91 protein-coding genes, 1 tRNA gene and 2 pseudogenes (2 of these 94 cut by a window edge) are annotated in these 115,343 nt (G+C 71.7%); 50 read left to right on the top strand and 44 right to left on the bottom strand.

Annotation, left to right across the window (positions count from 1 at the left end; all coding sequences use genetic code 11):
* A protein-coding gene (locus tag ABZ939_RS11195) for an NADPH:quinone reductase (RefSeq protein WP_361851794.1) crosses the window boundary here: on the bottom strand, positions 1-562 show its 5' portion. Its footprint begins 422 nt before the window's first position; the window shows 562 of its 984 coding nt (coding positions 1-562); its start codon is at positions 560-562; the stop codon falls past the left edge of the window.
* Between the two features lie 100 nt (positions 563-662).
* On the opposite strand from ABZ939_RS11195, the gene ABZ939_RS11190 reads away from it, so the two are divergent.
* The 8 genes from ABZ939_RS11190 to ABZ939_RS11155 all read left to right on the top strand — a co-directional run bounded on the left by ABZ939_RS11190 (position 663) and on the right by ABZ939_RS11155 (position 13,202).
* Positions 663-1,121 carry a GNAT family N-acetyltransferase gene (locus ABZ939_RS11190; protein WP_361851791.1) on the top strand — a complete coding sequence of 153 codons (459 nt, stop codon included), beginning with the start codon at positions 663-665 and terminating at the stop codon, positions 1,119-1,121.
* 172 nt (positions 1,122-1,293) lie between these two features.
* Positions 1,294-2,883 carry a class I adenylate-forming enzyme family protein gene (locus ABZ939_RS11185; protein ID WP_361851788.1) on the top strand — a complete coding sequence of 530 codons (1,590 nt, stop codon included), beginning with the start codon at positions 1,294-1,296 and terminating at the stop codon, positions 2,881-2,883.
* The gene (locus ABZ939_RS11180) at positions 2,880-4,991 is read left to right on the top strand and encodes an FAD/NAD(P)-binding protein (protein WP_361851785.1); all 2,112 of its coding nucleotides are present in this window, start codon (positions 2,880-2,882) and stop codon (positions 4,989-4,991) included. Before ABZ939_RS11185 ends, ABZ939_RS11180 begins: the two co-directional genes overlap by 4 nt.
* Positions 4,988-6,817 (top strand): lyase family protein, encoded by a 1,830-nt coding sequence (locus ABZ939_RS11175; protein ID WP_361851782.1) that lies wholly within the window; start codon positions 4,988-4,990, stop codon positions 6,815-6,817. The genes ABZ939_RS11180 and ABZ939_RS11175 overlap by 4 nt, the downstream gene beginning before the upstream one ends.
* 482 nt (positions 6,818-7,299) lie before the next feature.
* Entirely contained in the window at positions 7,300-8,652 is a 1,353-nt protein-coding gene (locus tag ABZ939_RS11170) for a nitrate/nitrite transporter (protein ID WP_361851919.1), read from the top strand.
* A complete protein-coding gene (locus tag ABZ939_RS11165) occupies positions 8,645-10,780 on the top strand; it encodes a molybdopterin oxidoreductase family protein (RefSeq protein WP_361851779.1) in 2,136 nt (711 codons plus the stop codon). The genes ABZ939_RS11170 and ABZ939_RS11165 overlap by 8 nt, the downstream gene beginning before the upstream one ends.
* Positions 10,777-12,093, top strand: a complete 1,317-nt coding sequence (locus ABZ939_RS11160; protein WP_361851776.1) for an FAD-dependent oxidoreductase — start codon at positions 10,777-10,779, stop codon at positions 12,091-12,093. Before ABZ939_RS11165 ends, ABZ939_RS11160 begins: the two co-directional genes overlap by 4 nt.
* Positions 12,090-13,202, top strand: a complete 1,113-nt coding sequence (locus ABZ939_RS11155) for an FAD-dependent oxidoreductase (RefSeq protein WP_361851773.1) — start codon at positions 12,090-12,092, stop codon at positions 13,200-13,202. Before ABZ939_RS11160 ends, ABZ939_RS11155 begins: the two co-directional genes overlap by 4 nt.
* A 99-nt stretch (positions 13,203-13,301) precedes the next feature.
* Here ABZ939_RS11155 and ABZ939_RS11150 read toward each other — a convergent pair whose 3' ends face one another.
* The 6 genes from ABZ939_RS11150 to ABZ939_RS11125 form a co-directional block, all read right to left on the bottom strand.
* Positions 13,302-15,200 (bottom strand): anthranilate synthase family protein, encoded by a 1,899-nt coding sequence (locus tag ABZ939_RS11150; protein ID WP_361851770.1) that lies wholly within the window; start codon positions 15,198-15,200, stop codon positions 13,302-13,304.
* Positions 15,197-15,820 (bottom strand): isochorismatase family protein, encoded by a 624-nt coding sequence (locus ABZ939_RS11145; protein WP_361851767.1) that lies wholly within the window; start codon positions 15,818-15,820, stop codon positions 15,197-15,199. Before ABZ939_RS11145 ends, ABZ939_RS11150 begins: the two co-directional genes overlap by 4 nt.
* Before the next feature lie 124 nt (positions 15,821-15,944).
* A complete protein-coding gene (locus tag ABZ939_RS11140; protein ID WP_361851764.1) occupies positions 15,945-16,715 on the bottom strand; it encodes a 2,3-dihydro-2,3-dihydroxybenzoate dehydrogenase in 771 nt (256 codons plus the stop codon).
* Positions 16,716-16,740: 25 nt separating this feature from the next.
* A complete protein-coding gene (locus tag ABZ939_RS11135) occupies positions 16,741-17,913 on the bottom strand; it encodes a 3-deoxy-7-phosphoheptulonate synthase (RefSeq protein WP_361851761.1) in 1,173 nt (390 codons plus the stop codon).
* A gap of 208 nt (positions 17,914-18,121) precedes the next feature.
* Positions 18,122-19,561, bottom strand: coding sequence for a multicopper oxidase domain-containing protein (locus ABZ939_RS11130; protein ID WP_361851758.1), 1,440 nt, complete (start codon positions 19,559-19,561; stop codon positions 18,122-18,124).
* A 201-nt stretch (positions 19,562-19,762) separates the two neighbouring features.
* Positions 19,763-20,305: an SRPBCC family protein gene (locus ABZ939_RS11125; protein WP_361851755.1), complete on the bottom strand. Its 543-nt coding sequence runs from the start codon at positions 20,303-20,305 to the stop codon at positions 19,763-19,765.
* A 299-nt stretch (positions 20,306-20,604) separates the two neighbouring features.
* Here ABZ939_RS11125 and ABZ939_RS11120 point away from each other — a divergent pair, with 299 nt between their 5' ends.
* The 5 genes from ABZ939_RS11120 to wrbA all read left to right on the top strand — a co-directional run bounded on the left by ABZ939_RS11120 (position 20,605) and on the right by wrbA (position 26,807).
* Entirely contained in the window at positions 20,605-22,254 is a 1,650-nt protein-coding gene (locus tag ABZ939_RS11120; RefSeq protein ID WP_361851752.1) for a carboxylesterase family protein, read from the top strand.
* A 44-nt stretch (positions 22,255-22,298) separates the two neighbouring features.
* Positions 22,299-24,155 carry an asparagine synthase (glutamine-hydrolyzing) gene (asnB, locus tag ABZ939_RS11115; protein WP_361851749.1) on the top strand — a complete coding sequence of 619 codons (1,857 nt, stop codon included), beginning with the start codon at positions 22,299-22,301 and terminating at the stop codon, positions 24,153-24,155.
* A 130-nt stretch (positions 24,156-24,285) separates the two neighbouring features.
* The gene (locus tag ABZ939_RS11110) at positions 24,286-25,146 is read left to right on the top strand and encodes an aquaporin (protein WP_361851745.1); all 861 of its coding nucleotides are present in this window, start codon (positions 24,286-24,288) and stop codon (positions 25,144-25,146) included.
* Between the two features lie 39 nt (positions 25,147-25,185).
* A complete protein-coding gene (locus ABZ939_RS11105) occupies positions 25,186-26,052 on the top strand; it encodes an arylamine N-acetyltransferase (RefSeq protein ID WP_361851742.1) in 867 nt (288 codons plus the stop codon).
* A 137-nt stretch (positions 26,053-26,189) separates the two neighbouring features.
* Positions 26,190-26,807 (top strand): NAD(P)H:quinone oxidoreductase, encoded by a 618-nt coding sequence (gene wrbA / locus ABZ939_RS11100; RefSeq protein ID WP_361851739.1) that lies wholly within the window; start codon positions 26,190-26,192, stop codon positions 26,805-26,807.
* A gap of 94 nt (positions 26,808-26,901) precedes the next feature.
* Here the strand turns inward: wrbA and ABZ939_RS11095 are convergent, their stop codons facing one another.
* The 4 genes from ABZ939_RS11095 to ABZ939_RS11080 all read right to left on the bottom strand — a co-directional run bounded on the left by ABZ939_RS11095 (position 26,902) and on the right by ABZ939_RS11080 (position 30,412).
* Positions 26,902-27,765, bottom strand: coding sequence for an AfsR/SARP family transcriptional regulator (locus ABZ939_RS11095; protein ID WP_361851736.1), 864 nt, complete (start codon positions 27,763-27,765; stop codon positions 26,902-26,904).
* Between the two features lie 317 nt (positions 27,766-28,082).
* Positions 28,083-28,733 carry a ScbR family autoregulator-binding transcription factor gene (locus tag ABZ939_RS11090; RefSeq protein WP_361851733.1) on the bottom strand — a complete coding sequence of 217 codons (651 nt, stop codon included), beginning with the start codon at positions 28,731-28,733 and terminating at the stop codon, positions 28,083-28,085.
* 158 nt (positions 28,734-28,891) lie between these two features.
* A complete protein-coding gene (locus ABZ939_RS11085) occupies positions 28,892-29,662 on the bottom strand; it encodes a glucose 1-dehydrogenase (protein ID WP_361851731.1) in 771 nt (256 codons plus the stop codon).
* A 57-nt stretch (positions 29,663-29,719) separates the two neighbouring features.
* Entirely contained in the window at positions 29,720-30,412 is a 693-nt protein-coding gene (locus tag ABZ939_RS11080) for an HAD family phosphatase (protein WP_361851727.1), read from the bottom strand.
* A 363-nt stretch (positions 30,413-30,775) separates the two neighbouring features.
* On the opposite strand from ABZ939_RS11080, the gene ABZ939_RS11075 reads away from it, so the two are divergent.
* Positions 30,776-31,738 (top strand): ScbA/BarX family gamma-butyrolactone biosynthesis protein, encoded by a 963-nt coding sequence (locus ABZ939_RS11075; protein WP_361851725.1) that lies wholly within the window; start codon positions 30,776-30,778, stop codon positions 31,736-31,738.
* Between the two features lie 65 nt (positions 31,739-31,803).
* Here the strand turns inward: ABZ939_RS11075 and ABZ939_RS11070 are convergent, their stop codons facing one another.
* Positions 31,804-32,271, bottom strand: coding sequence for an anthrone oxygenase family protein (locus ABZ939_RS11070; RefSeq protein WP_361851722.1), 468 nt, complete (start codon positions 32,269-32,271; stop codon positions 31,804-31,806).
* A 46-nt stretch (positions 32,272-32,317) separates the two neighbouring features.
* Complete coding sequence (locus ABZ939_RS11065) at positions 32,318-33,856, bottom strand: von Willebrand factor type A domain-containing protein (protein WP_361851719.1); 1,539 nt, start codon at positions 33,854-33,856, stop codon at positions 32,318-32,320.
* 216 nt (positions 33,857-34,072) lie between these two features.
* Here ABZ939_RS11065 and ABZ939_RS11060 point away from each other — a divergent pair, with 216 nt between their 5' ends.
* The gene (locus ABZ939_RS11060) at positions 34,073-34,783 is read left to right on the top strand and encodes a DNA-binding response regulator (RefSeq protein WP_361851716.1); all 711 of its coding nucleotides are present in this window, start codon (positions 34,073-34,075) and stop codon (positions 34,781-34,783) included.
* 6 nt (positions 34,784-34,789) lie between these two features.
* Here the strand turns inward: ABZ939_RS11060 and ABZ939_RS11055 are convergent, their stop codons facing one another.
* A complete protein-coding gene (locus tag ABZ939_RS11055; RefSeq protein WP_361851713.1) occupies positions 34,790-35,656 on the bottom strand; it encodes an ABC transporter permease in 867 nt (288 codons plus the stop codon).
* Positions 35,653-38,361 carry an alpha/beta fold hydrolase gene (locus ABZ939_RS11050; RefSeq protein WP_361851711.1) on the bottom strand — a complete coding sequence of 903 codons (2,709 nt, stop codon included), beginning with the start codon at positions 38,359-38,361 and terminating at the stop codon, positions 35,653-35,655. The genes ABZ939_RS11055 and ABZ939_RS11050 overlap by 4 nt, the downstream gene beginning before the upstream one ends.
* Before the next feature lie 265 nt (positions 38,362-38,626).
* Between ABZ939_RS11050 and ABZ939_RS11045 the strand changes: the two genes are divergently transcribed.
* Both ABZ939_RS11045 and ABZ939_RS11040 read left to right on the top strand, forming a co-directional pair.
* A complete protein-coding gene (locus tag ABZ939_RS11045) occupies positions 38,627-39,052 on the top strand; it encodes a GNAT family N-acetyltransferase (RefSeq protein WP_361851707.1) in 426 nt (141 codons plus the stop codon).
* Between the two features lie 111 nt (positions 39,053-39,163).
* Positions 39,164-40,342 (top strand): S8 family peptidase, encoded by a 1,179-nt coding sequence (locus ABZ939_RS11040; RefSeq protein ID WP_361851705.1) that lies wholly within the window; start codon positions 39,164-39,166, stop codon positions 40,340-40,342.
* Here the strand turns inward: ABZ939_RS11040 and ABZ939_RS11035 are convergent.
* The 6 genes from ABZ939_RS11035 to iolC form a co-directional block, all read right to left on the bottom strand.
* Complete coding sequence (locus tag ABZ939_RS11035) at positions 40,339-40,938, bottom strand: DUF4291 domain-containing protein (RefSeq protein WP_361851702.1); 600 nt, start codon at positions 40,936-40,938, stop codon at positions 40,339-40,341. The two genes, ABZ939_RS11040 and ABZ939_RS11035, sit on opposite strands and share 4 nt — an antisense overlap.
* A gap of 52 nt (positions 40,939-40,990) precedes the next feature.
* A complete protein-coding gene (gene mmsA / locus ABZ939_RS11030; RefSeq protein WP_361851699.1) occupies positions 40,991-42,493 on the bottom strand; it encodes a CoA-acylating methylmalonate-semialdehyde dehydrogenase in 1,503 nt (500 codons plus the stop codon).
* 14 nt (positions 42,494-42,507) lie between these two features.
* On the bottom strand, positions 42,508-44,376 hold the full coding sequence (iolD, locus tag ABZ939_RS11025; protein WP_361851696.1) for a 3D-(3,5/4)-trihydroxycyclohexane-1,2-dione acylhydrolase (decyclizing): 1,869 nt from the start codon (positions 44,374-44,376) through the stop codon (positions 42,508-42,510).
* On the bottom strand, positions 44,373-45,179 hold the full coding sequence (gene iolB / locus ABZ939_RS11020) for a 5-deoxy-glucuronate isomerase (RefSeq protein WP_361851693.1): 807 nt from the start codon (positions 45,177-45,179) through the stop codon (positions 44,373-44,375). The genes iolD and iolB overlap by 4 nt, the downstream gene beginning before the upstream one ends.
* Complete coding sequence (locus ABZ939_RS11015) at positions 45,176-46,099, bottom strand: deoxyribose-phosphate aldolase (protein WP_361851916.1); 924 nt, start codon at positions 46,097-46,099, stop codon at positions 45,176-45,178. Before ABZ939_RS11015 ends, iolB begins: the two co-directional genes overlap by 4 nt.
* A gap of 404 nt (positions 46,100-46,503) precedes the next feature.
* Positions 46,504-47,499, bottom strand: coding sequence for a 5-dehydro-2-deoxygluconokinase (iolC, locus tag ABZ939_RS11010; RefSeq protein WP_361851690.1), 996 nt, complete (start codon positions 47,497-47,499; stop codon positions 46,504-46,506).
* 138 nt (positions 47,500-47,637) lie between these two features.
* Between iolC and ABZ939_RS11005 the strand changes: the two genes are divergently transcribed.
* Together ABZ939_RS11005 and ABZ939_RS11000 are read left to right on the top strand one after the other, a co-directional pair.
* Positions 47,638-48,546: a sugar phosphate isomerase/epimerase gene (locus ABZ939_RS11005; RefSeq protein ID WP_361851687.1), complete on the top strand. Its 909-nt coding sequence runs from the start codon at positions 47,638-47,640 to the stop codon at positions 48,544-48,546.
* A 265-nt stretch (positions 48,547-48,811) separates the two neighbouring features.
* Positions 48,812-49,009 carry a MerR family transcriptional regulator gene (locus ABZ939_RS11000; protein ID WP_361851684.1) on the top strand — a complete coding sequence of 66 codons (198 nt, stop codon included), beginning with the start codon at positions 48,812-48,814 and terminating at the stop codon, positions 49,007-49,009.
* Between the two features lie 27 nt (positions 49,010-49,036).
* On the opposite strand, the gene ABZ939_RS10995 is transcribed toward ABZ939_RS11000, so the two are convergent.
* Positions 49,037-51,316 (bottom strand): MMPL family transporter, encoded by a 2,280-nt coding sequence (locus ABZ939_RS10995; protein ID WP_361851681.1) that lies wholly within the window; start codon positions 51,314-51,316, stop codon positions 49,037-49,039.
* A gap of 164 nt (positions 51,317-51,480) precedes the next feature.
* Here ABZ939_RS10995 and ABZ939_RS10990 point away from each other — a divergent pair, with 164 nt between their 5' ends.
* From ABZ939_RS10990 to ABZ939_RS10980, 3 genes are all read left to right on the top strand, one after another.
* Entirely contained in the window at positions 51,481-52,164 is a 684-nt protein-coding gene (locus tag ABZ939_RS10990; RefSeq protein WP_361851678.1) for a TetR/AcrR family transcriptional regulator, read from the top strand.
* 178 nt (positions 52,165-52,342) lie between these two features.
* Positions 52,343-52,576: a cation transporter gene (locus ABZ939_RS10985; protein WP_361851675.1), complete on the top strand. Its 234-nt coding sequence runs from the start codon at positions 52,343-52,345 to the stop codon at positions 52,574-52,576.
* 143 nt (positions 52,577-52,719) lie between these two features.
* A complete protein-coding gene (locus ABZ939_RS10980; protein ID WP_361851672.1) occupies positions 52,720-54,996 on the top strand; it encodes a heavy metal translocating P-type ATPase in 2,277 nt (758 codons plus the stop codon).
* Between the two features lie 497 nt (positions 54,997-55,493).
* Here ABZ939_RS10980 and ABZ939_RS10975 read toward each other — a convergent pair whose 3' ends face one another.
* The gene (locus tag ABZ939_RS10975; protein ID WP_361851670.1) at positions 55,494-56,783 is read right to left on the bottom strand and encodes a citrate synthase; all 1,290 of its coding nucleotides are present in this window, start codon (positions 56,781-56,783) and stop codon (positions 55,494-55,496) included.
* A gap of 179 nt (positions 56,784-56,962) precedes the next feature.
* A complete protein-coding gene (locus ABZ939_RS10970; RefSeq protein ID WP_361851667.1) occupies positions 56,963-59,188 on the bottom strand; it encodes an ATP-dependent RecD-like DNA helicase in 2,226 nt (741 codons plus the stop codon).
* A 244-nt stretch (positions 59,189-59,432) separates the two neighbouring features.
* On the opposite strand from ABZ939_RS10970, the gene ABZ939_RS10965 reads away from it, so the two are divergent.
* Positions 59,433-60,899 carry a membrane-associated oxidoreductase gene (locus ABZ939_RS10965; protein ID WP_361851664.1) on the top strand — a complete coding sequence of 489 codons (1,467 nt, stop codon included), beginning with the start codon at positions 59,433-59,435 and terminating at the stop codon, positions 60,897-60,899.
* A gap of 65 nt (positions 60,900-60,964) precedes the next feature.
* On the opposite strand, the gene ABZ939_RS10960 is transcribed toward ABZ939_RS10965, so the two are convergent.
* Genes ABZ939_RS10960 through ABZ939_RS10950 form a run of 3 tightly spaced genes read right to left on the bottom strand, consistent with a single transcriptional unit; the run spans position 60,965 to position 64,079 of the window.
* Complete coding sequence (locus ABZ939_RS10960; protein WP_361851662.1) at positions 60,965-61,783, bottom strand: sugar phosphate isomerase/epimerase family protein; 819 nt, start codon at positions 61,781-61,783, stop codon at positions 60,965-60,967.
* A complete protein-coding gene (locus ABZ939_RS10955) occupies positions 61,780-62,931 on the bottom strand; it encodes a dihydrodipicolinate synthase family protein (protein WP_361851659.1) in 1,152 nt (383 codons plus the stop codon). The genes ABZ939_RS10960 and ABZ939_RS10955 overlap by 4 nt, the downstream gene beginning before the upstream one ends.
* Positions 62,928-64,079, bottom strand: coding sequence for a Gfo/Idh/MocA family oxidoreductase (locus ABZ939_RS10950; protein WP_361851656.1), 1,152 nt, complete (start codon positions 64,077-64,079; stop codon positions 62,928-62,930). The genes ABZ939_RS10955 and ABZ939_RS10950 overlap by 4 nt, the downstream gene beginning before the upstream one ends.
* A 118-nt stretch (positions 64,080-64,197) precedes the next feature.
* Here ABZ939_RS10950 and ABZ939_RS10945 point away from each other — a divergent pair, with 118 nt between their 5' ends.
* On the top strand, positions 64,198-65,244 hold the full coding sequence (locus ABZ939_RS10945; RefSeq protein WP_361851654.1) for a LacI family DNA-binding transcriptional regulator: 1,047 nt from the start codon (positions 64,198-64,200) through the stop codon (positions 65,242-65,244).
* 386 nt (positions 65,245-65,630) lie between these two features.
* Here ABZ939_RS10945 and ABZ939_RS10940 read toward each other — a convergent pair whose 3' ends face one another.
* Positions 65,631-66,194, bottom strand: a complete 564-nt coding sequence (locus ABZ939_RS10940; RefSeq protein WP_361851651.1) for an AAA family ATPase — start codon at positions 66,192-66,194, stop codon at positions 65,631-65,633.
* Positions 66,195-66,281: 87 nt separating this feature from the next.
* Complete coding sequence (locus ABZ939_RS10935; protein ID WP_361851649.1) at positions 66,282-67,247, bottom strand: EamA family transporter; 966 nt, start codon at positions 67,245-67,247, stop codon at positions 66,282-66,284.
* 100 nt (positions 67,248-67,347) lie between these two features.
* On the opposite strand from ABZ939_RS10935, the gene ABZ939_RS10930 reads away from it, so the two are divergent.
* The 3 genes from ABZ939_RS10930 (at position 67,348) to ABZ939_RS10920 (ending at position 70,933) form a co-directional block, all read left to right on the top strand.
* Positions 67,348-68,262: a LysR family transcriptional regulator gene (locus ABZ939_RS10930; RefSeq protein WP_361851646.1), complete on the top strand. Its 915-nt coding sequence runs from the start codon at positions 67,348-67,350 to the stop codon at positions 68,260-68,262.
* 130 nt (positions 68,263-68,392) lie between these two features.
* Entirely contained in the window at positions 68,393-70,240 is a 1,848-nt protein-coding gene (locus ABZ939_RS10925) for a glycoside hydrolase family 3 protein (RefSeq protein WP_361851643.1), read from the top strand.
* Positions 70,241-70,318: 78 nt separating this feature from the next.
* Entirely contained in the window at positions 70,319-70,933 is a 615-nt protein-coding gene (locus tag ABZ939_RS10920; protein WP_361851641.1) for a hypothetical protein, read from the top strand.
* Positions 70,934-70,986: 53 nt separating this feature from the next.
* Here the strand turns inward: ABZ939_RS10920 and ABZ939_RS10915 are convergent, their stop codons facing one another.
* A complete protein-coding gene (locus ABZ939_RS10915) occupies positions 70,987-72,441 on the bottom strand; it encodes an aminopeptidase (protein WP_361851638.1) in 1,455 nt (484 codons plus the stop codon).
* Positions 72,442-72,551: 110 nt separating this feature from the next.
* Entirely contained in the window at positions 72,552-72,950 is a 399-nt protein-coding gene (locus tag ABZ939_RS10910) for a hypothetical protein (protein WP_361851635.1), read from the bottom strand.
* Positions 72,951-73,163: 213 nt separating this feature from the next.
* Between ABZ939_RS10910 and ABZ939_RS10905 the strand changes: the two genes are divergently transcribed.
* Complete coding sequence (locus ABZ939_RS10905; RefSeq protein ID WP_361851913.1) at positions 73,164-75,767, top strand: DUF6185 family protein; 2,604 nt, start codon at positions 73,164-73,166, stop codon at positions 75,765-75,767.
* Here ABZ939_RS10905 and ABZ939_RS10900 read toward each other — a convergent pair.
* From ABZ939_RS10900 to ABZ939_RS10875, 6 genes are all read right to left on the bottom strand, one after another.
* A complete protein-coding gene (locus ABZ939_RS10900) occupies positions 75,764-76,138 on the bottom strand; it encodes a hypothetical protein (RefSeq protein ID WP_361851633.1) in 375 nt (124 codons plus the stop codon). The genes ABZ939_RS10905 and ABZ939_RS10900 overlap by 4 nt on opposite strands.
* Before the next feature lie 49 nt (positions 76,139-76,187).
* Positions 76,188-79,904 (bottom strand): ABC transporter ATP-binding protein, encoded by a 3,717-nt coding sequence (locus ABZ939_RS10895; RefSeq protein ID WP_361851630.1) that lies wholly within the window; start codon positions 79,902-79,904, stop codon positions 76,188-76,190.
* 133 nt (positions 79,905-80,037) lie between these two features.
* Positions 80,038-80,463: a hypothetical protein gene (locus tag ABZ939_RS10890; RefSeq protein WP_361851628.1), complete on the bottom strand. Its 426-nt coding sequence runs from the start codon at positions 80,461-80,463 to the stop codon at positions 80,038-80,040.
* Positions 80,464-80,637: 174 nt separating this feature from the next.
* Positions 80,638-82,320 (bottom strand): thiamine pyrophosphate-binding protein, encoded by a 1,683-nt coding sequence (locus ABZ939_RS10885; RefSeq protein WP_361851625.1) that lies wholly within the window; start codon positions 82,318-82,320, stop codon positions 80,638-80,640.
* Positions 82,321-82,474: 154 nt separating this feature from the next.
* Positions 82,475-83,452, bottom strand: a complete 978-nt coding sequence (speB, locus tag ABZ939_RS10880; RefSeq protein WP_361851623.1) for an agmatinase — start codon at positions 83,450-83,452, stop codon at positions 82,475-82,477.
* Positions 83,453-83,536: 84 nt separating this feature from the next.
* On the bottom strand, positions 83,537-85,021 hold the full coding sequence (locus tag ABZ939_RS10875) for a sodium:solute symporter (RefSeq protein WP_361851621.1): 1,485 nt from the start codon (positions 85,019-85,021) through the stop codon (positions 83,537-83,539).
* Between the two features lie 187 nt (positions 85,022-85,208).
* Between ABZ939_RS10875 and ABZ939_RS10870 the strand changes: the two genes are divergently transcribed.
* Positions 85,209-86,663: a PucR family transcriptional regulator gene (locus tag ABZ939_RS10870; RefSeq protein WP_361851619.1), complete on the top strand. Its 1,455-nt coding sequence runs from the start codon at positions 85,209-85,211 to the stop codon at positions 86,661-86,663.
* A gap of 18 nt (positions 86,664-86,681) precedes the next feature.
* Here the strand turns inward: ABZ939_RS10870 and ABZ939_RS10865 are convergent.
* Positions 86,682-86,862, bottom strand: a pseudogene (locus tag ABZ939_RS10865) (M48 family metallopeptidase); the annotation flags it as partial.
* Between the two features lie 69 nt (positions 86,863-86,931).
* Positions 86,932-87,537: a hypothetical protein gene (locus tag ABZ939_RS10860; RefSeq protein ID WP_361851616.1), complete on the bottom strand. Its 606-nt coding sequence runs from the start codon at positions 87,535-87,537 to the stop codon at positions 86,932-86,934.
* A gap of 164 nt (positions 87,538-87,701) precedes the next feature.
* Between ABZ939_RS10860 and ABZ939_RS10855 the strand changes: the two genes are divergently transcribed.
* The 3 genes from ABZ939_RS10855 to tesB all read left to right on the top strand — a co-directional run bounded on the left by ABZ939_RS10855 (position 87,702) and on the right by tesB (position 90,952).
* On the top strand, positions 87,702-88,790 hold the full coding sequence (locus tag ABZ939_RS10855; protein WP_361851614.1) for a helix-turn-helix transcriptional regulator: 1,089 nt from the start codon (positions 87,702-87,704) through the stop codon (positions 88,788-88,790).
* Positions 88,791-88,918: 128 nt separating this feature from the next.
* Entirely contained in the window at positions 88,919-90,076 is a 1,158-nt protein-coding gene (locus ABZ939_RS10850; RefSeq protein WP_361851611.1) for an acyl-CoA dehydrogenase family protein, read from the top strand.
* A complete protein-coding gene (tesB, locus tag ABZ939_RS10845; RefSeq protein WP_361851608.1) occupies positions 90,077-90,952 on the top strand; it encodes an acyl-CoA thioesterase II in 876 nt (291 codons plus the stop codon).
* Positions 90,953-90,985: 33 nt separating this feature from the next.
* Here the strand turns inward: tesB and ABZ939_RS10840 are convergent, their stop codons facing one another.
* Together ABZ939_RS10840 and ABZ939_RS10835 are read right to left on the bottom strand one after the other, a co-directional pair.
* Positions 90,986-91,759 carry a phosphatase gene (locus tag ABZ939_RS10840; protein ID WP_361851605.1) on the bottom strand — a complete coding sequence of 258 codons (774 nt, stop codon included), beginning with the start codon at positions 91,757-91,759 and terminating at the stop codon, positions 90,986-90,988.
* Between the two features lie 184 nt (positions 91,760-91,943).
* Positions 91,944-92,531, bottom strand: a complete 588-nt coding sequence (locus tag ABZ939_RS10835; RefSeq protein ID WP_361851603.1) for a TetR/AcrR family transcriptional regulator — start codon at positions 92,529-92,531, stop codon at positions 91,944-91,946.
* A gap of 87 nt (positions 92,532-92,618) precedes the next feature.
* Between ABZ939_RS10835 and ABZ939_RS10830 the strand changes: the two genes are divergently transcribed.
* From ABZ939_RS10830 to ABZ939_RS10785, 10 genes are all read left to right on the top strand, one after another.
* On the top strand, positions 92,619-94,226 hold the full coding sequence (locus ABZ939_RS10830; RefSeq protein ID WP_361851600.1) for a carboxyl transferase domain-containing protein: 1,608 nt from the start codon (positions 92,619-92,621) through the stop codon (positions 94,224-94,226).
* A 14-nt stretch (positions 94,227-94,240) separates the two neighbouring features.
* On the top strand, positions 94,241-96,274 hold the full coding sequence (locus ABZ939_RS10825) for an acetyl/propionyl/methylcrotonyl-CoA carboxylase subunit alpha (RefSeq protein WP_361851598.1): 2,034 nt from the start codon (positions 94,241-94,243) through the stop codon (positions 96,272-96,274).
* Positions 96,271-97,209 carry a hydroxymethylglutaryl-CoA lyase gene (locus ABZ939_RS10820; RefSeq protein WP_361851595.1) on the top strand — a complete coding sequence of 313 codons (939 nt, stop codon included), beginning with the start codon at positions 96,271-96,273 and terminating at the stop codon, positions 97,207-97,209. The genes ABZ939_RS10825 and ABZ939_RS10820 overlap by 4 nt, the downstream gene beginning before the upstream one ends.
* A gap of 2 nt (positions 97,210-97,211) precedes the next feature.
* Positions 97,212-98,372: an acyl-CoA dehydrogenase family protein gene (locus ABZ939_RS10815; RefSeq protein ID WP_158987554.1), complete on the top strand. Its 1,161-nt coding sequence runs from the start codon at positions 97,212-97,214 to the stop codon at positions 98,370-98,372.
* A 186-nt stretch (positions 98,373-98,558) separates the two neighbouring features.
* Positions 98,559-99,605 carry an ABC transporter substrate-binding protein gene (locus ABZ939_RS10810; RefSeq protein WP_361851592.1) on the top strand — a complete coding sequence of 349 codons (1,047 nt, stop codon included), beginning with the start codon at positions 98,559-98,561 and terminating at the stop codon, positions 99,603-99,605.
* A 4-nt stretch (positions 99,606-99,609) separates the two neighbouring features.
* Positions 99,610-100,458, top strand: a complete 849-nt coding sequence (locus tag ABZ939_RS10805; protein WP_361851589.1) for a siderophore-interacting protein — start codon at positions 99,610-99,612, stop codon at positions 100,456-100,458.
* A gap of 207 nt (positions 100,459-100,665) precedes the next feature.
* The gene (locus ABZ939_RS10800; protein ID WP_361851586.1) at positions 100,666-102,105 is read left to right on the top strand and encodes an aspartate aminotransferase family protein; all 1,440 of its coding nucleotides are present in this window, start codon (positions 100,666-100,668) and stop codon (positions 102,103-102,105) included.
* The gene (locus ABZ939_RS10795; protein WP_361851584.1) at positions 102,092-103,375 is read left to right on the top strand and encodes a lysine N(6)-hydroxylase/L-ornithine N(5)-oxygenase family protein; all 1,284 of its coding nucleotides are present in this window, start codon (positions 102,092-102,094) and stop codon (positions 103,373-103,375) included. The genes ABZ939_RS10800 and ABZ939_RS10795 overlap by 14 nt, the downstream gene beginning before the upstream one ends.
* Positions 103,372-103,995, top strand: a complete 624-nt coding sequence (locus tag ABZ939_RS10790) for a GNAT family N-acetyltransferase (protein ID WP_361851582.1) — start codon at positions 103,372-103,374, stop codon at positions 103,993-103,995. Before ABZ939_RS10795 ends, ABZ939_RS10790 begins: the two co-directional genes overlap by 4 nt.
* Positions 103,992-105,764, top strand: a complete 1,773-nt coding sequence (locus tag ABZ939_RS10785; RefSeq protein ID WP_361851579.1) for an IucA/IucC family siderophore biosynthesis protein — start codon at positions 103,992-103,994, stop codon at positions 105,762-105,764. The genes ABZ939_RS10790 and ABZ939_RS10785 overlap by 4 nt, the downstream gene beginning before the upstream one ends.
* A gap of 52 nt (positions 105,765-105,816) precedes the next feature.
* On the opposite strand, the gene ABZ939_RS10780 is transcribed toward ABZ939_RS10785, so the two are convergent.
* The gene (locus tag ABZ939_RS10780) at positions 105,817-107,436 is read right to left on the bottom strand and encodes a beta-N-acetylhexosaminidase (RefSeq protein ID WP_361851576.1); all 1,620 of its coding nucleotides are present in this window, start codon (positions 107,434-107,436) and stop codon (positions 105,817-105,819) included.
* A 187-nt stretch (positions 107,437-107,623) separates the two neighbouring features.
* Here ABZ939_RS10780 and ABZ939_RS10775 point away from each other — a divergent pair, with 187 nt between their 5' ends.
* Both ABZ939_RS10775 and glmS read left to right on the top strand, forming a co-directional pair.
* On the top strand, positions 107,624-107,899 hold the full coding sequence (locus ABZ939_RS10775; RefSeq protein WP_361851574.1) for a hypothetical protein: 276 nt from the start codon (positions 107,624-107,626) through the stop codon (positions 107,897-107,899).
* 33 nt (positions 107,900-107,932) lie between these two features.
* Positions 107,933-109,750 (top strand): glutamine--fructose-6-phosphate transaminase (isomerizing), encoded by a 1,818-nt coding sequence (gene glmS, locus ABZ939_RS10770; protein WP_361851571.1) that lies wholly within the window; start codon positions 107,933-107,935, stop codon positions 109,748-109,750.
* A 236-nt stretch (positions 109,751-109,986) separates the two neighbouring features.
* Here glmS and ABZ939_RS10765 read toward each other — a convergent pair whose 3' ends face one another.
* The gene (locus tag ABZ939_RS10765; RefSeq protein WP_361851568.1) at positions 109,987-110,553 is read right to left on the bottom strand and encodes a GPR1/FUN34/YaaH family transporter; all 567 of its coding nucleotides are present in this window, start codon (positions 110,551-110,553) and stop codon (positions 109,987-109,989) included.
* Between the two features lie 167 nt (positions 110,554-110,720).
* Entirely contained in the window at positions 110,721-111,242 is a 522-nt protein-coding gene (locus tag ABZ939_RS10760; protein ID WP_361851566.1) for a universal stress protein, read from the bottom strand.
* A 331-nt stretch (positions 111,243-111,573) separates the two neighbouring features.
* Here ABZ939_RS10760 and ABZ939_RS10755 point away from each other — a divergent pair, with 331 nt between their 5' ends.
* From ABZ939_RS10755 to ABZ939_RS10730, 6 genes and pseudogenes are all read left to right on the top strand, one after another.
* Complete coding sequence (locus ABZ939_RS10755) at positions 111,574-111,990, top strand: hypothetical protein (protein WP_361851563.1); 417 nt, start codon at positions 111,574-111,576, stop codon at positions 111,988-111,990.
* Positions 111,991-112,387: 397 nt separating this feature from the next.
* Positions 112,388-113,557 (top strand): helix-turn-helix domain-containing protein, encoded by a 1,170-nt coding sequence (locus tag ABZ939_RS10750; protein ID WP_361851560.1) that lies wholly within the window; start codon positions 112,388-112,390, stop codon positions 113,555-113,557.
* Between the two features lie 133 nt (positions 113,558-113,690).
* Positions 113,691-114,293, top strand: a complete 603-nt coding sequence (gene orn / locus ABZ939_RS10745) for an oligoribonuclease (RefSeq protein ID WP_361851557.1) — start codon at positions 113,691-113,693, stop codon at positions 114,291-114,293.
* A gap of 104 nt (positions 114,294-114,397) precedes the next feature.
* Positions 114,398-114,470, top strand: a tRNA-His gene (locus ABZ939_RS10740).
* A 115-nt stretch (positions 114,471-114,585) separates the two neighbouring features.
* Positions 114,586-114,726 (top strand): hypothetical protein, encoded by a 141-nt coding sequence (locus ABZ939_RS10735; RefSeq protein WP_361851938.1) that lies wholly within the window; start codon positions 114,586-114,588, stop codon positions 114,724-114,726.
* Positions 114,708-115,343: pseudogene (locus ABZ939_RS10730) on the top strand (rhamnogalacturonan lyase) (its annotated part continues 288 nt past the right edge of the window); the annotation flags it as partial. The gene ABZ939_RS10735 and the pseudogene ABZ939_RS10730, both read left to right, overlap by 19 nt.

Genomic DNA, 115,343 nt, shown 5'->3' with positions numbered 1-115,343 from the left:
CCAGCGAGGCGACGTACGTCGCGTCCCGCTGCCGTGCGGTGGCGATCACCCGCGCGCCCGCCCACACGGCGAGGGCGACCATCGCGCTGCCGACGTTGCCGGCCGCGCCCGCGACGACGACGGTCTCCCCGGCCCGTACGCGGCCGTGCGTGAACAGTCCGAGGTATGCCGTGGCGGCCGGATGGACCACGGCGACGGCGGTCTCCGGGTCGACGCCGTCCGGGAGCCGGTAGAGCCGGTCGGCGGCGACCACGGCCTTCTCCGCCGCGGCGCCCTGACGCCCCTCGTGGCCCAGGCTGTTGCTCCACACCAGATCGCCGGTGGTGAATCCGGTGGCGCCCGCTCCGCTCTCCACGACCCGGCCGACGAGGTCGCGGCCGATCACGAAGGGAAAGGGCAGCGGAGTGCTGAACAGTCCGGAACGGACGAAGGTGTCCACGGGATTGACCGTGGTGGCCAGGACGTCGACCAGAACGTCCGTCGGTCCGGGGCGTGGGTCGGCCAGTTCTCCGTAATGAATCGCGTCCGGCGGTCCGAGCTGTTCGATGTAGGCAGCGCGCATACCCGGATACTGGCAGGGGTGTTCCGTGATTTCGCCCGCGTGCCACATGGTGTGTCAACTCGGCCGGATCGTGCGGTATTACCGCCCTACGCTGACGTTCATGAAATTGACAATGACCGATCTGACTCCGGACGACCCCGCCCTCGTCACCGACGTCGGGCCGCTGATCCGGACGCTGCGCCCCGGCCTGGACGCGGACGGCTTCCTGGAGTTCGCGACCGCGGCCCATCGCCAGGGCCTGGTGTTCACCGTCGCCCACGACCCCGCGGGCCGCTGCCTGGGCGTGGCCTCGCACCGCGTACTGGCCACCAGCCGGGGCCGGTTGCTCTTCGTCGACGACCTCGTCACCGCGCCCGCCGCCCGTTCGGCCGGGGTGGGCGCGCGCCTCTTCGACGAACTGCGGGAGCGGGGCAGGCGGGCCGGCTGCGTACGGATCGAACTCGACACGGGCACCGGCAACCACGGCGCACAACGCTTCTACCACGCACAGCGGATGAACATCGCCGCCCTGCACTACGCCGTGGAACTGGACTTGACGGACCCTGAATCGCTTCGTTGACCCTTCCCCGGGCGCTCAGCAGTATCCCGTTCCGAGAACTGCGAAGAGTATCTCCATTCTCCGTCCGCCCTTCTTCACCCGCGCATTCCTGCGGGAGCGGCCCGAATTCGCCTTGCCGATCTCTGCCGATCTCTGCCGAACTCGGCATTTCTACTGACGAAAGCCTGGGGACATGCTGCTGCAGCGCATTGGAAACCGTGGAATCCGGCTGGGCACGCTGTTCGAGCGAGCGGCGTCCCGGCATCCGGCGAACGTGGTGATCCTCGACCACGACCTCGACATCGCGCCCGACCTCGGGCGACGCACGACGGTCGCGGAGATCGCCGACCTGGTCGACGACTTCGCCTCCCGGCTGTGGGCGGCGAAGGTGCGCCCCGGGGAGCGGGTCGTCGTCTACAAGTCCGACGGCTTCGACATCATGCTGCTGGCCTGTGCCGTCGCCCGCGTCGGGGCCGTACCGGTGCTCCTCTCGCCGAAGCTGGACGGCGCGACCGCCGCGGAGCTGGTGCGGCGCACGGACCGGCCGTTCCTGCTCACGGACGCGGCGAAGCTGGAGAAGGAGCTGCCGGCCGAGGTCTTCGAGCTGGCCGGGAAGGTGCTCCTGGCCTCCGGCAGCCACGAGGGCGCCACGGAGCTGGCCGGTCTCGCGGGCGTGCCCCGGGTGCCCGCCGTGACGATGCCGCCCGAGCACCCCACCCTGATCACGCACACCTCGGGCACGACGGGCACCCCGAAGCTGGCCGTGCACACCGGCCGTACGCTGCAGGCCCGATACCGGCCGCAGGTCTCCGCCGTCGCAGCGCTGATCCGGGGCCGCGAGACGATCGCGATGCATGTGTCGTTCGTGCACTCGCGGCTCGTCACCGCGCTCGCGATCTCCCTCTTCCGGGGCTTCCCGATCGTCGTGCTCGCCGACTCGGATCCCAAGCAGGCCGCCGACCTGTTCGCCCGGCTGAAGCCCGGCATCCTGGAGGCGCACCCCAACTCCTTCATGGAGTGGGAGGAGTTGGCAGCCGACCCGCGCGGACCGCTGTCCAACGTGAAGCTGTTCTCCTCCACCTTCGACGCGATCCACCCGCGGACCGTGCACACCCTGCTGCGCGCCACGAAGCGGCGTGCGCCGCTCTTCGGCCAGTTGTACGGGCAGAGCGAGGTCGGCCCGGCCGTGGTCCGCGCCTTCACCCGGCGCCGCTCGCTCGACGACGACGGTCGCTGCGTCGGGCAGCCCTTCCCGGGCATGACGGACGTGCGGGTGGTGAGCCGGGACGGCAAGGAGCCCTCGCCGGAGAACCCCGGCTACATCGAGGTGCGCAGCGACGGCCGGATCGTCACCTACCTCGGCGAGCAGGAGCGCTACGACCAGCAGGTGTCCGCGGACGGCTGGTGGCGGATGGGCGACGTCGGCTACCGCACCAAGTGGGGCTGTGTGCACCTGCTCGACCGGGAGGTCGACCTGATCGAGGGCTTCGGCTCCACGCTCGCCGCCGAGGACACGCTCTTCGGGAAGCTGCCGGAGCTGGCCGAGGTCATCATCATCCCCGGCACCGACGGCCGGGCCGTCCCGGTGGTGTGCACCAAGGACGACCGCCCGCTGGACCCGGCGGCCTGGAAGGCGGCGGCGGCCACGCTGCCGCCCATGGCGGAACCGGTCCAGTGGCGGCTCGGCGAGCTTCCGCAGACCGCGACGACCAAGATCAAGCGGCTGGAGCTGGCGCGTCTGCTCGCCGCCGGCTCCGCGCCCACCGCCGGGGACCGAGCATGACCGACACACACGCGGAGTACTGCATCGTCGGCGCCGGGCCGCGCGGCCTGTCCGTCCTGGAGCGCATCTGCGCCAACGAGCGGATCGCGCCCACCCACCGGACCCTGACCCTCCATGTCGTCGACCCGGCCGCGCCCGGCGCCGGGGCGGTGTGGCGGACGGAGCAGTCGCGGCATCTGCTGATGAACACGGTCGCCTCGCAGGTGACGGTGTACACCGACGACAGCGCGCGGATCGAGGGGCCCGTCGAGCCGGGTCCGAGCCTCTACGAGTGGGCGCAGGAGCTCGCGGCGCTGGCCGTGCTCACCAAGGACGGCGCGGACGCGGGCGGCACGGACGCGGGCGGCACGGACGCAGGCGCCGCTGACACGGGCGGCGCAGACGCCGGCGGCACGGGAGCCGGCAGGGCGGGTGCCGGGGGCGCGGGTGCCGACGGGTACGACCGGGCGACCCTGGAGGAGGCGCGTCGGCTGGGCCCCGACTCGTACCCCTCGCGGGCCTTCTACGGCCGGTATCTGCACGACTCCTTCCAGCGGGTGGTGGCCCGCGCGCCCGGTCACATCACGGTGCGCGTGCACCGCGCGCGGGCGGTCGCGATGGCCGACACCCATGGAGTGCCGGGCGGACCGCAGGGCGTGCGACTGGAGGACGGCACCCGGCTGAACCACCTCGACGGTGTCGTCCTCGCGCAGGGGCATGTGCCGGCCCGGCTCACGGCCCGCGAGGCGCGTACGGCGAGCCTGGCCCGGATCCACAACCTGCGCTACATCACGCCCGCCAACCCGGCTGACCTGGACCTGAGCGGCATCGAGCCGGGCCGGAACGTGCTGCTGCGCGGTCTCGGGCTCAACTTCTTCGACCACATGGCGCTGTTCACTGCCGGGCGGGGCGGGGTCTTCGAGCGACGGGACGGCCGCCTGGTGTACCGGGCGTCGGGGAGGGAGCCGAAGCTGTTCGCGTCCTCCCGGCGCGGGGTGCCGTACCACGCGCGCGGCGAGAACCAGAAGGGCGCGTACGGGCGTTACCTGCCGCAGCTGCTGACCCCGGAGTTCATCGCCCGGCTGCGGGCCCGGAACGTCGACGGCGAGCGGGTGAACTTCGCGCAGGACCTGTGGCCGGTGATCTCGCGTGAGGTGGAGAGCGTCTACTACGGCACGCTCCTGGACTCCCTGGGGCGCGGCGCCGAGCGCGAGGAGTTCACCACCCGGTACCTGGCCGCGGCCGAGGAGTCCGACCGGGCGACGCTGGTGGCCTCGTACGGCATCGAGGAGCCGCGCCGCTGGGACTGGGAGAAGCTGTCGCGCCCTTACGGGGAGCGGGAGTTCACCGACCGGGACGACTTCCGGGCGTGGCTGCTCGGCCACCTGGAGCAGGACGTGGCCGAGGCGAAGGCGGGCAATGTGGACGGCCCGCTCAAGGCGGCGCTCGACGTCCTGCGCGACCTGCGCAACGAGGTCCGGCTCGCCGTCGACCACGGCGGTCTGGAGGGCAACTCGCACCGGGACGACCTGGAGGGCTGGTACACCCCGCTCAACGGCTTCCTGTCGATCGGCCCGCCCGTCTCCCGTATCGAGGAGATGATCGCGCTGATCGAGGCGGGGGTCCTGGAGGTCACCGGTCCCGGCACGCAGATCCGGCTCGACGCGGCGGCGCCGTCGTTCGTGGCCGCGTCGGACACGGTGCCGGGGCCGCCGGTACGGGCGACGGTGCTGATCGAGGCGCGGCTGCCGGAGCCGGACCTGCGGCGCACGCAGGACCCGCTGCTGCTGCACCTGCTCGAAACCGACCAGGCGGCGCCGTACCGGATCCCCGGCTCCTGCGGGACGAGTTACGAGACCGGCGGCCTGGCCGTCACCGAGCGGCCGTACCGCGTCGTGGACGGCCGGGGCCGGCCGCATCCGCGGCGGTTCGCGTACGGCGTGCCGACGGAGAACGTGCACTGGGTGACCGCGGCCGGGATCCGGCCGGGCGTCGACTCGGTGACGCTCGGCGACTCGGACGCGATCGCGCGTGCGCTGTGCGCACTGCCGCCGACGGCGCATGTGCCGGCGGGGGTGCGGCCGGTGACGCGCGAGGCCACGACGGAGCTCGCCGGGGTGATCGTGTGACCCGGTCCTACGACGACGCGGGTCTGCTTTCGCCCGTGCGGGCGGGAACGCCCGTGGAGGCGGCGGTCGGCGACCGGGCGTGGCTGCAGGCCATGCTGGACGCGGAGGCGGCGCTGGTCCGGGCGCAGGCACGGCTCGGCACGGTTCCGGAGTGGGCGGCCCGGGCCGTCTCCAACGCGGCGCGCGCGGAGCGCCTGGACGTCCGCGCCCTGGCTCTCGCGGCCCGCGAGACGGCGAACCCGGTGGTCGGCCTGGTGCAGGCGCTGACGCGGGTGGTCGCGGCCGAGGACCCGGCGGCGGCGGAGTACGTCCACCGGGGCTCGACGAGCCAGGACATCTTCGACACCGGCGCGATGCTGGTCGCCGACCGGGCGCTGCGGCTGATCCGCGCGGACCTGTCCCGTACGGCGGTGGCGCTGGCCGCGCTCGCCGAACGCCACCGCGACACCCTGATCGCCGGCCGCACCCTGGCCCTCCACGCGGTCCCGACGACCTTCGGCCTCAAGGCCGCCGGCTGGCGCACGCTGCTCCTCTCGGCCGACGACCGCCTGGCCCGCGTCCAGGAGTCCCTCCCGGTCTCCCTGGGCGGCGCGGCGGGAACGCTGGCGGGGTACGTGGAGTACGCGCGGCTGGCGGCGGAGGCCGGTGCCGGTGCGGCGGGCGGTGCTGCCGGCGCGGCGGGCCGGGTGCCGGGCGACGGCCACGGCGGCCCGACGGACCCCGCCGAGGCGGCGGCCGACGGTGCGAGCCCGGCAGGCCGGGTGCCGAGCGGCGGGACCGGCGGGGCCGGCGCGGTGCCGGACAGGCGGGCTCTCGGTGGGTTCGATGCCGGACCGGATCACGATCGGCGCGCCGAGGCGGCGGTCGAGGCCGACGGTGCGGGTGCGGCGGGCGATGCCGCCGGCGCGGGTGTGGCGGGCGGTGCTGCCGGTGCGGCGGGCCGGGTGCCGGGCAACGGCCACGGCGGCCCGACGGACCCCGCCGGGGCGACGGCCGACGGTGCGGGCCCGTCAGGTCAGGCGCCGGACGACGGGACCGGTGGGGTCGGCGCGGTGCCGGACGGGCGGGCTCTCGGTGGGTTCGACGCCGGGGTGTATCACGATCGGCTTGTCGAGGCGTTCGCCGAGGAGACCGGGCTCGGGAGCGCGCTGGTGCCGTGGCACGCGCTTCGGGCCCCCGTCGCCGATCTGGCGTTCGCGCTCGCGTTCGCGACCGGGGCGCTCGGGAAGGTCGCGATCGATGTGCAGTCGCTCGCGCGGACCGAGGTCGGCGAGGTCGCCGAGCCGTCGGGCGGGGCCGGGCGTGGGGCGTCGTCGGCGATGCCGCACAAGCGCAATCCGGTGCTGGCCACGCTCATCCGATCCGCCGCGCTCCAAGTGCCCGCTCTCGCAGGCGCGTTGGCGCAGTGCCTGGTCGCGGAGGACGAGCGTTCGGGTGGGGTGTGGCATGCCGAGTGGCAGCTGCTGCGGGAGTGCCTGCGGCTCACCGGCGGCGCCGCGCACACGGCCGTCGAGCTGGTCGAGGGACTTGAGGTGCGGGCCGACCGGATGCGGGAGAACCTCGCGCTCACCGGCAGCCGGATCGTCTCCGAGCGGATCGCGGCCGTCCTCGCGCCCCGCCTCGGGAAGGCCGCCGCGAAGGAGCTGCTCACCTGGGCGTCGGTGACGGCGGACCGGGACGGCCGCCCGCTGCCCGAGGTCCTCGCGGAGGCCAGGGAGCTCGCCGGCGTCATGGACCGGGCCGAGGTCGACGCGCTGTGCGACCCGGCCGCCTACACGGGCGTGGCGGGCCCGCTGGTGGACCGGGCGCTGAAGGGCGCGTCGTGAGCACCAACGGCCCCCGGCCCGGTCTCGGGTCCGGGCGGGGGCCCGAGCCCGCGCCCCTGGGACGGCCGAAGGCCCCGCCCTCGTCCCGGCCCGCGCTCGGGTCCGAGCCGGGGCCCGAGTCCCCGCCCCCCCGGCCCGGTCTCGGGTCCGGGCGGGGGCCCGAGTCCGCGCCCCTGGGACGGCCGAAGGCCCCGCCCTCGTCCCGGCCCGCGCTCGGGTCCGAGCCGGGGCCCGAGTCCCCGCCCCCGCGACCCGGTCTCGGGTCGGGGCAGGGGCCCGTGCCCGCGCCCCCGCTACGGCCGGAGGCCCCGCCACCGTCCCGTCCCGCGCTCAGGTCCGAGTCGGGTCCTGAGTTCGCGTCCCCGCTACGGCCGGAAGCCCCGCCACCGCCCCGCCCCGCGCTCCGGTCCGAGCCGGGGCCCGAGTCCGCGCCCCCGTCGCCGTCGGAAGGACCGGCCCCGTTCCGCCCCCGGTCCCGGTGGATCGAGGACTGGGACCCCGAGGACGTCCGGTTCTGGGAGGCGCGCGGGAAGCGGATCGCGCGGCGGAACCTCGTGCTGTCCATCGCCTCCGAGCACATCGGGTTCTCCGTCTGGAGCATGTGGTCGGTCCTCGTCCTCTTCATGTCTCCGCGCATCGGCCTGCCGTTCACCCCCGGTGAGAAGTTCCTCCTCGTCGTCACGCCCACCCTCGTCGGCGCGGCGCTCAGGCTCCCGTACAGCCATGCCGTCACCCGCTTCGGCGGCCGCAACTGGACCGTGTTCGCGACCGCCGTCCTGCTCGTCCCCGCCTCCGCCGCCGCGTACTTCGTGCAGCGTCCCGACACGCCCCTGTGGGTGTTCCTCGTCATCGGCGCGCTCGGTGGCGTCGGCGGCGGCAACTTCGCCTCCTCGATGACGAACATCACCGCCTTCTTCCCGCAGCGCCACCAGGGCTGGGCCCTCGGGCTCAACGCGGGCGGCGGCAACCTCGGGGTCGCCGTCGTCCAGCTCCTCGGCCTGCTCGTCATCGCCACCGCGGGCGACACCCACCCCGCCTACGTCGCCGCGTTCTATCTCCCCCTGATCGTCTCCGTCGCGCTCCTCGCCGCGCTGCGGATGGACAACCTGGCGCCGGTACGGAGCGAGAAGGGCGCCCAGCGGGACGCCCTGCGCACCCCGCACACCTGGTGGATCTCGCTGCTCTACGTCGGCACGTTCGGCTCGTTCATCGGGTACGGCTTCGCCTTCGGCCTGGTCCTGCAGACCCAGTTCGGCTCCACCCCGCTCGAAGCGGCCTCGTACACGTTCCTCGGTCCGCTGCTCGGCTCGCTCGCCCGCCCCTTCGGCGGCCGGCTCGCGGACCGGTGGGGCGGGGCGCTGGTGACCGCGTGGACGTTCGTCGCGATGGCGGCCGGCACCGGCGGGCTGCTCCTCGCTTCCGCACAGGGCTCGTTCGGGCTGTTCGTGGCGGGCTTCACCGTGCTGTTCGTGCTCACCGGGATCGGCAACGGCTCCACGTACAAGATGATCCCGGCCGTCTTCGCCGAGCGGGCCGGCCGTGAGGTCACGGACGGCGGGGACGCGACGGCGGCGTTCGCCCGCGCCCGGCGCCTCTCGGGGGCCGTGATCGGGATCGCGGGCGCCGTCGGCGCGCTCGGCGGCGTCGCGGTGAACCTGGCCTTCCGGGCGGCGTACGGCTCCGAGGGCGGCAGCGGCGCCCCCGCGTTCCTCGCCTTCCTCGGCTTCTACGCGCTGTGCGTGGCGATCACCTGGGCGGTCTATCTGCGCCCCGCGCCCCGCACCCGCCGACCGCTGGAAGCCCCTCCCGTACGACGGGGAGTCACCCGTGTCTGACCCCGGTTCCGGCTCCCGTACGGTCCATACGCACTGCCCGTACTGCGCGTTGCAGTGCGGTACGAAGCTCAGCCGCGCTCTCGGCGAGGTGTCCGTCGCTCCGTCCGCGTTCCCGGTCAACCAGGGTGGCCTGTGTCAGAAGGGCTGGACCGCGCCGGACGTGCTGACCGTCGCCGACCGGCTCCGGGAGCCACTGGTGCGCGGCAGGGACGGGCGGCTCGCCCCCGCCGGCTGGGACGCCGCCCTCGACCTGGTCGCGGGGCGGCTGCGGGAGATCCGGCGGGAGCACGGCCCGGACGCTGTCGGTGTCTTCGGCGGCGGCGGGCTCACCAACGAGAAGGCCTATCTGCTGGGGAAGTTCGCCCGGCTCGCGCTGCGCACCAGCCGGATCGACTACAACGGCCGCTTCTGCATGTCCTCGGCCGCCGCCGCCTCCAACGCCGCCTTCGGCGTCGACCGGGGCCTGCCCTTCCCGGTCACCGATCTCGGGCGGGCGGACGTGGTGCTGCTCGCGGGGGCGAATCCGGCCGAGACGATGCCGCCGCTGATGCGCCATCTGGACCGGGCCGCGCTGATCGTCCTCGACCCGCGTCGCACCCCGACCGCCGAGCGGGCCGCGCTGCATCTGCGGCCGGCTCCCGGCACCGATCTCGCCCTGGCGCTCGGCCTGTTGCAGCTGACGGTGCTCGAAGGGCGCCTCGACCACACCTTCCTGCGGGAGCGGACGAACGGTTTCGAGGCCGCCTGGCAGCAGGCGCTGCCCTGGACGCCGGAGCGGACCGAGCGGGTGACCGGGGTGCCGGTCGCGGACCAGCGGGAGGCGGTGCGGCTGCTCGCCGACGCCCGGCGGGCGTACGTCCTGACGGGGCGGGGCGCCGAACAGCACATCAAGGGTGCCGACACGGTCTCCGCGTTCGTCAACCTGGCGCTCGCGCTGGGGCTCCCGGGCCGGGAGGGCAGCGGCTACGGCTGTCTGACCGGCCAGGGCAACGGACAGGGCGGGCGCGAACTGGGCCAGAAGGCGGACCAGCTGCCCGGCTACCGGATGATCACCGACCCTGCGGCGCGGGAGCACGTGGCCGGGGTGTGGGGCGTGGACGCCGCGGCCCTTCCCGGTCCGGGGCCCAGCGCGTACGAACTCCTCGACTCCCTGGGAACCGCCCACGGGCCCCGCGCCCTGCTCGTGTTCGGCTCCAACCCGGTGGTCTCCGCCCCGCACGCCGGGCATGTCGCCGAGCGGCTCGCCGCGCTCGATCTGCTGGTGGTGGCGGACTTCGTCCCCTCCGAGACCGCGCGGATGGCGGACGTCGTCCTGCCGGTGACCCAATGGGCCGAGGAGGAGGGCACGTTGACGAATCTGGAGGGGCGGGTGCTGCGCCGGCGGGCGCTGCTCGATCCGCCGCCGGGGGTCCGCAGCGACCTGGAGGTGCTGCGCGGGCTCGCGGTACGGCTCGGGGAGCCGGCCGAGCGGTATCCTGCCCGGCCGCGGGAGGTCTTCGAGGAGCTGCGGCGCGCGACGGAGGGCGGCCGGGCGGACTACTCCGGGGTGAGCTACGAACGGCTCGACGCGGGCGAGGCGCTGCACTGGCCGTGCCCGGCGGTGCCGTCGGGGCCCGCCCATCCGGGCACGCCCCGGCTCTTCCTGGACGGTTTCGCGCATCCGGACGGGCGGGCCCGCTTCCTGCCGGTCGAGCACCGCGACTCCGCCGAACTGCCCGACGCCGACCTGCCGTTGTACGCGACGACCGGCCGGGTTCTGGCCCACTACCAGTCCGGGGCGCAGACCCGGCGGGTACGGCGTCTCACGGATGCCGAGCCCGAGCCGTACGTGGAGATCCATCCGGACGTGGCCCGGCGGGCGGGTGTGGAGGCCGGCGGGCTCGCGCGGGTGGTGTCGGCGCGGGGCGCGGTGGTGGCGCGGGTACGTCTGGTGGAGAGCCTGCGGACCGACACGGTGTTCCTGCCGTTCCACTTCCCGGGGGACGGGCGGGCGAACCTGATCACCGGTGGTGCGCTCGACCCGCGCAGCGGGATGCCGGAGTTCAAGGTCAGCGCGGTACGGGTCGAGCCGGTACGGAGTCCCGTGAGCGCCGTACGGGGCGGGCCGCAGGCTCCGGTGACCGCGTGAACGGGCGGATCCTGGTCGTCGGGAACGGCCTCGCCGCGCACCGGCTGACCGCCCGCCTCGCGGCGCTCGGGCACGCCGGCCCGGTCACCGTCCTGGGCGCCGAGCCGCACCCCGCGTACCAGCGCACCCTGCTCGGTTCGGTCCTGGCCGGCAGCCTGCCCCCTGGCGCGCTGACGCTGCCGCCGCCTCCGCCAGGTGTACGGGTACGGACGGGCCTCCGGGCCCTCGCCGTCGACCGGGTGGGGCGGACCGTGCGGTGCGCCGACGGAACGCGCGTCGGCTACGACGCGCTGGTTCTGGCGACCGGGGCGCGGCCGTCCGGCGATGTGCACACCCTGGCCGACTGCACGCGCCCGGTGCGCGGCAGGGTGGCCGTGGTGGGCGGCGGTGTCTTGGGCGTGGAGACGGCGACGGCGCTGCGCGGGCGCGGCCACCGCGTGGTCCTGGCGCATTCCGGCCCGTATCCGATGCACCACCATCTGGACGAGGTGGCCGGGCAGTTGGTCGCCGCGCGGCTTGAGTCGTGGGGGATCGAGCTGCGGCTCGGTACGTACGTGCCGGCGGGCGACGCGCTCGGAGCCGACACCGTCCTGCGGTGCACCGGCACCGCTCCGGAGACCGCCCTGGCCCGGCAGGCCGGTCTGACGGTCCGGCGCGGCATCGTCGTCGACGGACGCCTGCGCACGAGCGACCCCTCGATCCGGGCGATCGGCGCCTGTACGGACACCTCCCCCGACCTCACGGGCGCGCTGGCGCAGGCGGAGACCCTGGCCACCCTCCTGACGGGCGGCGACGCGTCCTACGCCCCCGCTCCCCCGGTCGTCCGGCCGCGGGTCCCGGGCCTGGACGTCGTGAGCCTGGGCCCGCGCGGGTGGGCGGGCCGGCGGGCGGAGAGCGACGAGGTCGTGACGTTCTCCGACCCCGCACGGGGGCGGTACGCGCGGATCGAGATCACGGAACAGAAGGTGACACGGGCCGTGCTGGTGGGCATGCCCGAAGGGATCGCGGCCGTGAGCCAGCTGTACGACCGAGGACGCCCCGTGCCCGCCGACCGGCTCGCGCTCCTGCTCGGCCTCAGGGCCGGGGCGGGGCTCGGGGGTGCGGGCGGCGATCCGACCGCCCTGGCCGACGAGGCCGTGCTCTGCCACTGCAACAACGTCAGCAAAGGGGCCGTCGTGCGCGCCTGGCAGGACGGCGCGCGGGACGTCGGGGCGGTGGCCGCGGCGACCCGGGCGACCACCGGCTGCGGCGGCTGCGCCGACGCGGTCCGCGCGGTGTGCGCCGCGCTGCGCGTACCGGAGGGCGTCGCATGAGCCGCCGGACGCTGGTCGTCGCCGGGTACGGTCCCGTCGGGCATCGGCTCGTCACGGAGCTGCGCACCCTGGACCGGACCGACGGATGGCGGGTGGTCGTGCTCGGGGAGGAACCGCGCGGGGCCTACGACCGGGTGGCGCTCTCCTCCCTCGTCTCCGGTCCGACGCCCGCCGATCTCGCGCTGCCCGCCCCCGACTCCCTGGTGGACGTGCGCCTGTCGACGACCGTGACCGGGATCGACCGGGAGCGGCGGACCGTGCGGTGCGCCGACGGGACGCGCCTCGGCTACGACGCGCTGGTCGTGGCCACCGGGTCCCGGCCGTTCGTACCGCCTGTCCCCGGCCACGACCGGCCGCAATGCTTCACGTACCGCACCGTCGAGGACATCGACGCGATCCGCGCCGCCGCCCGCCCCGGCCGCCCCGGTGTCGTCATCGGCGGCGGGCTGCTGGGCCTGGAGGCCGCCGACGCGCTGCGGCACCTCGGGATGCGCCCGCATGTGGTGGAGGCCGCGCCACGCCTCATGCCGCTCCAGGTGGACGCGGGCGGCGGCCGGCTCCTCGCGTCCCTGGTGCGGGACCTCGGTGTCGAGGTGCACTGCGGGGCGACGACCGTGTCCGTGGAGACGGACCGGGTGCGGCTCGCGGACGGCAGGGAGATCGAGGCCGATGTCGTCGTCTTCTCCGCCGGGATACGGCCCCGTGACGAGCTCGCCGCGGTCGCGGGCCTGGCGACCGGCGAACGCGGCGGGTTCCTCGTCGACGACCGGCTGCGGACGGCGGACGAGCGGATCTGGGCGGTCGGCGAGTGCGCCGCCGTGGAGGGCCGTTGCCACGGGCTCGTCGCTCCCGGTCTGCGGATGGCCGCCTCCGTGGCGCGGCAACTCCTGGGCCTCGACCACACCCCGTTCACGGACAGCGGCGGGCCGACGCGGCTCAAGCTGCTGGGCACCGAGGTCTCGGGCTTCGGTGACATCCATGCCCGTACCGAGGGGGCGATCGAGTTCAGCGAGGCCGACCGCGCCGGCGGCGGCTACCGGAAGCTGGTCCTGGCGCCGGACGGAAGGACCCTGCTCGGCCGGGTGGAGGTCGGCGCGGCGCGCCCCTGACGAGGCCTCGAACGGCCCCAGCGGCTGAGGAGTTGTGGAAACGCGAAGACAGCGGCGCCGCCCGGGCCCCGGGCGGCGCCGACGGTCATCCCTGGGATGTCACCGCGCCGCCTGCGCCATGCCGCTCTTCACCAGCCCGCCCAGCATCGACGCGACGATACGCGGACCGCTCTGGGTGAGCACCGACTCGGCGTGGAACTGCATCGACGCGAATCCCGCGCCGCGCAGGGCGTGCACCTCGCCGGTCTCCGGGTCCCGGCTGACCTCGACCGCGCCGAACTCCGGGTGCGGGAATTCGTCGGCGTCGCTGCGGGCGGCGAAGGTGTTGTAGAACCCGACCCGTTCCCGTGCGCCGAAGAGGTCGATCTCCTTCTGGACGCCCTGGTTGGGCACGTCGCGGCGGGTGAGGTCCAGGCCGAGGCGCAGGCTGAGGACCTGGTGGCTGAGGCAGACCGCGAGGAACGGCCGGCGCTCGCGCAGCAGGCCGTCGACGGCCTGCCGCAGATGCGCGATCTTGGGGTGCCGGGCCTCGCGCGGGTCGCCGGGTCCCGGGCCCATGATGACGAGGTCGTAGCCGTCGAAGGCGTACTCCTCGTCGAAGCGGCGGACCGTGACCTCCGGTCCCATCGCCCGTACCTGCTGTCCGATCATCGAGGTGAAGGTGTCCTCGGCGTCGACGATCAGGACGCGCTGTCCGGCGAGTGCGGGGTCGGGCCGGCCGCGGCCGGACTCCTCCGCCAGCCAGAAGCCGGCGATGGTGGCGTTGCGCCGCTCCAGCGCCTCCCGTACCCGCGGGTGGGCGCGGAAGCGGGAGCCACCGTCGTCCTGGAGGGCGGAGAGCAGTCCGGCGGCCTTGGCGCGGGTCTCGGCGACCTCCGACGCGGGGTCGGAGTGGCGCACGAGGGTCGCGCCCACTCCGATGGAGACCCGGCCGCCCGCGTCGATGTCGGCGGTACGGATGAGGATGGCGGAGTCCATGGCCCGGCCGCCGAGCGCGTCGCGGCCGATGAGGGCGACGATCCCGCTGTAGTAACCCCGGCCCCGCGGTTCGTACTTGGAGATCACCTTGCAGGCGCTCTCCAGCGGCGAGCCGGTCACCGTCGGGGCGAACAGCGTCTCGCGCAGGATCTCGCGCGGGTCGCGGTCGGTCTGTCCCTCGATGAAGTACTCGGTGTGGGCGAGCCGGGCCATCTCCTTGAGGTACGGGCCGACGACCCGGCCGCCGCCCTCGCAGATCCGGGCCATCATCTTCAGCTCCTCGTCGACGACCATGTACAGCTCGTCGGCCTCCTTGCGGTCGGCGAGGAAGTCGAGGACGCCGGGGAGGGTGGGGCCGGAGGCCGGGTAGCGGTACGTGCCGCTGATGGGGTTCATCACGGCGGTGCCGTCGGCGAGGCTGACATGCCGCTCGGGGGACGCCCCGACGAAGGTGCGCTCCCCGGTGTGGATCAGGAAGGTCCAGTACGCACCCGACTCGCGCTCCAGGAGCCGGCGGAAGAAGGTCAGCGCGCTGCCGGGTCCGTAGTCGGTGATCTCGGCGGTGAAGGAACGGCGGATGACGAAGTTGGCGCCCTCGCCGGTGCCGATCTCGTCGGCGACGACCCGGCGCACGATCTCGGCGTACGCGTCGTCGTCGACGTCGAAGCGGCCGTCGGCGAGGGTGATCGGGACGTCGGGGATCGCGGCCAGGACGGTGTCGAGCGGAACGGTGGTCTGCTCGGTGACGCTCATCGCGATGAGCGGGGCGCCGTCGTCGGTCCGGTCGTAGCCGCGCTCGCCGATCTGGCGGTACGGGACGACGGCGAGGACCTCGTGCCGCCCGGCGCCCCCGTCCTCCCGTACGGGAAGGTCGGCGAGGGTCACGGGCAGCGAGATCTCGCCGGTCAGCAGGTCGAGTGCGCCGGGTCCGGTGGTCTCGGGCCGGTGCAGCACGGCGAAGGCGGGCGGGTTCGGGCCGAGGATCCGGCTCAGCAGGTCGGTACGGGCCGTGGTGCTCACCCCAGCACCTCCTTGGCGGTGGTGACGACGGCGCAGCGCCTGGCCGCGTACGCGACGGCCGACCGGTGCTCCGCCTCGGTGAAGTCGCCGACGGCGTCGGCGACCAGGAAGGTCTCGATGTCGTTCGTGAACGCCTCGACGGCGCTGGCGAGAACGCCGATGTGGGCATACACCCCGCAGATGATCAGCTGGTCGCGGCCGTGGAACCGCATCCGCTCCAGGAGGTCGGTGCGGAAGAAGGCGCTGTAGCGCCACTTGGTGAGCAGCCAGTCGCCCGATGCGGGCGCGAGCGGCTCGACGATCTCCCGGTCGGCCGGGTCGAGGCGCATTCCCGGGCCCCAGAAGTCGGCGAGCAGACCTCGCTGTTCGGGGGTCATGCCACCGGGCTGCGCGGTGTACGCGACGGGGATGCCGTGGGCGGCGCAACGGTCGCGGAGCAGGGCCGCGTTGGCGATGATCTCCTCGCGCAGGGGCGAGGGGAACGGGGCCAGGAAGTAGCGCTGCATGTCGTGGACGAGCAGCACGGCTCGGTCCGGGTCCACGGACCAGTGCGGGGTGACCGGCGGCAGCGCGCCGGCCGTCGGCAACGGATAGGCCTCGATGGGTGGTATCCCGGCCATGACCGTCCTCTCGGGTACGGGTGGGATGAGGGGTTGCCGGCGGGGGCCCGGGGCCGCTCGGCCACGGGACCGGGCGACGCCACGGGTGCCGGGTGCCTTGTCGGATTCCGGCGTCGGCGGGTGCCTACGCGCCGAGGGACGCGCCGCCGTCGACGGTGAGGTCGTGCAGGGTGATGTGGGACGCCTGGTCCGACAGGAGGAAGACGACGGCCTCGGCGACGTCGGTGGGCAGGGCCAGCTTCTTCAGCGGGATGCCGACCCGGAACGCCTCGGGACGGCCCTCGATCGTGCCCTTGGGCCCGGACTCGTCGTGCCACATCGAGGAGAGCATCGGGGTGTCCGTGGAGCCGGGCGCGACCAGGTTGCAGCGGATGCCGTACGGCGCGACCTCCAGCCCCAGCGACTTGGTGAAGAGGGACGCGGCGGCCTTGGAGGCGGCGTAGGCGGCCATCTCGCTGCGCGGGGTGTTGGCCGCGTTGGAGGCGACGGTGACGAGCGCGCCGGAGCCGCGCGGGATCATCCGGTCGACGACGGCGCGGGAGACCTGGAAGACGCCGGTGGCGTTGACGGCGAAGGTGGCCGCCCAGTCCTCGTCGGAGAAGCTACGGACGGGGCCGAGGCGCAGCACGCCGGCCGCGTTGACGAGGTAGTCGATCGGGCCGAGGCGGCGCTCGGCCTCGTCGACCAGGGCGGTGACCTGGGCGCTGTCGGTGACGTCGGCGGGGAACGCCTCGACGGGCAGGCCCTCGACGGCGAAGGCCGCGACGCGCTGCTTGAGCGCGGACTCGTCCCGGTCGACGGCGGCTACGGTCGCACCGCGCTCGGCGAGGGCGCGGACCACCGCGGCGCCGATGCCGCCCGCGGCGCCGGTGACGAGGGCGATCTTGTCCTGCATGGCAGTTCCTCCCTGAGGGGTGATGTCAGGCGCGCCAGGCCGAGACGACGGAGACGGCCTGTCCGGGGTTGAGCCGCGGGTCGCAGAAGCTGGTGTAGTACTCGCCGCACCGGCCGACCCACTGCTCGCCGAGCACGCACTCGGTGACGTCGTCGGGGGTGGTCTCCAGGTGGACTCCGCCCGCGATGCCGCCGGAGGAGCGCACGGCGAGCTGGAACTCGGAGATCTCCCGCTCGACGGTGGTGGTGTAGCGGGTCTTGAGGCCGCCGGGGGCGGTGACGGTGTTGCCGTGCATGGGGTCGGTCAGCCAGATCACCGGGTGGCCGGCGGCACGGACCGCCTCGACGAGCGGCGGCAGTTTCTGGGCCACCTTCTCGGCGCCCATGCGGGCGATGAGGGTGAGCCGGCCGGGCTCGCGGGCCGGGTCGAGGATCTCGCAGAGGGTGAGCAGCTCGTCGGGGGTCATGCGGGGGCCGACCTTGCAGGCGACCGGGTTGACGACCTCGGCGAGCAGGGCCACATGGGCGCCGTCGGTCTGCCGGGTGCGTTCGCCGATCCACGGGAAGTGGGTGGAGGCGAGCAGCAGCCGGCCCTCGTCGTCGCGGCGGAGCATCGGCACCTCGTAGTCGAGGAGCAGCGCCTCGTGGCTGGTCCACACGGGCGGGTCGATGACCGGGCGGCCGACGGGCTTGCGCCAGCCGAGGTGGCCCATGATGTCGTTGGCGGCCATGTAGCCGGTGAGCAGACGCAGCGGGTCGGGGCGGCGGGACTCCGGGTCGGGCTCGGGGCCGTTGACCATGTGACCGCGGTAGACGGGGAGTTCGAGGTCGCCGACCTTCTCGGTGTCGTTGGAGCGGGGCTTGCCGAACTGGCCGGCCATCCGGCCGACCCGGATCACCGGCTTGTGCGTGATCATCTTCATGGCGCCGGCGAGCAGGTCGAGGACGGCCGCCTTGCGGGCGACGTGCTGGGCGGTGGACTCGTCGGGGTCCTCGGAGCAGTCGCCGGACTGGACGATCACGGCCTCGCCCGCGGCGGCCCTGGCCAGGAGGGTGCGCAGGGTGTGCACGTCCTGGGGGCTGACCAGGGCGGGGCGGACGCTCAGCTCCTCCCGTACCCGCTCCACCTGCGACGCGTCGTCCCACACGGGCTGTTGCAGAGCCGGCCTTTGCCGGATGTCGAGCAGAGTGTTGTCCACGGGGAGTCTCTCCTAAGACGACAGGACGACGGTGCGACCGTGCGGGTGGCATTCTTCGAGGCGGAGACCGAAAAAGGGCCGGCCGGGCACAGGGCCGGCCGGCCCGGAATTCGTTGGAATCATCTGCCGTTGACTGGCTCGCGGCCAATGACACCGGACGCACTCCGTCAAGTGGGCTGAGAATCCATCAGGTCGGTTCGCGCGCCGTTCACACGACTTCCATCTGGGCCATCATTCCCATGGCCGCGTGGTCGAGCATGTGGCAGTGGTACAGGTACTTTCCGCGATGGCTGTCGAATGTTGCCTGGAACTTCACCGTCTCGCCGGGCATGACGCGGATCGTGTCCTTGAGTCCTGCCTCGGCCGGGCCGGGCGGATTTCCGTTCCGTTCCAGTACACGGAACTGCACCAGGTGAATATGAAAGTTATGCGGAATGGCTTGATTGCTGTTGGTCACCGTCCAGATTTCAGAACCGCCCCAGGGAACGGTGTTGTCGATTCGGTTGTGGTCGTAGACCTTTCCGTCCATGTATCCCTGCGGGGCGGGCCGCCCGTCCTCGTCCATGCTCATGACGACGGTCCGCCGGCCGGTGACGGCCGGCAGCGCGGGCAGGGTGCGCAGCGTGGCGGGGACGGCGCTGGTGTCGGTGGTCGTCTTCACCACGTCGAAGCGGAGCACTTTGCCGGTCAGTTCGGCCGGTCCGGGGCCCTCGGTGTTCTCCAGGACGAGCTGGGTGCCGACGGGGTGGCGGGAGAAGTCGATGACGACCTCGACACGCTCGCCCGGCGAGAGGGCGACGGTGTCGGTGGAGAAGGGTCGCTCCAGGAGGCCGCCGTCGGAGCCGATCTGGATGAACGGTGAGCCGTCGGCGAGCCGCAGGGTGAAGAACCGCAGGTTGGTGGAGTTGAGCAGCCGGAAGCGGTACTTGCGGGCCGCGACCTGGAAGTACGGCCAGGCCTTGCCGTTGGCCAGGATGGTGGACCGGCTGCGGAAGTCGTCCATCGTGTAGACGAGTTGCCCGGCCGCGTCGAAGTGCCCTTCGCGGAGCATGATCGGCACGTCGTACACGCCGGAGGGCAGCGGGAGCGCCTTCTCCTCGGCGTCGGTGAGCAGGTAGAACGCGGAGAGGCCGCGGTAGACGTGCTCGGACTCCATGTGGTGGGCGTGGTCGTGCAGCCAGAGCGGGGCGTGCCCCTGCTGGTTCGGGTAGTGGTACGTGCGGACGCCGCCGGGGGCGATGGTGGCCATCGGGTCGCCGTCGTGCTCGGGGGCGACGTGCCCGCCGTGCAGGTGGATCGAGGCCGGCATGTCCAGCTTGTTGTACTGGTTGATGACGACCGGGCGGCCTGAGGTGGCCCGGATGAGCCCGGGGAAGCCGCCGTTGAAGGTGAAGACCTCGGTCAGTTGTCCGGGCAGGATCTCCTTGGTGGTCCGCTTGATCGAGATGTTGTAGGTGTCGACGCCGTTGGCGGTCGAGCTGGGCGCGATGACCTGCGGCAGAGGCATCGGCTGGGTGAAGAACGGGACGGCGGTCGCGTCGGCCGCTGTGGCCGATGCCGCGCCGAGCAGCGGGGTCAGGGCTGCGCCGGTGGCCACCGTGCCGCCTGTCGCCAGGGCGGCACCGATGAACCGTCGTCTGGAAAGCATGGGGATTCCCCTCGTCATGGGCGCGCCCTGTGCGCACCCGTATCTCCGTGCTCCGTGGGGGGACGTGGGGGGTGTGGGGGTGTGGGGGGACGTGGGGGTGTGGGGGACGCGGGGGTGTGAGGTCTCGTGGGGCCGGGCGCGCGACGGGCCGGCCCTTGTGGGGCCGGCCCGTCGATGCGTCGTTCCTGGTGGCGGTGGGCGTCAGTCCTTCTCGACGACGACCTTGATCCTGCCCAGGGTCTCGGTGACGTCCCGGGTCATCTTCGCCGTCCAGTCGGCGATGAACTTCCGCTTGTCGGCCTCGTCCATGTCCTTGGTGATCTCATGGATCCCGGGCGACGCGTATCCCATACGGAACGTCTGGGAGAGCGTGGCGCCGTTCTCGGCCGGCTCGATCAGGAAGGACCAGGTGAGTTCCTGCGGCTCACCGGTCTTGGAGTGGATCTTCCAGCGGAACGCACGGCCGGGAGTGGTCTCCGCGACCTCCGACTTGGTGTGCCAGATTCCGCGGATGAGCGGGGCCCAGGACACGATGTCGTCGCTGCGGAAGTTCTCTCCCTCGAAGATCGAACCGACCTTCCCGGGCTCCCCGGACAGCCACCGGCCGCCCTGGAGTTCCGAGCTCCACTCGGAATGGCGCTGCATGTCGCTGACGATCGAGTAGATCTTGTCGGCGGAGGCCGCGATATGAATCTCGGCGCCCAGTTCGAAAAGGGGACGGGAGTCCAGAATCGACGTTGTCATGCCTGGATCCTGCCGATCCCCGGCAGGTGCGCTCAAAGGTTCGCGTGTGAATCCGTCAGGTCACCGTGACACCGCTTCGGACAGCGCGCCGACTGACCTGACTGAGTACGCCGAAGCACATTGGCCGAGGCCAGGACGTGCGGCACCCTCGCATCGTCGTCACTCTTCGACGCGCCGTCTTTCGGCATTCGCATACCCGGGGAGTTTTGTTTATGGACCGGTCGGGAGTTGGACATGAACCGCCACCCACGCCACGGAGACGTACGGTCGTCGCGGCCGCCGCAGCGATGGCGTCGGCGGTGACCGTTCCGGGCGGTCTGGCCTCGGCCGCGGAGACCGGCGGCACGGCCGGGACCGGCGGCCGCGCGGAGACCACGAGTGTCGTCACCCGCGTCAGCGGCGGTCTGATCAGGGGCGAACGGGCCGGCGGCCTGGCCGTCTTCCGGGGGGTGCCCTACGCCGCTCCCCCGGTCGGCGAGCTGCGCTACCGCTCGCCGCGCCCGGTGACCCCCTGGAGCGGGGTACGGGACGCGACCGCGTTCGCGCCCGTCTCGTACCAGTCGTACCTGCCGGGCTCCAGCGAGGACAGTCTGTACGCGAACGTGTGGACGCCGGACACCGGCGGCGCCCGGCCGGTGGTGGTCTACATCCACGGCGGCGGCTGGTTCCTCGGCGCCGGCAGCGAGCCGGACTTCGACGGCGCCCGGCCCGCCGCCCACGGCGACATGGTCGTGATCACGTTCAACTACCGGCTGGGCGCCCTGGGTTGGGGTCTGCACGAGGACCTGCTCGACGAGCGCACCGGCGGATACTCCAACTGGGGCCTCCAGGACCAGGTGGCGCTGCTGCACTGGGTGCGCCGCAACGCGGCGGCCTTCGGCGGCGACCCCGGCAACATCACGCTGGCCGGCACCTCGGCCGGCGGCTCCTCGACCTGGCAGCTCGGGCTGCTCCCCGAACTGCGCGGCACGGTCCGCCGGATCGTCCCGATCAGCGTCAAACACGTCTGGGAACCGGCGAGTTCGATGAGCCGGGAGGACTCCCACCGGGTCTTCGAGCTGGTCGCCCGCAAGCTCGGCACCACGGTGCGCGGCCTGCGCTCCGTGGAGGCAGCGCGGCTCAAGGACACCTGGGAGAAGATCTTCTCCGGCAGCCCCGCCGACCGGGAGATATCTACCTGGCGCGAGTACCAGGGCCCCGTCGTCGACGACCGCTGGATGCTCGGCCACGACCACGAGCTGCCCACCCCCGAGCTGCCCACCCTGGCGATCTACGGCCGGACTGAGGGCACCTTCTTCACCACCGGGCCCGGCTATCCCTTCCCCGGCGCCCACCCCACCGACGACGAGAGCCTGCGCACCGCGATCCGCGCCGTGCTGCACAAGGGCGCGGTGCATGCCGCCGACACCGAGGTGGACGCCGTGATCTCCGCGTACCGCCGGGCGGCGGCGATCGACGGACTGCCGCAGGACCCGGTGTCCGTCTGGGGCGCCATCTGGGGCGACAGCCTGTTCCGCTACCAGATCACCCGGCTCGCCGAACGGCAGGCCAGGGAGCGGCCCGGCGTACCCAGCTATCTGGTGGAGTTCGCGCACCCGGTCGCCCCGCCGCTGACCGGCACCCCGCACGAGGCCACCTCCAAGTTCCTCTTCGGCACCTACGGCTCCGCGGTCAACGCCCCGCACTACGGCGACGGCCCGCTGGAGAAGCGCGTCTCCGACACCTTCATCGACCTGGTGGCCTCCTTCGCCCGCGGCCGGGCGCCGAGCAGCCCGAACGCCCCGACGGTGCCGGTGTTCTCGCCGGACCGGCCCTCCACGCTGATCCTCGGCGGGGAGCGGGTCGCCGAGATCGGCGAGCGCTCCGCGCTGCGTCAGCTCGCCCACTGGGACACCGCTGGCTGGGTCCCGGTCCCGAGGTCCCCCTCGGCCACCGCCCCCCGCTCCTGACTCCGTACATCCCGCTGATCATTCGAGAGAGGACCTGAGGCGCCATGTGCGGACTCACCGGCTGGATCGCCTACGACCGCGACCTGACGCTCGGCGGCGACACCGCCGAGGCCATGACCCGGACCCTGGAGTGCCGGGGCCCGGACGACGGCGGCATCTGGCTCACCCGGCACGCCGCCCTGGGCCACCGCCGTCTCTCCATCATCGATCTGGAGAACGGCCGCCAGCCCATGCACGCCGTCCCCGGCGACGACGGACAGCCCGTCCTCGTCTACACGGGCGAGGTCTACAACTTCCGCGAGCTGAGGGAGGAACTCAGCGCCCTCGGACACGAGTTCCGCACCGCGTCCGACACCGAGGTCGTGCTGCACGCCTATCTCGAGTGGGGCGAGGAGTTCGCCGAGCGGCTCAACGGCATGTACGCACTGGCGATCTGGGACCCGCGCACGGAGGAACTCCTCCTGGTCCGCGACCGGATGGGCGTCAAGCCGCTCTACTACTATCCCACCGCGGACGGCGTCCTCTTCGGCTCCGAGCCCAAGTCGATCCTCGCCCACCCGGAGGCGGAGGCGGTGGTCGACGCCGAGGGCCTGGCCGAGATCTTCGCCATCATCAACACCCCCGGCCACGCGGTCTTCAAGGGAATGCGCGAGGTCGTCCCGGGCACGTCCGTCCGCTTCTCACGGTCCGGCTCCACCACCCGCACGTACTGGACGCTCCAGGCGCGCCCGCACACGGACGACCTCGACACCACCATCGCCACCGTCCGCGAGCTGCTCGAGGACATCATCGAGCGGCAGCTGATCGCCGACGTGAAGGTCGGCACCCTGCTCTCCGGCGGTCTCGACTCCAGCGCCGTGACCGCACTCGCTGCGAAGGTGCTGCGCGACCAGGGTTCGGACGAGCGGATCACCGCCTTCTCGGTCGACTTCAAGGACCACGGCGAGACCTTCCGGGACAACGGCATCTGGATGGACCCGGACACTCCGTACGCCGTCGATGTCGCGAAGCACTCCGGCGCCGAGCACATCATCGTGGAGCTGGAGAACCACGACATCCTCGACGAGGACGTACGGGCCGCGGTGCTGCGCGCCCAGGACCTGCCGGTCTCCACCGGCGACATGGAGCACTCCCTGCACCACCTGTGCAAGGCGCTCAAGGAGCGGGTCACGGTGGCGCTCTCCGGCGAGGCGGCCGACGAGATCTTCGGCGGCTACAACTGGTTCTTCGACGAGGAGGCCGTGAACGGGGACACCTTCCCCTGGTACGACGCCTGGCGGCGGCTCGGCGGCCTGGACACGATCAAGGACATCGGGCTCTGGGACCGGCTGGGCCTGGAGGAGTACGTCAAGCGCCGGTACGCCGAGTCCCTGGAGGCGGTCCCGCGGCTGGCCGGCGACTCCCGGCACGAGGAGCGCATGAAGGAGCTGACCTGGCTCAACATCATGCACTGGGAGAAGTTCCTGCTGGACCGCAAGGACCGGATCTCGATGTCCACCAGCCTCGAGGTCCGCGTCCCGTTCACCGACCACCGGCTCGTCGAGTACGTCTACAACGTGCCGTGGGAGATGAAGAACTTCGACGGCCGGGAGAAGAGCCTGCTCCGCGCGGCCGCCGCGCACGTGCTGCCGCAGTCGGTCCTGGAGCGGAAGAAGAGCCCGTACCCCTCCACGCAGGACATCGAGTACGTCACCGCGCTGCGCGCCAAGGTCGAGGCGCTGCTCGCCGAGGGCTCCCCGGTGCTGCGGCTCGTCCCGCGCGAGGGCATCCAGCGGCTGCTCGACAGGCCGCTGGAGGAGTACTCGGCGCTCGGCGGGCTCTGGGGAACCCGGGCGGTGATGGAGCGGCTCGTCGAGTTCAACGCCTGGGCGCTCGCCTACAAGGTCCGTATCGAGCTCTGACCTGCCCGTTCGCCCCTCTGCGGCGTCGTGGGCGGCCTTCCGGCCGTCCGCGGCGCCGCGGACGCATGTGGACGCCCCGCACCACCCGCGCCGCCTGTACCGACCGCATCACAGCTGGGAGTTGGTCACCATGACCCACAGCAGTCGTCACCGGGCCACCCGCCGGGAGTTCCTCTCCCCGCGCGCCCGCACCTTCGCCCTGGAGTTCCTGATCACGGCGGGGATCCTGTTCCTGATCGTCACCACCGCGCGCTGGATCTTCGCGCCGGACGCCCCGCTGGGCTCCGTGCTGAAGGGGCGCGCGGCGTTCGTCGCGCTCGGGATCTTCTTCGGCGTCGTCAACACGGCGATCATCCACTACTCGATGTCCCGGAAGACCGCCGGGCACATGAACCCCTCGGTGAGCATCGGGCTGTGGCTGCTGCGGGTCTTCCCCGGCCGGGACGTCCTGCCGTTCTGCGTGGCGCAGATGACCGGAGCCGTGGCCGGAGTGGGTCTCGCCCGGCTGGTGTGGGGCGCGGACGTGGGGCTGCCCCAGGTCGGCTGGGCGGCGGTGGCGCCGCAGCCCGACTGGGGTTTCTGGGGGGTGCTGACGGCGGAGACGGTGGGGCAGCTGATCTGTATGACGCTGGTGGCGGCGCTGCTGATCCGGCCGCGCTGGGAGTGGCTGATCCCGGGCGTCGTCGGGCTGTGCATCAGCGGTTTCATCATGATCCTCGGGCCGCTCGCGGGCGGCTCGGTCAATCCGGCGCGGCAGTTCGGACCCGCGCTGTGGGCCGGGAACTTCGGCTTCCTGACCGCGTATCTGATCGGCCCGGTGCTCGGCGCGGCGCTGGCGGCCGCCCTCGCCGCCGCGCTCAGGCCACCGGTGCTCCCGCCGGCCGCCGCGGAGGAGCCGGTGGCGGAGCAGGGGGCGGCCGTGTGCCCGGACACCATCCCGCCCGAGCTGCTGCGGGACCGCCCCACGCACGACGACCCCCACCGCATCTGACCCAGGCCTCTGACCAGGCATCTGACCCAGGAGACAGCCATGTTGGGAACCTACGGACTGCCCGTCGCCGTCGAGACCGATCCGGAGTGGCAGAGCGAGCTCCTCGACCTCGACGCGTACCTCGCCCGGATCGGCTTCACCGGGCCCCGCACCCCCGGCGCGGACACCCTGCACCGGGTGCTGCGCGGGCACATGGACGCGATCGCGTTCGAGAACATCGACATCGCCCTGGGCCGCCCGGTCTCGCTCGATCTGGACCGGATCCAGGACAAGCTCGTACGGGCGGGGCGCGGCGGCTACTGCTACGAGAACAACCTGCTGCTCGCCGCCGCCCTGGACCGGCTCGGCTTCCCGGTGACCCGGCTCCTCGCCCGTATCCGTCAGGGCGAGAGCCGGCGCCGCTTCCGTACGCACACGGTGCTGCTCGTCCGGGCGGACGACGAGGTCTGGCTGGCCGACGCCGGTTACGGCTACAGCGGGCTGATGGAGGCGCTGCCGCTCCGGGACGGGGCGGTCTCCTCGGTCGCGGACTGGACCTGGCGGCTGGCCGCCGACGGGCCCGACTGGGTGGTGCGGATCCCCGGGGACGGGACGGACGGGGGCTGGTTCGACATGTACTCCTTCCGCCAGGAGCCGCAGTTCCGGATCGACTTCGAGGCCGCGCACTACGTCTCCTCCACCCGGCCCGGTTCGCCGTTCGTCGGTGGGCTGGTCGCCCAGAAGGAGACGGAGAAGGAGCGCCGGCTGCTGCGGGACACCTCGCTGGAGATCCGGTACGCGGACGGGCGCGTCGAGCGTCGCGAGCTGAGCGCGGCGGACACGGTGTGCGCGCTCGGGGAGCTGTTCTCGATCGCGCTGAACGACGAGGACGAGCGGGCTCTGCTGCACTTCTTCGCCGCGAAGTGACATCCGCGTACGGGACTTGACGGACTTTCACCGAGTGCGTGGAAGGCCGCCGTGCCGTTCGGGGAAGGTCGCGAAAGGGCCTTTCCGTTCCGTTGTCGGCCCCGTCCCTCCGTCCTTCACCAAGGAGCAGGTCTGTCATGACCAACGTCGCAGTCATCTACTACTCGTCGACCGGCAACGTGCACACGCTGGCGAACGCCGCCGCGGACGCGGCGGAGAAGGCCGGTGCGGAGGTGCGGCTGCGGAAGGTGGCGGAGCTGGCCCCGCAGTCGGTGATCGACACGAAGGCGGAGTGGGCCGAGCACGTCCAGGCCACCCGTGACGTGGAGGTCGCCTCGCTCGACGACCTGGAGTGGGCCGACGTCGTGCTGATCGGCACGCCGACCCGTTTCGGTCTGCCCGCCGCGCAGATCAAGCAGTTCATCGACACCACCGGTGGCCTGTGGGCGCAGGGGAAGCTGGTCAACAAGGTGGCCTCGGCGTTCACCTCGACCTCGACGACGCACGGTGGCCAGGAGTCGACGCTGCTCGCCCTGAACAACACCTTCTACCACTGGGGCGCGGTCATCGTCGCGCCCGGCTACGCGGACCCGGTCCAGTTCTCCCCGGCCAACGGCAACCCGTACGGCGCCAGCAGCGTCTCGGCGAACGAGGCGAACAACGTGTCCGGCGAGAACCTCGCCGCGATCGAGTTCCAGACCCGGCGCGCGGTCGAGATCGCCACGGCGCTGAAGAAGGGCTTCTCCGCCGCCTGACGGTGAACCCGGGCGACACCGGAGGAGGGGCGGGGCGCTTCGGGCGCCCCGCCCCTCCTCTCGTTCTCCTCGGTGTCCGCCGCCGCGCGGCCCCTCAACCGAGCGACCCCGCGGGCACGAGACGGGGCAGCGACGACGTCTGCCGGCCGAACGCCGGCCGGGCCACGTCCCGTACGGTCAGGATCGAGCGCTGGAGCCTGCGCAGCCGTGCGGAGGGCTCCATCCCCGTCTCCTTCTTCAGTCCGTTGCGCAGCCGCTGGTAGACCTCCAGGGCCTCGTCCTGTCGTCCGCAGCGCAGCAGCGCGACCATGAACTGGCCGTGCAGCGGCTCGTTGGTGCGGTACTGGGCGACGAGTTCGGAGAGGTCGGAGATCATCTCGAAGTGCCGGCCGAGCCGCAGCTGGGCCTCGACCCACTGGTCGAGGGCGCTCAGCCGGGAGGTCTCCAGACGTTCGATCTCCATGCGCAGGTGGGGGCCGGCCGCGACGCCCGCGTACGGTTCACCGCGCCAGAGCGCCAGGGCGTCGGAGAGCCGGCGTGCCGCGCGCTGCAGATCGCCCGCCTCCATGGCCCGGTATCCGGCGCCCGCGGCCCGTTCGAACTGCCAGGCGTCGTTGGAGCCGCCGCCGGTGTCGAGCCGGTAGCCGCCGGGCAGCGAGACGAGCACGGCCTCGGCGCTGTGGCGCTCCAGCCAGGTTGATCCGGGTGCCGGTGGTCCTGCCCCGCGCAGTGCGGTCGTGATCAGCGCGCGCAGATCGACGATGTGGGACTGGAGTTCGACCCGGGCGCCGCGCGGCGGCCCGGACGGCCACAGTTCCTCCATGAGTACGGTCACGGGCACGACCTGGTCCGCGTTGGCCGCGAGCAGTGCCAGCAGCTGCCGCGGCGCGGCGGCGGTCGGAGTGATCGACACCCCGTTCTCGCGTACCGACAGTCCCCCCAGGATCCGGACGTCCACTTTGCCCCCTCAGTGTCGGTGAACGGATTGGCCCTGGACGATTAGAAAAGAGACCTGGAGGCATGTCAATAAGAAACCGCGGGGTATGGAATCTCCGGACCTGAGAACGCGAAGAAATGTCCCGATTCAGAGAGGTTTGCCGACATCAAGAATCCGCAAAGTGCGCAACGAAGCGTACCCGCGGGTCCAAGATCTGGACTCGCGGGTACGCTTTCCGAGGTCTATTCCAGGCGACGCGGAGATGTCGGCTTCATGTCATCCTCAAAAAACCGGCAGACGGGTATGGTTTTCCCGTTCGGTGAGGACGCGGGGCCTGCCTAACCGGCGGCCGCCTCCGCGGCCCGCAGGGCGCGAGCGCCCCGACCGGGCTCCATGTCGAGCATCGCGAGCACGGCGGGCACGGCGATGCTGGGCAGCACGTGGCGGTAGAGCGCCGAGGCCCACCGGTCCATGTCGGCCCGGTTGCTGCCCAGGGCCTGGGTCATCAGGTTCAGGCCGGCGTAGGCGCCCACCACGAGCGGAGCCACCTCCTGCGGGTCGGCGTGCGGCAGCAGTTCGCCGCGCTCCTTGGCCTCCTCGAGCACCCGCAGGTTGAGCTCCGTCCACTCCCGGTAGGGGCCGCTGCGGTTGAGCTCGTGCCCGCCCTGGTCGAGGGTGAGCCGGACGCTGCCGCGCAGCAGCCCGTCATGGGTCAGCCGGTGCGCGAACACCATGCCGATGTCGACGAACTCCTGCATCTTGGAGACCTGCGGCATCGGCATCGGCGCGGCCGAGACCTGGGCGTCGATCACCGCGTGCGCGAGGTCCTCCTTGGAGTCGAAGTGGAAGTAGAGCGCGCCCTTGGTGACCTGGGCCAGCTGGAGGATGTCGGTGAGTTTCGCGGCCTCGTAACCACGCTCGTCGAAGACGGTGGCGGCCGCTTCCAAGATCGCCTGGCGCGTCCGAATCGCGCGATCCTGCTTCGCCATTGGGGGTCACGTCCCTCTCATAGCCCGATGCCCCACGGGGCGCTCGCGCTCGCTCCGTGCCTGCTCGCACTTCACGGTCGAAAACAGCAAGTATGGACGGATACGTGCAGAGGACACAAGACATCGCACGCAGGCCGTTCGGCCGGACGGCACCCGGCTCACACCATCGTGAAGCCGCCGTCCACCGGCATGATCGCACCGGTGACGAACGACGATCGGTCGCTGCAGAGCCAGGCCGCCGCCTCGGCGATCTCCTCGGGCTCGGCGGTCCGCGGCTGCGGCGTGGCGGCGTGCAGCGCCTCCTCGATCCCGGGCACCGCGGCGAACCACTCGGTGACCACTTCGGTACGGGTCGTCCCGGGCGCCACCGAGTTGACCCGTATCCCCTGGGCCGCGTACTCGGCGGCGGCCGCCTTGGTCAGCCCGACCACGGCGTGCTTGGCGGCGACATAGGGCGCGGCGACCGGGGTCGCGAGCAGTCCGCCGACGCTGCTGGTGTTCACGATCGCGCCACCGCCGGTGGTCAGCATGGCGGCGATCTCGTCCCGGAGGCAGTTCCAGACCCCGCGCAGATTGACGTCCAGGATCCGGTCGTAGAGCTCGTCGTCCATCTCGTGCAGGGGCTCGCGGCCGGCACCCCACCCGGCGTTGTTGAAGGCCACGTCGAGCCTTCCGTACGTCTGCACCGCATGCGCCACGGCGGCTCGGGTGTCCTCGCGGCGGGTCATGTCCGCCACCACGTACTCGGCCTCGGCGCCCTGCTCGCGCAGCTCCGTCACCAGGTCCTTGAGCCTGTCCTCGCGGCGGGCGGCGAGCACCACGCGGGCGCCCTCACGGGCGAAGACCCGGGCGGCGGCCGCCCCGATTCCGCTGCTCGCTCCGGTGATCAGGGCGACCTTGTCGGGCAGCAGGCGGTGGTCGGCAGTCATGGAACGGTCGTCTCCCTCGGCAGTTGGATGTGTGACACCTTGTACGCCACGGCGTCCTCAGCGGTTCCAGACCGTACCGGCGGCGGCCTCGGCGTCGAGGGTCCGCAGCAGGGACTCGTCGATCTCGCCGAGCGACCCCACCACGTGCCGTACGCCCGCTCTGCGCATCAGCTCGCCCTGGAACCCGTGGGCGAAGTCGCTGGGGTGGCCGATGAACGGCACCCCGAGCTCCTTGGCGGCCTCCCCGACCCGGGCGACGTCGTCGATGAACAGGATCTGGTCGAACCGGAGTCCGAGGTCCAGCGTCACCTCGCGGACCCCGGGGCGGAAGTCGTTGGTGCACACATAGCCGGGCGCGTCGAAGAGATGCGCCAGCTCCCGCAGGTGGAGGTCGAAGTGGGACGCGTCGAGTCCGCCGTAGCAGACCGTTCGCAGCCCCAGTTCCCGCAGGCGAAGCAGCAGTTCGGCGGCGCCGTCGAGCACGCGCAGCGGATGCTCGGCCAGGTGGGCGGCGCGCTCCTCGAAGTAGGCCGCGAGCACCTCCTCGGGACCCCAGGAGAGCCCGGCCGCGGCACCGAGGGCCTTGGCCGCGGTGAGCTGGGTCTGGGAGAAGATCTCCCGCTCCACCTCGGCGTCGTAGTGACCGCCCCGGCTGGTGATGAACCGGTGGATGACCGGGCTGAACGTGTCGTTCAGCAGGACGCCGTCGATGTTGACGGCGGCGACGGATATCTGGCGCAGGTGTTCCACGGAGTCTCCCAGGGACAGCCGATCGGCGAGCCGGGCGTATCGGATCGAATCGCTCAGATCAGGACGCGATCACCCGAACCGGCGTCTCGGAGGCCCGAGAAACAAACCTGGCGGTACAGATTTCCGGCAGCGTGAAGATACCCGAAGCCTCCTCACTCGTGAACCCTCGGGTCTCATGAGTCGGACATCTGCCGTTCTGACAGGCGTCGTTGGACGCGGGCAGACTGGGGGGCACTTCGCCGTACCCCGCACCGACCTGACAGAACCGTACCCTTGCACTTGCGAAACAGACCGAGGAGTTCGTAACTTCCGCGAGAGCTGGTTGCCCGAATCTCCTTAGTAGGCCCCTAGTAGAGGGATCTCATGCTGCAGACGCCCGCCCCGACCGACATCGTGGACAGCGAAGCCCTCCGCGGGCTGACCACGACGGCTCCCCGTGAGTACGTTCACCGGGCCGCGCTCGCCGAGGTCTTTCTGACCGCCGAATGGTGCCGCAGGGACGAGGCCCACTTCACGCTGTACGCCCAATGGCCGCGTGGACACTCCTTCTTCGAGCCGGTCGGCGGTTCGCACTACGACCCGATGCTGGCTGCCGAAACGATCCGTCAGGTCGGTGCGTTACTCGCCCACGCGGGTTTCGACGTGCCATTGGGCCACCAGTTCCTGATGTGGGAGCTCAACTATCGCGTGACGCCCGCGCTGCTGCCCGTCGGCGGCGCACCCGCCGATCTGCGCCTCGACGTCACCTGCACCGACATACGCCGCCGCGCCGGCCGGCTGGCCGGACTGAGCTACGAGGTCGTGATCAGCGAGAACGGCCGGGTGCTCGCCACCGGCAACGCCCGCTACACCTGCACCAGCCCCGAGGTCTACCGCAGGCTGCGCGCCGATCGCCTCGCCGAGGCCGCGACCGCGATGGCCCAGGAACCGCCCACCGCATCCGTGGAGCCGCGATCCGTCGGCCGGCACAGCGAGTTCGACGTCGTGCTCACACCGACCGAGCGCGCCGACCGCTGGCAACTGCGGGCGAACACCCGCCACCCCGTGCTCTTCGACCACCCCGGCGACCACATCCCCGGCATGGTCCTGCTCGAGGCGGCCCGGCAGGCCGTGCACACCCTCATGCCCGGCGGCCGGCCGGTGCTGCCGGTGGCGATGGACTCCACCTTCCACCGATACGCCGAGTTCGGCAGCCCCTGCTGGATCGAGACCGAGCCGGCCGTGGACTACCCGGGCAGCCCGGAGCGGCTGATCCGGGTGACCGGCCGGCAGGACGACGAGATCCTGTTCACCGCGATCACCACGGTCGCGGAACTGCCTTCCTAGATCCGTCGGTTCAGGGACGGTCCATCCAAGGACGGTCGGTTCGCGGACCGCCGATCCGGCGACGCTCAGTTCAGGGACGCGGCGATCAGCAGCCCGAACGCGGCGGTGATCAGCATCGTGCGGACCGCGTGGAAGCCGTTCCAACGCTTCTCGAAGGCCGCCCGGACGGCGGACGGCGCCTCCCCCGTCCGCTCCGAGGCGGCCAGCGCGTTGTTCAGCGGGATGTTGCCGCCGATCGTGACCAGATGGTTGAGCGCGGCGCAGACCAGGCCGGCCAGGACCAGCCACTTCTGGGTGTCGGAGCGCCCGTCGACGGGCACGAAGAACGCGGCCACCGGGAAGGCCACGACCCCCAGGAACACGATCAGGAACACCGGCTTGGGCACGTACTCGTTGATCCGCCGCATGGCGTCGACGAACTCCGTGTCCCCGAGCCGGGCGAGCGCGGGCATGATCCCGGTCAGGAAGATCAGCATGAACCCGGCGTAGAGGCCGGTGGAACCGACGGCGAGGGCGAGCAGCAGGGTGGCCATGGCCCCATCATGACGGGATCCACGGCCACCGCGCAGCGGTTGTGGATCAACCGACGTACGGATCCCCCGGTTCCGCACCGCCGTCCCTGGCGAGCAGCTTGTCCGCCTGCCGGATCGCCTCGGTCAGCTCCCGGACCACCTTCGAACCCGACCGCTCCGCGATCGCCCCGGAGCGCTCGGCGAGTTCCGAGAGCTTCGGCGCGCCCGGCAGGTCGCCGCCCCTCAGCCGGTCGGCGAAGTAGGCGGTGACGGCGGTCAGCTGCAGGCTGTCGTGGCCGGGGGCCCAGAGGGAGGTGGTGAGCGCGCTCGTACCGACGCTTCCGGTGTTCTCGTGCGGGGTGCGGCTCTTGGGGTCGAGCCAGCGGACCGTGGCGGTGGCCAGCTGCCCGGTGCGCCCGGGCCGGGTCTTCACCGCGTACAGCGCGGTGACGGTGTGCCCCGCTCCCACCTCGCCGCCGTCGACCCGGTCGTCGCGGAAGTCCTCGTCGGCGACCTCCCGGTTCTCGTAGCCGATCAGCCGGAACTTCTCGACGGTCTTCGGGTCGAACGCGACCTGCGCCTTGGCGTCGCGGGCGCGCAGTTCGATGTTGTGGGGGAGCTGGTCCACGAAGACCTTGCGGGCCTGCTCGCTGGTGGAGACGTACGTGGTGTGCCCGTCGCCCTTGTCGGCGAGCCGCTCCATGAACGCGTCGCCGTAGTCGCTTCCGACGCCGACGCCGAAGAGGGTGATGCCGTACTGCCTGCGTTCCTTGTCGATCCGGTTCAGGATCGACTGCGCGTCGGTGTCCCCGGTGTTGGCGAGAGCGTCGGAGAGCAGCACGACCCGGTTGGTGGCGCCTTCGCGGTGCCCCTCGACGGCGACGTCGTAGCCGGTGCGCACGCCTGCCTCCACGTTGGTGGAGGAGGTCGTCGCCAGCTCGTCGACGATGTCGTGGATCCGCTCGCGCTGCCCCTTGACCTTCGTCATGGGCAGCCGGGTCTCGGCCTCGTCGCTGAAGGTGACCAGCGCGACCGAGTCGTCGTCGCGGAGCTCGTCGGTGAGGATGCCGAGGGACTCCTTGACCAGGTCGAGCCGGCCCGTCTCGGCCATCGAGCCGGAGATGTCGACGACGAAGGTGAGGGCGGCGGGCGGGCGTTCGCCCTTCCGGTCCGCGGCGGCGGTGGCGAGGCCGACCCGGACGACCGACCAGCCGTCGTCCCCGGTCCGCGCCCCGTCGATCGTCACACTGAACCCGTCGCCCGCGGGCCGCGGATAGTCGGGCCGGAAGCTGTTGACGAACTCCTCGGGCCGTACGGACGTCGGTTCGGGCAGCCGGCCCTCGGAGAGGGTACGGCGGGCGTAGCCGTACGAGGCGGTGTCCACGTCCAGGGCGAAGGTGGAGAGCCAGTCGGCGGCGGGCGGCTCGGACCGCTGCTCGCCCTCGGCGGCACCGTCCTGGCGGGCGTCGGGGGCGACCGGCGCCCGGTTCCCGCCGCGGCTCCCGTCCGCCGCCCGCTCGGTGTTCCCGTTGCCCGCACATCCGGTCAGGACCAGCCCGGCGGCCAGGATGCCGGCGGTGAGCCGGGCCCTGCGTCGTCGCTTCATGTCATCTCCCCCTCGAAGTCCAGCACTTGTGAATGTGACGTCCGAGGGGGCCGGAAGGAGCAGACGAAGGGGTTGCGGATGGATCTCAATGCGGCAACGGCGACCGGGGCGGCCTCCCGTGGCATGGACTCGCCATCCTTCTCAACAGGGGTTGTCACCGTGTGCAGTCGCATGCGTACATGGAGTGGCACACCGATCGGGCGGGGGTGGTCAGCGGTGGCAGAGACTGCGGGCTCCGTGATGCTCGCGCGATCGGCGATGAACCGGGCGATACCGGAGGCACAGCGGCCTCCGGCGCGCCCCGTCCGTGGCGCGCGGCGGATCAGCGCGGCGCTGGCCGGGCTGGCCGCCTCGACGCGGCACGAGTTGCTGACCTTCGACGACCCGGCCGCCTCCGCGGGCCGTGCGATCCCCGAGCCGTTCCTGGAGCTGGCAGGAGCGTGCATGCGGGCCGCGGCGGAGCGGGCGCCGGAGGTCAGACGGATCGTGCCGCGCCACGCCCTGCCCCATGTGGCCGGCGCGGTCCACGGGCCGGGGCGGGCCCGCCTCGCGGACTCCATCCCCTTCAAGATGATCGTCGTCGACCGTACGGTGGCGGCGGTCCCGCTCGATCTGGAGCTGCTGTACAACGGGCTGCTGCTGATCCGGGATCCGGTCGTCGTGCACGCCCTGGTCCGCGCCCACCACACCAGTTGGGACGCGGGCGAGGACCTGGCCGGTGCCACCTCCCCGCCGCGTGACCTCCCTCCCCAGCTCCGCCCGGTCCTCGAAGCGCTCCTCGCCGGCCTCACCGACGAGACGGCCGCCGCCCGCCTCGGCATGTCCGGCCGGACCTACAGCCGCCGCGTCGGTGAGCTGATGCACGCCCTGGGCACGACGAGCCGCTTCCGCGCGGGCGCGGAAGCGGCTCGGAGGGGGTGGTTGTGACGGACCTCAGGACACGATGTCCTTGCGGGCGAAGCCCCGGAAGGCGAGCGCGAAGAGGATCAGCGCGTACGTCACCGAGACCGCCGCACCCTTGGCCATCCCGCCCCACTCCAGCTGCGGCTGGAGGGCGTCCGCCCAGGCGAACTGCCAGTGCGCGGGCAGGAAGTCGCGCCAGGAGCCGAGCGCCGTGACCGCGTCCAGGACGTTGCCGATGATCGTCAGGCCGACCGCGCCGCCGACGGCGCCCAGCGGGGCGTCGGTCCGGGTGGAGAGCCAGAACGCGAGCCCGGCGGTGACCAGTTGGGAGACGAAGATGAACGCGACGGCCAAGGCCAGCCGGGGCAGGGTGTCGGCGGCGGGCAGGGCGCCGCCGGTGGGGAGCTGCAAGGGGCCCCAGCCGTAGGCGACCGTGCCCGCGGCGAGCGCCACCAGCGGCAGCAGCACCATCGCCGCCGCGCTGAAGCCGAGCGCCACGGCCAGCTTGGACCAGAGCAGCCGGGCCCGGGGGACGGGTGCGGCCAGGAGATAGCGCAGCGAGGACCAGCTGGCCTCGGAGGCCACGGTGTCCCCGCAGAACAGGGCGACCGGGATCACGAGGAGGAATCCGGCGGAGACGAAGAGACAGGTCGCGGCGAAGTTCGCCGCCGACGCCGTCGCCGTGTCCATCAGCGTGATCCGACCGCTCTCGTTGCCGTCCGGGGACCCGCCGATCGCGAAGGCGATGATCAGGACGAACGGCAGGGCGGCGAGCACCGCTCCCATGACCAGGGTGCGGCGCCGCTTGAGCTGCCGTACGGCCTCGACGCGCAGCGGCAGGGTGTGCCGCGCCCGGTAGCCGGGTGCGGTCTCCACCAGTTCCGCGGTCGTGCTCATGCGGATCCTCCTCCGATCAGGGTCAGGAACGCGTCCTCCAGGCGCCGGTGCGGACCCACACCGGTCACGGGCACGTCCAGGCGGACGAGTTCGCCGATCAGGGCGGTCGCGTCGGCCCCGTCGAGGCGGACGAGGAGCCCGTTCTCGGTCCGTACGGCCGAGCCGATCCCGGGCAGCGCGCCGATCTTGTCCACGAGCGGGTCCGGGACGGCGTCCCCGAGCGTCACGAGCAGGGTGTCCCCCGCGCCGGTGATCTCGCCGACGGGACCGGCCTGCACGAGCCGGCCGCGGTCCATGACCACGAGATGCGTACAGGACTGCTCGACCTCCGAGAGGAGGTGGCTGGAGACGATGACGGTCCGGCCCTCGGCGGCGTACCGGATCATCACGTCCCGCATCTCGCGGATCTGGGGCGGGTCGAGTCCGTTGGTCGGTTCGTCGAGGATCAGCAGGTCCGGCAGACCGAGCATGGCCTGGGCGATGGCGAGCCGCTGCCTCATGCCCTGCGAGTACGTCCGTACGGCGCGGGCGAGCGCGTCGCCGAGGCCGGCGATCTCCAGGGCCTCCTCGATGTGCGCGTCCTCGGCGGGCCGCCCGGTGGCCTTCCAGTACAGCTCCAGGTTGTCCCGCCCGGACAGATGGGGCAGGAAACCCGCGCCCTCGACGAACGCGCCGACCCGGGAGAGGACCGGGGCGCCCGGCCGGATGGCCTGGCCGAAGACCCGGATCTCCCCGTCGTCGGGGGTGATCAGGCCCATGAGCATCCGCAGGGTGGTGGTCTTCCCCGCGCCGTTGGGTCCGAGCAGACCGAGGACCTGTCCCTGTTCGACCCGGAAGGAGAGATCCCGCACCGCGTACCGGTCCGAGGACTTGGCGTACTTCTTCGTCAGCCCGGTGATCTGCAGCGGTACCGCGGCGAGGTCGGGGTCGGGGGCGGGTGCCGCGGTCCGGCGCCGAGCCGTGAGGAGCAGTGCGGCGGCGATCAGCACTCCGGCGAGCGGCAGGCCCCACACCCACCAGGGCAGCGCGGCCGCCTGGGTGTTCACGGCGGGCGCGGTGGGGACCGTCAGCGGGCTCTCCACGGCGACGGTGTACGCGGCCGGCGCGGCCGGGGAGGCGTAGCCGAGGTCGGTGGCGGAGAGTACGAGCCGCAGCCGATGACCTGCCTCGACCTCGTGGTCGATCACGGGCAGCGTCAGCTCGACGCTCCTGCCCTTCCGGGCGTCGTCGACGCGGACGGGGGCGACCAGCTGGGCCGGCAGCACCTGCCGGCGGCCGTCGGGGCCGACGTCGTAGACCTTGGCGAAGAGGACGGCCGAGCCGTCCTGACTGTCGGAGGTGACCTTGACGCGGACGGTCGGCGAGCCGGTGATCCGTACCGCCTCCGCCTGCGGCTTCGCCTCGAACCGGGCGTACTGGCCGGGGAAGTCGAGGGAGAGGCCCACGCCCAGGGAGGAGAGCTGGGAGAGCCCGCCGCCGACGCCCGGGACCGCGGAGATGGCGGGCGGGCCCGCTCCGGCGGGGTTGGCGAAGGTCTGCGGCCCGCCGCCGTCCAGCGGGAGGGACAGCGCGTCGCCGGCGTCGCCCGAGAGCCCGGGGTAGCGGTCGGAGCTCGCGCCGCGCAGCTGCGCCTGCCCGTCGGTGGAGTCGACTCCCCCGGCACGGCTGACGCGGAACGCGGGCCCGGTGTCGGCGCCCGTCTCCTGCTTGAGGTGGCGGTCGAACCAGCCGCTGATCCGGGCCTCGACGCGTTCGGTCTCGCGGTTGCCGCCGTCGTGGCCGCCCGCGATCCAGTCGACGGCGACGGGCGCGCCGTTGGCTGCGATCGCCTTCGCCATGGCGTCGGCGTGGCCGAGCGGGAAGAGGGAGTCGGTCTGTCCCTGGACGATCAGGGCGGGGACCTTGATCCGGTCTCCGACGGCGGAGGGGCTGCGGGCTTCGAGGAGGGTGCGGGCGGCGGCGTCCGGCTGTCCGGAGACGGCGACGCGCTGGTACAGGGCGCACAGCTCGGCGGTGAAGCGGCCGCAGCCGTCGGCTTTGCCCGGCTGGGCGCCGGTGGGCGGGTTGCCGGTGGGCCGGCTTCCGGTGGCCTGGCTTCCGGTGGCCTGGTTGCCGGCAGAGAAGAAGATGCCCGCCCAGAGCTTCTTGAAGACGCCGTTGGGGAAGAGGGCGTCGGCGAGATTCCAGTAGGTGATCTGCGGGGCGATCGCGTCGACCCGGGTGTCGTACCCGGCGGCGAGCAGCGAGACCGCGCCGCCGTAGGAGGCGCCGGTGAGGCCGACGCGCGGGTCACCGTCCTTGTCGAGCAGGACCTCGGGGCGCTGGGCGAGCCAGTCGATGAGCCGCTGGACGTCCTTGACCTCGTGGTCGGGGTCGTTGAGTCCGATCTGCCCGGTGGAGGAGCCGAATCCGCGGGCCGACCAGGTCAGGACGGCGTAGCCGTCGCGGGCGAGCCGCTCGGCCTGGGCACGGACGTCGTCCTTGGAGCCGCCGAAGCCGTGCCCGAGGAGGACGGCCGGCCGCCGGCCGTCGCTCCCGGAGGTGTAGTAGGAGGTGTCGATCCGCGCCCCGGGCATGTCGAGCACCCGGTCCGCGCGGTGCACGGGCGGCGGTTCGTCCGAGGCGACGGCGGTCAAGGTGCCGGCGCCCGCGAGCACGGCGAGGGCGGCGGTGACCGCGGCCCACCGGGGAAGTCGGAGCTGCATGCCCCCGAGCCTAGGCGGGCCGCCTGTGAGCCACGGCTGCCCCCGGGCGGAAATCGCGGGCCTCCTGAAGTCGTACGGACTACCGTCGCGTACACCAGGCGCGGTATGCGCCGTGCAGGCGGGCGAGTGAGCCGAAGGGCGCCGTGGGCGTCGAAAGGGAGAACGCGCGGAGGCGGCGAGGGACGAGCCGTCGAGCACGATCGACCGTCGACGCACACGGGAGGCGCCCGGAGGCGAACCGAGCCTCAAATGGGAGGGGCGTGGCATGGAGATCCGGCGGGCGACGACGGTGGCCGAGCTGCTGGCCGCGGAGCACCTCTACGACAACCCGCCGCGCGCCGCGTGGGCGGAGCGGTTCCTGGCCGCGCCCGGGCATCTGATGCTGATCGCGTACGCGGAGGACGGGTTCCCCGCGGGTCTGGTGAGCGGGATCGAGATGCTCCACCCGGACAAGGGGGTGGAGATGTGTCTGTACGAGCTGTCGGTGGACGAGGGGTACCGGCGGCGGGGCATCGGGCGGGCGCTGACGGAGGCTCTGGTGGCCGAGGCGCGCGAGCGCGGCTGCTACGACGTATGGGTCGGGGTGGACACGGACAACGGGCCGGCGCTGGCGACGTACCGGTCGACGGGAGCGCGGGACGAGGGTGGATTCGCCATGCTGACGTGGGAGTTCGACGTGAAGGACCGGTGAGGGGACCCGACGCCCTCTTGTACGACACATGCCAACACGAGACTCTGTGGCGCACCAACCGCCCGTACCTGCCGGTAACCCGGCCCACGAAAGGTTCAGGTGCCCCACCACATGACCCGAATACCTCGCCGCGCCATGGCGCTCGTCCCCGTCCTCGCGCTCGCCGCCGGCCTGCAGTTCGCCGTCTCCCCCACCGCCCAGGGCGCCCCCGTCGGTGACCTCCGCCTCGCGCCGGCCTCGCTCGCCATCGAGAACAGCTGGATCGTCGTCCTCAAGGACGGCTCCACCCGCGCCGCCGATCTGGGTGTGACGCCGAAGCACGAGTACCGCACCGCCCTCAAGGGCTTCTCGACCACGATGTCCCAGGCCAGGGCCGCCGCGATGGCCGCCGACCCGCGGGTGGCGTACATCGAGCAGAACGCGACCGTACGGGTCGCCGACACCCAGAACGGCGCGACCTGGGGTCTGGACCGGATCGACCAGCGGGACCTGCCGCTGTCGACGACGTACTCGTACAACACGACGGCGTCGAACGTCACCGCGTACATCATCGACACCGGAATCCGCACGTCGCACAGCGAGTTCGGCGGCCGGGCGACCGTCGGCACGGACACCGTCGGCGGCGGCCAGAACGGCCAGGACTGCCAGGGCCACGGCACGCACGTCGCGGGCACGGTCGGTGGCGCGAAGTACGGCGTCGCCAAGGGCGCGAAGCTGGTGGCCGTACGGGTCCTGGACTGCAACGGGTCCGGTACGACCGCCGGGGTCATCGCCGGCGTGGACTGGGTGACGGCGAACGCCGTCAAGCCGGCCGTCGCCAACATGAGCCTGGGCGGCGGGGCGAACGCCTCGCTGGACGACGCGGTGAAGCGCTCGATCGCCTCGGGCGTCACGTACGCGGTCGCCGCGGGCAACGGCAACATCCTGGGCTGGCCCGCGCGGGCCTGCAACTACTCCCCGGCCCGCGTCCCCGAGGCGATCACGGTCGGCGCGACGGACTCCGCCGACAAGCGGGCGTCCTTCTCCAACTACGGCACGTGTGTGGACCTCTTCGCCCCGGGCGTGTCCATCACCTCGGCGTGGAAGGACAACGACACGGCGACGAACACCATCTCGGGCACGTCGATGGCGACCCCGCACACCGCGGGCGTGGCCGCGCTCTACCTGTCGGCGAACCCGACGGCGACGCCGGCCCAGGTGAGCACCGCACTGGTGAACAACGCCACCTCCGGCAAGGTCCAGGACCCGCGGACGGGCTCCCCGAACAAGCTGCTGCACTCCCTCTTCTAGGCCACCAGATGCCCGAGGAGCTCCGTGCCCGCCGGGTACGGCCGCTCCTCGGGCATCCGCCGGTGCGCCTCCTCCAGCCGCCCTTCGCGGACGAGGGCGTGGATCTCGTGCGCGAGCGGTGTGACGTCCCGTACGGAGACGGTCCACTCGTCGGCGTAGCGCCGGGACGCCTCCCCCGCTAGCCCCAGCTGCAGGGAGCGGTACGGAAGCGCGGCGAGGTGCGGGTCCCGCTCGGGGTCCCACTGCACGCGGGCCGGGGACTCCCTCAACTGCCGCTTCCAGGTGGCCTGGTCGGGGTGGAAGTGCCGGACGTAGTGCGACAGGCAGGCGTTGCGCAGCGCCCACTCGAAACCCTCGCGGGTGATCTCGATCGCGAGGACCGTCTGCTGGCCCTCCTTCAGGCCCCAGCCGCAGCGGTACATCATCCACAGGAACGAGGGCTTGATCCACGTCATCCGGTCCCGCTTCCAGGCGGGTGGGAACCGGCCGTCGCGGGCCGCCGGAAGGCCGATGGACGGGTCGTACGCCTGGTAGACGGTCACCGTCGACTCGGTGTGCAGGGCGCGGATCTGGTACTTCGGTGGATGAACGGACATGGCCCCCAGGGTGCGCCGTCGCGCGCCCCGGGGGCCATCGAATTTCCGTGGATCAGTGGTTGCGCGGGAAGCCCAGGTCCACGCCCGCAGGGGCCTCGGAGGGGTCCGGCCAGCGGGTCGTGACGACCTTGCCCCGGGTGTAGAAGTGGACGCCGTCGTTGCCGTAGATGTGGTGGTCGCCGAAGAGCGAGTCCTTCCAGCCACCGAAGGAGTGGTAGCCCACCGGCACCGGGATCGGCACGTTCACGCCGACCATGCCCGCCTCGATCTCCAGCTGGAAGCGGCGGGCCGCGCCGCCGTCGCGGGTGAAGATCGCGGTGCCGTTGCCGAACGGCGACGCGTTGATGAGGGCGACGCCCTCCTCGTACGTCTCCGTGCGCAGCACGCACAGCACCGGGCCGAAGATCTCGTCCTGGTACGCCTTCGCCGTCGTCGGCACGTGGTCCAGGAGCGACAGGCCGATCCAGTGGCCGTCCTCGTACCCCTCGACCGTGTAGCCGGTGCCGTCGAGCACGACCTCGCAGCCCTCGTCGGCCGCGCCCCTCACGTACGAGGCGACCTTGTCGCGGTGGACGGCCGTGATGAGGGGGCCCATCTCGGAGGTCGGGTCGTTGCCGGGGCCGATCTTGATCTTCTCGGCGCGCTCGCGGATCTTCTCGACCAGCTCGTCACCGATCGCGCCGACCGCGACGACCGCCGAGATCGCCATGCAGCGCTCACCGGCCGAGCCGTACGCCGCCGAGACGGCCGCGTCCGCCGCCGCGTCGAGGTCCGCGTCCGGCAGCACCAGCATGTGGTTCTTCGCGCCGCCGAGCGCCTGCACCCGCTTGCCCTTGGCGGAAGCGGTGGTGTGGATGTAGCGGGCGATCGGCGTCGAGCCCACGAACGAGACGGCCGAGACGTCCGGGTGCTCCAGGAGCCGGTCCACGGCCACCTTGTCGCCGTGGACGACGTTGAAGACACCCTCGGGCAGACCCGCCTCGGCGAGCAGCTCCGCGATCTTCAGGGACGGCGACGGGTCCTTCTCGCTCGGCTTGAGGATGAAGGTGTTGCCGCACGCGATGGCGAGGGGGAACATCCACATCGGCACCATGGCGGGGAAGTTGAACGGCGTGATGCCGGCCACCACACCCACCGGCTGGCGGATCGCGGCCACGTCCACCCGGTTCGACACCTGGGTGGAGAGCTCGCCCTTGAGCTGGGTGGTGATACCGCAGGCCAGGTCGACGATCTCCAGACCGCGGGCGACCTCGCCCAGCGCGTCCGAGTGGACCTTGCCGTGCTCGGCGGTGATCAGCTCGGCGATCGCGTCACGGTTGGCGTCGAGCAGCGCGCGGAACTTGAACAGGATCGTGGTGCGCTGCGCGAGCGACGCCGTCCCCCAGGTCTCGAACGCGGTCTTCGCGGCGGCGACGGCGGCGTCGACCTCCTCGACCGAGGCCAGGGCCACCTGCGTGGTCACGGCACCGGTGGCCGGGTCGGTGACCGGGCCCCAGTTGCCCGACGTGCCCTCGACGGTCTTGCCACCGATCCAGTGGTTGACGGTCTTCGTCATGACGAACTACTCCTTCAGAGATGGCGGCGTCGGGCGGTGACGTGCCGGTCGTACTCCTCCCGGGCCTTGACCGCCGACGAGCGGGTCGCGGTCTCGGCCACAGGCACATCCCACCACGCCTGGGCAGGGGGCGCGCCCGACACTGTGTCTGCCGTTTCGGTCTCGACATAGACACATGTGGGGACGGTCGACGTCCGGGCGTCGGCGAGGGCTTCTCGCAGGTCACGTACGGTGCGGGCGGTCAGCACCCGCATGCCGAGGGAGGCCGCGTTGGCGGCCAGGTCGACGGGGAGCGGGGCGCCGGTGAAGCTGCCGTCCGGGGCCCGGAAGCGGTAGGCGGTGCCGTACCGCTCACCGCCGACGGACTCCGAGAGCCCGCCGATGGAGGCATACCCGTGGTTCTGCAGGATGACCACCTTGATGGGCAGTCCCTCCTGCACGGCCGTGACGATTTCGGTGGGATTCATCAGATAGGTGCCGTCGCCGACGAGCGCCCAGACCGGCCGCCCGGGCGCGGCGAGCGCCACCCCGATCGCCGCCGGGATCTCGTAGCCCATGCACGAGTACCCGTATTCGACGTGGTACTGGTCCGAGGACCGGGCCCGCCAGAGCTTGTGCAGATCGCCGGGGAGGGAGCCGGCCGCGTTGATCAGGATGTCGGTGTCGTCGACCAGAGTGTCGAGTACGCCGAGGACCTGGGTCTGGGTGGGTCGGGCCTTCTCGTCCGGTGCGGTGTGGGCGGCGGTGACGCGGGCCTCCCAGCGGAGCTTCTCCTCCGCGTACTCGCGCACGTAGTGCTCGGTGACATGGTGCGGGTCGAGCAGCGCGTGGAGTCCTTCCAGTCCCTCGCGGGCGTCCGCGACCAGGGGCAGCGCTGCCATCTTGTGCGTGTCGAAGGCCGCGATGTTGAGGTTGACGAAGCGCACGTCCGGGTGGGTGAACAGGGTCCCTGAGGCGGTCGTGAAGTCGGTCCAGCGGGTGCCGACCCCGATCACCACGTCGGCCGTGCGCGCCAGGTGGTCGGCGACGGCGGTGCCGGTGTGGCCGACGGCGCCGACGTCCTGCGGGTGGTCGTGGCGCAGAGCACCCTTGCCGGCCTGGGTGGAGGCGACCGGGATGCCGGTCAGGGCGGCGAAGGTGGCGAGCGCCTCCTCGGCCCCGCTGTACTTGACCCCGCCGCCCGCGACGATCAGCGGACGGGCCGCCCCGCCGATCGCCGCGACCGCCGCGTCCAGTTCGGCGTCGTCCGGCACCGGCCGGCGCACGCGCCAGACCCGTTCGGCGAAGAACTTCTCCGGCCAGTCGTACGCCTCCGCCTGGACGTCCTGCGGCAGGGCGAGCGTGACCGCGCCGGTCTCGACGGGGTCGGTGAGGACCCGCGCGGCGGCCAGTGCGGCCGGGATCAGCGCCTCGGGGCGGGTGATCCGGTCGAAGTACTTCGAGACGGGCCGCAGGCAGTCGTTGACCGACATCTCGCCCGCGTACGGCACTTCGAGCTGCTGGAGGACCGGGTCGGCGGGGCGGGTGGCGAACGCGTCGCCTGGCAGCAGCAGCACGGGGATGCGGTTGATGGTCGCCAGCGCGGCGCCGGTGACGAGGTTGGTGGCGCCGGGGCCGATGGAGGTCGTGACGGCGTGCGCGGAGAGCCGGTTCGACTGGCGCGCGTAGCCGACGGCCGCGTGCACCATGGCCTGTTCGTTGCGCCCCTGGTGGTACGGCATGACGTCGGCGTACTCGACGAGGGCCTGGCCGATCCCGGCGACGTTTCCGTGCCCGAAGATGCCCCAGGTCGCGGAGACCAGCCGCTGTCGCACGCCGTCGCGTTCGGTGTACTGCGCGGCGAGGAACCGCACCAGCGCCTGGGCCACGGTCAGCCGTGTCACTTGTATCCCTCCGTGTGGTCGGGGTGGAAGCAGATCTTCCACTCCCTCTCCGGTCCTGGTCCCGCCATGACGTTCAGGTAGTACATGGCGTGGGACGGCTGGGCGATGGACGGGCCGTGCCAGCCGTCGGGCACGAGGACGGCGTCGCCGCTGCGGACCTCGGCGAGGAGGTCGGCGCCGCCGGGCCGGGAGGGGGAGATCCGCTGGTATCCGACTCCGCCGTCGGCGATCTCGTAGTAGTAGATCTCCTCCAGCTCGGACTCCGTGCCTGGGCGGTGCTCGTCGTGCTTGTGGGGCGGGTAGGAGGACCAGTTGCCGCCGGGGGTGATCACCTCGACGGCGATCAGCCGGTCCGCCTCGAAGACGTCCGCCGCCGCGAAGTTCCTCACCTGGCGGGCCTGGTTGCCGCTGCCGCGGGCCTCGACGGGTACCTCCGGCGCGGGGCCGTAGCGAGCGGGGAGTCGTCGCTCGCACTTCGCTCCTGCCAAAGCGAAGCGGCCTCCCGCACCGGAGGCGATCTGGGCCCGGGCGTCGCGGGGCACGTACGCGAAGTCGGACACTCCGCCGAACACGCTCTCGCGACCCAGGAGTTGAAGATCTCGTCCGTCGACGTGCACCGTACAGCCGCCGGTGAGCGGAAGCACGATCCATTCGCTGTCCCCGGTGTCCAGGAGATGGGTGTCTCCCGGGCGGAGTTCGAGGACGCGCAGTGCGGAGTACCCCCAGCCGGCCCGGTCGGGGTCGATGTGGAGTGCGTACGGCCCGCGGGAGGCGGTCCCGGCGGGCAGGTGGAGAGAGCTCATGTGAGGTGCGTGTCCCTTCCTACCGCGTCCTGCAGCAGGCTCGCAGCGGTATCGACCGCTCCGGCCACATCCCCGTCCGGGGGATAGAGCAGCGAGCGCCCGACGACCAGCCCGCGGACGGTGGGCAGGCGCAGCGCGCCGCGCCACTTCTCGTACGCGATCTCCTGCGCGTCCGGGCCGGGGCCGGGGTCTCCACCGAGCAGGACGGCGGGGAGGGTGGTGGTCTCCATGACCCGCGCCATGTCGTCTGGGTGTTCGGTGACCGGGACCTTGAGCCAGGTGTAGGCGGAGGTGCCGCCGAGCCCGGAGGCGACGGCGAGGGAGGTGATGACGGCCTCGGCGGAGAGGTCGTTGTGCAGGCGCCCCGCGTGGTCGCGGCGGCAGAGGAAGGGTTCGACGAACACGGGCAGTCGCAGGCCGGCCATCTCGTCGACGACGCGGGCGGCGGAGTGGAGGGTGGAGAGCGAACCGGGGTCGTCGGGGTCGATCCGCAGGAGGAGCTTGCCGGCGTCGAAACCGAGCCGGTCGAGGTCCTGGGGGCGGTGGCCGGTGAACCGGTCGTCGAGCTCGAACGACGCCCCGGCGAGCCCACCGCGGTTCATGGAGCCGACGGCGAGCCGGTCGTCCAGGGCGCCGAGGAGGAGGAGGTCGTCGAGGATGTCGGCGGAGGCGAGGACGCCGTCGACGCCGGGGCGCGAGAGCGCGAGACAGAGCCGGCCGAGCAGATCGGCCCGGTCGGCCATGGCGTACGGCCGGTCCCCGACGGCCAGCGCCCCGCGGGCGGGATGGTCGGCGGCGACGATCAGCAACCGATCGCGCCCCTCGAACAGCGCCCGCGTCCGCCGTCGGGCCGCGGCCTCGGCGACGGCCTCGGGATGATGCGCCCGGACGGCGACGATCCGCTCGACGTCGACGGGCATCGCACCACGGGCGGGGCGAGGGCCTGTGCCGGGGGTGGGGCGGGGGCTGGGGCGGGGGCGGGGGCTGGGGCCGGGGCGGGGGTGCCCGCCCCGCGGCTCCTCGTACCAGTAGCCGTCGCCCGGGGGCGCCGGTGGGCGGCCGAACGGATGGCCGGTGGCCGGCGCCGCGGCGGCCGTGTCGTGCGCGGCGCCGACCCCGGCACGGGGCCGTAGGCGCGGTCGAGGGCTCGCGGCTTCGACGTACGGGGGTTGGTCGTACGGGAGTTCGCCGTCCGGGGGCTCGGGCGGCGTGGCCTCGGTGGCCGGGCCGGAGGGGAGGTCCGAGGTCGCGGCCCCCTCGGCCGCGAGCTCCGGGTCGGGGGCGAAGTCGTCGGAGGCGATGCCGTCGGGGGCGATGCCGTCGGTCATGGGGTGCGCTCCGGGATCGAGCCGGTGCCGGTCGCGAGGGCCTGCTCGATCTCGTCCGCGTACGGCATGGCGGGGGAGCAGGCGAGGCGGCCGGCGACGATGGCGCCCGCCGCGTTGGCCCAGCGGATCGTACGGTCGAGGTCCCAGCCGGCGAGCAGCCCGTGGCACAGCGCCCCGCCGAACGCGTCGCCCGCCCCGAGGCCGTTGACCACCTCGACGGGCAGCGGCGGCGCCTCCGCGCTCTCCCCGTCGGCGGTCATCGCGAGGACGCCCTTGGGGCCCTGTTTGACGACCGCCAGCCGGACCCCGGCGGCGAGCAGGGCGCGGGCGGCGGCGTACGGCTCGCGTTCACCGGTCGCGACCTCGCACTCGTCGAGGTTGCCTACGGCGACCGTGGCGGCGCCCAGGGCCTCCCGGTAGAGCGGGCCGGCCTCGTCCGGGTCCGGCCAGAGCGCCGGACGCCAGTCCAGGTCGAGCACGGTCAGGCCGTCGCCGCCCTGTTCGCCCCGCTGCCTCCGTTCCCGTAGCGCGCCCAGTGTCGAGGTCCGGCTGGGCTCGACGCTCAGCCCGGTCCCCGTCACCCAGAACGCCCGCGCCGAGCGGATCGCCGCGAGGTCCAGCTCGTGCGGGTGGATCTCCAGATCGGGGGCCCGGGGCCGGCGGTAGAAGTGGATCGGGAAGTCGTCCGGCGGAAAGATCTCGCAGAAGGTGACCGGTGTCGGGTACTCCTCCACGGGCGTCACCCACCGGTCGTCGACACCGAACGCGCTGAGCTCCTCGTGCAGATACGCCCCGAAGGGGTCCGCCCCGGTCCGGCTCACGAGCGCCGTCCGTCGGCCGAGCCGGGCCGCCGCCACCGCCACGTTCGCGGGCGAACCGCCGAGGAACTTCCCGAAGGTCTCCACCCGGGCGAGCGGAACGCCGACCTGGAGGGGGTACAGGTCCACGCCGAGACGCCCCATCGTGATCAGCTCGTACGGCTCCGACTCCATACGCGTCACCTCTCGCCTCGGCACACCTCGGCCCCGCACCCAGGTCTATCCGTCGCCGCGGAACCCTGTCAACGCTATGTCCTTACATTCGGACCAGCGTCTTGACGGGTCGTTCCGGGGGCGGCCAATGTGGCCTTCATGACGAAGCCGTCGCCTCTGTCCCGTATCCGCATCGGCTCCGCCCCCGACTCGTGGGGCGTCTGGTTCGCCGACGATCCCCGGCAGGTCCCCTGGCAGCGCTTCCTCGACGAGGTCGCCGGGGCCGGTTACGAGTGGATCGAGCTCGGCCCGTACGGCTATCTGCCCACCGACCCCGCGGTCCTCGCCGAGGAGACCCGCCGCCGGGGCCTGCGCGTCTCGGCCGGGACCGTCTTCACCGGGCTGCACCACGGCCCCGCCGTCTGGGACAGGACCTGGGCGCATGTCGCCGACAACGCGGCGCTGGCCCAGGCGATGGGCGCGGAGCACCTGGTCGTCATCCCCTCCTTCTGGCGGGACGACAAGACCGGCGAGGTCCTGGAGGACCGCACGCTCAGCCCCGCACAGTGGCGCGATCTGACCGGTCTGACCGAACGCCTGGGCCGCGAGGTCCGGGAGCGCTACGGCCTGCGCATCGTCGTCCATCCGCACGCGGACACCCATGTCGACAGCGAGGAGAACGTGGCCCGCTTCCTGGACGCCACCGATCCCGACCTGGTCTCGCTCTGCCTGGACACCGGGCACTACGCGTACTGCGGCGGCGACAGCGTCAAGCTGATCGAGACCTACGGCGAGCGGATCGGCTACCTGCATCTCAAGCAGGTCGACCCGGAGATCCTGGCCGGCGTCGTGGCGGACGAGGTGCCCTTCGGTCCGGCCGTGGCGCGGGGCGTGATGTGCGAGCCGCCCTCCGGTGTGCCCGCCCTGGAGCCGGTCCTGGCGGCGGCTCAGGCCCTGGACGTCGAGCTGTTCGCCATCGTGGAGCAGGACATGTATCCGTGCGATCCCGAGAAGCCCTATCCGATCGCGGTCCGCACCCGCCGTTTTCTGCGCTCCTGCGGGGCCTAGGGAGCGCCCGGCGGACGTCGTGGCGCGCCGACGCGCCGATCCGCACCTATCTGATCGTGCGTCACTTACGTCACGTCCGTCCCCCTCTCGTCACACATGTCTCCATGACGCGGACTTTCCGTCACAGCCGTTCGACAGCCGCTCTCCTCCCGTTGGAAGGGACCGTTGCATCGGGCACAGGCTCAGTGATCGCCAGCGCTTGCCCCGCAGCTCCCCCGAACGGCACCCCCGCCGCCGCTGCGTGGCGCGCAGGGAGGTGCCACCAATGACGGACAGAAGACTCTGGTCGTACAAGGACATTGCCGCGCACATCAAGGTGCAGCCGGACACCGTCCGCTCCTACCGGAAGCACGGTCTCCTGCCGCCGCCGGACCACGTCGAGTCGGGCAAGCCCTATTGGCACGCGGACACGATCCACGCATGGGTGGCCAGTCGCCCGGGCAACCGGAGCCGCCGCGACTGACCTCCCACCCCTCCGTCAGGAGGAACGTCAGCCCCCGACCGGCTCCTTGTCCCGCTCGACGTCGGATGCGGAGTCCGGTCGGGCCGCGGCGACCGGCGCCGGCTCCGCACCGCCCTCACTGATGCCGAACCGGTCGTGGAAGCGGCGCAGCGGGCCGGGTGCCCACCAGGTGAATCGCCCGGTCAGCTTCATCACGGCCGGGACGAGCAGGCTGCGGACCACCATCGCGTCCATCAGCACGGCGAGCGCGACGCCGAGGCCGAGCATCTTGGTGTTGGTCACGCGTGAGGTGCCTATGGCCACCATGACGACGGCGAGGATCACGGCGGCGGCGGTGATGAGGCCGCCCGTGTGCCGCAGGCCGAACCGGACCGCGTGGTCGTGGTCGCCCGTCTCGTCGTACTCCTCCTTGATGCGGGAAAGCAGGAACACTCCGTAGTCCATGGAGAGTCCGAAGGCGACGCAGAACATCAGCACCGGCAGGGTCGTCTCGATGTCACCGGTCGGGGTGAAGCCGAGCAGCCCGGAGAGATGGCCCTCCTGGAAGACCCAGACGACGGCGCCGAACATCGCGGTCAGGCTGAGCCCGTTGAGGACGACCGCCTGGAGGGGTATGAGCACGCTGCCGGTCAGCAGGAAGACCAGAAGCAGGGTGACGACGACGATGATCGCACCCGCCCAGGGCAGCCGGTCGCCGATGGCGTCCTTGGAGTCGACCAGGACGGCGGCGGCTCCGGTGACCGAGGTGTCGAACGGGGCTTCCTGCGCGCGCAGTTCACCCACCACGCGCTGGGCGGTGTCGCCGACGCCCTCGCCCTCCGGCACCACGGTGAAGTACGCGTGTGCCCCGGCGCCGGCGCCCGAGGTCACCGGTCCGTCCACCCGCTCGATCCCGTCGAGGGCGTTGATCCGCTCGCGATAACCGGCGTACTCGGCCGGGGTGGCGCCGCCCTCGGCGAGGACCGTGAGCCCGCCGCCCGGGCTACCCGGGAAGCCGTCGCGCAGTTCGTCCTGGACCACCCGGGACTCGGCGGTGACCGGCAGCTGCCGATCGTCGACCGTGCCGAACTTCGCACCCAGGAAGGGCAGCCCCAGCAGCACGAGCCCCGCCGTGGTGACCACGGCGAAGAGAGGCGCGCGCCGCATCACCAGGTCCGCCGTCCGCGCCCAGCCGGCTCCGGTCTCCGCGGCTCCGGACTCCGCACCGACCGGCTTCGTGCTCTCGCCGGACCGGCGGCGACGGGCGAACAAGCGGCGCAGGTCGAGCGCGTTGACCCGCTCCCCGAGCAGCATCAGCGCGGCGGGCAGCAGGGTCAGCGCGGCCGTCGCGGCGAGCAGCACCACCGCGATGCCCGCGTAGGCGAAGGAGCGCAGGAAGTACTGCGGGAAGACGAGCATCGCGGCGAGCGAAGCCGCCACGGTCAGGGCGGAGAAGAGCACCGTCCGCCCGGCCGTGCGCAGGGTGGTCCCGACGGCGGTCCGGGTGTCGGCCCCGCGGGCGAGCTCCTCGCGGAATCTGCGGACCACGAACAGGGCGTAGTCAATGGCGAGTCCGAGTCCGAGAGCCGTGGTCAGGTTCTGCGCGAAGACCGAGACGTCGGTGAGTTCGGTGATGCCGCGCAGCACCGCGTTCGTCCCCAGGATGGCCACGATGCCGATGCCCAGCGGCAGCAGGGCCGCGACCGCGCTGCCGAAGACCATGACGAGCAGGACGAGTGTCACCGGCAGGGCTATCAGCTCGGCGCGCAGCAGGTCCTCCTCGATGACCGTCTGCATCTCGTGCTGGACGGCCAGCTGACCGCCGACGGAGACCTCGACCGGCCCGTGCGTGCCCCGGTAGTCGGGGGCGATCCGCTCCAGGACCTCACTGGCCGCCTTCTCGTCACCGTCGACGCGGGCGACGATCACCGCCTGCCGGCCGTCCTCGGAGCGCAGGGCCGGGGAGCGGGTCCCCCAGTAGGAGCCGATGCCGCTCACCCCGTGCTCGCTGTCGAGCCGCTCGGCGAGCCGCCGGGCCTCGGCGGCCACGGCGGGATCGTCGACCCCGCCCTCCCGCGCACTCACGAGCAGAAGCAGATTGGGCTGGGACGCGGGGAACTCCCGCTCCAGGACCCCTGTCGCATACGTGGATTCGGCATCCGGATCCTCGAAGCCGCCGCTCCCCATCCGGTCGGCGACACCGCTGCCCGCGAGGACGGACAGCGCGGTGATCACGAGCGCGACCAGCAACGACAGGCGCGGCCTGGCCGTCACGAACCGGGTCCACCCCCCGCCGCGAGCGGGCCCTGAATTCTTGACTTCGGCCATGACGCGGTGTCCCCTTCACCGAGACCCATGCGCTCGCTTCCCGGCAGGTCGCATGGGTCGCCCGTTGCCATAGACTGACAAACACGAGTCATCGCTCGCGTTTCACAAGAATGCGAGCGACCTCTCGTGTTTGTCAAACGTGTTGAGGAAAGCTGGGGACAGCCATGTCCGAGGAGACGTCCGAGAGTTCCGCGGAACAGAAGCCGCGCCGCCGCCAGGCCCGCGGCGAGCGCCGTATCGCACAGCTGCTCCAGGCGGCCGCGAACGTCTTTTGCACGAACGGGTACACGGCGGCCAGCACCAACGCGATCGCCCGCGAGGCCAGCGTCTCCCCCGGCACGCTCTACCAGTACTTCCCCAACAAGGAGGCGATCGCCGTCGAGCTCGGCGGCCGCCTGCTGCACCAGATGCGGGAGATGCACGGCCAGGCGTTCACCCCGGCCAACCTCGCCCTGCCGCTGCCCGAGCTGGTGGACGCGGTGCTCGACCCGATGATCGAGTTCAACTGCCAGAACCCGGTCTTCCTCGCCCTGATGCACGGCTCCGAGATCCCCGGCCGGATCGCCGAGGAGCACGACGCGCTGCACGCCTCCCTGCTGACCTCGGTCCAGAGCCTGTTCGACCACCACCTCCCGGACCACACCGCCGAGGACCGCACCCTCAAGGCCGAGATGACCTTCTCGGTCGTCAAGGGCGGCCTCACGCTGATCCTCGCCGCCGCCGAAGGGCCCGCGCGGGACGCGGCGATCACCGAGCTGAAGACGCTCCTCCTGCGCTACCTCGGCCCGCTCATCGGGAACGCCCCGGCCACCGTCGGCACCGCGCTCACCACGACTCCGACCCCGTGACCGCCGCCGTGACCGCCGCCGTCGGCCCCGCCTGAGGCTCGCCACGCCGGCCGGACTCCCCCGGCTGCGTCACTCCCGCGGCACGGCGGCCGCAGGAGTGGAATTTATACCCCCTAGGGGTATAACCTGTGCTTCAGTACGAGCCTGAACCAGCACCGCGCTCGAAGAGGAGACCGTCATGACCGCCGAGACGAAGACCGAACTCACCACCGTCTACCAGGTCAAGGGAATGACCTGCGGGCACTGCGAGGGCGCGGTCTCCAGCGAGATCTCCGAGATCGCCGGGGTCTCCTCCGTCACGGCCGTGGCCGCCACCGGCCAGGTCACCGTGGCCTCCGAGGCCCCGCTGGACGAGGCCGAGGTCCGCGCCGCCGTCGACGAGGCCGGCTACGAGCTCGTCGGCCAGGCCTAGGCGCTGACCGACCCCGATCCGCCGGACAGGCCCTAGGTCCCGATCCGGACGAGAGACCCAGAGCTCCAGGGCTCACTCCCGGCATCCCCGCGCAGGGCCGTACCGTTACGACGGTACGGCCCTGCTCCCTTTTGGAACGGCACATGACCTCCAGTCCCGCCTCCACCCTCACCACCGAGCTGACCATCGGCGGGATGACCTGCGCCTCCTGCGCGGCCCGCGTCGAGAAGAAGCTCAACCGCATGGACGGCGTCACCGCGACCGTCAACTACGCGACGGAGAAGGCCCGGATCGAGCACCCGCCCGGGGTCGAGGTCGCCGATCTGATCGAGACGGTCGTCAAGACGGGGTACACGGCCGAAGAACCCCCGCCTCCGGAGCCGCAGCCGGACCCCGACCCGGCGGAGAGCACGCGGGACACCGACCCGGAGCTCGGCTCGCTCCGGCAACGGCTGACCGTCTCCGCCTTCCTCTCCGCGCCCGTCGTCCTGCTCGCCATGGTCCCGGCCCTCCAGTTCGACAACTGGCAGTGGCTCTCCCTGACCCTCGCCGCCCCGGTCGTCGTCTGGGGCGGGCTGCCGTTCCACCGCGCCGCCTGGACGAACCTGCGACACGGCTCCTCGACCATGGACACCCTCGTCGCGGTCGGCACCCTGGCGGCCTTCGGCTGGTCGCTGTGGGCCCTGTTCTTCGGCCACGCGGGCATGGTCGGCATGCGCCACGACTTCGACCCCACCGCCGGTCGCGCCGACGGCTCCTCCAGCATCTATCTGGAGGTCGCGGCCGGTGTCATCACCTTCATCCTGCTCGGCCGCTACCTGGAGGCCCGGGCCAAGCGAAAGGCCGGTGCCGCGCTCCGCGCACTCCTCGAGCTGGGCGCCAAGGACGTGGCCGTCCTGCGATGGGGGTCCCCCCTGCCCGAGCGAAGCCGAGAGCTTGGGGGAGGCACGGAGGTACGGATTCCGGTGGCGGCCCTGAAGGCCGGCGACCTGTTCGTCGTACGGCCCGGGGAGAAGATCGCCACCGACGGCACCGTGACCGAGGGCGTCTCCGCCGTCGACGCGTCCCTGCTCACCGGCGAGTCGGTCCCGGTCGACGTCACGGCCGGCGATCCGGTCGTCGGCGGCTGCGTCAACACCTCCGGCCGGCTGGTCGTCGAGGCGACCCGGGTCGGCGCGGACACCCAGCTGGCCCGCATGGCGAAGCTGGTCGAGGACGCCCAGAGCGGCAAGGCCGAGGTCCAGCGCCTCGCCGACAAGGTCTCCGCCGTCTTCGTACCTGTCGTGCTCTTCATCGCCCTCGGCACCCTGCTCACCTGGCTCTTCGTGGTCGAGGACACCGCGGCCGCGTTCACCGCCGCCGTGGCCGTCCTGATCATCGCCTGCCCGTGCGCCCTGGGACTCGCGACCCCGACCGCGCTCATGGTCGGCACCGGCCGGGGCGCGCAGCTCGGCATCCTGATCAAGGGCCCGGAGGTTCTGGAGTCCACCCGCCGCGTCGACACGGTCGTCCTCGACAAGACGGGGACCGTCACGACCGGCCGGATGCGGCTCCAGAAGGTGTACGCGTACGAGGGTGAGGACGAGGCCGAGCTGCTGCGCCTCGCGGGCGCCCTGGAGCACGCCTCCGAGCACCCGGTCGCCCGGGCGGTCGCGGACGGCGCCGCAGAGAGGCTCGGGCGGCCCGTGGCAGAGCTCCCCGTACCGACGTCCTTCGAGAACGTGCCCGGCCTCGGTGTGCGCGGCACGGTCGACGGCCACCGGGTCCTGGCCGGCCGCGCGGCGCTCCTCGAGGCCGAGGGCGTCGACGTACCCGGGGTGCCGGAGCCCGGCGCCGTCCAGGTCGCCTGGGACGGCCGGGCCCGCGGGGCCCTCACGGTCGCCGACGCGGTCAAGGACACCAGCGCGGAGGCCGTCGCCCGGCTGCGCGGCCTCGGTCTGACGCCGGTCCTGCTGACCGGCGACGGGCGGGCCGTCGCGGAGACGGTCGCGGCCGAGGTGGGCATCGACGCGGACCGGGTCTTCGCCGAGGTGCTGCCGCAGGAGAAGGTCGAGGTGGTCCGGCGTCTCCAGGCGGAGGGCCGGACGGTCGCGATGGTCGGCGACGGCGTGAATGACGCGGCCGCCCTCGCCACCGCCGACCTGGGGCTCGCCATGGGCACCGGCACGGACGCGGCCATCGAGGCGAGCGACCTGACGCTGGTCCGCGGCGACCTCCGGGTGGCGGCGGACGCGATCCGGCTCTCCCGCCGGACCCTCGCGACGATCAAGGGGAACCTGGGCTGGGCCTTCGGTTACAACTGCGCCGCCCTGCCGCTCGCGGCGCTCGGACTCCTCAACCCCATGATCGCCGGATTGGCCATGGCATTTTCGTCCGTATTTGTCGTGACAAACAGCCTGCGACTTCGGAGGTTCACGTGAATTCACCTACACGTGACGCACAAGACCTTCACAAAGAGACCTAGATCACAGATATTTGGGGGTAACCATTCGGGCCGTTCGCGAGTCTAAGTGGGCGATGCCAAGAACGTCTTGGGGGACGTTCATGGGATGTCTTGGGGGACGTCCCAGGCAAGCGTTGGCCGGGGCACGTGCACCGGGGAGCTTTGAGCGGCCCTCCCGTATACGTACCCCGGCAGACCGCGCAGACCCGCGTAGCTTCTGCTGAACCCGGCAGACGCCCGGCCCGGATCCCGTGGGGGGAATCCGCACCGGGGATATGGAAAGCGCCCCGCTCGCCGACCCGTGGGGGGATCGGCAGCGGGGCGCTTTTCGTTCAGCGGCGCCTCGGGGCGTCGACGAGCGTCAGCGGCTCTCGACGGGCACGAAGTCGCGCAGGACCTCGCCCGTGGCTGTGCCAGCCCGGGGGACAACCCCCGGACCCCCGGCTGAGGGCGCCGGGGGCAGCGGCCCGAGGCTCAGCGGCTCTCGACGGGCACGAAGTCGCGCAGGACCTCGCCCGTGTAGATCTGGCGCGGGCGGCCGATGCGGGAGCCCGGCTCCTTGATCATCTCGTGCCACTGGGCGATCCAGCCCGGAAGGCGGCCGAGGGCGAAGAGCACGGTGAACATCTCGGTCGGGAAGCCCATCGCGCGGTAGATGAGGCCCGTGTAGAAGTCCACGTTCGGGTAGAGGTTGCGCGAGACGAAGTAGTCGTCGGAGAGCGCGTGCTCCTCCAGCTTGAGCGCGATGTCCAGCAGCTCGTCGGACTTGCCGAGAGCGGAGAGCACATCGTGCGCCGCGGCCTTGATGATCTTGGCGCGCGGGTCGAAGGACTTGTACACCCGGTGGCCGAAGCCCATCAGGCGGACGCCGTCCTCCTTGTTCTTCACCTTGTTGATGAAGGAGTCGACATCGCCACCGTTGGCCTTGATGCCCTCGAGCATCTCCAGGACCGACTGGTTGGCGCCACCGTGCAGGGGGCCCCACAGGGCCGAGATGCCGGCGGAGATCGACGCGAACATGTTCGCCTGGCTCGAACCCACCAGACGGACGGTGGACGTCGAACAGTTCTGCTCGTGGTCCGCGTGCAGGATCAGCAGCTTGTCGAGCGCCGAGACCACGACCGGGTCCAGCTCGTACTCCTGGGCCGGGACCGAGAAGGTCATGCGCAGGAAGTTCTCGACGTACCCGAGGTCGTTGCGCGGGTAGACGAAGGGGTGGCCGATCGACTTCTTGTACGCGTACGCCGCGATCGTCGGCAGCTTGGCGAGCAGCCGGATCGTGGAGAGGTGGCGCTGCTTCTCGTCGAACGGGTTGTGGCTGTCCTGGTAGAAGGTGGACAGCGCGGAGACCACGGAGGACAGCATCGCCATCGGGTGGGCGTCGCGCGGGAAGCCCTGGAAGAACCGCTTGACGTCCTCGTGCAGCAGGGTGTGCTGCGTGATCTCGTTCTGGAAGCCTTCGAGCTCGTCGGCCTTGGGAAGCTCACCGTTGATCAGCAGCGAGGCCACCTCGAGGAAGGTCGACTGCTCGGCCAGCTGCTCGATGGGGTAGCCGCGGTACCGCAGAATGCCCTGCTCGCCATCGAGGTAGGTGATGGCGGATTTATAGGCGGCGGTGTTGCCGTAGCCGCTGTCCAGGGTGACCAGACCGGTCTGGGCTCGGAGCTTCCCGATGTCGAAGCCCTTGTCGCCGACGGTGCTCTCGACCACCGGGTAGGTGTATTCACCGTCCGCGTACCGCAGTACTACAGAGTTGTCGCTCACGTCATCCCTCACCGACGTAGTGCCTCTTCTTCGAGGTGCCCTGACTGTCTCTACCATCCCCCATTTGGCTCAGGAGAGTGCACTCGGGGTCGACCATTGGGCCATTTGGCGGCACTCAGTGCCGCCAACCTGCTCATCTTGCCCCCTTCGCCCCGCTTGGGGAAGTCGGGGGTGGTCTTTCACACGACTGCCGACAGCCGGTGGGCCAGCGCGGTGAAGCGTCTGCCTGCGGAAACCGTACGGACCGCCTGGCCGATCGCCTTCCGTGAACCGACCAGGACGACCAGCTTCTTCGCCCGGGTGACGGCCGTGTAGAGCAGATTCCGCTGGAGCATCATCCAGGCGCTGGTGGTGACGGGGATCACGACCGCCGGGTACTCGCTGCCCTGCGAGCGGTGGATGGTGACCGCGTAGGCATGGGCCAGTTCGTCCAGTTCGTCGAAGTCGTACGGCACTTCCTCGTCCTCGTCGGTCCGTACGGTCAGCCGCTGTTCGACGGGGTCGAGAGAGGTCACGACGCCGACCGTGCCGTTGAAGACTCCGTTGGTGCCCTTCTCGTAGTTGTTGCGGATCTGGGTGACCTTGTCGCCGACGCGGAAGACCCGGCCGCCGAACCTCTTCTCGGGGAGGTCGGGGCGGGCCGGGGTGACGGCCTGCTGGAGCAGCCCGTTGAGCGCGCCGGCGCCCGCGGGACCGCGGTGCATGGGAGCCAGAACCTGCACGTCCCGGCGCGGATCGAGACCGAACTTGGCGGGAATCCGTCGCGCCGCGACCTCGACGGCGACCCGGGCGGCGTCCTCGGTCTCCTCCTCCACGAAGAGGAAGAAGTCCGGCAGGCCGGTGGTCACGGGCGGGAGCCCGGCGTTGATGCGGTGGGCGTTGGTGACCACCCCCGACTGCTGCGCCTGACGGAAGATGCGGGTCAGCCGGACGGCCGGCACCGGGCTGTCCGGCGCCAGCAGGTCGCCGAGCACCTCGCCCGCGCCGACCGAGGGCAGCTGGTCCACGTCCCCGACGAGCAGCAGATGGGCACCGGGTGCCACCGCCTTCACCAGCTTGTTGGCGAGGAGCAGATCGAGCATGGAGGCCTCGTCCACCACGACGAGATCGGCGTCGAGCGGCCGGTCCCGGTCGTAGGCCGCGTCCCCGCCCGGCTTGAGCTCCAGGAGCCGGTGGACGGTGGAGGCCTCCGCGCCCGTCAGCTCCGCGAGCCGTTTCGCCGCCCGGCCGGTGGGGGCCGCCAGCACCACCTTGGCCTTCTTGGCCCGTGCCAGCTCCACGATCGAGCGGACGGTGAACGACTTCCCGCACCCCGGCCCACCGGTCAGCACGGCGACCTTTCGGGTCAGGGCGAGCCGCACGGCCTCCTCCTGCTCGGGAGCGAGGGAGGCGCCGGTCCGCTCGGCGAGCCAGGCCAGGGCCTTGTCCCAGGCGACGTCCTGGAAGGCTGGCAAGCGGTCCTCGGGTGCGTGCAGCAGGCGCCTGGTCTGCCCGGCCAGGGAGAGCTCGGCGCGGTGGAACGGCACCAGGTACACGGCCGTGACCGGCTGCCCCTCGGGCCCGGGCACCGACTCCCGTACGACCCCCTCCGGGTCCTGCGCCAGCTCGGCGAGGCACTCGATGACCAGGCCGGTGTCGACCTGGAGCAGCTTGACGGCGTCGGCGATCAGCCGCTCCTCGGGCAGGAAGCAGTGCCCCTGGTCGGTGGACTGCGACAGGGCGTACTGCAGCCCCGCCTTGACCCGGTCGGGGCTGTCGTGCGGGATGCCGACGGCCTGGGCGATCCGGTCGGCGGTGAGGAAGCCGATGCCCCACACGTCGGCGGCCAGCCGGTAGGGCTGGTTCTTCACGACGGAGATCGAGGCGTCCCCGTACTTCTTGTAGATGCGTACGGCGATGGAGGTGGAGACGCCGACCCCCTGGAGGAAGACCATCACCTCCTTGATCGCCTTCTGCTCCTCCCAGGCGGCGGTGATGTTCTTCGTGCGCTTGGGCCCCAGGCCGGGCACCTCGATCAGGCGCGCGGGGGCCCCCTCCAGGATCTCGAGGGTGTCCAGGCCGAAGTGTTGTGTGATGCGGTCGGCGAAGACCGGGCCGATGCCCTTGATGAGCCCGGAGCCGAGGTAGCGGCGAATGCCCTGGATGGTGGCGGGCAGGACGGTCGTGTAGTTCTCGACCGTGAACTGCTTGCCGTACTGCGGATGGGACCCCCAACGCCCCTCCATCCGCAGCGACTCCCCGGGCTGGGCACCGAGCAGCGCCCCGACGACCGTGAGGAGATCCCCGCCACCGCGCCCGGTGTCGACGCGGGCGACGGTGTAGCCGCTCTCCTCATTGGCATAGGTGATCCGCTCGAGCACCCCTTCGACCACTGCCTGACGCGCTGCCTGACCCTGGTTGGACATGGCCCGAAGGTAGCGAAGGGCTCGGACAGTCGCGTGAGCGGTGCAGTGGGCCTGGGGAAAACCTCGGGTCCCGTCCGCGCGAGCCGGCGAGCGGCTCATGCTCGTGCTCGTGCTGGGGCTCGGGCTCGTGCTCGTTTGCTCGTGCTCGTGCTCGTGCTCGTGCTCGTGCTCGTGCTCGTGCGGACAGCCTGCCCTGCTCCGTACGGCAGTTGACGTCTTGAACGCGGCACGTCAGAGTCCCGGCGTGAGCGAGATCAGCGACCTGACGCCGGCCGAGACGCGGGTATGGCGGGCCTTTCCACGCGGCGAATCCGTGGATTTCCGCATCGGCGAGAACGAGGATCCGGCGACCGGCACCACCTGGGGCGCCGAGCGGACGGTACGGGCGAGCGTGCTGCGAGCGCTGCTGCTCAAGGCTCCACGGGAGGACGGTGAGATCGCCGCGCTGAAGATCACGGGGGCGCGGATCACCGGCGTCCTGGACCTGAAGTACGCCACGATCGACGCCGCCGTCCGGCTGAGCCACTGTCGGTTCGACAGCGTTCCCGACCTGTACGGCGCCCAACTGCGCCAGCTCAATCTGAGCAAATCCGATCTTCCGGGCATGAACTCGGCGACCCTGCGGGTCGAGGGAGTGCTGCGGATGACGGACTGCCGTGTGCGCGGGCCGGTGCGGCTCGGCGGAGCGCAGATCTCGGGGGCGCTGTTCATGGAGCGGGCACAGTTCATCGCGCCGGACGACTCCGAGCCGGTGCTCCAGCTCAACCAGGCCGCGATCGGGGACGATCTGTGGGCACCGGGGATGTGCGCGCAGGGGCAGGTACGTCTCACCGGCGCCTCCGTCACCGGGCGGATCAACATTCAGGACGCCGAGTTCGACCATCCCGCGGGCACGGCGCTGGACGCCCAGAACCTCACCGTGGGAGCCCATGTACGGGCGCGGTGCGTGCGCGCGCAGGGCCGGATCGAGCTCCGAGGCGCGCGCATATCGGGCCGTCTCGACCTGCTCCACGCCCGCCTGTCACATCCGGGCGACACGGCTTTGCGGGCGAGCAGTTGTGTCATCGGTGAACTCTGGCTGCGCGGGGGCGAGCGCATCGAGGGCGCCCTCAATCTGCGGCGTTCCCACATAGAGATTCTGACCCTTGAACCGGAGATGCTGCCGGAGCAGGTCTACCTCAGCAATCTCACGTACACGGTCCTCACCCCGCACGAGCCCGCCGATCGCCGCCTGCCGATGCTGGAGCGGGACGGCGACCGGTACGAGCCTCACGGCTACGAGCAGTTGATGGCGGCCTACCGCCACGTCGGAGACGACGACGCCGCCCGGCTCGTCCAACTCGCCAAGCAGCGCCGCCGACGCGCCACACTCACCTGGTACGGGCGGCTGTGGGGGTACATCCAGGACGCCACCGTCGGCTACGGCTTCCGCCCGCTGCGCGCGGCCGTCTGGCTGCTGTCCCTCATGGCCATCGGATCCGTGGCATTCGGCCTGGAGCCCCCACGTCCCGTCAAGCCGGACGAGGCCCCTGACTTCAACCCCGTCTTCTACACCCTCGACCTGCTCCTGCCGGTCATCAACTTCGGCCAGGAGTCGGCATTCGCCCCCGACGGCGGGCACCAGTGGTTGTCGTACGCACTGATCATCACCGGCTGGATCCTGGCGACGACGATCGCCGCGGGCGTGACCCGTACCGTCAGCCGTCAATGACCCCCGGCCGGCAGGTCATACCTGCTCGGCGAGGCCGGAGGCAGGACGGTACGCGGTGGGCGCGCCTACCCCACCTCTCGTACGTACCGATCCACCGTCTCCTCCAGGACCTCCACGCCGTCCCGCGCCCACAGGTCGTCGTTGAACAGCTCCACCTCGATCGGGCCCGTGTACCCGGCCCGCTCGACGAGCTCGCACCACGCCCGCAGGTCGATCGCGCCGTCGCCCAACTGGCCCCGGCCGTTGAGGACTCCGGCCGGGAGCGGGGTGGTCCAGTCGGCCAGCTGGAAGGCGTGGATGCGGTCCGCCGCGCCCGCCCGGGCCACCGCCGCCGGGGCCCGCTCGTCCCACCAGATGTGGTACGTGTCGACGACCACGCCGACCTGCGAGGACGGGAAGCGCTCCGCGATCTCCAGGGCCTGGTCCAGGGTGGAGACCGCGCAGCGGTCCGCCGCGTACATCGGGTGGAGGGGTTCGATCGCCAGGCGGACGCCCCGCTCCTCCGCGTACGGGGCGAGTTCGGCGATCGCGTCGGTGATCCGGGCGCGGGCCGCCGCCAGGTCACGGCTGCCCGGGGCGAGGCCGCCCGAGACCAGGACCAGGGTGTCCGTGCCGAGGGTCGCGGCCTCGTCGATCGCCGCGCGGTTGTCGTCCAGGGACTCCACCGTCGTGAAGAAGCCGCCCCGGCACAGGGACGTGACCGTCAGGCCCGCGTCGCGTACGAGTTCGGCGGCGGCGGCGAGCCCGTACTCCGCGACCGGTTCCCGCCACAGGCCCACCCCCGGAACGGAGAGACGGGCGCACTGCTCCACCAGCTCCGGGAGCGAGAGCTGCCTCACCGTCATCTGGTTGATGCTGAAGCGGGAGAGGGATTCACACGTCACTGATGCACTCCATGGACCGTCAGCAGGGACTTCATCCTCGACTCCGCCAGCTCCGGGTCCGGGAACAGCCCGAGACCGTCCGCCAGTTCGTACGCCCGCGCCAGGTGCGGCAGCGAGCGCGCGGACTGGAGGCCGCCGACCATCGTGAAGTGGTCCTGGTGGCCGGCCAGCCAGGCGAGGAGGACGACGCCCGTCTTGTAGAAGCGGGTCGGGGTCTGGAAGAGGTGGCGGGACAGCTCCACCGTCGGGTCGAGGACCTTGCGGAAGCCCTCGGTGTCGCCCGTGTCGAGGGTGCGGACCGCCTCCGCCGCCAGCGGAGCGAGCGGGTCGAAGATGCCGAGGAGGGCGTGGCTGAAGCCCTGCTCGTCGCCCGCGATCAGCTCGGGGTAGTGGAAGTCGTCGCCCGTGTAGCAGCGGACGCCTTCCGGCAGGCGGCGACGCAGGTCGATCTCGCGCCGGGCGTCGAGCAGGGAGACCTTGATGCCGTCGACCTTGTCGGGCTGGGCCGCGATCACGTCGAGGAAGACGGAGGTTGCCGCGTCCAGGTCCGAGGAGCCCCAGTAGCCGTCGAGCGCCGGGTCGAACATCGGGCCGAGCCAGTGCAGGATCACCGGCTCGCTCGCCTGGCGCAGGAGATGGCCGTACGTGTCGAGATAGTCGTCCGGGTCCTGGGCCGCGGCGGCGAGGGCGCGCGAGGCCATGAGGATGGCCTGGGAGCCGGTCTCCTCGACGAGCGCGAGCTGTTCCTCGTACGCCTCACGGACCGCCACGAGATCGGCGGGGCCGGTGAGCTGGTCGGTTCCGACACCGCAGGCGATACGGCCGCCCACTGCCTTCGCCTCCGCCGCCGAGCGGCGGATCAGCTCGGCCGCGCCCGCCCAGTCGAGGCCCATCCCGCGCTGCGCGGTGTCCATCGCCTCCGCGACGCCGAGGCCCTGCGCCCAGAGGTGGCGACGGAAGGCGAGGGTGGCGTCCCAGTCGACGGCGGCCGGCGAGTCGGGGGTGGTGTCGGCGTACGGGTCGGCGACGACGTGCGCCGCGGAGAAGACGGTACGGGAGGTCAGGGGGCCGCCCGCGGGGGCTGTGGGCCGGGCCGGGCGCGGGCTGTACTCCCGTACACCGCCGGAGCCGTGGGGAAGCCGGATCACAGCGTGATCTCCGGGACCTCCAGGCGCCGGCCCTCCGCCGACGACCTCAGACCGAGCTCGGCGAGCTGCACACCGCGCGCGCCCGCCAGCAGGTCCCACTGGTACGGCTCGTCGAGGACGACGTGCTTCAGGAAGAGCTCCCACTGGGCCTTGAAGCCGTTGTCGAACTCGGTGTTGTCCGGGACCTCCTGCCACTGCTCGCGGAAGGGTTCGGTCGCCGGGATGTCCGGGTTCCAGACCGGCTTGGGGGTGGCGGAGCGGTGCTGGACGCGGCAGTTCCGGAGGCCGGCGACGGCCGATCCGTGGGTGCCGTCGACCTGGAACTCGACCAGTTCGTCGCGGTTCACGCGGACCGCCCAGGAGGAGTTGATCTGGGCGACCGCCCCGCCCTCCAGCTGGAAGATGCCGTACGCGGCGTCGTCGGCGGTCGCGGCGTACGGCTTGCCCTGCTCGTCCCAGCGCTGCGGGATGTGCGCGGCGACGTGCGCGGTGACGCCGGTGACCCGGCCGAAGAGCTCGTGGAGCACGTACTCCCAGTGCGGGAACATGTCGACGACGATGCCGCCGCCGTCCTCGGCGCGGTAGTTCCAGCTGGGGCGCTGGGCGTCCTGCCAGTCGCCTTCGAAGACCCAGTAGCCGAACTCCCCGCGCACGGAGAGGATCTGCCCGAAGAAGCCGCCGTCGATGAGGCGCTTCAGCTTGAGCAGGCCCGGCAGGAAGATCTTGTCCTGGACGACGCCGTGCTTGACGCCCTTCCGAGAGGCCAGCCGGGCGAGATCGAGGGCGCCCGCCAGGTCTCCCGCCGTCGGCTTCTCGGTGTAGATGTGCTTGCCGGCGGCGACGGCCTTGCGGATCGCCTCGACGCGGGCGGAGGTCACCTGGGCGTCGAAGTAGATCTCCACCGACTCGTCGGCGAGTACGGCGTCGAGGTCGGTGGACCACTCGGTGAGGCCGTGGCGCTCGGCGAGGGCGCGCAGGGCGTGCTCCCGGCGGCCGACGAGGACGGGCTCGGGCCAGAGGGTCTCGCCGTTGCCGAGATCGAGGCCGCCCTGCTCGCGCAGGGCGAGGATCGAGCGGACGAGGTGCTGGCGGTAGCCCATGCGTCCGGTGACGCCGTTCATGGCGATACGGACTGTCCTGCGTGTCACGAAGGTCCTCCACACTCACGGAAGAAAGCGCTTTCTACGACGGGAGACGCTAGCCTGCCGACAACGCACCGGACAAGGGGTCCGGCCGACTCTCCCCGACTCTCCTCGGAGGTACGCGATGACCGTCACGCTGGCGGATGTGGCCGCGCGTGCCCGGGTCTCCCCCGCCACCGTCTCCCGCGTCCTGAACGGCAACTACCCCGTCGCCGCCTCGACCCGGGAGCGGGTGCTGCGGGCGGTGGACGAGCTGGACTACGTACTGAACGGGCCCGCGAGCTCGCTCGCCGCCGCCACGTCCGACCTGGTCGGGATCCTCGTCAACGACATCGCCGACCCCTTCTTCGGGATCATGGCCGGTGCGGCACAGAACGCCATCGGGGAAGGCGCGTCGGGGCGGGCGGGCGGCGAGAAGCTGGCCGTCGTGTGCAACACCGGCGGCTCCCCGGAGCGCGAGCTCACGTACCTCACCCTGCTCCAGCGCCAGCGCGCCGCCGCCGTCATCCTCACCGGCGGGTCGCTGGAGGATCCGGAGCACATGGCGGCGGTGGCGTCGAAGCTGTCGCGGCTCACGGACGCGGGAACGCGGATCGTGCTGTGCGGACGGCCGCCGGTGCCGGGGGACGCGAGCGTGGCGGCGCTGACCTTCGACAACCGGGCGGGGGCGCGGCGGCTCACCGAGCACCTGCTGGCGCTCGGGCACCGGCGGATCGGTTACACGGCGGGGCCGGCGGACCGGACGACGACCCGGCACCGGCTCGAAGGGCACCGGGAGGCGCTGGCCGGGGCGGGGGTACCGGAAGGTCCCACCGTCCACGGGTCGTACGACCGGGGCTCCGGCTACGACGCGACGCTCGAACTCCTCCGCCGGGAGCCGTCGTTGACGGCGGTCGTGGCGGCGAACGACACGGTGGCGCTGGGCGCGTGCGCGGCGCTGCGCGACCAGGGGCTGCGCATCCCGGAGGACGTCTCGGTGGCGGGCTTCGACGACCTCCCGTTCTCGGTCGACGCGGTGCCCGCCCTGACGACCGTACGACTGCCGCTCCAGGAGGCGGGAGCGCGGGCGGGACGGCTCGCGATCGGCACCGAGGAGGCCCCGCCGGGCGGCCTGGCGACGATTCCGGCCGAGCTACTGGTACGTGACTCGACGGCACGCCCGCGGGAGTGACGGGGGCGGGGAGCGCGACCGGGCGAGGCCCGGGGCGAGGCGCGCCACGCGGGTGACCGGGCCTGGGCGGGGACCGGGGCGGATCTCGTCACGCGGGTGACGGGGCCTGGGCGGGGCCTGGGGCGGATCTCGTCACGTGGGTGACCGGCACGCGCCGGGGGCCTCGACCGGCTCCGGCCCGACGGACCACGCCACGCTTGCGTGCGCGCCGACGGACCACGCCACGCTTGCGTGCGCGCCGACGGACCACGCCACGCGCGCGCCACACGGCCACGCGACGGGCGTGTGCGTGCCCGACACGCAACGCCACGCGCGCGTGCCCGACACGCAACGCCACGCGCGCGCGTGGCCGACGAATTACGCCACGCGCACGTGCGCCCCACGGCCTACGCCACGCGCGTGTGCGCCTCCAGGCCCGTCGCCTTGAGAATCGCGTCCACCGTCTCGTCGACCGACTGCTCCGCGTTGTCGATCCAGACGCCCTCGCCCGTCAGCTCCTCCCGCATCGCCGCGTCCAGGGGTGCCCAGTTCGTCGTCAGGCGCTTGTCGCGGGCGTTGTTGCGCTCCCATGCCTTGTCCGGGCCCGGGGCGAGGAAGACGACGTGGAGCGGGCCGGTCCGCACCGAGGCGCGGTAGAAGCCGAGATGGCTGCGGCGGACGACCACGTCGTCGACGACCGGGAGGAATCCGGCCGTCGTGAAACTGTCCGCCAGCAGGCAGGCGTTGCGGGCGCGCAGGAAGATCTGCCGGTCGGCCTCCGGGTCGTGCTCCATCGTCGGCCAGTGGCAGCCGCTGACGATCAGCTCCTGGAGCGCGTCGACCTCGATGTGCGCGGCCCTCGCGAACCGGGCCGCGAGGGCCGCCGCCACGGTCGACTTCCCGCTGCCGGGGATGCCACTCAGCAGCACCACTCCGGGTGCGGGGTCACGATCGATGGGTACCAGGTCCATGACCCAGGACCCTAGGACCTGCCCCGTGCGAACGTCAGCACACGTCCCCCGCAGGACCCCGACCACGCTCCACACGCCGGTGCACGGTCATGACGACAGTGAACGGCCTCCGGCTCCGGCGGGCTCGGTGCCCGGCTTCGGCTGTCCCTCGAAGGAGCGCGCGGGTGGACCCGAAGGGGCTGCCGGGCCCGCCGCGCCCCTCGCCGGTGCGAGAGAGGTCAGTGCGACGCCCCCGACCAGCAGGGCGGCCGCGCACCAGCGCAGCCCGCTGACGCCCTCGCCGAGGAACAGGGCGGCCGAGGACATCCCGAAGACCGGGACCAGGAGGGAGAACGGGGCCACCGAGGAGGCCGGGTAGCGGCGCAGGAGCCAGCCCCAGGCGCCGAAGCCGAAGACGGTGGTGATCCAGGCGACGTAGACGATGACGCCCACGCCGGTCCAGTCGAGTCCGCGCAGCGCTTCGAGGTCCCGCTCCGGCCCTTCCAGTACGAGAGACAGGGCGAGCAGCGGCAGGATGGGCACGGTGCTGACCCAGACCATGAAGTTGAGGGCGTCGGGCGGGGACGCCTTGCGGGTCAGGACGTTGGAGACACCCCAGCAGGCCGCCGCCGCGATGCACAGCGCGAAGCCGGCGAGCGGACCCGAGGCGCCCTCGTCGACCGCCGCGACACCGATGCCGGCGAGCGCGACCGCCATGCCCGCGATCTTCACCTTCCCGGGCCGTTCGCCGAGCGCGACGAAGGCGAACAGGGCGGTGAAGACCGCCTGTACCTGGAGGATCAGGGAGGAGAGCCCGGCCGGGGCGCCCAGGTCCATGCCGGTGAAGAGCAGGCCGAACTTGGCCACGCCCAGGACGAGACCGACCCCCAGGATCCACTTCCAGGCGACCTTGGGACGGCCGACGAGGAAGACGGCGGGCAGGGCGGCGGCGAGGAAGCGGAGGGCGGAGAAGAGCAGCGGCGGGAAGTGGTCGAGGCCGATCTCGATGACGACGAAGTTGACTCCCCAGACGGCGGCGACGAGCGCGGCCAGGGCGATGTGGGCGGGACGCATGTGAGGCAGCATCGCCGTCCTGAACCGTGTAGCACCAGCGAATTCTCCTTCATGGTTTGATGAAGCAACGCTTCATCCACAGCCCGGAAGGGGACCGCCCGTGCTGGATCTCGGACGCCTGCGCGCCCTCCATGCCGTCGCCGTCCACGGGACCGTGGGCGCCGCGGCCGTCGCTCTCGGCTACACGCCGTCCGCCGTCTCCCAGCAGATCGCGAAGCTGGAGCGGGAGACCCGCACGACCCTGCTCGAACGCCAGGGCCGCGGCGTGCGGCTCACCGACGAGGCGCATCAACTCGCCGCCACGGCGGAGAAGTTGCTGGCGATCGTCGAGGAGGCGGAGGTGCGGCTCGAAGAGCGGCGGGGAGTGCCCGCCGGGCGCCTGGCGATCGGCTGTTTCGCCAGCGCCGCGCGCGGTCTGATGCCACGGGCGCTCGCCGAGCTGGCGGTCCGTCACCCCTCGCTCGACGCCCGCCTCACGGAGGTGGACCCGCATGTCTCGATCGACCTCGTCGCCCGGGGCGTGATCGACCTCGCCGTGGCCCACGACTGGGACATCGCCCCGCTGCCGACCCCGCCGGGCGTGGAGCAGGCGGCGATCGGCGACGACCTGTGCGACGTCCTCGTCCCGCGTGGACATCCGCTGGCGGCCCGGGCGGTGGTACGGCGGGAGGATCTGGCGGACGAGCGGTGGATCACGCAGCCGCCGGGGACGGTGTGCCACGACTGGCTGATCCAGACGCTGCGGGCCACCGGATACGAGCCGCACATCGTCCACCAGGCGGAGGAGAACCACACACAGGTCGCCCTGGTCGCCGCGGGGCTCGGGATCGCGCTCGTGCCGCGCCTCGGTCGCGGGACACTGCCGCCCGAGGTGACCCCGGTCCGGCTGGACCCGGTTCCGATGCGCCGACTGCACGCCCTGTGGCGTACGGGCGCGGCCCGCCGTCCCGCGATCAGGGAGACGGTGCGCACGCTCCAGGAGTTGTGGCCCGGGGTCGCGTCGTCGGCGGTGTGAGCGGCCGACCCGAGCGACCGATTCCTGTTCAGGTCCTTGACCTGGCAGTTACTTTCGGGCTATCCGTGGCTTCTTGGAAGTTTCCTTCACTCCACTTCCTCCACCCCTTGCACGGCCGGAAGGAGCATCAGTGCACCACCGCGCCACCTCCAGACGCACCCTCCTCACCGTCACCGCCGCCGCGGCGGCCGCCGCCGTCACCGGCGCCACCGCCCCACTCGCGCACGCGGACTCAGCCGACGCCGCCGACGCCGCCGACCGGGACAGACGCCTCCAGCACCTCATCTCCCGCATGTCGCTGGAGGAGAAGGTCGGCCAGCTCTTCGTCATGCGGGTGTACGGCCACTCCGCCACCGCCCCCGACCAGGCCGACATCGATGCCAACCTCACGGAGATCGGCGTCCGCACCGCCGCCGAGCTCGTCGAGAGGTACCACGTCGGCGGGGTCATCTACTTCACGTGGGCGCACAACACCCGCGACCCGCACCAGATCGCCGAGCTCTCCAACGGCATCCAGCGGGCGGGCCTGGCCCAGCCGACGCCCCTCCCCCTGCTGATCTCCACCGACCAGGAGCACGGCATCGTCTGCCGGGTCGGCGAGCCCGCCACCCTGCTGCCCGGCGCCATGGCCCTCGGCGCCGGAGGCTCGCACTCCGACGCCCGCAGGGCCGCGCAGATCGCGGGCGCCGAGCTGGCCGCCGTCGGCATCCGGCAGAACTACGCGCCGGTCGCGGACGTCAACGTCAATCCCGCCAACCCCGTCATCGGGGTCCGCTCCTACGGCTCCGACCCGCAGGCCGTCGCCGACCTGGTCGCCGCCCAGGTCAAGGGCTATCAGCGGGCCGGGGTCGCGGCGACCTCCAAGCACTTCCCCGGACACGGCGACACGGCCGTCGACAGCCACTACGGCCTGCCGACCATCACGCACACCCGCGCGCAGTGGGCCGAGCTGGACGCCCCGCCGTTCCGGTCCGCGATCGCCGCCGGCATCGACTCGATCATGACCGCGCACATCGTCGTGCCCGCGCTCGACCCGAGCGAGGACCCGGCGACGCTCTCCCGCCCCATCCTGACCGGCATCCTGCGCGAGCAACTCGGCTACGACGGCGTGGTCGTGACGGACTCGCTCGGCATGGAGGGCGTCCGGACGAAGTACGGCGACGACCGCGTGCCGGTCCTGGCGTTGAAGGCCGGGGTCGACCAGCTGCTCAACCCGCCGAAGCTGGACATCGCCTGGAACGCGGTCCTCCAGGCCGTCAAGAACGGCGAACTCACCGAGGCCCGGCTCGACGAATCGATCCTGCGGATTCTGCGCCTCAAGGCGAAGCTGGGGCTGTTCCGCAAGCCGTTCGTCACCGCCGCCGGAGTGGACCGTACGGTCGGCACCGCCGACCACCTGGCCCAGGCCGACCGGATCGCCGAGGGGACCACCACTCTGCTCCTCAACGAGGGAGGGTTCCTGCCGATCAGCCGGCTCAGCCACGGCGACGTGCTGGTCGTCGGCGCCGATCCGGCCTCGCCGTCCGGCACCACCGGCCCCCCGACCACCACCCTCGCCACCGCCTTCACCGAACTCGGCTTCACCGCCACGGCGTTGTCGACCGGGATCACCCCGACCGCGGCGAAGATCGACGAGGCGGTGGCCGCGGCGGCCGGCAAGGACGTCGTCGTGGTGGGCACGTACAACGTCTCGGCGACCAGCCCGCAGCGCACCCTGGTCTCCCGGCTCGTCGCCACCGGTGTGCCGGTCGTGACGGTCGCGATCCGCAACCCGTACGACATCGCCAGGCTCAGCGGGCAGCGGGCGACCGTCGCCGCGTACTCCTGGACCGATGTCGAACTGCGGGCCGCGGTCCGGGTGATCGCCGGCCACGCCCGGCCGCAGGGGTGTCTGCCCGTCCCCGTCCAGCGGGCGGACGATCCGGCGCAGGTGCTGTACCCGGTCGGCCACGGCCTGTCCTACGCGAAACGTAACTGAGGACGCAGACCCCCCGTTCTCCCTGGCGTGGCCCGCTGCGGCGGGTCACGCTGGACGCGGAGATCGGGGGGTCTTTTCATGCGCGCTCTGAGGAGCGGGGTGGGGGTGATCGGTGTCCTGCTGCTCACGACGACCGGGTGTCAGCAGGTGTCGGACGCCAGGCCGCCGGGTCCCGTCACGTACACGACCTCGCCCGCCGACCACGGGGCGGTGTTCCTCGGGCCAGGGGACTGTTCCACCCGCGGCGAGGTGTACCGCGAGGTGCCGTGCACCAGCGAGAAGGCGGCGGCACGGGTGACGACCCGGTACGAGGGGCAGGCGCCGGGGACGTCCGCCGGTGCGATATGCCCGGCCACCACGGACTTCGTCCTGCACGTCTCGGAGAACCGCTCGGCGGCGGACGAGAACGGCGACGGCACGGTGCCGCAGGGGTACGCGTGCATGCGCAATCTGGAACCGCCGCATCCGGGCGACCCGGGCCGGGGCGGAGGTCCGCGCACGGTCGTCGGGGACTGCCTCTCCGCATCCCGCGGCGGTCAGGTGAAGGAGACCGCCTGCGACGGCTCCGGCGAGCACCCGCCCGTGTACCGGGTCGCCTCCGCGGTCACCGGCCGCGACCGCTGCCCGTCGTCGACGGCGCTGTACGTGGCGCTGGGTGGGGAGAGGCCGGTGGGCTGCGCCCGGCGGCTGTGACACCGCCGGGCGCAGTCACTCGTCGCTACGGACGCGCGGCTGCGGACGCGGGGCTACGGGCGGATGCCGTGCTCCCGGCTCAGCTCCTCGTCGACCGCCTTGTCCAGGCGGGCGTCGAAGCGGGCCAGCGGCTGCGCGGCGGCGGCCGTCGGGGCGTCGACCCCGGCCCAGGCGAGGATGCGCGCCGTGGCCTTGGCGCGCTCGTCCTCGACGAGACCCGCGACCTGGGCGCCGTGGTTGGCGCCCGGGGCCGTGTAGACATAGCTGTCACGGACGCCCTTGCCGAGGCGGAACGGCTCGGCTCCCCACGGGTCGTTGGCCCCGTAGACGAACAGCATCTGGTTCGCGTTCTTGCGGACCCAGTCGTCGACGTCCCGCATGGCCCACGGCTGGAACGTCATCGGGATCTCGCGCGGCACGAAGTTCCGCGCGGGCTGGTAGCCGTAGCGGGTCAGGCCGTCGAGGTGCGGCAGCTTGATGCTGGGCGAGCCGAGCTGGGTCGCCGCCTGGTAGTAGTACGGGGTGTACGGCTCCAGGCCCTGGTCGGTGTAGAAGGACCAGCCGGAGATGGCGTCGATGGTCTCGTACACCGCGTCGTCGGTCGCCGTGGCGGCGTCCGGGATCGAGGCGCAGTCGGCCTCGTTGGAGTACTGCCAGAAGCCCCAGACGAAGTCGAGGACGACGGCCTCGTACGCCTTGTCGAGGGAGCCGACCGTGTTGAAGGTGGCGCCCTCGGACTCGGCCCACGCCTTGTACTTCTTCTGGAGCGGCTCGCGGCGGACGAGCGCCTCGCGCTGCATCGCGTTGAGGCGGTCGCGGCACTCCTTGGTCCCGACGGTCTCGAAGAACCTGTCGTACGCCGAGTCCTCCTTGTTCACCACGTCGTTGGGCGCGACGTACGCGACGACGCCGTCCATGTCGCGCGGGTAGAAGCGCTCGTAGTAGGTGGCCGTCATGCCGCCCTTGGAGGCGCCGGTGGAGAGCCACTTCTGCCCGTAGATCTTCTTCAGGGCGGTGAAGATGCGGTGTTGGTCGCTCGCGGCCTGCCAGATGTCCAGCTTGGACCAGTCGGCGGGCTGCGGCCGCGACGGCGTGAAGTACCGGTACTCCATGGAGACCTGGTTGCCGTCGATGATCCGGGTGGGCTCACGGCGGCTGGGGTTGGTGCTCAGCGAGTAGCCGCTGGTGTGGAAGACGGTCGGGCGGTCGGTGTCCTTGTGGAGGACGGAGATCCGCTGCTTGAACGTGCCCTTCCACGGGCGGCGGTGGTCGATCGGCTGGGTGTAGTCGAGGATGAAGAAGCGGTAGCCGGCGTACGGCTTCTCCTCGATGAGGCTCATCCCGGGGATCGCCAGGATGCGGTCCTTGATGTCCGTGGTGGCGGACGCCTCGGCGGCCGCACCGCCGAACGTGCCGGTGGCCGGCTCCGCGGCGGTAGCCGCGCCGGTCGCACCGACGGTGCCTATGAGCACCGTGAGCGACGCCAGCCATCTCAGCGACTTACGCATTGACCCTCCCCTTGATTCACAACGGTGTCGCGAACCTAGCGGGGGCAACGTGGGTGCTGCCAGACCCAGTTGGCCCTTACCTTCGCAAGGGCACAGGTTTCATCACGGGTTCAGCACAGAACCCACCCCGTCGCCCCGCTCCGGCCGGCGACGGAACCGGTGGCGCGGACGCACCGGTTGAGGGCGTGCACGGTGACGGGCCCCGCCTGGCGGGTGAAGCGCCCGCTGTCGACGGCGGGCCGCCCGCCACGGGGCTGGAGGGCGACGGACATCGCGCGGCGCGGGCCGGGGACCTTGGCGACGGTGAGGGCGCAGACGTACTGGCGGCTGCGGTAGAGGCGCAGCTCACCGGTGCCGAAGCCGACCGTCTTGGTGGGCCGGCCGCTGCAGAGCGAGGCGGCGTCGGCGGACGCGGTGACGGGTCCGCCGAGGGAGAGAGCGCCGACGGCGAGCAGCAGGGCGACCAGATACGCGAGGGGCCGCCGAGCCGCCCGAACCTCACCGAACACACGCACCCCTCCCTCGACTCCTGTCATACATGCGTACGACGCAGAGGGCGCCGGTTCGGTTGCCGTCATTCGATACGCTTTCCTGCTCGGATCGAGGGACGGGTGGGGTTCTCAGGGGTGCGGTTCTCAGGGGTGGGTTTCGCAGGGGTGGGTTTCTTACGGTCATCACGCGGGGCGTCCGCACGGGCGATCTGCTCTCTCGCGGCCTTGTTCGTGCTGCTCGTGCTGGCCTTCGGTGCGGCGTCGTCGGGGACGGCGTACGCCGCGGAGGAGCCGCCGGACAACGCGTGCGTCAAACGGACGCTGAGCCGTGCCGAGGTCGACGCGTCGGTGCGGATCGCGCACGATGGGCAGTACTCGACCAAGGTGACCAGTGTCGTCGTGGTCAAGGTGCCGCGAGGCTGGATGTGGGCGTCCTCGCTGCTCCTGAACCGGGACACCGAGGAGTACCGGACGGCCATGCGTTGTCTGCTGCGGTCCTCGGTGGACACGATCCAGTACCGCGACACGGAATGGCAGTACAAGCAGCCCCGGGTCACGGCTGACACGACCTGGGTCACGGTGGAACAGCAGACCACCACCTGGGTGTCCGCGAAGGGCATTCGCGATGTCGGGCCGTGGCGCATCGACGCGGGCAACCGCACCTGGCACATGGAGCTCGTGCCACCCGACGCTCTGACGCAGTCCCGCTGGGCCCGGGTGCGGATCGACCTGGGAGGGCAGCCGGCCCGGTCCGTGGTCCCGGCGCCGACGGTGGGGTCCTCGACCGAACTGACGTGGACCGGCGCGGAGAAGGCCGTGGGTCCGCCGCCCGGTCTGCGTCTGGAGTTGCAGCCGCCCGCGACCAAGGCGAACGCCGCTCGCTGGTCGAGCTACCCCTGGACCACAGCCGGTGCCCTGGGCTGGATGTCCTGGGACGTCGTCGTCTTCGTCATGACGCTGATACTGCTCCGACGGCTCCGGCACCAGCCTCCCCTCGCCCTGCCCACGCCGGCTGAAGAGGCGGCACGACGGAACCTCCGATCGCTCGCCTGGGTGTGGTTCGTAATCCTGCTGGCCCATGTCGGCGACGACCATGTGCTGAGCCATCTCTCGGAGACCGGCGCCGGTACGTGGTTCACGGATCACCGGCTTGCGGTCCATCTGGTCCTGACGGCCGCCCTGGGCGCGCTGCTGTGCGTACTCGGCCGACCCGGCCGTGCCGCTGTCGCCGCCGTCGCCCTCGCGCTGGGATATGCCGGTGCCGTGGCGCTGTGGCCGACGCTCTTCGGGCTGCCGCCTCTGATGGTGCTGTACTGGGTGGACGACCCCGTCGAGGTCGAGGTGTTCACCGCGGCGGGAGGGATGTACTGGTACGCCCTCGCCGACGCCGCCCTGGTGTTCGTCTGGCTGGTGGGCGTGGTGAGCGTGTGTCTGCGGCTGTGGCGGTCCTCGGCCGCAGGCTTGACCGCGGGACCCGCGTGCCGCGGCCGTTTCCCCTGGACGGTCCTCGCCGTCCTCGCGCTGGCATCGTGCGCCGTGGCCGCCGGCAGCTTCCTGGCCGCGGAGAACTGGTGGGACCGGGTGTCCTGGCTGGCCGACGAGAGCGGGACGGCGGACTACGCCCTGTTCCGGTCGGCCACGATCTTCAATGACCAGCGGTGGTTTCCCTCCAACTTCGCCGACTGGGCGCCCGCCACCGCCTGGTGGGGGACGATGGCCTTCGCGTTCGTCGCCGTGGCCCGGTCCTGGCAGGGTGCCCCCGGCTACGACGGCGAGGTCCTGCGGCCGCGCGAACTGGCGCTGCTCAAGCTGTTCTTCCTGGTGGACGTGGCTCCCATCGTGGGCCTGTACGGCGGTGTGCCGCTGTTCCTGCTGTCGCTCGCCGTCCTGTGGTCTTCGCTGACCGTCCTGTTGGCCTTCGGCCGGAAGTACGCGGTACTTGCCCGGCAGCTGACCCCCGGTGGGCCCCTCCATCAGGTCGTTGGGGAACACGACCGGACCAGGATCATGCACATGGCACGTCAGCACCGCGAGCTGCACGCGGAGCTGCGCCGCCTCGAACAGGGGCAGACCGAGGGCGAGCGGGCGGCCATCGAACGGAAGCTGGACCGGCTGCATCGGTGGACCCCGCCGCATCCACGTCGTCCACACGACCGCGTTCCGCTGCCGCACTCGGTCGGTCCCGTGGAGCTGGCGCTGGCCTGGGGTCCGAGGGCCTCCTGGTGGGCAAACGCCTGCCGTGCGGCGGCCGTCGCCGCCCTGGTCGGGCTGCCCGCCATCGGGGTGATGTTCTGGGCCGACCAGGTCCGGGGCACGCTGTGGACCGACAAGTTCAGCGAGCAGTTCGGCTTCGTGAGCGTGCTGACGTACGTCATGGGCGAGTTGCTGATCTGGGCGGGGGCGGGGTTCACGCTGGGTGCGCTGTGGCGGGTCCTGCCGGGGCGCCGTGGCCCGGGCCGCGGGTTCTATCTCGCGGTCGTCTACGCCCTGCCGTTCCTGGTGGACCAGTTGGGCAACGTACTGGTCCACCAGCCGACCGACGCGGGGCTGCTGCGCGGGGCGTTCATGCTGCTCGTGCTGACGACGACGGGCATGCTCCTGGACATCGACACGTTCCGGCAGGAGCGGCACTACTGGCCGACCAGGACGGGTCTGCTGCTCTCCCTGTACCAGATGCGAACGGCGTCGGCGCAGGTCGCGCTGTTCGTCGCCCAGGTGGTGGCGCTGGTGACGATCTGGCAGCAGCTCAGTGGCAATCCCCCGGTCGTCCTCATCGACAACCAGAGCCCGAGTGGCACGGGCGTCCCCGGGGGCGGCTCGGATTCGGGCCACTAACCGCCGAAGTAGGCGAGGACGAGAAGGAGAAAGACGCACTCCGCGCCGATCATCGCCCAGAACGCGGCCTTGCGGGAGGACGCGGGGGCGGGGCCGTCCGGGGTGCAGAGGGCGTGGATCCAGGAGCCGGCCGCGATGGCGAGGGTGGTGAGGTACGCCCAGCCGGGGGTGGTGCCGCAGTCGCCGTTGAGGACGCAGCCGGAGCCCTCGGGCGTGGTCAGGCTCAGGAACACGACCAGGACGGTCGCGGGCGCGAGGGCCAGTCCGCACCACAGGGCGCGGGTGCGCAGCCGGTAGGCCGCCGGGTCCGGGCGGACGGCGTCGCCGGGGCCGGACGCGGCCTTGGCGCGGACGGGGTGCTCGTTGCTCATGGCCCGATTCAACCCCCGCCCCGGCGGGCGGCGGAATCCGCGATCGTACTCAGACCGCCGTCGCCGGCTCCTCCTCGCCGATGAACGTCCGCCACAGCTCCGCGTACTCGCCGCCCCGCGCGAGCAGTTCGTCGTGGGTGCCGTCCTCCGCGACGCGGCCGTGCGCCATGAGGATCACCCGGTCCGCGCGGGCGGCCGTGGTGAGCCGGTGGGCGACGACCAGCGTCGTACGGCGGCCGGCGAGGCGGTCGGTGGCCTGGTTGACCTGGGCCTCGGTGGCCAGGTCGAGGGCGGCCGTGGCCTCGTCGAGGAGCAGGATGTCCGGGTCGACGAGTTCGGCGCGGGCCAGCGCGATCAGCTGCCGCTGGCCCGCCGAGAGGTTGCGGCCGCGCTCGGCGACCTCGTGGAGGTAGCCGCCGTCCAGGGTCGCGATCATGTCGTGGGCGCCGACCGCGCGCGCCGCCGCCTCGACCTCGGCGTCGGTCGCCTCCGGCCGGCCGTAGGCGATGGCGTCGCGGACCGTCCCGGCGAAGAGGTACGCCTCCTGGGGCACGACTCCGAGCCGGTGGCGGTACGAGGTGATGTCCAGGTCCCTGAGGTCGGTGCCGTCGGCCGTGACCCGCCCGGCGGTGGGGTCGTAGAACCGTGCGACCAGTTTGACCAGCGTGGACTTCCCGGCGCCGGTCTCGCCGACGAAGGCGACGGTCTGCCCGGCGGGGATGCGCAGATCGATCCCGGTCAGCGCCTCCTCCTCGTTGCCGTAAGCGAAGGAGACGTCCTCGAAGGCGATCTCGCCGCGCAGCGAGAGCACGTCCAGGGGCTCGTCGGCGGCGGCCGTCGACGTCGGCTCCCGGAGCAGCTCCTGCATCCGCTTCAGGGAGACGGCGGCCTGCTGGTAGCCGTCGAAGACCTGCGAGAGCTGCTGCACGGGCGCGAAGAAGAGGTCGATGTAGAGGAGGTAGGCGACGAGCGCGCCGGTGGTCAGCGTCCCGGCCTCGATGCGGTTCGCGCCGACGATCATGACGGCCGCGGCGGCCACGGACGACAGCAGCGTGACGAAGGGGAAGTAGATCGAGATCAGCCACTGTCCGCGGACCCGGGCCTGGCGGTACTCGTCGCTGCGGGCCGCGAACCGGGCGGCGCCCGAGCGCTCGCGGCGGAAGGCCTGGACGATCCGGAGGCCGGAGACCGACTCCTGGAGGTCGGCGTTGACGACGCTGATCCGCTCCCGTGCCAGCTCGTACGCCTTCACGCTGGAGCGGCGGAAGAAGTACGTGGCGACGGCGAGCACCGGGAGCGTCGCGAAGACGACCAGGGCGAGCTGGAGGTCGAGGACGAGCAGCGCGCCCATGATCCCGAAGAAGGTCGTGACGGAGACGAACGCGGTGACGAGCCCGGTCTGGAGGAAGGTGGACAGCGCGTCCACGTCCGTCGTCATCCGGGTCATGATCCGGCCGGTCAGCTCGCGCTCGTAGTAGTCGAGGCCGAGCCGCTGGAGCTGGGCGAAGATCTTCAGGCGCAGGGCGTAGAGGACGCGTTCGCCGGTGCGGCCGGTCATCTTGATCTCGGCGGTCTGGGCGAACCACTGCACGACGACGGTCAGCAGGGCGAGCGCCGAGGCAGCCCAGACGGCACCCATGGCGAGCTTGTTCACGCCGTCGTCGATGCCGTGCCGGATCAGGATCGGCAGCAGCAGGCCCATGCCGGCGTCGACGGCGACGAGTCCGAGGCTGATGAGCAGGGGGATGCCGAAGCCGCGCAGCAGCCGGCGCAGTCCGTAGGACTCCTCGGGGGTGACGGCCCGTGCCTCGTCGACGTCCGGGGTGTCCGTGGCGGGCGGGAGCGCCTCGACGGCGGCGAGCAGCTCGGGGGTGGCTCCGGGGGCCGAGGACTCCTCGGCGGCGGATTCCTCCCGTACCCAGAGGGTGGGGGTGATGCCGCGCTCGGCGTCGAACTCGGCGTCCAGCTCGGCGCGCAGGGTGCGGTCCTCCGGCACCTCCATCGCCACGGTGTGTCCGGGCGAGACGCCGCCGAGCTCGTCGGGGTCGGTGAGGAGCTGTCGGTAGAGGGCGGAGCGCTCCTCCAGCTCCTCGTGCGTGCCGATGTCGGAGAGCCGGCCGTCGTCGAGGACGGCGATCCGGTCGGCGAGGCCGAGGGTGGAGCGGCGGTGGGCGATGAGGAGCGTGGTGCGGCCGGCCATCACGGAGGCGAGGGCCTCGTGGATCTCGTGCTCCACGCGCGCGTCGACGGCGGAGGTGGCGTCGTCGAGGAGGAGCAGCCGGGGGTCGGTGAGGATGGCGCGGGCGAGGGCGATCCGCTGGCGCTGGCCGCCGGAGAGGGTGAGGCCGTGCTCGCCGACCTTGGTGTCGTATCCCTCGGGCAGCTCGGCGATGAAACGGTCCGCCTGGGCGGCGCGCGCGGCGGACTCGATCTGCTCCTGGGTGGCGTCCGGATGGCCGTAAGCAATGTTGGCGCGGACGGTGTCGGAGAACAGGAAGCTGTCCTCGGGGACGAGTCCGATGGCGGCGCGCAGGGAGTCGAGGGTGAGCTCGCGGACGTCGTGGCCGCCGACGAGGACGGCGCCGTGGGTGACGTCGTAGAAGCGGGGCAGCAGGAGCGAGACGGTGGACTTGCCGGAGCCGGAGGCGCCGACGACGGCGACGGTCTCGCCGGCACGGATCTCGAGGGAGAAGCCGTCGAGGACGGGGCGCCCGTCCTCGTAGGCGAAGCCGACGTCGTCGAACTCGACGGTGGCCTCGGCGTCCGCCGGCAGCTCCTTCGTCCCGTCCTTGATCACCGGCTCGGTGTCGATGAGCTCCAGGACGCGGTCGACGCCCGCGCGGGCCTGCTGGCCGACGGTGAGGACCATGGCGAGCATCCGGACCGGGCCGATGAGCGAGGCGAGGTAGGCGGAGAAGGCGACGAAGGTGCCGAGCGTGATCTGGCCGCGGGTGGCGAGCCAGCCGCCGAGCGCGAGGACGGCGACCTGGCCGAGGGCCGGGACGGCCTGGAGGGCCGGGGTGTACTTCGAGTTGAGCCGGATCGTGCGGAGCCGGCCGGCGAAGAGCTTGCGGCTGGCGTCGCGGATCTTGCCGGTCTCCTGGTCCTCCTGCCCGAAGCCCTTGACGACCCGGACGCCGGTCACGGATCCGTCGACGACCCCGGCGACGGCAGCGGCCTGCGCCTGGGCGTACCAGGTGGCGGGGTGGAGGCGGGTGCGGCTGCGCTTGGCGATGAACCAGAGGGCGGGGGCGACGGCGAGGGCGACGAGGGTGAGCGGGAGGGAGAGCCAGGCCATGACGGCCAGGGAGATCAGGAAGAGCAGGATGTTCCCGATCGTCATCGGGAGCATGAAAAGAAGGCCCTGGATGAGCTGGAGGTCGCTCGTCGCCCGCCCGACGACCTGCCCGGTGGACAGCTCGTCCTGCCGCCGGCCGTCGAGCCGGGTGATCGTGCCGAACATCTCGGTACGGAGGTCGTGCTGGACGTCGAGGGCGAGCCGGCCGCCGTAGTAGCGGCGGACGTAGGTGAGGACGTAGACGACGAGGGCGGCGGCGATGAGGAGGCCGGTCCAGACGCCGAGAGACCGGGTCTTCGCGCCGATGACGTCGTCGATGATCACCTTGGTGATGAGCGGTACGAGTGCGAGGACGGCCATCCCGGCCAGGGAGGACCCGAGCGCGAGCACCACATTGGTCCGGTACCGCCACGCGTAACCGGCCAGTCTGCGCGCCCAGCCCTGCTGTTTCTGCCCCGCCGCGGCCACGTGGTTCCTCCCGTTCGTCCTGCTCTACCGGAAGGCTCCAACGCGGTTGGGGTGGGATTTCATCCCGCCGCAACAAAGTCGGACACAGGTCCGGTCCCTGGTCCTAGGACCGGAGACCGGAGGGGCCGGGGGACTAGAAGGGACCGGGGAAGGTCACGGAGAGACCGTTGGCCGCGTCGGAGACGACGACATTGGTCCAGACCAGGGTCATCGGCGGGCTGCACGCCGGCTTGAAGTTGGCGGTGACCGTGACGCTGAAGTTGGCCTTACCGTTCTGGACCGGGAACTGGCCGCCGCCACCGAAGGCCTGCTTGTTCTCGGCCGACGGCTTGTTGCCGCCCTTGTTGACGCACTGGGCGTCGGCGGTGACCGTGACGTTGATCTGCTCCAGGTTGCCGAGTCCAGCTTCCTTGCCCTTGACGGTCAGGGTGCTACCGGAGGCGGTCACGGTCGGCGTGCCGACGAAGTGGGCGCTTCCCGCCTCGGCGGTGGGGGCGAGGAAGCCCACGATGGCTATGGCCACCCCTGCGGGCAGCAGGAACGCGGAATGACGACGCATGAGGCTTCACCTCATTAGAGGTACACACACTGCGCTGATTACTGAACGTAATCGGTCGGGACCGTGCGAATAGGCCACATCAGTGCATTTGCCAATAGAATATGCCTACTTGACGGTACATACAAGAACGACGGTCATCACGCTCAGTTACCGACCGGTTGGGTCAGATTTCGATCAGAGGTGCGTCGGCTCGAACATCCGCAGCAGCGCCGGAAGCACCACGACCGACGGGCCCGGGGTCGCCAGGGCCTTCGTCAGGTCGGCCGTCAGGGATTCCGGTGTCGTGCGGACCGCGGGGACGCCGAAGGATTCCGCCAGGGCGACGAAGTCCGGGCGGGCGAGTTCGGTGGCCGTGGCCTCGCCGAAGGCGTCCGTCATGTACTCGCGCAGGATGCCGTAGCCGCCGTCGTCCACGATCAGCCAGGTGACGTCGGAGCCGTACTGCTTCGCCGTCGCCAGCTCGGCGATCGAATACATCGCGCCGCCGTCCCCCGAGACCGCGAGGACCGGCCGGGTCGGGTCGGCCGCCGCCGCGCCGAGGGCCGCGGGGAAGCCGTAGCCGAGGCCGCCGGCGCCCTGGGCGGAGTGCATGGTGTTGGGGTGGCGTGCGTCGAAGGCCGACCAGGCCCAGTAGGCGAGGATCGTCATGTCCCAGAAGCTGGGGGACGTGTCCGGGAGCGCCTCGCGGACCGAGGCGACGATCCGCTGCTCCAGACCGAGGTCCTGGGCCGCGATCCGGTCCCGGACCTTCGACAGGACCGCCCGCACGCGCTCGGGGGCGGCGGAGTCCTCCCGTACCGGCACCGTCTCCAGGAGCGCCGAGAGCGCCAGGCGGGCGTCGGCGTGGATGCCGAGCGCCGGGTGGTTGGACTCCAGCTTGCCCGCGTCCGCCTCGATCTGGATCACCCGGCCGCGCGGGGCGAAGGTGTGGTAGTTCGAGGACAGCTCGCCGAGGCCGGAGCCGACGACCAGCAGGACGTCCGCGTTCTCCAGGAAGTCGGTGGTGTGCCGGTCCTCCAGCCAGGACTGCAGCGAGAGCGGGTGCTCCCAGGGGAAGGCGCCCTTGCCGCCGAAGGTGGTGACCACGGGCGCGTCGATCCGCTCGGCGAGGGCGCGCAGCTTGCCGGACGCGTCGGAGCGGACGACTCCGCCGCCGGCGATGATCGCGGGCCGCTCGGCGTTCGCGAGGAGATGGGCCGCGACCGCCGTCAGCTCGGGGCGCGGGACGACGTCCTCGGGCGTCGCGTCCATCGCCGTGACGACCGGCAGCGAGGTCTCGGCGAGCAGCACGTCCTGCGGGATCTCCACCCAGACCGGGCCGTGCGGGGCGGTCAGCGCCGACTCCCAGGCCGCCGCGATGGCGGAGGGGATCTGGGACTGCGTACGGACGGTGTGCACCGACTTCACGATGTCCCGGAAGGACGCCTGCTGGTCGCGCAGTTCATGGAGGTAGCCGTGCCGCCCGCCGCCGAGGCCGGCCACCGGGATCTGGCTGCCGATCGCGAGGACGGGGGCGGAGGCGGCGGCCGCCTCCTGGAGCGCGGCGAGCGACATCAGGGCGCCGGGGCCGGTGGAGAGCAGCAGCGGGGCCGCCTCGCCGGTCATCCGGCCGTACGCGTCGGCCGCGAAGCCCGCGTTGTTCTCGACGCGCAGTCCGACGTACCTGAGCGAGGAGCGGCGCAGCGCGTCGAACATGCCGAGGGCGTGCTGGCCGGGCAGGCCGAAGACGGTGGTGGCGCCGAGACCGGAGAGGGTCTCGACGACGAGGTCGCCGCCGTTCCGCCCCGCGGGCGGGTTGAGCGCGGCCTCCGTCTGTGCGGCGGTCGGGCGCAGGACCAGGTCGTGGTCGTGGGTCATGGCGGGTCCCTCGGGGCGTGGCGTGGTCGGGTGCGGGCCGGTGGTCGGGTGTGCCCACCCTCGCAGGGCTGGGGGACCCCCAGCCCTGCGGAACGAATGACCACCACCCGAAAGCGGCGCGGGGCGGGCATCGCCCGACCCGCGCCGCGGAAGGCTACTTCGCCTCGCGGGCCGCCGCGATCTGGCGGGACATGATCGTCGTCAGCTCGTACGCCGTGTGCGAGGCGGCGACGGCGGTGATCTCGGCGTGGTCGTAGGCCGGGGCGACCTCGACGACGTCCGCGGAGACCAGGTTGCAGGAGGACAGCCCGCGCAGGATCTCCAGGAGCTCGCGGGAGGTCATGCCGCCCGCCTCCGGGGTGCCGGTGCCGGGCGCGTGGGCCGGGTCGAGGCAGTCGATGTCGATGGAGATGTACAGCGGGCGGTCGCCGATGCGCTGGCGCAGCTGGTCGGCGACCTCGTCGGCGCCACGGCGGTAGATGTCCGCCGAGGTGACGATGCCGAAGCCCATCTTCTCGTCGTCGGTGAGGTCCTGCTTGCCGTAGAGCGGGCCGCGCGTGCCGACGTGGGAGAGCGCCTCGGTGTCGAGGATGCCCTCCTCGACGGCGCGGCGGAACGGGGTGCCGTGGGTGTACTCGGCGCCGAAGTAGGTGTCCCAGGTGTCGAGGTGCGCGTCGAAGTGGAGCAGGGCGACCGGGCCGTGCTTCTTGGCGACGGAGCGCAGCAGCGGCAGCGCGATGGTGTGGTCGCCGCCGAGGGTCATCATCCGCGCGCCGGTGCCGAGCAGGTCGTCGGCCGCGGCCTCGATCGTCTCGACGGCCTCGTTGATGTTGAACGGGTTGGCGGCGATGTCACCGGCGTCGGCGACCTGAGCGAGGGCGAACGGCGAGGCGTCCTGCGCCGGGTTGTACGGGCGCAGGAGGCGGGAGGCCTCGCGGATCGCGTTGCCGCCGAAGCGGGCGCCGGGGCGGTAGGAGACGCCGCTGTCGAAGGGCACGCCGACCACGGCGACGTCGGCGGTGCCGACCTCGTCGAGTCGCGGCAGCCGGGCGAACGTCGCGGGACCGGCGTACCGCGGGATGCGGGACGAGTCGATCGGGCCGCGGAAGGCGTTCTGGTCGCTGCTGCTCATGGTCGGGTCCTCCTGGGGTGTATCGGTGGGGTCCGGTCGGGGGCCTCGGGTCTCGGGGCCCCCGGCCGGGAGTCTGCGGGTGCGTCAGCCGGTCGAGGCGGCCGGCACGGTCTCCGGCGTCTCGTCGGCTTCGGCGGCTTCGGGGTCCTGGCCCGCCAGCCGGGCACGCCAGTTCGCGAGCACGGCGGCGTCCGTCGGGCGGGTCGCCAGGGAAACGATCACATACGCGGCGAGCGAGGCCAACAAACCATAGTAAACAGGCTCATTTGCCAGGATTCCGTAAGCCCACATCAGGCCAATGACGGACAGGCCGCCGACGGTGACCGCGGCAAGGGCTCCCTGCACGGTGCCGCGGCGCCACAGCAGGCCGCCGAGGATCGGCACGAGCAGTCCGCCGACCAGCAGGTTGTAGGCGACGGTGAGGGCCTGGACGACGTCGTTCAGGGCGATGGCGATGCAGATGGTGGCGATGCCCATGAGCAGGATGAAGAGGCGGTTGCCCTTCACCTCGTCGTGGTCCTCGCCGCCGTTGCCGGTGGTCAGGCCGCGCAGCCGCGACCAGATGTCGTTGTTGGCGACGGTGGCGCAGGCGATGAGCGCGCCGGAGGAGGTCGACATGACGGCGGCGAGCGCGGCGGCGAGGACCAGGCCCCGCACACCCATGGGCAGTTCGTCCTTGACGATGGTCGCGAAGGCGTCGTCGGCGCTGGGCAGGTTCGGGTAGAGCACCTTGGCCGCGGTGCCGATGACGGCGCCGGCCAGGGCGTACACGAGACAGTAGGTACCGGCGACGGTGCCGCCCCACTTGGCGACCTTGTCGGTCCGGGCGGTGAAGACCCGCTGCCAGATGTCCTGACCGATGAGCATGCCGAAGGTGTAGATCAGCACGTACGTGAAGATCGTCTCGCCGCCGATGCCGAGCGGTGCGAAGTACTCGGTGGGCAGCTGGGCCTTCATCTCGGCGAAGCCGCCGGCCTTGATCACGGCGATGGGCAGCAGCAGGATCAGCACGCCGATGGTCTTCACCACGAACTGCACCATGTCGGTGAGGGTGATGGACCACATGCCGCCGAGCGTCGAGTACGCGACGACGATGGCGCCGCCGAGGACGATCGCGAGGGTGCGGGGCAGGTCGAAGAGGACGTCGAAGATGGTGGCGTACGCGATGGTGGAGGTGACGGCGAGCATCAGCGTGTACGCCCACATGACCACGCCCGAGATGACACCGGCCTTGCCGCCGTAGCGCAGGTCGAGCATCTCGGAGACGGTGTAGACCTTCAGCCGGGCGATGCGGGCGGAGAAGAAGATGCTCAGCGCCAGCAGTCCGAGGCCGATGGCGAAGACCATCCAGGCACCGGAGAGGCCGTACTTGTAGCCGAGACCCACGCCGCCGATGGTCGAGGCGCCGCCGAGGACGATGGCGGCCATGGTCCCGGAGTACATCCAGGGACCGAGCCGGCGACCCGCCACCAGGAACTCGCTCTTGGACTTGGCGCGGCGCATGCCCCACCAGCCCATCGCGAGCATGCCGGCCAAGTACAGGACGATCACTGTGTAGTCGACGGCCATGGGGCCCTCCCTCGTTCACTTCGGTGGCGTGTCGTGCGGGTGGAGTGACTCCAGTGACTGATCGCGGGGACATCCGCCCGTACCCGCGGCCTCTGGATGGGACGACAGTAGGTGGCCGGAAAGCGACCCTGAAGCGTACGTTTCATCCATCGCCTCGCTAGGCCGATGTACGAAAGGTCCACACCCCATGCCCGCGCAGGAGCCCACGCCCACACCACCGGCCCCACCGGCCCCACCGGTCTCGCTGGCCGCACTGCTCGGCCGCCAGGACCTCGGCCTGCGGCTGCTCGCCGGGCCCGACGACGCGTCCATCCACTGGGTGCACACCTCCGAGATGGCCGACCCGTATCCGTATCTGCTGGGCGGCGAGCTGCTGATGACGGCGGGCGTCCAGCTGACGAATCCCGCGCTCTACGTCGAGCGGGTGGTGGAGGCGGGGGCCGCGGCGCTCGGCTTCGGGGTCGCACCGGTCCACGACACGGTTCCGGCGGAGCTCGTGTCGGCCTGCGAGCGCCATGGGCTGCCGCTGCTCGAAGTGCCTCCGCACACGCCGTTCACGGCAGTGGCCCGGGCGGTGTGGCGGCTGATGGCGGAGGCCCGGCACCGGGAGCTGCGCCGGGTGACCGAGGCGCAGCAGTCGCTGGCCACGGCGGCCGCCCGGCCGGCCCCCGTCCCGGCGGTCCTCGGCGCGCTGGCGTCCCGGCTCGGCGGACGCGCGGTGCTCTACGCGGCGGACGGCACCGCGTACGCGGCGGCGGGCCGGGCGATCGGGGCGGAGGCGGAGGCGGCGCTGCGGGACCTGGCGGGCGTGGTGGGGCCGCGCCCCGGCGGCCCGGCGTCCGCGAGCGGGGACGGCGGAGGGATGCGGCTGGCGGCCTACGCGCTGGGCGGCGGCGACGGTCTCGCGCTGGGTGTGGCGGCCGAGCGGCGGGAGGCGTCCGACCACACGATCGCCGGGGTGGCGGTCGTCCTGCTCTCCCTGCTGACCGCCCCGCACCGCGGCGCGGACGTCTCGGCCCGGGACACGGCCCTGGTGCGCCTGCTGCTCGGCACACCCCCGGCCGAGGCGGCCCCCGCCCTGGGCGCGGGCCCCTGGACGGTGGTCCACGCCCACGGCGGCGACGGCACCCCCTTCGCCGCGGGCGCCTTGGCGGCGGCCCTGGGGACGCAGCTGGTGGACGCCGGGGACACGGGCTCTGGACGCTCCGGAACCATACGGCTTCTCCTGCCAGGCTCCGCCGCCGTCACCGCACAGGAGGGATGGACGCTCGGGGTGAGCGCGGCCGCAGAGCCGGACGCTCTGGCCGCGGCCGACGCCCAGGCGGCGCGGGCGCTGCGCCGGGCGCAGGCGACCCGCGCCCCTCTCGTACGGCACCGCCCCGGCGGCTTCGCGGCCCTGGTGGACCCCGCCGAGGCCGCCGCCCACGCCCGGGCCCTCCTCGCCCCCCTGAACGAACCGCTCAGGGAGACCCTGCGCGCCTGGCTCTCCCTCCACGGCAACTGGGACCGGACGGCGGTGGCCCTGGACGTCCACCGCAACACCGTCCGCCAGCGTGTCACCCGCTGCGCGGCGCTCCTCGACCGGGACCTGGACGACCCGGATGTACGGATGGAGCTGTGGTTCGCGCTGCGTGTTCCGTGACCCGATCGGGCGCACGGTTCACGGTCCCGCGATGTCGCCCATCCACATGCGCCGCCCGAGTTCGTCCAGCTCGGCCCGCCTCTCCTCGTACTCGGGCAGAGCCCGTCCGAGGAGCCGCCAGAAGTCCGCCCCGTGCCCGGCCACCCGCACATGGGCGAGCTCGTGGGGCGATCACGTAGTCGACGAGATGGGCGGGTACGACAGCGGCGCGCCCAGGTTCCGGCCGCGCCGCTGCGGAGCTGTGGTTAGCCCTTGAGGGAGCCCCGGGTCAGTAGAGCTTGTTGACGGCGGTCTTCGTCGTCGTACGGAAGGCGGTCAGCGGGGCGTCCTTGAAGTCGCCCATCTGACCCCAGCGGACGAGGGTGACGGTCCGGCCGTCACGGCCCACCGCGAACAGGTGGATGTCGGTGTTGCCGACCTCCGGGTCGGCGGTGTCCAGGCTGTAGACCCAGGCGCCCTCCTCGACGGCGAGCTTGCCGTGGGAGGCGCTGACGGCCTGCAGGCCCGGGTTCTCCCGCTCCAGCATCGGGCCGCAGCCGGCGAGGGCCTTGCGGAGGGTGTCGACCAGCTTCACCGCGTCGGCCTCGGTGCGGGCGACGGTGGTGATCTGGACGCCGTTGGTGTCGAGCTCGGTGTTGAACTCGCGGTAGCGGGTGTTCTGCGCCGGGATCTTGTACGAGGCGCAGAGGACGCCGCCGTTCTCCGGGACGCCGGTGAAGACCTGGGTGGCGGTCCACGGCGTCGACGACGGCGGCATCTGGGAGGCGGCGAGGAAGGCGGGCTGGGCGGCGGCCTGCGCCGGGGCTGTGGCGAGGGCCGCGAGGCCCAGGGCGGCAGCGGCGGTGGTGGCGAGTGCGGTACGGAGCTTGTTCATGGTGGTGGTTCCCCCGTCGGGTCGTTCGGTCAGTGCTCGACCAGCGTCGGGCCGACCGCCCGCCGCCCGCAACGGTGACGCGCCCACCATCCGTCCCGGAACCATTCCACCCCCGCTGACGTGCAAGGACGTGAAGGGTGGGACGCAGGGTCGAGGGGGATGGAATGCCGAAGGACGCCGCCGTCGAGGAGTTCGCGCGGCTCGTGCGCGCGCTGAAGGCGCGGGACGGGAGGAGTTACGAGGCGCTGGGCCGGCGCCTGAGCGTCAGCGCGTCCACCCTCCACCGCTACTGCTCCGGCGCGACCGTCCCGGAGGAGTTCGCCGTGGTCGACCGCCTCGCCCTGCTGTGCGGGGCGGACGAGGAGGAGCGGCGGGCCCTGGAGGTGGCCTGGAGCCGCGCGGACCGCACCCGTCGCCCTCCGGTGCCGGAGCCCGACGCGGAGCCCGAGCCCGAGCTGGAACCCGTGCACACGCGCGTGCCGGGCCTCCCGTCCGAGCGGCGGAGGCGCCGGTGGGGGTGGTTGGGCCTGGTCGGCGGGACGCTGGCGGTCGTTGGGACGGTGACGCTCGGAGCCGTACTCCTGCCCGGGAAGACCTGGGAGCGGGCCGCCGAACCAGCGGCGCCGCTGACGTGGACGGTCGCCTCGCACATCTATAAGGACGGGTGCGGACACACCTACCTCGTGGAGCGGACGCCCCCTCCCCCGCCGGGGTCGGCCGACGCGCGGAGCTGGGCGGCGGCGCAGGGGGTCGTGGACGGCGGGGAGACGCTGGTGCGGGTGTCCGTGCAGGGGAAGGGCGCGGCGTCGGTGGTGCTCCAGGCGCTGCACGTGCGGGTGGTGGAGCGGGGCGCGCCGCTGCCGTGGGCGGCGTACCGAATGGGCGGCGGGTGCGGCGGGGCGGTGACGCCGCGCCGTTTCGAGGTGGACCTGGACCGGCCGCGGCCGGTGGCGCGGGCGCTGGACGGGTACGACGCCTCCGGGGAGGAGGGCCGGACGCTCCCGGCGGTCTCCTTCCCGTACGCGGTCAGCGCCGCCGAGCCGGAGGAGCTGCTGGTCTCGGCGGGGGCGGTGGGGTGCGACTGCCGCTGGTACCTGGAGCTGGAGTGGAGCTCGGAGGGGCGCCGTGGCACGGTCCGGATCGGGGACGAGGACGGCGCACCCTTCCGTACGAGCGGTCTGCGGGGCCGCCCGGTGTGGGAGTACGACTCCGTCGGCCTCCGCTGGGTCCGCGGCGAGGTGCCCGGGGAGTGAGCGGACGTGATCTGGGCAACCCTGGGCGCCCCAGATCTGGACAGCGGCGCAAACCGATGGGTAACTTGACTGAGCAAGCGCTTAGGCATATTGCGTCAGGCACCCCAGGACTCCGAAGGAGGCGGCTCGTGCGCCGTACCGTATTCAACGAGGACCACGAGGCGTTCCGGGAGACCATCCGCGCCTTCATCGAGGCCGAGGTCGTCCCCGTCTACGACGAGTGGTTCGCCGCGGGCCAGGCGCCGCGCGAGTTCTACGGCAAGCTCGGCGAGCTGGGCATCTTCGGCATCAACGTTCCCGAGGAGTTCGGCGGCGCGGGCCTGGACACCCACAAGTTCGAGGCCGTCCTCTACGAGGAGACCTCGCGCGCGGGCGTCCAGTTCGGCGGTTCCGGTGTGCACGTGCTGCTCGCCCTGCCGTACATCAAGATGCTCGCCACCGACGAGCAGAAGAAGCGTTACCTCCCGAACTTCGTCTCCGGCGACGAGATGTGGGCGCTGGCGATGACCGAGCCGGGCACCGGCTCCGACGTCGCGGGCATGAAGACCACCGCCAAGCTCTCCGAGGACGGCACGCACTACGTCCTCAACGGTGCCAAGACCTTCATCACCGGTGGCGTCCACGCCGACCGCGTGATCGTCTGCGCCCGTACCTCCGCCCCGACGGCCGAGGACCGCCGCTTCGGCATCTCCCTCTTCGCCGTGGACACCAAGTCCGAGGGCTACTCCATCGGCCGCAAGCTCGACAAGCTCGGCCTGCGCACCTCCGACACCGCCGAGCTGGCGTTCGTCGACGTGAAGGTGCCGGTCGAGGACCTGCTCGGCGAGGAGGGCAAGGGCTTCTACTACCTCGGCCACAACCTGGCCTCCGAGCGCTGGGGCATCGCCTTCGGCGCGTACGCGCAGGCCAAGGCCGCCGTCCGGTTCGCCCAGCAGTACGTGCAGGAGCGCACCGTCTTCGGCAAGCCGGTCGCGCACTTCCAGAACACCAAGTTCGAACTGGCCGCCTGCCAGGCCGAGGTGGACGCCGCCGAGGCGGTCGCCGACCGCGCCCTGGAGGCCCTGGACGCGGGCGAGCTGACCCCGGCCGAGGCCGCGAGCGCCAAGCTCTTCTGCACCGAGGTCGCGCACCGCGTCATCGACCGCTGCCTCCAGCTGCACGGCGGCTACGGCTACATGAACGAGTACCCGATCGCCCGCCTGTACGCCGACAACCGCGTCAACCGCATCTACGGCGGCACCAGCGAGATCATGAAGTCGATCATCGCGAAGTCGATGGGCCTGTAAGTGCCCGAGGCGCACGACGCTCTGGATGCCCTGCTCGATCTGCTCGACCTGGAGCGGATCGAGCAGGACATCTTCCGGGGACAGTCCCGCTCCGCCGTCGTCCCCCGCGTCTTCGGCGGCCAGGTGGCCGCCCAGGCGCTGGTGGCGGCCGGGCGGACCGTCCCCGAGGACCGGCTCGCGCACTCCCTGCACGCGTACTTCCTGCGTGCCGGGGACCCGGGCGCGCCGATCGTCTACACGGTCGACCGCATCCGGGACGGCCGCTCCTTCACCACCCGCCGGGTCGTCGCCGTCCAGCACGGGCAGCCGATCTTCCACCTCTCCGCGTCCTTCCAGGCGCACGAGGAGGGGCTGGAGCACCAGTACGACATGCCGGCCGCGCCGGACCCGGAGTCCCTGCCGACGGCGGCCGAGATGCTGCCCCGGCACCTCCCGGCGGACGTGGCCGCGCGACTGATCGAGGCGCGGGCGGCGGTGGACCTGCGGTACGCCGAGGTGCCGCCGTGGGGTTCCGTCGGAGAGCGCCGCGAGCCGCGCTCGCAGGTCTGGTTCCGTACGAACGGCAAGCTGGCGGACGATCCGCTGCTGCACGTCTGCCTGGCGACGTACGTCTCCGACATGACGCTGCTCGACTCCGTGCTGCTCGCCCACGGGCGGGGCGGCTGGGCGGTCGGCGACGTCGTCGGGGCGTCGCTGGACCACGCGATGTGGTTCCACCGGCCGTTCCGGGCCGACGAGTGGCTGCTGTACGACCAGGAGTCGCCGTCCGCCTCGGGCGGGCGCGGTCTGGGTCAGGCGCGGATCTACACGCGGGACGGACAGCTGGCGATCTCCGTGATCCAGGAGGGTGTCGTCCGCGTCCCGCGGCGACCCTGAGGCGGATCGCCCGCGCCGGCCGTCCGGCCCGCGTCAGAGCAGGCCGGACGCGTCGAGCAGGTAGTCGGTGAGCGGCTCGTAGTACCGCGGGTCCAGGACGTGGTCGTCCAGCGGGATCGTGACCTGCATCGTGCCCTCGGCCTCGCCGATGAAGAGGGCGGGGTCGTTGCAGTCGGCGTAGCCGACGGAGTCGACGCCCCGCTGGCCCGCGCGCCCGGCCCAGCCGTGGTCGGCGACGACAAGATCGGGTCTGCCGTCCTCACCGAGGGCGTCCAGGATCGCGTTCATCGGTTCCGGCGAATGGGTGTGCCAGAGGGTGGCGCCCCGCTCGAAGACGGCGACGTCGGCGAACTGCACGACGTACCCCTCGTCCGCGATGAGCCCGCCGGGGATCCGTACGATGTCGCAGCCCTTGGCCCGCAGGGCGGCGGCGACCCGGCTGTGGGCGTCGATCAGCGCGCCGGGGTGGCCGGTCGCGAACAGGACCCGCTCCTTGCCGGCGGCGGCCTTGCGCAGACGCGCGGCCGTCCGGTCGAGGGCGTCGACGGTCAGCTCGGGGTCGATGGTGTCCTGACCGGTGCGATGGGCGGGGTCGTCGTTCACCCCGCACCGCTCGGCCATGACGGCGAGCACGTCCTGCTCGTCCGTCCACCGGTCGCCGAGCTCCAGGCCGAGCCAGTAGTGCCGGTCGCCGTTGGCGAGCTTGCGGTAGTGGGAGAGGTTGTTGTCGCGCGGGGTGGCGACATCACCTGCGATCCGAGTCCGTACAAGGTGCTCGACGAGGGCGGGGCGACTGAGTATCGGCATGGTGCTCATTCTGATGCAGACGGAACCGTTCTGGGCATTCGTTCCGCCCTACGGACCCGCCGCGGGCATACGTTCCGCCTTACGGACCCGTCGCGGGCATACGTTCCGCCCTACGGAGCCGTCGCGGGCATACGTTCCGCTCACGGGACCGTCGCGGGCATTCGTTCCGCAGAGGGCCGGCGCCCTACGCCTGCGCCAGGGCCCCGAACGCCCCGTGGGCCAGCCGTCTCAGCAGCTCCTCCATCGCGGTCCGCCCCAGCGCGGCGAGGTGCGGCGTCGAGTTCAGCAGCCCGAACACCGCGTGGACCGCGGCCCGCGCCTCGCCCTCGGAGGACGCCGGATACAGCTCCCGTACCACCGCCACCCACAGCTCCACGTACTGCCGCTGCAGCTGCCGGACCCGCTTGCGGTCCTCGTCCTTGAGCCGGTCCAGCTCCCGGTCGTGCAGGGTGATCAGCGGCCGGTCGTCGAGCGCGAAGTCGATGTGACCGTCGATGAGCGAGCCGAGCAGCGCCCGCGGGTCGTCCTCCCCCTCGCCCACCCGGAGCCGCCCCCCGTCCAGGAGCCGCTCGCTGATCCCGACGAGCAGCTCCGCCAGCATCGCGTCCTTGCCCGCGAAGTGCCGGTAGAGCCCGGGGCCGCTGATGCCGACAGCGGCTCCTATCTCGTCGACGCCCACCCCGTGGAACCCGCGCTCGGCGAAGAGACGAGCGGCCTCTTTGAGGATCTGCTCGCGTCGCGTGGGGGCGTCGGTCCTGGCGGTGGTGGTCATGGAATCGATTCTAGACAATGGGGTTAGCGGTCGTTAACCTGAACGACATACGTTAACGCTCATTAACCGAGCAAGGGAGCTCGAGGGATGCAGCAGGCACCTGTGCTGACGAGCGCGGCGGACCCCGCGTCGGCGGCCTGGCAGGCCAACGAGGCGGCCCATCACGAGCTGGCCGCGACCCTGCGCGCCAAGCTCGCCGGGGTCGCGCTCGGCGGCGGTGAGAAGGCCCGCGCCCGGCACACCGCGCGCGGCAAACTGCTGCCGCGGGACCGTGTGGACACGCTTCTGGACCCGGGCTCGCCCTTCCTGGAGCTCGCCCCGCTCGCCGCGAACGGCATGTACGGCGACCAGGCACCGGCCGCCGGTGTCATCGCCGGCATCGGCCGGGTCTCGGGCCGCGAGTGCGTGATCGTCGCCAACGACGCGACCGTCAAGGGCGGCACGTACTACCCGATGACGGTGAAGAAGCACCTGCGCGCCCAGGAGGTGGCGCTGGAGAATCGTCTCCCCTGCCTCTACCTCGTGGACTCCGGCGGCGCCTTCCTGCCCATGCAGGACGAGGTCTTCCCCGACCGCGAGCACTTCGGCCGGATCTTCTACAACCAGGCCCGGATGTCCGGCGCCGGTATCCCGCAGATCGCGGCGGTCCTCGGCTCCTGCACAGCCGGTGGCGCGTACGTCCCGGCGATGAGCGACGAGGCCGTGATCGTCCGGAACCAGGGCACGATCTTCCTCGGCGGACCGCCGCTGGTGAAGGCCGCGACCGGCGAGGTCGTGACGGCCGAGGAGCTGGGCGGCGGCGAGGTCCACTCCCGTACGTCCGGCGTCACCGACCACCTCGCCGAGGACGACGCCCACGCGCTGCGCATCGTCCGCAACATCGTCGCCACCCTCCCCGAGCGCGGTGCCCTGCCCTGGTCGGTCGAGCCGGTCGAGGAGCCGAAGGTCGATCCGGCGGGGCTCTACGGCGCGGTGCCGGTGGACTCCCGTACCCCGTACGACGTCCGGGAGGTCATCGCGCGGATCGTGGACGCCTCCCGGTTCCAGGAGTTCAAGGCGGAGTACGGGCAGACGCTGGTCACCGGCTTCGCCCGGATCCACGGTCACCCGGTCGGGATCGTCGCCAACAACGGCATCCTGTTCTCCGAGTCCGCCCAGAAGGGCGCCCACTTCATCGAGCTGTGCGACCAGCGCGGCATCCCGCTGCTCTTCCTGCAGAACATCTCCGGCTTCATGGTCGGCAAGGACTACGAGGCGGGCGGCATCGCCAAGCACGGCGCCAAGATGGTGACGGCCGTGGCTTGTACGCGGGTGCCGAAGCTGACCGTGGTCGTCGGCGGTTCGTACGGCGCGGGCAACTACTCGATGTGCGGCCGGGCGTACTCCCCCCGCTTCCTGTGGATGTGGCCCAACGCCAAGATCTCGGTCATGGGCGGTGAGCAGGCCGCGTCCGTCCTCGCGACGGTCAAGCGGGACCAGCTCGGCGACGAGTGGAGCGCGGAGGAGGAGGAGACCTTCAAGGCTCCGATCCGCGCGCAGTACGAGACCCAGGGCAGCGCCTACTACGCGACGGCCCGGCTCTGGGACGACGGGGTCATCGACCCGATGGAGACCCGACAGGTGGTGGGCCTCGCCCTGACGGCCTGCGCCAACGCGCCCCTGGGTGACCCCCAGTTCGGCGTCTTCCGGATGTGAGGGGACCTCAGAAGATGTTCGACACAGTCCTTGTGGCCAACCGGGGCGAGATCGCGGTCCGGGTCATCCGCACCCTGCGCGCGCTCGGTGTCCGCTCGGTGGCGGTGTACAGCGACGCGGACGCCGAGGCCCGTCATGTACGGGAGGCGGACACGGCGGTACGGATCGGTCCGCCGCCGGCCTCCGAGAGCTACCTGTCGGTCGAGGCGCTCCTCGACGCCGCCCGGCGCACCGGGGCCCAGGCGGTTCACCCGGGATACGGCTTCCTCGCGGAGAACGCGGGGTTCGCGCGGGCGTGCGAGGAGGCGGGCCTGGTCTTCATCGGCCCGCCGGCCTCCGCGATCTCCCTGATGGGCGACAAGATCCGGGCGAAGGAGACGGTGAAGGCGGCGGGCGTGCCGGTGGTCCCTGGCGCCGCCGATCCCGAACTGGAGGCCGCCGCACGCGAGCTGGGGGCGCCCGTGCTGCTGAAGCCCTCGGCGGGTGGCGGCGGCAAGGGCATGCGCCTGGTGCGCGACCTGTCGACGCTGACCGACGAGATCGCGGCGGCGCGGCGCGAGGCGCGGTCGTCGTTCGGCGACGACACGCTGCTCGTGGAGCGGTGGATCGACCGTCCGCGCCACATCGAGATCCAGGTTCTGGCGGACGGGCACGGGAACGTCGTGCACCTCGGTGAGCGCGAGTGCTCGCTGCAGCGACGCCACCAGAAGATCATCGAGGAGGCGCCGAGCGTCCTGCTGACGCCCGAGATCCGCGCGCAGATGGGCGCGGCGGCGGTGGAGGCGGCGCGGTCCTGCGGGTACGTGGGCGCGGGCACGGTCGAGTTCATCGTGCCGGGCGTCGACCCCTCCTCGTACTACTTCATGGAGATGAACACCCGGCTCCAGGTGGAGCATCCGGTGACGGAGCTGATCACCGGGATCGACCTGGTGGAGTGGCAGCTGCGGGTCGCGGCGGGCGAGAAGCTGGGCTTCGGCCAGGAGGACGTCCGTCTCGACGGCTGGGCGATCGAGGCCCGGATCTGCGCGGAGGACCCCTCGCGGGGCTTCCTCCCGTCCGGTGGCACGGTCCTCTCGCTGCGCGAGCCGCAGGGCGACGGGGTCCGCACGGACTCGGGGCTGAGCGAGGGCACGGAGGTCGGCAGCCTCTACGACCCGATGCTGTCGAAGGTCATCGTCCACGCGCAGGACCGTCCGACGGCCCTCCGCAAACTCCGTGCGGCCCTCGCGGACACGGTCACCCTGGGCATCCCGACGAACGCCGGCTTCCTGCGCCGCCTGCTCGCCCACGAGTCGGTGAAGACCGGCGACCTGGACACGGGATTGGTGGAGCGGGACGCGGAGAGCCTGGTCCCGACGGGTGTCCCGGCCGAGGTGTACGCGGCGGCGGCGCTGCTGACCGCGTGGGGCGCCCGCTCGGCCGGCTCCCGGGGCGAGGCCTCGGCCGCCCCCGCGGGCGCCGGCTGGGCCGACCCCTTCGACGTCCGCAGCGGCTGGCGCCTCGGCGGCACGCCCGCCTGGACCGTGCTGCACTTCCGCGTCCCCGGCCAGGACCCGGTGACCGTCCGGGTGCGCGGCGCGGCGTCCGGCGCCGAGCTGCTGCTCGGCGACCCGGAGGAATCGGGCGAGACGGTCACCGCCGCGCTCGTCGGCAACGCCCCGGTCGACGGGGAGCTCACCCTGGCCCTCGACGGGATCACCCATCGCCTCCACCTCGCCACCTCCCCCGAAGGGATCTGGCTGGGCCGCGACGGCGACTCCTGGCACGTCCTCGACCACGACCCCGTCCAGGCGGCCCTCACCGGCGCACGCCACGGCGGCGCCGACACGCTCGCCGCGCCCATGCCCGGCACCGTCACCGTCGTGAAGGTGGGCGTCGGTGACGAGGTCGAGGCCGGGCAGAGTCTGCTCGTCGTCGAGGCGATGAAGATGGAGCACGTCATCTCCGCCCCGCACGCCGGGACCGTCACCGAGCTGGACGTCACCCCCGGCTCCACCGTCGCCATGGACCAGATCCTCGCCGTGGTGACCCCCAGGGAGGAATCATGACCACGGGCCTGCCCATGACCGTGCCCGCCCACGGGCTCCCCGCCCGGGTGCGGATCCACGAGGTCGGGCCGCGCGACGGGCTCCAGAACGAGAAGACGGTCGTCCCGACCGCCGTCAAGGCCGAGTTCGTCCGGCGGCTGGCCGGCGCCGGGCTCTCCACGGTCGAGGCGACCAGCTTCGTCCACCCCAAGTGGGTGCCCCAACTCGCCGACGCGGAGGAGCTGTTCCCCCTCCTGAAGGGCGTCCCGGCGCGCCTCCCCGTGCTCGTTCCCAACGAGCGCGGGCTCGACCGGGCCATGGCTCTCGGCGCCCGTCAGATCGCCGTCTTCGCCTCCGCCACCGAGTCCTTCGCCAAGGCCAACCTCAACCGCACCGTCGACGAGGCCCTCGCGATGTTCGAGCCCGTCGTCACCCGCGCCATAGAGCAGGGCCTCACCATCCGCGGCTATCTCTCGATGTGCTTCGGCGACCCCTGGGAGGGCGCCGTCCCCGTCGAGCAGGTCGTCCGCGTGACCAAGGCCCTCGCCGAGATGGGCTGCGACGAGCTGAGCCTCGGCGACACCATCGGCGTCGCCACCCCCGGGCACGTCACGCACCTCCTCGAAAGCCTCAACGAGGCAGGCGTGCCGACCTCCCGTATCGCCGTGCACTTCCACGACACCTACGGGCAGGCCCTGTCCAACACCCTCGCCGCGCTCCGGCACGGCGTGACCACCGTCGACGCCTCCGCCGGCGGCCTCGGGGGCTGCCCGTACGCGAAGAGCGCGACGGGCAACCTCGCCACCGAGGACCTCGTGTGGATGCTCGACGGCCTCGGCATCGAGACCGGGGTCGACCTGGCCGCTCTCACCGCCACCAGCGTGTGGATGGCCGACCAACTGGGCCGACCGAGCCCTTCCCGTACCGTTCGCGCGCTCTCCCACAAGGAGTCCTAGCCATGTCCCTCGACCACCGGCTCTCCGAAGAGCACGAGGAACTCCGCCGCACTGTGGAGGAGTTCGCCCACGACGTCGTCGCGCCCAAGATCGGCGACTACTACGAGCGTCACGAGTTCCCGTACGAGATCGTCCGCGAGATGGGCCGCATGGGCCTGTTCGGCCTGCCCTTCCCGGAGGAGTACGGCGGGATGGGCGGCGACTACCTCGCCCTCGGCATCGCGCTCGAGGAGCTGGCCCGCGTCGACTCCTCCGTCGCCATCACCCTGGAGGCGGGCGTCTCCCTCGGAGCGATGCCGGTCTACCGCTTCGGCACCGAGGAGCAGAAGCAGGAGTGGCTGCCCCGGATGTGCTCGGGCGAGATCCTGGGCGCCTTCGGCCTGACCGAGCCGGGCGCCGGCTCGGACGCCGGCGGTACCCGTACGACGGCCGTGCGCGACGGCGACGACTGGGTCATCAACGGCTCGAAGTGCTTCATCACCAACTCCGGTACGGACATCACGGGCCTGGTCACCGTCACGGCCGTGACCGGCCGCAAGCCGGACGGCCGGCCCCTGATCTCCTCGATCATCGTCCCCTCCGGCACCCCGGGCTTCACGGTCGCCGCCCCCTACTCCAAGGTCGGCTGGAACGCCTCGGACACCCGTGAGCTGTCGTTCGACGACGTCCGCGTGCCCGCCGCGAACCTGCTCGGCGAAGAGGGCCGCGGCTACGCGCAGTTCCTCCGGATCCTCGACGAGGGCCGGATCGCGATCTCGGCGCTCGCGACCGGGCTCGCGCAGGGCTGCGTCGACGAGTCGGTGAAGTACGCGAAGGAGCGGCACGCCTTCGGCCGGCCGATCGGCGACAACCAGGCCATCCAGTTCAAGATCGCGGACATGGAGATGCGGGCGCACATGGCCCGGATCGGCTGGCGCGACGCGGCGTCACGGCTGGTGCTCGGTGAGCCGTTCAAGAAGGAGGCGGCGCTGGCGAAGCTGTACTCCTCCACCGTGGCGGTCGACAACGCCCGCGAGGCGACGCAGATCCACGGCGGTTACGGCTTCATGAACGAGTATCCGGTGGCCCGGATGTGGCGCGACTCCAAGATCCTGGAGATCGGCGAGGGCACGAGCGAGGTCCAGCGGATGCTGATCGCACGGGAGTTGGGCCTCTCCGCCTGACGTCGCCCGACCGGACGGCCCTCCGGCCGAACGCCCGTCACCCCGCCCTGGGGTGGCGGGCGTTTCTCATGCCCCTGGCATGTGACGTACGGCCCATGAACCACCCTTACTGATCCACATCAGGTTAGGCTAACCTACCTTCGACTTGCCCAGGCCGACCCCGGCACGTACGAAAGCGACATCGCCATGCCCAGCAACGCCCGAGCCACTCATCTCACCCGTCGCGGCCTGCTCGCCGCAGGCGGCGCCCTCGGGCTCGGCGCCGCGCTCGCCGCCTGCGGCAGCGAGACCAAGGGCAGCAACTCCTCCGGCACTTCCGACAAGGCCGGCCCGTGGAAGTTCACGGACGATCGCGGCACGGCCGTCGAGGCGAAGTCCACCCCGAAGAACATCGTCGCCTTCACCGGCACGGCCGCCGCGCTCAAGGACTTCGGCATCGAGGTCAAGGGCGTCTTCGGCCCGACCTACGTCGAGGACCCGAAGACCAAGGAGAAGAAGCCGGACGTCCAGGCCGGCGACCTCGACATCACCAAGGTCAAGGTCATCGGCAACGTCTGGGGCGAGTTCAAGATCGAGGAGTACCTCAAGCTCAACCCCGAGCTCCTCATCACGGACATGTGGGAGAAGAACGACCTCTGGTACGTCCCTGCCGAGCAGAAGGACAAGATCCTCAAGGTCGCCCCGAGCGTCGCCCTGTGGGCCGCCGACAAGTCCATGCCGACCGTGCTCCAGCGCCACGCCGACCTCGCCGCCTCGCTGGGCGCCGATGTGAAGACCAAGCAGATCCTTGCCGACAAGGCCCGCTTCGAGGCCGCCGCCGAGCGCGTCCGCCAGGCCGCCAAGGGCAAGAAGGACATCAAGGTCCTGATCGGCTCCGGCTCCCCCGACCTGTTCTACGTCTCCACCCCGGTCCGGCCGACGGACACGCTCTACTTCAAGGAGCTGGGCGTCAACATCGTCGTTCCCACCAAGCTGGACCAGGGCGGCTGGTTCGAGGGTCTGAGCTGGGAGAACGTCGACAAGTACAAGGCCGACGTCATCCTGCTCGACAACCGCACCTCGGCCCTGCAGCCGGAGGCGCTGAAGGCCAAGCCGACCTGGGCCGCGCTGCCCGCCGTCAAGGCCGGCCAGGTCTTCCCGCGCGTGACCGAGCCCATCTACTCCTACGCCAAGTGCGCCCCGCTCCTCGAGGATCTGGCGAAGGCGCTGGAGAACGCGAAGAAGGTGGCCTGACCCCATGACGAGCGCCGAGACCGCCCCGTTCCAGTTCTTCTCCCTCCAGGTCGACCGGACGCGGCGGCTCGGCCCGTCCCTGGTCCGGGTCACCTTCACCGGAGAGGACCTGAAGTCCTTCGCCTCCGGCGGACGCGACCAGTCGCTCTCGCTCTTCCTGCCGCACCCCGGCCAGGAGGCCCCGGTCCTGCCGCCGCTGGACAACCCCGACATGTACGCGATCCTCGGCGCCTGGCGTGCGCTGCCGGACGACGAGCGGGCCGTGATGCGCTCGTACACGGTGCGGGAGCAGAGGACCGACCCGGCCGAGGTCGACATCGACTTCGCGCTGCACGAGGACGGTGGCCCCGCCTGCCGCTGGGCGCAGCACGCCAAGCCCGGTGACCGGGTGGTCGTGCTCGGCCCGGCCACGCCGGCGAACACTGGTGTCCGCTTCCAGCTGCCGGACGACGCCGACTCCGTCCTCATCTGGGCGGACGAGACGGCCCTGCCGGCCGCCTCGGCGATCCTGGAGTGGCTGCCGGCCGAGACCAGGGCCCACGTCTATCTCGAAGTCCCCTACTCCGGCGACCGCCTGGAGCCGGCGACGCAGGCCGACGCCACCGTCACCTGGCTGGTACGGGAGGAGGGGGCGCCCTCCGCCCTGGACGCGGTGCGTGCCGCCGAACTGCCGGGCGAGGCTCCGTACGTCTGGATCGCGGGCGAGTCCGGCTCGGTGAAGGCGCTGCGCCGGCACTTCGTACGGGAGCGTGAACTCGACCGCCGTCGCGTCACGTTCGTCGGCTACTGGCGCAAGGGCCTGTCCGAGGACGCCCTGCGCGAGGTGCCGGACGAGACGCAGGACGACGCGTAGCGCTCGCGCCCGCCGGACACGACACGGCACGGCAGGACGCCACCGCGCCTAGCCCGGCACGGCACGGCACGGCACGCGACCGTCACGTCGGACACGACGACCCCTCATCCCTTTGCGGGTGGGGGGTCGTTGTGCGTTCAAATTAGGTTAGGCTAACCTTACTTTCGACCGACTGATCGAGTCCCCGTCCCCGGGAGGACCCAACACATGCGCTCGCACCTGCTCAACGACGCCACGGCGGAGAGCTACCGGCGCTCCGTCACCGAAGGAGTCGAGCGGGTGGCGGACAAACTCGCCACGACGCGACGCCCGTTCACCGGCGTCACTCCCGCCGAACTGGCTCCCACCGTGGACGCCGTCGACCTCGACAAGCCGCTCGGCGACACCTCCGCCGCGCTCGACGAGCTGGAGAGCGTCTACCTCCGCGACGCCGTCTACTTCCACCACCCCCGCTACCTGGGCCACCTCAACTGCCCGGTCGTGATCCCGGCCGTCCTCGGCGAGGCCGTCCTCTCCGCGGTCAACTCCTCGCTCGACACCTGGGACCAGAGCGCGGGCGGCACCCTCATCGAGCGCAAGCTCATCGACTGGACCACCGGCCGCATCGGCCTCGGCCCGGCCGCCGACGGCGTGTTCACCAGCGGCGGTACGCAGTCCAACCTCCAGGCGCTGCTCCTCGCCCGCGAGGAGGCCAAGACGAAGGACCTGGCGAAACTCCGCATCTTCTCCTCCGAGTGCAGCCACTTCAGCGTCCAGAAGTCGGCCACCCTCCTCGGTCTCGGCGCCGACTCCGTCATCTCCATCCCGGTCGACCGGAGCAAGCGGATGCAGTCCGTCGTCCTCGCCGCCGAGCTGGAGGCCTGCCGCGCCGAGGGCCTGACCCCGATGGCGATCGTCGCCACCGCCGGCACCACCGACTTCGGCTCCATCGACCCGCTGCCCGAGATCGCCGCGCTGGCCGACGAGTACGGCGCCTGGATGCACGTCGACGCGGCCTACGGCTGCGGACTCCTCGCCTCGCGCACCCGCCGCCACCTCCTGGACGGCATCGAGCACGCGGACTCCGTCACCGTCGACTACCACAAGTCCTTCTTCCAGCCGGTGAGTTCCTCCGCCGTCCTGGTCCGGGACGGGGCCACCCTGCGCCACGCGACGTACCACGCGGACTACCTCAACCCGCGCCGGACGGTGGCGGAGCAGATTCCCAACCAGGTCGACAAGTCCCTGCAGACCACCCGCCGCTTCGACGCGCTCAAGCTGTGGATGACCCTGCGCGTGATGGGCGCCGACGGGGTCGGAGAGCTCTTCGACGAGGTCTGCGACCTGGCCGCCGCCGGCTTCGAGCTGCTCGCCGCCGACCCGCGCTACGACGTGGTCGTCCAGCCGCAGCTGTCGACGCTCGTCTACCGCTACATCCCCGAGGCCGTCACCTCGCCCGCGGACATCGACCGCGCGAACCTCTACGCCCGCAAGGCGCTCTTCGCCTCCGGCGAGGCCGTCGTCGCCGGGACCAAGGTCGACGGCCGCCAGTACCTGAAGTTCACCTTGCTCAACCCCGAGACGACCGTGGCCGACATCGCCGCCGTCCTCGATCTGATAGCCGGCCACGCCGAGCAGTACCTGGGAGAGAACCTTGTCCACGCCTGATACCCCCGGCACGTACGACTTCATCGGCATCGGGCTCGGTCCGTTCAACCTCGGTCTCGCGTGCCTTTCCGAGCCCATCGACGAGCTGAACGGTCTCTTCCTGGAGTCCAAGCCGGACTTCGAGTGGCACTCGGGGATGTTCCTGGAAGGCGCCCACCTCCAGACCCCGTTCATGTCGGACCTGGTCACCATGGCGGACCCGACGTCCCCGTACTCCTTCCTCAACTACCTGAAGGAGAAGGGGCGGCTCTACTCCTTCTACATCCGCGAGAACTTCTACCCGCTGCGCACCGAGTACAACGACTACTGCCGCTGGGCCGCAGGGAAGCTCTCCTCCATCCGCTTCTCCACGACCGTCGCCTCCGTCTCGTACGACGAGGCCGGCGAGGAGTACGTGGTGGCGACCGAGGCCGGAGAGACCTTCCGCGCCCGCCGGATCGTGCTCGGCACCGGCACCCCGCCGTACGTCCCCGACTCCTGCCAGGGCCTCGGCGGCGACCTGATCCACAACTCGCGCTACCTCTTCCACAAGGAGGAGCTCCAGAAGAAGAAGTCGATCACCCTGGTCGGCAGCGGACAGAGCGCGGCCGAGATCTACTACGACCTCCTCGCCGAGATCGACGTGCACGGTTACCGGCTCAACTGGGTGACCCGCTCCCCGCGCTTCTTCCCGCTGGAGTACACCAAGCTCACGCTCGAGATGACCTCGCCGGAGTACGTGGACTACTTCCACGCGCTGCCCGAGCAGACCCGCTACCGCCTGGAGACCCAGCAGAAGGGCCTGTTCAAGGGCATCGACGGCGAGCTGATCGACGCCATCTTCGACCTGCTCTACCAGAAGAACCTGGCCGGCCCGGTCCCCACGCGGCTGCTCACGAACTCGGCGCTGCACTCCGCCGCGTACGACGACACCAGCGGCACGTACACCCTCGGCTTCCACCAGGAGGAGCAGGAGAAGGACTTCACGGTCGAGACCGAGGGCCTGATCCTCGCCACCGGCTACAAGTACGCCGTCCCGGCCTTCCTCGAGCCGGTCAAGGACCGCCTCAAGTGGGACGGACAGGGCCGCTTCGACGTGGCCCGCAACTATTCGATCGACACGACGGGACGCGGCGTCTTCCTGCAGAACGCCGGCGTGCACACGCACTCCATCACCTCGCCCGACCTGGGCATGGGCGCGTACCGCAACGCGTACATCATCGGCGCCATGCTGGGCTCCGAGTACTACCCCGTCGAGAAGACCATCGCTTTCCAGGAGTTCGCGGTATGACCGTTCGCATCCGGCCCTTCGACCCGCTCAAGGACGCCGAGCTGATCCACCCCTGGGTCACCCACCCCAAGGCCGCCTTCTGGATGATGCAGGACGCGAAGCTCCAGGACGTCGAGCGCGAGTACATGGCGATCACCGCCCACCCGCACCACGACGCCTTCATAGGTCTGGTGGACGACGAGCCCGCCTTCCTCATGGAGCGGTACGACCCCTCGAAGCTGGAACTGGTCGGCCTCTACGACCCGCTCCCGGGCGACGTCGGCATGCACTTCCTCGTCGCGCCCACCGACACGCCCGTGCACGGCTTCACCCGGACGGTCATCACCGCCGTGATGCGCGAGCTGTTCGCCGACCCGGAGACCGAGCGGGTCGTCGTCGAGCCCGACATCTCCAACACCGCCGTCCACGCGCTCAACGAGGCCGTCGGTTTCGAACCCGAGCGCGAGATCCAGAAGCCGGAGAAGAAGGCGCTGCTGAGCTTCTGCACCCGCGCCCAGTTCGAAGCCGCCGTAGGAGCCGCCGCATACGGCGAATTCCCGGGGGACAACCCCCGGACCCCCGGCGGGAAAGACAGCCGGTCGACCATGACGGACTCGTTCGTCGGAGGTATGTCCAAGTGAACCCCGTGGCCCATCTGACCCCGGCCCGCTGGGCGGACGCCAACCGCGCGCTCATCCGCAAGGGTCTCGCCGAGTTCGCCCACGAGCGGCTGCTCCACCCGCAGGAGCTGGGAGAGAGCCGGTACAAGGTCCTCGGCGACGACGGCACGACCGAGTACCGCTTCACCGCCGACCGCTTCGCGCTGGACCACTGGCAGGTCTACCCCGAGTCGATCAGCCGCCACCGCGGGGACGAGCAGCTCCCGCTGGACGCCCTGGCGTTCATCACCGAGCTGCGCGGCTCGCTCGGCCTGAGCGACGAGATCCTGCCGGTCTACCTGGAGGAGATCTCCTCCACCCTGGCCGGCACGGCGTACAAGTCGACCAAGCCGCAGATCACGGCCGCCGAGCTGGCGCGCGCGGACTTCCAGGCGATCGAGACCGGGATGACCGAGGGCCACCCCTGCTTCGTCGCCAACAACGGCCGGCTCGGCTTCGGCGTGGACGAGTACCGCGCGTACGCCCCCGAGGCCGCGAGCGAGATCCACCTGATCTGGCTGGCCGCGCGCCGCGACCGCACCACCTTCACGGCCGGTGCCGGCATCGAGTACGAGACCTTCATCCGCGCCGAGCTGGGCGACAAGGCGGTCGACGGCTTCGCCGCGACCCTCGCCGAGCGCGGCCTGGACCTGTCCGACTACCTGCTCATGCCGGCCCACCCCTGGCAGTGGTGGAACAAGCTGTCGGTCACCTTCGCCGCCGAGGTCGCGCAGGAGCGCCTGGTCTACCTGGGCGAGGGCGACGACGGCTACCTGGCCCAGCAGTCGATCCGTACCTTCTTCAACTCCTCCGACCCGGCCAAGCACTACGTCAAGACGGCGCTCTCGGTGCTCAACATGGGCTTCATGCGCGGGCTCTCGGCCGCGTACATGGAGGCCACCCCGGCGATCAACGACTGGCTGGCCCGGCTGATCGAGGCCGACTCCGTCTTCGCGGCGGCGCGCTTCTCGATCATCCGCGAGCGCGCGGCGGTCGGCTACCGGCACCTGGAGTACGAGGCGGCCACCGACCGCTACTCCCCCTACCGCAAGATGCTCGCCGCGCTCTGGCGCGAGTCGCCGGTGCCGTCCCTGGCGAAGGGCGAGCGGCTCGCGACGATGGCCTCGCTGCTCCATGTCGACCACGCGGGCGCGTCGTTCGCCGGGGCCCTGATCAAGGAGTCGGGCCTGGCGCCGACGGAGTGGCTGCGCGGCTACCTGGACGCGTACCTGCTGCCGGTGCTGCACAGCTTCTACGCGTACGACCTGGTCTACATGCCGCACGGCGAGAACGTGATCCTGGTCCTCGACGAGCGGGGCGCGGTCTCCCGGGCGATCTTCAAGGACATCGCCGAGGAGATCTGCGTGATGGACCCGGCCGCGGTCCTGCCGCCGGCGGTGGAGCGGATCCGCGCCGAGGTCCCCGAGGACATGAAGCTGCTGTCGATCTTCACGGACGTCTTCGACTGCTTCTTCCGCTTCCTCGCGGCGACGCTGGCGGCGGAGGGCGTGCTCGACGAGGACGACTTCTGGCGGACGGTCGCGGAGTGCGTGCGCGGCTACCAGGGGTCGAAGCCTGAGCTCGCGGAGAAATTCGCGCGGTACGACATGTTCGCGGAGACGTTCGCGCTCTCCGCCCTCAACCGCCTCCAGCTGCGGAACAACAAGCAGATGGTGGACCTGGCGGACCCCTCGGCGGCCCTCCAGCTCGTCGGCGACCTGGTGAACCCGATCGCGAGGTTCACCCGTTGAGACCGGCGCGGGCCCGGCGGAGTACGGTCCTCCGCCGGGCCCGCGCTCTGTTCTACTCAGCCGCCGGCCACGGGACCTGCGGCGAGCGGTAGTAGTCGATGCCCAGGGCCTCGAACCGCGGGCCCTGCTCCGCGAGGCGGAGCTTGTACCGCTCCCAGTCGTGCGTGGCCGCCGGGGACCAGCCGAGCTCCGCCACGCCCGGGAGGCGCGGGAAGGCCATCTGGTCGATGTGGGCGTTCGTGGAGATGGTCTCCGTCCACAGCGGCGCCTCGACGCCCTTCACGGCCGACTCCGGCGCCCCGGGGAGGTATGCGGCCGGGTTCCAGTCGTAGGAGCGCTGCACCTCGACGTAGCCCGCCCAGGCCAGGCCCAGCTTGGTGTCCTTGGTGTACTTCATGTCCAGGTAGACCCGGTCCGCGGGCGAGAGGATCAGCCCGGTGCCGTTCCGCGCCGCCGCGGCGACCTGCTCCTTCTCCGCGGGATTCGTGCGGTCCAAGCCCCAGTACTGCGCGAGCGCGCCCTCGGCCGGCGTGGCGCCGGTCAGCTGGTGCCAGCCGATGACGGTCTTGCCGTACCTGGCGACGACCGGCTGGACCCTGGCCATGAAGGCGACGTAGTCCGCGTGGCTGGTGGAGTGCGCCTCGTCACCGCCGATGTGGAGGTACTTGCCGGGCGTCAGCGCGGCGAGCTCGCGGATGACGTCGTCCACGAAGTCGTACGTGACCTCCTTCGGCACGCACAGGGAGCTGAAGCCGACGTTGGTGCCGGTGTAGAGCGGCGGGGCGACGCCGTCGCAGTTCAGCTCGGCGTACGACGCGAGGGCGGCGTTGGTGTGTCCGGGCATGTCGATCTCGGGCACGACCTCCTGATGGCGGGATGCGGCGTAGCGGACGATCTCCTTGTAGTCGTCCTTGGTGTAGTGACCGCCGGGGCCCCCGCCGACCTGGGTGGAGCCGCCGTAGGTGGCGAGCCGGGGCCAGGAGTCGATCGCGATGCGCCAGCCCTGGTCGTCGGAGAGATGCAGATGCAGCTTGTTGATCTTGTAGAGCGCAAGCTGGTCGATGTAGCGCTTGACCTGGTCGACGGTGAAGAAGTGACGGGAGACGTCGAGCATCGCGCCGCGGTAGGCGTAGCGCGGGGTGTCGGTGATGGTGCCGCCCGCGACCTGCCAGGGGCCTTGCTGCACGGTGTCCTTCTCGACCGCCGCCGGGAGCTGCTGGCGCAGGGTCTGCACGCCGCGGAAGAGTCCGGCGGGCCGGTGAGCCGTGAGGGTGATGCCGCCGCGGCCGGACTGCAGCCGGTACCCCTCGTCGCCGAGCGCCTTTTCCCCGGAGAGGCGGAGCCGGATACCGCCGAGCGCCTCGTACTCGTCCACGACGGGCAGCGGGTGGCCGGTCGAGGGGCGCAGGAGCCCGGCGAGGTAGTCGGCGACGGCGCGGGACTCGCTGGAGTCCTCGTCGACCCGGATACGGGTGGCGGCGGTGATCGTGTACGGCTGTCCGCCGGGCACCACGGAGGCGGGCGCGGGAACCACCTGTCCGAGCGGGCGGAGCGTGGTCTCTGCGGCGGGAGCGGGGACGGGGGCGGCTCCGACACAGGTGACGCCGGCCGCAGCGAGGAGGAGGAGTGCGCCGAGCACACGCGGAAGCGTTCTGCGCTGTCTCACAGACATGGTCCCTTTCGATGGACTTCGCGGCTGTGGATATGCGTATCCGAACAGTCACCATGCGTACCGTGGACCACTTCCGCGGTCAAGGTGTAGACCAATTTCGCCCCTCAGTGCGGTGATCATGGAGGGGTCTGCCCGATTTCGGGCAGGATTCTTGCAAAGCCCCCGAGGTACCCCTCAGTATTCACGGGTGCTCGAACGCCGCCCGTCGCATGACGATCTCATCGACCACCTGGTGCGCAGCACCGCGCTGCAGCGCGGTGAGGCCGCCCGGGTGGTGCTCGACGTGCTGGCGTACTTCGACGAGTCGACCGAGGACTTCGTCCGCCGCCGCCACCGCGAACTGCAGTCCGGTGGCTCCGTGAACGCCGAGATCTTCGAACGCATCGCGGCAGAACTGCCGCACCGCGCCGTGGCGCCGCCGGAGCTCTCGCTCCGTCAGCTGCGCCGCATCGTCTACGGCTGAGCACGCTCACCAACCTGGAGGGGTTACACCTTTATGTGTGGAATTGTCGGTTACATCGGAAAGCGTGACGTCGCCCCGCTGCTGCTGGAAGGTCTGCAGCGGCTGGAGTACCGGGGGTACGACTCCGCCGGCATCGTCATCACCAGCCCGAAGGCCTCCGGCCTGAAGATGGTGAAGGCCAAGGGCCGGGTCCGTGACCTCGAGGCCCGCGTCCCCAAGCGCTTCACCGGCACCACCGGCATCGCCCACACCCGCTGGGCCACCCACGGCGCCCCGAGCGACATCAACTCGCACCCGCACCTGGACCCCGAGAACAAGGTCGCGGTCGTCCACAACGGCATCGTGGACAACGCCCAGGAGCTGCGCGCCAAGCTGGAGGCGGACGGCGTCGTCTTCGCCTCCGAGACCGACACCGAGGTCATCACCCACCTGATCGCCCGCTCCCAGGCCACCACCCTGGAGGAGAAGGTCCGCGAGGCGCTCAAGGTCGTCGAGGGCACCTACGGCATCGCCGTCATGCACGCCGAGTTCAACGACCGCATCGTGGTGGCCCGCAACGGCTCCCCGGTCGTCCTCGGCATCGGCGAGAAGGAGATGTTCGTCGCCTCCGACGTCGCCGCCCTGATCGCCCACACCCGCCAGGTCGTCACCCTCGACGACGGCGAGATGGCCACCCTCAAGGCCGACGACTTCCGCACGTACACGACCTCGGGCGCGTCGACGACGGCCACCCCCGAGACCGTGGAGTGGGAGGCCGCCTCCTACGACATGGGCGGCCACGACACGTACATGCACAAGGAGATCTCCGAGCAGCCCGACGCGGTCGACCGCGTGCTGCGCGGCCGGATCGACGACCGCTTCTCCACCGTCCACCTGGGCGGCCTGAACCTCGACGCCCGCGAGGCCCGCAGCATCCGCCGGATCAAGATCCTCGGCTGCGGCACCTCGTACCACGCCGGCCTCATCGGCGCGGGCCTGATCGAGTCCATGGCCCGCATCCCCGCCGACGCCGAGCCGGCCTCGGAGTTCCGCTACCGCAACCCGGTCGTGGACCCCGACACCCTGTACATCGCCGTCTCCCAGTCCGGTGAGACCTACGACGTGCTGGCCGCCGTCCAGGAGCTCAAGCGCAAGGGCGCCCGTGTCATCGGCGTCGTCAACGTCGTCGGCTCGGCGATCGCCCGCGAGGCCGACGGCGGCGTGTACGTGCACGCCGGCCCCGAGGTCTGCGTCGTCTCCACCAAGTGCTTCACCAACACGGTCACGGCCTTCGCGCTGATCGCCCTGCACCTGGGCCGCATCCGCGACCTGTCGGTCACCGACGGCAAGCGGATCATCGAGGGCCTGCGCAAGCTGCCCGCGCAGATCAGCGAGATCCTCGAGACCGAGGACGAGATCAAGAAGATCGCCGCGGAGTACGCGGGCGCCCAGTCGATGATGTTCATCGGCCGTGTGCGCGGCTACCCGGTGGCCCTGGAGGCCTCCCTGAAGCTCAAGGAGATCTCCTACATCCACGCCGAGGCGTACCCGGCCTCCGAGCTGAAGCACGGCCCGCTCGCACTGATCGAGCCGGCCCTGCCGACGGTCGCGATCGTCCCCGACGACGACCTGCTGGAGAAGAACCGCGCCGCCCTGGAGGAGATCAAGGCCCGCAGCGGCCGCATCCTCGCGGTCGCGCACCAGCCGCAGGCGAAGGCCGACCACACCATCGTCGTGCCGAAGAACGAGGACGAGCTGGACCCGATCCTGATGGGCATCCCGCTCCAGCTCCTCGCCTACCACACGGCGCTCGCCATGGGCCGCGACATCGACAAGCCGCGCAACCTGGCCAAGTCCGTCACGGTCGAGTAGCTGAGGGTCCCCCCTGCTCGAGCGAAGCCGAGAGCAGGGGGGAGTCCGGGGCCTGTCCCCCCGGAGCTCTCGACCACGGCCGGGAAAGCCCGTCCGCCCGCTTTCCGGACCTGTCCCCGGAGGGCCGGACGCCCGGCCGGACACACAGCGGTCCCTGTGCACGCCACCTGTGCACAGGGACCGCTTTCTTGCGCTCGGGCCCCACGGCCCCGCCCCGGGGCCCGAGCGGGCCCGCGTCAGCCGGCGGCCGTCACACCCCGGCCCGCGGCGCTCTTCAGCGAGGTCGGCCAGTGGGCGACCGCCGCCGTCGCGCCGTACCAGGCCGCGAGTCCGGCGACCGCGGCGACCCAGCCGCCCGCCTTGGCCAGCCCGCCGTTGTCGGCGAGGGCGCCGATGCCGAGCAGCAGCAGCGCGACGAACAGCAGCCCGTACACGCCCTGTCCGAACAGACCGCTGCCCGCGGCCGCCATGGTCAGCGTGAGCGCGAGCAGCGCCCACAGCAGCAGGAAGAGACCGGCCGCCTCGGCCGACCCGGCGTCACCCACTCCGGTCCCCCAGGTGAACCAGAACGCGCCGAGCGCCGAATAGGCCGTGCCCTCACCGGCGTTGCCCGCGCGCAGGGCGAGCAGACCGACGAGGAAGAGCGCCACGCCGCCGACCCAGGTGGCGAGGGCTGCGGCGTCGGACGCCGCGACGTTGTCGATCACACCGGTGCTGCCGATGCCGAAGGCCAGCAGGGTCAGTCCGAGCGCGAGGTGGCCGAGAGTGGAGGTGGTGTTTCCCGCGGCGACTTCGTTGTCCACGGCGGGCTCCCTTCAAGTGGGCAGTTGTGCTGCGTGAGCTGCTTGTTCCGGTGACCTTTAACTACCCTTCACAAGCGCACAAATCACCTTACGGAGGCGAAAATTATCGCCGTGCCAAGGGAGTTGACGAAGCGTCGAGAAGATGAAGCCGGCTCAGGGGGCGGCGATCACGGAATGACGATCACGGGACGCTGCGCGCGCTTCGCGAGGCGTCCGGCCACCGAGCCGAAGATCCGGCCGACGATGCCGTGCGTGGAGCCGACCACGATCGCGTCGGCCGAGTACTCCCGGCCGACCTCCTCCAGTTCGTGGCAGATGTCACCGCCGCGCTCGACAAGGATCCAGGGGACCTCGGAGAGGTAGTCGGCGCAGGCGAGCTCCAGCCCGAGCACCTCGGTGCGGTGGTCCGGCACGTCGACGAAGACCGGCGGCTCGCAGCCCGCCCAGACGGTCGTGGGCAGCCGGTTGGCGACATGCACGATGATCAGGCCGGAGCCGGAGCGGCGGGCCATGCCGATGGCGTACGCGAGGGCCCGCTCACTGGAGGTCGAGCCGTCGAAGCCGACGACCACTCCGTGCCGGAAGGCGGGATCGCAGGAGTGGCGTGGCTGTTCCACCGCGAGGGGGTCGACCGTGGAGTCGGCGACGCGCTTGCGGTCCGCGGGTTCGGGGAATTCGTGACCGGCCATCGGTGTCTCGGCGAAGAAGATCCTGGTGGAGAGGGAACGAGAAAGAACGTCGTACGGAACAACGGTCGGCGGAGCTGTGTCCGGGAATCATCTTCCCAAGCCCATACCCCCAAGGGTACGGCGACACTCCTCTCCTGCCCAGAGCCGTCATGGCCACACAAGGCGATCGCGCGGCGTCCCAGGGAGCATGCACGAGCCCGTCCCGATATGGCAATGCCGGTTGTGCCCTACAGGTGTCCGTACGGGGGCCGAACGGACGCCCCTCGCAGTGACCGGAACGTTCCGCTCCTCGTTGCCACAGGTCCAGTCACCGTCGCAGGGAGCCTCGCCCGTGCCCGCACCACCGGCCGCCGCCACCTCCACCGTCACCTCCTCGCCCGACCCCGGACCGGCCCCCTCCCCCGCACCCGGTCGACGCCGTCCTCCGGAGTCGTCACGGCGGAACGGAACCACGGCGCGCGCGGGAGGCGTCGGAACCACGGCGGGCGCGGGCAGTGCCGGGAGCGCGACGGCGGAGTCGGCGGGCGACGTCGTCCGCTGGGCGGTCTTCTGCTGCGCCCTCGTCCCGGTCGTGCTCGTGGTCTACGGCACCTCGCTCGGCGGGGCGGCCGGGACGGCGCTCGGGCTCGCCACGGTGACGGCGGTGTGCCGGGTGCTGCTGCGCCGCGCGGAACGCGGTCTGCGCGCCGAGGCCGCCCGGCCCCGGTCACGGCGCTCCCCGGGCGGCCGGAACCCCCGCCGGGGCTGACGCACCCCCCGTAGAGCTGACAGGTTCGTACACCCACACCCGTATGTTTTCAGCCAACTTCCACATGTCGGCGAGTCCTTGGCGGAATGGCCCCTCAACCCCGGTGCCACCAGGCATGAAAGCCCCGCCGCAGGCGCTCGCACCCTACGGGGACGGGCCATGCACGCACGGCGCACTTCCCTGCGCGGCCCGCGAGTGGAACGCTTCGTGATCGAATGCTTCGCGCCAAGTTGCCTTGTCGACAATGTGCCGGATAGAGAACTTGTCACGCCGGCGCCACGGAACACAGTAGATTCGATCATGAGTATCGAAGACTGGGGTCTCGTGCAAAACCGAGGGGAAACGTGCAGGAGCGACAGGACCAGGGAGACGCGAACACCGAGGGGGGCTTAGCGTCATGAGCCAGGACTCCGCCGCACCGGAGGCCGCACGGAAGCTTTCCGGGCGCCGCCGTCGCGAAGTCGTCGCGGTGCTGCTGTTCAGCGGCGGCCCCATCTTCGAGAGCTCCATCCCGCTCTCCGTGTTCGGAATCGACCGGCAGGACGCCGGCGTGCCGCGCTACCGGCTGCTGGTGTGCGCCGGCGAGGACGGCCCCCTGAGGACCACGGGGGGACTCGAACTCACCGCGCCGTACGGTCTGGAAGCGATCAGCCGGGCGGGCACCGTCGTCGTACCGGCCTGGCGGTCGATCACCTCGCCGCCGCCGCCGGAGGCGCTCGACGCGCTGCGCCGGGCCCACGAGGAAGGGGCCAGGATCGTCGGGCTGTGCACCGGGGCGTTCGTCCTGGCCGCCGCCGGACTCCTGGACGGCCGGCCGGCGACCACACACTGGATGTACGCGCCGACGCTCGCCAAGCGCTATCCGTCGGTCCACGTGGACCCGCGGGAGCTCTTCGTCGACGACGGGGACGTGCTGACCTCGGCCGGCACCGCGGCCGGAATCGACCTGTGTCTGCACATCGTGCGGACCGACCACGGCACGGAGGCCGCGGGCGCCCTGGCGCGTCGCCTGGTCGTCCCGCCGCGGCGCAGCGGCGGCCAGGAGCGCTACCTCGACAGGTCTTTACCGGAGGAGATCGGCGCCGACCCGCTCGCGGAGGTCGTCGCCTGGGCCCTGGAGCACCTCCACGAGCAGTTCGACGTGGAGACCCTCGCGGCCCGCGCGTACATGTCACGGCGGACGTTCGACCGCAGGTTCCGCTCGCTCACCGGCAGCGCTCCCCTGCAGTGGCTGATCACCCAGCGGGTGCTGCAGGCGCAGCGGCTGCTCGAGACCTCCGACTACTCGGTCGACGAGGTCGCGGGCCGCTGCGGCTTCCGCTCCCCGGTGGCACTGCGCGGCCACTTCCGCCGCCAGCTCGGCTCCTCGCCGGCCGCCTACCGGGCGGCCTACCGGGCCCGGCGGCCGCAGGCCGAGACTGCGACGGCGGTGCTCGACCCGACGGTGCCTTCGCAGGTCGCACCGGCCGGCCGACGCCCCGGCGGACCGATGGAGCCGGGCAAGCCGCAATCCGACCTGTACGCCTCCGGCCGCCCGGCCCTGCCGGGCCAGCGCAGCGCCCCCTAGGGGCGGGCCGGACCGCGCGCCACAAGCCGCGCACCCGAAACGACGGGCGCCCGGGGACACCTCCCCGCGGCGCCCGTCGCCGTACGGCCGCAAGCAGGGCCCGATCTCGGAGGCACCACCTAAGGTAGGTCGCATGAACGATCGCATGGTGTGGATCGACTGCGAGATGACCGGGCTCTCGCTGACGGACGACGCACTCATCGAGGTGGCCGCGCTGGTCACCGACTCGGAACTGAACGTGCTCGGCGACGGGGTGGACATCGTGATCCGCCCGCCGGACGCGGCCCTGGAGACCATGCCGGAGATCGTGCGCCAGATGCACACGGCCTCGGGCCTCCTGGACGCGCTGGCCGACGGCACGACCCTCGCCGACGCCGAGGCCCAGGTGCTCGCGTATGTACGCGAACACGTCAAGGAGCCCCGCAAGGCCCCGCTGTGCGGAAACTCGGTCTCCACCGACCGCGGCTTCCTCGCCCGGGACATGGCGGCGCTGGAGAACCACCTGCACTACCGGATCGTCGATGTCTCCTCGGTCAAGGAGCTGGCCCGCCGCTGGTACCCGAGGGCGTACTTCAACAGTCCGGAGAAGAGCGGCAACCACCGCGCCCTGGCCGACATCCGCGAGTCCATCGCCGAGCTGCGCTACTACCGCGAGGCGATCTTCGTCCCGCAGCCCGGACCGGACTCGGACACGGCGAAGCAGATCGCGGCGCGCCACGTCCTGACCGGGGAATGACCTCCGGCTCGCGCCCGGCGTAATGCGGGCGCGAGCACCCGCTCGGACCCTGTAGACTTCTTCTCGGCCGGTCGGGGAAACCTTCGGGAAAACCGCCGGTCGTGGTGGGTATAGCTCAGCTGGTAGAGCACCTGGTTGTGGTCCAGGATGTCGCGGGTTCGAGTCCCGTTACTCACCCTGAAGATCGAGGCCCCGGTTCATACGAACCGGGGCCTCGGTCGTTTTCCGGGCAACCAAACCCGGCACGGCGACCACTGTGAGGTACGCAACGCTGTCTCCCCCGGGAGGAACCGTGCAGTACCCGCACCCCCACCCGCACCGGCCGCGCGCCCTGCTCGCCGCCCTGTGCGCCGGTGTCGTCGCCGTCGCCGGCCTCACCGCCGGCTCCGGGACCGCCTCCGCCGCCACCGCCCGGGCGCCCGGCCCTCACTGATCATGGCGCGCGGGTACTACACGCGGTCCGTGGTCGCCGCCTGGGACTGGCGCGGCGGGCAGTTCACCCGCCGCTGGACCTTCGACTCGTCGAGCTCCACCAACACCGGGAAGGGGTACGACGGGCAGGGCTCGCACAGTCTGTCCGTCGGCGATGTGGACGCCGACGGCAGGGACGAGATCGTCTACGGGGCGATGGCGATCGACGACAACGGCAACGGCCTGTGGACCACCAGGACCGGGCACGGCGACGCCCAGCACCTCGGCGACCTCGACCCGGGCACGGCGGGGCTCGAGTACTTCAAGGTGTCCGAGTCCACCTCCCAGCCCGCCGAGCTGTACATCGATCCGAAGAACGGCGCCGTCCGCTGGCGGCTCGGGGCCTGCTGCGACAACGGGCGCGGGGTCGCCGGGGACGTCTACGCCGGGAACGACGGTGCCGAGATGTGGTCGGCGTCCGACACCTCGATACGGGACGAGGCCGGGGCCGCCAAGGGCCGGGAGCCCTCGTCCGCGAACTTTCTGAGCCGGTGGGACGGTGACACCACCCGCGAGCTCCTCGACGGCACCCGCATCGACAAGTACGGGACGGCCGGCGAGACCCGGCTGCTCACCGGC

Origin of the sequence: Streptomyces sp. NPDC046712, from assembly GCF_040645695.1 — a bacterium.
Taxonomy (GTDB): Bacteria; Actinomycetota; Actinomycetes; order Streptomycetales; family Streptomycetaceae; genus Streptomyces.
The sequence above is the reverse complement of the archived record's forward strand: the minus strand, read 5'-3'. Positions and strand labels throughout refer to the sequence as shown.

Coding starts and splice junctions, on each gene's coding strand:
- ABZ939_RS11190 (WP_361851791.1), top strand. CDS start 663: ATGAAATTGACAATGACCGATCTGACTCCGGACGACCCCGCCCTCGTC.
- ABZ939_RS11185 (WP_361851788.1), top strand. CDS start 1,294: ATGCTGCTGCAGCGCATTGGAAACCGTGGAATCCGGCTGGGCACGCTG.
- ABZ939_RS11180 (WP_361851785.1), top strand. CDS start 2,880: ATGACCGACACACACGCGGAGTACTGCATCGTCGGCGCCGGGCCGCGC.
- ABZ939_RS11155 (WP_361851773.1), top strand. CDS start 12,090: ATGAGCCGCCGGACGCTGGTCGTCGCCGGGTACGGTCCCGTCGGGCAT.
- ABZ939_RS11145 (WP_361851767.1), bottom strand. CDS start 15,820: ATGGCCGGGATACCACCCATCGAGGCCTATCCGTTGCCGACGGCCGGC.
- ABZ939_RS11140 (WP_361851764.1), bottom strand. CDS start 16,715: ATGCAGGACAAGATCGCCCTCGTCACCGGCGCCGCGGGCGGCATCGGC.
- ABZ939_RS11130 (WP_361851758.1), bottom strand. CDS start 19,561: ATGCTTTCCAGACGACGGTTCATCGGTGCCGCCCTGGCGACAGGCGGC.
- ABZ939_RS11125 (WP_361851755.1), bottom strand. CDS start 20,305: ATGACAACGTCGATTCTGGACTCCCGTCCCCTTTTCGAACTGGGCGCC.
- asnB (WP_361851749.1), top strand. CDS start 22,299: ATGTGCGGACTCACCGGCTGGATCGCCTACGACCGCGACCTGACGCTC.
- ABZ939_RS11110 (WP_361851745.1), top strand. CDS start 24,286: ATGACCCACAGCAGTCGTCACCGGGCCACCCGCCGGGAGTTCCTCTCC.
- ABZ939_RS11105 (WP_361851742.1), top strand. CDS start 25,186: ATGTTGGGAACCTACGGACTGCCCGTCGCCGTCGAGACCGATCCGGAG.
- wrbA (WP_361851739.1), top strand. CDS start 26,190: ATGACCAACGTCGCAGTCATCTACTACTCGTCGACCGGCAACGTGCAC.
- ABZ939_RS11090 (WP_361851733.1), bottom strand. CDS start 28,733: ATGGCGAAGCAGGATCGCGCGATTCGGACGCGCCAGGCGATCTTGGAA.
- ABZ939_RS11085 (WP_361851731.1), bottom strand. CDS start 29,662: ATGACTGCCGACCACCGCCTGCTGCCCGACAAGGTCGCCCTGATCACC.
- ABZ939_RS11075 (WP_361851725.1), top strand. CDS start 30,776: ATGCTGCAGACGCCCGCCCCGACCGACATCGTGGACAGCGAAGCCCTC.
- ABZ939_RS11070 (WP_361851722.1), bottom strand. CDS start 32,271: ATGGCCACCCTGCTGCTCGCCCTCGCCGTCGGTTCCACCGGCCTCTAC.
- ABZ939_RS11065 (WP_361851719.1), bottom strand. CDS start 33,856: ATGAAGCGACGACGCAGGGCCCGGCTCACCGCCGGCATCCTGGCCGCC.
- ABZ939_RS11055 (WP_361851713.1), bottom strand. CDS start 35,656: ATGAGCACGACCGCGGAACTGGTGGAGACCGCACCCGGCTACCGGGCG.
- ABZ939_RS11050 (WP_361851711.1), bottom strand. CDS start 38,361: ATGCAGCTCCGACTTCCCCGGTGGGCCGCGGTCACCGCCGCCCTCGCC.
- ABZ939_RS11045 (WP_361851707.1), top strand. CDS start 38,627: ATGGAGATCCGGCGGGCGACGACGGTGGCCGAGCTGCTGGCCGCGGAG.
- ABZ939_RS11040 (WP_361851705.1), top strand. CDS start 39,164: ATGACCCGAATACCTCGCCGCGCCATGGCGCTCGTCCCCGTCCTCGCG.
- ABZ939_RS11035 (WP_361851702.1), bottom strand. CDS start 40,938: ATGTCCGTTCATCCACCGAAGTACCAGATCCGCGCCCTGCACACCGAG.
- mmsA (WP_361851699.1), bottom strand. CDS start 42,493: ATGACGAAGACCGTCAACCACTGGATCGGTGGCAAGACCGTCGAGGGC.
- iolB (WP_361851693.1), bottom strand. CDS start 45,179: ATGAGCTCTCTCCACCTGCCCGCCGGGACCGCCTCCCGCGGGCCGTAC.
- ABZ939_RS11015 (WP_361851916.1), bottom strand. CDS start 46,099: ATGCCCGTCGACGTCGAGCGGATCGTCGCCGTCCGGGCGCATCATCCC.
- iolC (WP_361851690.1), bottom strand. CDS start 47,499: ATGGAGTCGGAGCCGTACGAGCTGATCACGATGGGGCGTCTCGGCGTG.
- ABZ939_RS11005 (WP_361851687.1), top strand. CDS start 47,638: ATGACGAAGCCGTCGCCTCTGTCCCGTATCCGCATCGGCTCCGCCCCC.
- ABZ939_RS11000 (WP_361851684.1), top strand. CDS start 48,812: ATGACGGACAGAAGACTCTGGTCGTACAAGGACATTGCCGCGCACATC.
- ABZ939_RS10995 (WP_361851681.1), bottom strand. CDS start 51,316: ATGGCCGAAGTCAAGAATTCAGGGCCCGCTCGCGGCGGGGGGTGGACC.
- ABZ939_RS10990 (WP_361851678.1), top strand. CDS start 51,481: ATGTCCGAGGAGACGTCCGAGAGTTCCGCGGAACAGAAGCCGCGCCGC.
- ABZ939_RS10985 (WP_361851675.1), top strand. CDS start 52,343: ATGACCGCCGAGACGAAGACCGAACTCACCACCGTCTACCAGGTCAAG.
- ABZ939_RS10980 (WP_361851672.1), top strand. CDS start 52,720: ATGACCTCCAGTCCCGCCTCCACCCTCACCACCGAGCTGACCATCGGC.
- ABZ939_RS10970 (WP_361851667.1), bottom strand. CDS start 59,188: ATGTCCAACCAGGGTCAGGCAGCGCGTCAGGCAGTGGTCGAAGGGGTG.
- ABZ939_RS10945 (WP_361851654.1), top strand. CDS start 64,198: ATGACCGTCACGCTGGCGGATGTGGCCGCGCGTGCCCGGGTCTCCCCC.
- ABZ939_RS10940 (WP_361851651.1), bottom strand. CDS start 66,194: ATGGACCTGGTACCCATCGATCGTGACCCCGCACCCGGAGTGGTGCTG.
- ABZ939_RS10935 (WP_361851649.1), bottom strand. CDS start 67,247: ATGCGTCCCGCCCACATCGCCCTGGCCGCGCTCGTCGCCGCCGTCTGG.
- ABZ939_RS10920 (WP_361851641.1), top strand. CDS start 70,319: ATGCGCGCTCTGAGGAGCGGGGTGGGGGTGATCGGTGTCCTGCTGCTC.
- ABZ939_RS10915 (WP_361851638.1), bottom strand. CDS start 72,441: ATGCGTAAGTCGCTGAGATGGCTGGCGTCGCTCACGGTGCTCATAGGC.
- ABZ939_RS10900 (WP_361851633.1), bottom strand. CDS start 76,138: ATGAGCAACGAGCACCCCGTCCGCGCCAAGGCCGCGTCCGGCCCCGGC.
- ABZ939_RS10890 (WP_361851628.1), bottom strand. CDS start 80,463: ATGCGTCGTCATTCCGCGTTCCTGCTGCCCGCAGGGGTGGCCATAGCC.
- ABZ939_RS10885 (WP_361851625.1), bottom strand. CDS start 82,320: ATGACCCACGACCACGACCTGGTCCTGCGCCCGACCGCCGCACAGACG.
- speB (WP_361851623.1), bottom strand. CDS start 83,452: ATGAGCAGCAGCGACCAGAACGCCTTCCGCGGCCCGATCGACTCGTCC.
- ABZ939_RS10875 (WP_361851621.1), bottom strand. CDS start 85,021: ATGGCCGTCGACTACACAGTGATCGTCCTGTACTTGGCCGGCATGCTC.
- ABZ939_RS10870 (WP_361851619.1), top strand. CDS start 85,209: ATGCCCGCGCAGGAGCCCACGCCCACACCACCGGCCCCACCGGCCCCA.
- ABZ939_RS10860 (WP_361851616.1), bottom strand. CDS start 87,537: ATGAACAAGCTCCGTACCGCACTCGCCACCACCGCCGCTGCCGCCCTG.
- ABZ939_RS10855 (WP_361851614.1), top strand. CDS start 87,702: ATGCCGAAGGACGCCGCCGTCGAGGAGTTCGCGCGGCTCGTGCGCGCG.
- ABZ939_RS10840 (WP_361851605.1), bottom strand. CDS start 91,759: ATGCCGATACTCAGTCGCCCCGCCCTCGTCGAGCACCTTGTACGGACT.
- ABZ939_RS10835 (WP_361851603.1), bottom strand. CDS start 92,531: ATGACCACCACCGCCAGGACCGACGCCCCCACGCGACGCGAGCAGATC.
- ABZ939_RS10830 (WP_361851600.1), top strand. CDS start 92,619: ATGCAGCAGGCACCTGTGCTGACGAGCGCGGCGGACCCCGCGTCGGCG.
- ABZ939_RS10825 (WP_361851598.1), top strand. CDS start 94,241: ATGTTCGACACAGTCCTTGTGGCCAACCGGGGCGAGATCGCGGTCCGG.
- ABZ939_RS10820 (WP_361851595.1), top strand. CDS start 96,271: ATGACCACGGGCCTGCCCATGACCGTGCCCGCCCACGGGCTCCCCGCC.
- ABZ939_RS10815 (WP_158987554.1), top strand. CDS start 97,212: ATGTCCCTCGACCACCGGCTCTCCGAAGAGCACGAGGAACTCCGCCGC.
- ABZ939_RS10810 (WP_361851592.1), top strand. CDS start 98,559: ATGCCCAGCAACGCCCGAGCCACTCATCTCACCCGTCGCGGCCTGCTC.
- ABZ939_RS10805 (WP_361851589.1), top strand. CDS start 99,610: ATGACGAGCGCCGAGACCGCCCCGTTCCAGTTCTTCTCCCTCCAGGTC.
- ABZ939_RS10800 (WP_361851586.1), top strand. CDS start 100,666: ATGCGCTCGCACCTGCTCAACGACGCCACGGCGGAGAGCTACCGGCGC.
- ABZ939_RS10790 (WP_361851582.1), top strand. CDS start 103,372: ATGACCGTTCGCATCCGGCCCTTCGACCCGCTCAAGGACGCCGAGCTG.
- ABZ939_RS10780 (WP_361851576.1), bottom strand. CDS start 107,436: ATGTCTGTGAGACAGCGCAGAACGCTTCCGCGTGTGCTCGGCGCACTC.
- glmS (WP_361851571.1), top strand. CDS start 107,933: ATGTGTGGAATTGTCGGTTACATCGGAAAGCGTGACGTCGCCCCGCTG.
- ABZ939_RS10760 (WP_361851566.1), bottom strand. CDS start 111,242: ATGGCCGGTCACGAATTCCCCGAACCCGCGGACCGCAAGCGCGTCGCC.
- ABZ939_RS10750 (WP_361851560.1), top strand. CDS start 112,388: ATGAGCCAGGACTCCGCCGCACCGGAGGCCGCACGGAAGCTTTCCGGG.
- orn (WP_361851557.1), top strand. CDS start 113,691: ATGAACGATCGCATGGTGTGGATCGACTGCGAGATGACCGGGCTCTCG.